78 protein-coding genes, 9 tRNA genes and 1 riboswitch (1 of these 88 cut by a window edge) are annotated in these 92,586 nt (G+C 41.2%); of the genes, 55 read left to right on the top strand and 32 right to left on the bottom strand.

Going from position 1 to position 92,586, the window contains the following annotated elements; all coding sequences use genetic code 11:
* Positions 1-67: 67 nt before the first annotated feature.
* Positions 68-421 carry a hypothetical protein gene (locus ACED20_RS15320; RefSeq protein ID WP_345765835.1) on the bottom strand — a complete coding sequence of 118 codons (354 nt, stop codon included), beginning with the start codon at positions 419-421 and terminating at the stop codon, positions 68-70.
* 892 nt (positions 422-1,313) lie between these two features.
* On the opposite strand from ACED20_RS15320, the gene ACED20_RS15315 reads away from it, so the two are divergent.
* The 8 genes from ACED20_RS15315 to ychF all read left to right on the top strand — a co-directional run bounded on the left by ACED20_RS15315 (position 1,314) and on the right by ychF (position 12,031).
* Positions 1,314-1,571: a DUF1294 domain-containing protein gene (locus ACED20_RS15315; protein WP_345765834.1), complete on the top strand. Its 258-nt coding sequence runs from the start codon at positions 1,314-1,316 to the stop codon at positions 1,569-1,571.
* Positions 1,572-1,881: 310 nt separating this feature from the next.
* Positions 1,882-2,430: a type 1 glutamine amidotransferase domain-containing protein gene (locus ACED20_RS15310; protein ID WP_146944340.1), complete on the top strand. Its 549-nt coding sequence runs from the start codon at positions 1,882-1,884 to the stop codon at positions 2,428-2,430.
* 834 nt (positions 2,431-3,264) lie between these two features.
* On the top strand, positions 3,265-3,432 hold the full coding sequence (locus ACED20_RS15305) for a hypothetical protein (RefSeq protein ID WP_345765833.1): 168 nt from the start codon (positions 3,265-3,267) through the stop codon (positions 3,430-3,432).
* Positions 3,433-3,638: 206 nt separating this feature from the next.
* Positions 3,639-5,447: a translational GTPase TypA gene (gene typA / locus ACED20_RS15300; protein WP_149248625.1), complete on the top strand. Its 1,809-nt coding sequence runs from the start codon at positions 3,639-3,641 to the stop codon at positions 5,445-5,447.
* Positions 5,448-6,204: 757 nt separating this feature from the next.
* Complete coding sequence (locus ACED20_RS15295) at positions 6,205-7,314, top strand: M23 family metallopeptidase (protein ID WP_345765832.1); 1,110 nt, start codon at positions 6,205-6,207, stop codon at positions 7,312-7,314.
* Between the two features lie 433 nt (positions 7,315-7,747).
* Positions 7,748-9,328, top strand: coding sequence for a family 10 glycosylhydrolase (locus ACED20_RS15290; RefSeq protein WP_345765831.1), 1,581 nt, complete (start codon positions 7,748-7,750; stop codon positions 9,326-9,328).
* Between the two features lie 893 nt (positions 9,329-10,221).
* Positions 10,222-10,773, top strand: coding sequence for a ferritin (locus ACED20_RS15285; protein WP_294198431.1), 552 nt, complete (start codon positions 10,222-10,224; stop codon positions 10,771-10,773).
* Positions 10,774-10,939: 166 nt separating this feature from the next.
* Positions 10,940-12,031: a redox-regulated ATPase YchF gene (gene ychF / locus ACED20_RS15280; RefSeq protein WP_294241404.1), complete on the top strand. Its 1,092-nt coding sequence runs from the start codon at positions 10,940-10,942 to the stop codon at positions 12,029-12,031.
* Positions 12,032-12,317: 286 nt separating this feature from the next.
* On the opposite strand, the gene ACED20_RS15275 is transcribed toward ychF, so the two are convergent.
* Positions 12,318-12,500, bottom strand: coding sequence for a hypothetical protein (locus ACED20_RS15275; RefSeq protein ID WP_378105544.1), 183 nt, complete (start codon positions 12,498-12,500; stop codon positions 12,318-12,320).
* Between the two features lie 615 nt (positions 12,501-13,115).
* Here ACED20_RS15275 and ACED20_RS15270 point away from each other — a divergent pair.
* Positions 13,116-14,063 (top strand): helix-turn-helix transcriptional regulator, encoded by a 948-nt coding sequence (locus tag ACED20_RS15270; RefSeq protein WP_345765829.1) that lies wholly within the window; start codon positions 13,116-13,118, stop codon positions 14,061-14,063.
* 89 nt (positions 14,064-14,152) lie between these two features.
* Entirely contained in the window at positions 14,153-14,917 is a 765-nt protein-coding gene (locus ACED20_RS15265) for an SDR family NAD(P)-dependent oxidoreductase (protein ID WP_378105541.1), read from the top strand.
* 251 nt (positions 14,918-15,168) lie between these two features.
* On the opposite strand, the gene ACED20_RS15260 is transcribed toward ACED20_RS15265, so the two are convergent.
* On the bottom strand, positions 15,169-16,317 hold the full coding sequence (locus tag ACED20_RS15260) for a methionine aminotransferase (protein WP_378105538.1): 1,149 nt from the start codon (positions 16,315-16,317) through the stop codon (positions 15,169-15,171).
* Positions 16,318-16,691: 374 nt separating this feature from the next.
* On the opposite strand from ACED20_RS15260, the gene ACED20_RS15255 reads away from it, so the two are divergent.
* From ACED20_RS15255 to ACED20_RS15245, 3 genes are all read left to right on the top strand, one after another.
* Positions 16,692-18,611: a histidine kinase gene (locus tag ACED20_RS15255; RefSeq protein ID WP_294241397.1), complete on the top strand. Its 1,920-nt coding sequence runs from the start codon at positions 16,692-16,694 to the stop codon at positions 18,609-18,611.
* Between the two features lie 2 nt (positions 18,612-18,613).
* Positions 18,614-19,375, top strand: a complete 762-nt coding sequence (locus ACED20_RS15250) for a LytTR family DNA-binding domain-containing protein (protein WP_294241394.1) — start codon at positions 18,614-18,616, stop codon at positions 19,373-19,375.
* An 84-nt stretch (positions 19,376-19,459) separates the two neighbouring features.
* Positions 19,460-22,054: a T9SS type A sorting domain-containing protein gene (locus ACED20_RS15245; protein ID WP_378105533.1), complete on the top strand. Its 2,595-nt coding sequence runs from the start codon at positions 19,460-19,462 to the stop codon at positions 22,052-22,054.
* A 447-nt stretch (positions 22,055-22,501) separates the two neighbouring features.
* On the opposite strand, the gene ACED20_RS15240 is transcribed toward ACED20_RS15245, so the two are convergent.
* The 3 genes from ACED20_RS15240 to ACED20_RS15230 form a co-directional block, all read right to left on the bottom strand.
* A complete protein-coding gene (locus tag ACED20_RS15240) occupies positions 22,502-23,791 on the bottom strand; it encodes a T9SS type A sorting domain-containing protein (RefSeq protein ID WP_378105530.1) in 1,290 nt (429 codons plus the stop codon).
* A 212-nt stretch (positions 23,792-24,003) separates the two neighbouring features.
* On the bottom strand, positions 24,004-25,170 hold the full coding sequence (locus ACED20_RS15235; protein ID WP_378105527.1) for a T9SS type A sorting domain-containing protein: 1,167 nt from the start codon (positions 25,168-25,170) through the stop codon (positions 24,004-24,006).
* Between the two features lie 123 nt (positions 25,171-25,293).
* Entirely contained in the window at positions 25,294-26,010 is a 717-nt protein-coding gene (locus tag ACED20_RS15230) for a LytTR family DNA-binding domain-containing protein (protein ID WP_294202299.1), read from the bottom strand.
* Positions 26,011-26,292: 282 nt separating this feature from the next.
* Between ACED20_RS15230 and ACED20_RS15225 the strand changes: the two genes are divergently transcribed.
* Genes ACED20_RS15225 through ACED20_RS15215 form a run of 3 tightly spaced genes read left to right on the top strand, consistent with a single transcriptional unit; the run spans position 26,293 to position 31,284 of the window.
* A complete protein-coding gene (locus tag ACED20_RS15225) occupies positions 26,293-28,182 on the top strand; it encodes a DNA topoisomerase IV subunit B (RefSeq protein WP_294224297.1) in 1,890 nt (629 codons plus the stop codon).
* 36 nt (positions 28,183-28,218) lie between these two features.
* Positions 28,219-28,695, top strand: coding sequence for a hypothetical protein (locus tag ACED20_RS15220; RefSeq protein WP_294201167.1), 477 nt, complete (start codon positions 28,219-28,221; stop codon positions 28,693-28,695).
* Positions 28,696-28,707: 12 nt separating this feature from the next.
* On the top strand, positions 28,708-31,284 hold the full coding sequence (locus ACED20_RS15215) for a DNA gyrase/topoisomerase IV subunit A (protein WP_294323953.1): 2,577 nt from the start codon (positions 28,708-28,710) through the stop codon (positions 31,282-31,284).
* 116 nt (positions 31,285-31,400) lie between these two features.
* Here the strand turns inward: ACED20_RS15215 and ACED20_RS15210 are convergent, their stop codons facing one another.
* Positions 31,401-31,790 (bottom strand): Fur family transcriptional regulator, encoded by a 390-nt coding sequence (locus ACED20_RS15210; protein WP_294331907.1) that lies wholly within the window; start codon positions 31,788-31,790, stop codon positions 31,401-31,403.
* 241 nt (positions 31,791-32,031) lie between these two features.
* On the opposite strand from ACED20_RS15210, the gene ACED20_RS15205 reads away from it, so the two are divergent.
* Together ACED20_RS15205 and ACED20_RS15200 are read left to right on the top strand one after the other, a co-directional pair.
* Positions 32,032-32,796, top strand: a complete 765-nt coding sequence (locus ACED20_RS15205) for a GEVED domain-containing protein (protein WP_378105520.1) — start codon at positions 32,032-32,034, stop codon at positions 32,794-32,796.
* 135 nt (positions 32,797-32,931) lie between these two features.
* Positions 32,932-33,585 (top strand): rhomboid family intramembrane serine protease, encoded by a 654-nt coding sequence (locus ACED20_RS15200; protein ID WP_294263660.1) that lies wholly within the window; start codon positions 32,932-32,934, stop codon positions 33,583-33,585.
* 250 nt (positions 33,586-33,835) lie between these two features.
* On the opposite strand, the gene prmC is transcribed toward ACED20_RS15200, so the two are convergent.
* The 4 genes from prmC to ACED20_RS15180 are packed head-to-tail and all read right to left on the bottom strand — an operon-like array spanning position 33,836 to position 36,776.
* On the bottom strand, positions 33,836-34,690 hold the full coding sequence (gene prmC / locus ACED20_RS15195; RefSeq protein ID WP_378105515.1) for a peptide chain release factor N(5)-glutamine methyltransferase: 855 nt from the start codon (positions 34,688-34,690) through the stop codon (positions 33,836-33,838).
* Positions 34,691-35,449 carry a peroxide stress protein YaaA gene (gene yaaA / locus ACED20_RS15190; protein ID WP_378105512.1) on the bottom strand — a complete coding sequence of 253 codons (759 nt, stop codon included), beginning with the start codon at positions 35,447-35,449 and terminating at the stop codon, positions 34,691-34,693. It abuts the gene before it with no gap.
* A 4-nt stretch (positions 35,450-35,453) separates the two neighbouring features.
* On the bottom strand, positions 35,454-36,155 hold the full coding sequence (locus ACED20_RS15185) for a CPBP family intramembrane glutamic endopeptidase (RefSeq protein ID WP_378105510.1): 702 nt from the start codon (positions 36,153-36,155) through the stop codon (positions 35,454-35,456).
* Positions 36,156-36,164: 9 nt separating this feature from the next.
* Entirely contained in the window at positions 36,165-36,776 is a 612-nt protein-coding gene (locus tag ACED20_RS15180) for an L-threonylcarbamoyladenylate synthase (protein ID WP_294222743.1), read from the bottom strand.
* 101 nt (positions 36,777-36,877) lie between these two features.
* Between ACED20_RS15180 and ACED20_RS15175 the strand changes: the two genes are divergently transcribed.
* The 10 genes from ACED20_RS15175 (at position 36,878) to ACED20_RS15130 (ending at position 38,365) form a co-directional block, all read left to right on the top strand.
* Positions 36,878-36,950, top strand: a tRNA-Met gene (locus tag ACED20_RS15175).
* Positions 36,951-36,992: 42 nt separating this feature from the next.
* Positions 36,993-37,065: transfer RNA gene (locus ACED20_RS15170), tRNA-Met, on the top strand.
* 38 nt (positions 37,066-37,103) lie between these two features.
* Positions 37,104-37,176, top strand: a tRNA-Met gene (locus tag ACED20_RS15165).
* 38 nt (positions 37,177-37,214) lie between these two features.
* Positions 37,215-37,287: transfer RNA gene (locus ACED20_RS15160), tRNA-Met, on the top strand.
* 38 nt (positions 37,288-37,325) lie between these two features.
* Positions 37,326-37,398 (top strand) — tRNA-Met (locus ACED20_RS15155).
* Between the two features lie 38 nt (positions 37,399-37,436).
* Positions 37,437-37,509 (top strand) — tRNA-Met (locus ACED20_RS15150).
* Positions 37,510-37,547: 38 nt separating this feature from the next.
* A tRNA-Met gene (locus ACED20_RS15145) sits at positions 37,548-37,620 on the top strand.
* A 38-nt stretch (positions 37,621-37,658) separates the two neighbouring features.
* Positions 37,659-37,731, top strand: a tRNA-Met gene (locus ACED20_RS15140).
* Between the two features lie 38 nt (positions 37,732-37,769).
* Positions 37,770-37,842 (top strand) — tRNA-Met (locus ACED20_RS15135).
* Positions 37,843-37,954: 112 nt separating this feature from the next.
* Complete coding sequence (locus ACED20_RS15130) at positions 37,955-38,365, top strand: hypothetical protein (protein ID WP_378105506.1); 411 nt, start codon at positions 37,955-37,957, stop codon at positions 38,363-38,365.
* 61 nt (positions 38,366-38,426) lie between these two features.
* Here ACED20_RS15130 and ACED20_RS15125 read toward each other — a convergent pair whose 3' ends face one another.
* Together ACED20_RS15125 and ACED20_RS15120 are read right to left on the bottom strand one after the other, a co-directional pair.
* Complete coding sequence (locus ACED20_RS15125; protein ID WP_294202343.1) at positions 38,427-38,633, bottom strand: DUF2945 domain-containing protein; 207 nt, start codon at positions 38,631-38,633, stop codon at positions 38,427-38,429.
* Positions 38,634-38,890: 257 nt separating this feature from the next.
* Positions 38,891-39,475 carry a hypothetical protein gene (locus ACED20_RS15120; RefSeq protein WP_294219761.1) on the bottom strand — a complete coding sequence of 195 codons (585 nt, stop codon included), beginning with the start codon at positions 39,473-39,475 and terminating at the stop codon, positions 38,891-38,893.
* A gap of 333 nt (positions 39,476-39,808) precedes the next feature.
* Between ACED20_RS15120 and ACED20_RS15115 the strand changes: the two genes are divergently transcribed.
* From ACED20_RS15115 to ACED20_RS15100, 4 genes are all read left to right on the top strand, one after another.
* Positions 39,809-40,174, top strand: coding sequence for a BlaI/MecI/CopY family transcriptional regulator (locus ACED20_RS15115; RefSeq protein ID WP_294219762.1), 366 nt, complete (start codon positions 39,809-39,811; stop codon positions 40,172-40,174).
* Positions 40,175-40,179: 5 nt separating this feature from the next.
* Positions 40,180-42,054, top strand: a complete 1,875-nt coding sequence (locus ACED20_RS15110; protein ID WP_294316078.1) for a M56 family metallopeptidase — start codon at positions 40,180-40,182, stop codon at positions 42,052-42,054.
* 129 nt (positions 42,055-42,183) lie between these two features.
* The gene (locus tag ACED20_RS15105) at positions 42,184-43,089 is read left to right on the top strand and encodes a GLPGLI family protein (RefSeq protein WP_378105500.1); all 906 of its coding nucleotides are present in this window, start codon (positions 42,184-42,186) and stop codon (positions 43,087-43,089) included.
* Between the two features lie 25 nt (positions 43,090-43,114).
* Complete coding sequence (locus ACED20_RS15100; protein ID WP_345765811.1) at positions 43,115-43,759, top strand: sugar O-acetyltransferase; 645 nt, start codon at positions 43,115-43,117, stop codon at positions 43,757-43,759.
* Between the two features lie 59 nt (positions 43,760-43,818).
* Here ACED20_RS15100 and fsa read toward each other — a convergent pair whose 3' ends face one another.
* A complete protein-coding gene (gene fsa, locus ACED20_RS15095) occupies positions 43,819-44,472 on the bottom strand; it encodes a fructose-6-phosphate aldolase (protein WP_294221386.1) in 654 nt (217 codons plus the stop codon).
* Positions 44,473-44,697: 225 nt separating this feature from the next.
* Positions 44,698-45,261 carry a hypothetical protein gene (locus tag ACED20_RS15090; protein ID WP_294241364.1) on the bottom strand — a complete coding sequence of 188 codons (564 nt, stop codon included), beginning with the start codon at positions 45,259-45,261 and terminating at the stop codon, positions 44,698-44,700.
* 177 nt (positions 45,262-45,438) lie between these two features.
* Here ACED20_RS15090 and pepE point away from each other — a divergent pair, with 177 nt between their 5' ends.
* From pepE to ACED20_RS15075, 3 genes are read left to right on the top strand one after another with little or no spacing between them, the layout of a single operon-like run.
* Positions 45,439-46,131: a dipeptidase PepE gene (pepE, locus tag ACED20_RS15085; RefSeq protein WP_378105495.1), complete on the top strand. Its 693-nt coding sequence runs from the start codon at positions 45,439-45,441 to the stop codon at positions 46,129-46,131.
* Between the two features lie 33 nt (positions 46,132-46,164).
* The gene (gene dacB, locus ACED20_RS15080) at positions 46,165-47,535 is read left to right on the top strand and encodes a D-alanyl-D-alanine carboxypeptidase/D-alanyl-D-alanine-endopeptidase (protein ID WP_294241360.1); all 1,371 of its coding nucleotides are present in this window, start codon (positions 46,165-46,167) and stop codon (positions 47,533-47,535) included.
* A gap of 60 nt (positions 47,536-47,595) precedes the next feature.
* Positions 47,596-48,699, top strand: coding sequence for a HAMP domain-containing sensor histidine kinase (locus tag ACED20_RS15075; RefSeq protein WP_294201628.1), 1,104 nt, complete (start codon positions 47,596-47,598; stop codon positions 48,697-48,699).
* Positions 48,700-48,886: 187 nt separating this feature from the next.
* On the opposite strand, the gene ACED20_RS15070 is transcribed toward ACED20_RS15075, so the two are convergent.
* The 4 genes from ACED20_RS15070 to ACED20_RS15055 all read right to left on the bottom strand — a co-directional run bounded on the left by ACED20_RS15070 (position 48,887) and on the right by ACED20_RS15055 (position 55,319).
* The gene (locus ACED20_RS15070; protein ID WP_294201626.1) at positions 48,887-50,743 is read right to left on the bottom strand and encodes a PDZ domain-containing protein; all 1,857 of its coding nucleotides are present in this window, start codon (positions 50,741-50,743) and stop codon (positions 48,887-48,889) included.
* 204 nt (positions 50,744-50,947) lie between these two features.
* Positions 50,948-52,576, bottom strand: coding sequence for a M1 family metallopeptidase (locus ACED20_RS15065; RefSeq protein WP_294292942.1), 1,629 nt, complete (start codon positions 52,574-52,576; stop codon positions 50,948-50,950).
* Positions 52,577-53,310: 734 nt separating this feature from the next.
* Positions 53,311-54,138, bottom strand: coding sequence for a twin-arginine translocase subunit TatC (gene tatC, locus ACED20_RS15060; protein WP_294201623.1), 828 nt, complete (start codon positions 54,136-54,138; stop codon positions 53,311-53,313).
* Between the two features lie 221 nt (positions 54,139-54,359).
* Positions 54,360-55,319: an SIS domain-containing protein gene (locus ACED20_RS15055; protein ID WP_294201621.1), complete on the bottom strand. Its 960-nt coding sequence runs from the start codon at positions 55,317-55,319 to the stop codon at positions 54,360-54,362.
* Between the two features lie 158 nt (positions 55,320-55,477).
* On the opposite strand from ACED20_RS15055, the gene recQ reads away from it, so the two are divergent.
* From recQ to ACED20_RS15010, 9 genes are all read left to right on the top strand, one after another.
* Entirely contained in the window at positions 55,478-57,682 is a 2,205-nt protein-coding gene (recQ, locus tag ACED20_RS15050; protein WP_294201620.1) for a DNA helicase RecQ, read from the top strand.
* 241 nt (positions 57,683-57,923) lie between these two features.
* Positions 57,924-58,238, top strand: a complete 315-nt coding sequence (locus ACED20_RS15045; RefSeq protein WP_294323974.1) for a hypothetical protein — start codon at positions 57,924-57,926, stop codon at positions 58,236-58,238.
* Between the two features lie 10 nt (positions 58,239-58,248).
* The gene (locus tag ACED20_RS15040; protein ID WP_378105486.1) at positions 58,249-59,328 is read left to right on the top strand and encodes a glycosyltransferase; all 1,080 of its coding nucleotides are present in this window, start codon (positions 58,249-58,251) and stop codon (positions 59,326-59,328) included.
* Between the two features lie 77 nt (positions 59,329-59,405).
* Entirely contained in the window at positions 59,406-59,753 is a 348-nt protein-coding gene (locus tag ACED20_RS15035) for a hypothetical protein (RefSeq protein ID WP_378105483.1), read from the top strand.
* Between the two features lie 119 nt (positions 59,754-59,872).
* Positions 59,873-60,112, top strand: a complete 240-nt coding sequence (locus ACED20_RS15030; RefSeq protein WP_294201611.1) for a hypothetical protein — start codon at positions 59,873-59,875, stop codon at positions 60,110-60,112.
* 235 nt (positions 60,113-60,347) lie between these two features.
* Positions 60,348-61,751: a dihydrolipoyl dehydrogenase gene (gene lpdA / locus ACED20_RS15025; RefSeq protein ID WP_378105479.1), complete on the top strand. Its 1,404-nt coding sequence runs from the start codon at positions 60,348-60,350 to the stop codon at positions 61,749-61,751.
* Between the two features lie 97 nt (positions 61,752-61,848).
* On the top strand, positions 61,849-62,733 hold the full coding sequence (locus ACED20_RS15020; RefSeq protein WP_378105476.1) for a DUF4476 domain-containing protein: 885 nt from the start codon (positions 61,849-61,851) through the stop codon (positions 62,731-62,733).
* Between the two features lie 26 nt (positions 62,734-62,759).
* The gene (locus ACED20_RS15015) at positions 62,760-63,242 is read left to right on the top strand and encodes a hypothetical protein (RefSeq protein ID WP_294292953.1); all 483 of its coding nucleotides are present in this window, start codon (positions 62,760-62,762) and stop codon (positions 63,240-63,242) included.
* Between the two features lie 46 nt (positions 63,243-63,288).
* On the top strand, positions 63,289-64,113 hold the full coding sequence (locus tag ACED20_RS15010) for a S1 RNA-binding domain-containing protein (RefSeq protein WP_378105472.1): 825 nt from the start codon (positions 63,289-63,291) through the stop codon (positions 64,111-64,113).
* A 41-nt stretch (positions 64,114-64,154) separates the two neighbouring features.
* On the opposite strand, the gene ACED20_RS15005 is transcribed toward ACED20_RS15010, so the two are convergent.
* Positions 64,155-68,072: a T9SS type B sorting domain-containing protein gene (locus tag ACED20_RS15005; protein WP_378105470.1), complete on the bottom strand. Its 3,918-nt coding sequence runs from the start codon at positions 68,070-68,072 to the stop codon at positions 64,155-64,157.
* Positions 68,073-68,256: 184 nt separating this feature from the next.
* Between ACED20_RS15005 and ACED20_RS15000 the strand changes: the two genes are divergently transcribed.
* The 4 genes from ACED20_RS15000 (at position 68,257) to ACED20_RS14985 (ending at position 74,562) form a co-directional block, all read left to right on the top strand.
* Positions 68,257-68,850, top strand: coding sequence for a TetR/AcrR family transcriptional regulator (locus tag ACED20_RS15000; RefSeq protein WP_378105468.1), 594 nt, complete (start codon positions 68,257-68,259; stop codon positions 68,848-68,850).
* A 96-nt stretch (positions 68,851-68,946) separates the two neighbouring features.
* Positions 68,947-70,299: a TolC family protein gene (locus ACED20_RS14995; RefSeq protein WP_294240760.1), complete on the top strand. Its 1,353-nt coding sequence runs from the start codon at positions 68,947-68,949 to the stop codon at positions 70,297-70,299.
* A 6-nt stretch (positions 70,300-70,305) separates the two neighbouring features.
* Positions 70,306-71,367 (top strand): efflux RND transporter periplasmic adaptor subunit, encoded by a 1,062-nt coding sequence (locus tag ACED20_RS14990; RefSeq protein WP_294231216.1) that lies wholly within the window; start codon positions 70,306-70,308, stop codon positions 71,365-71,367.
* Positions 71,368-71,376: 9 nt separating this feature from the next.
* The gene (locus tag ACED20_RS14985; protein ID WP_294231214.1) at positions 71,377-74,562 is read left to right on the top strand and encodes an efflux RND transporter permease subunit; all 3,186 of its coding nucleotides are present in this window, start codon (positions 71,377-71,379) and stop codon (positions 74,560-74,562) included.
* A 306-nt stretch (positions 74,563-74,868) separates the two neighbouring features.
* Here the strand turns inward: ACED20_RS14985 and ACED20_RS14980 are convergent, their stop codons facing one another.
* From ACED20_RS14980 to ACED20_RS14940, 9 genes are all read right to left on the bottom strand, one after another.
* A complete protein-coding gene (locus ACED20_RS14980) occupies positions 74,869-75,315 on the bottom strand; it encodes a KTSC domain-containing protein (RefSeq protein WP_345765794.1) in 447 nt (148 codons plus the stop codon).
* A 200-nt stretch (positions 75,316-75,515) separates the two neighbouring features.
* Positions 75,516-76,262, bottom strand: coding sequence for a hypothetical protein (locus tag ACED20_RS14975; RefSeq protein WP_378105463.1), 747 nt, complete (start codon positions 76,260-76,262; stop codon positions 75,516-75,518).
* Positions 76,263-76,446: 184 nt separating this feature from the next.
* Positions 76,447-78,753, bottom strand: coding sequence for a 5-methyltetrahydropteroyltriglutamate--homocysteine S-methyltransferase (gene metE / locus ACED20_RS14970; protein ID WP_378105460.1), 2,307 nt, complete (start codon positions 78,751-78,753; stop codon positions 76,447-76,449).
* A 344-nt stretch (positions 78,754-79,097) separates the two neighbouring features.
* Positions 79,098-79,283: riboswitch (cobalamin riboswitch) on the bottom strand.
* A 35-nt stretch (positions 79,284-79,318) separates the two neighbouring features.
* Positions 79,319-79,897, bottom strand: coding sequence for a hypothetical protein (locus ACED20_RS14965; protein WP_294238297.1), 579 nt, complete (start codon positions 79,895-79,897; stop codon positions 79,319-79,321).
* A gap of 17 nt (positions 79,898-79,914) precedes the next feature.
* A complete protein-coding gene (locus tag ACED20_RS14960) occupies positions 79,915-80,493 on the bottom strand; it encodes a hypothetical protein (RefSeq protein WP_294238295.1) in 579 nt (192 codons plus the stop codon).
* 18 nt (positions 80,494-80,511) lie between these two features.
* Complete coding sequence (gene nudK, locus ACED20_RS14955; protein WP_294230987.1) at positions 80,512-81,093, bottom strand: GDP-mannose pyrophosphatase NudK; 582 nt, start codon at positions 81,091-81,093, stop codon at positions 80,512-80,514.
* A 21-nt stretch (positions 81,094-81,114) separates the two neighbouring features.
* Positions 81,115-82,020 (bottom strand): TIGR01777 family oxidoreductase, encoded by a 906-nt coding sequence (locus ACED20_RS14950; RefSeq protein ID WP_294238293.1) that lies wholly within the window; start codon positions 82,018-82,020, stop codon positions 81,115-81,117.
* A gap of 17 nt (positions 82,021-82,037) precedes the next feature.
* Positions 82,038-82,382, bottom strand: a complete 345-nt coding sequence (locus ACED20_RS14945; RefSeq protein ID WP_294198392.1) for a hypothetical protein — start codon at positions 82,380-82,382, stop codon at positions 82,038-82,040.
* A 5-nt stretch (positions 82,383-82,387) separates the two neighbouring features.
* Positions 82,388-82,990: an HPP family protein gene (locus ACED20_RS14940; RefSeq protein ID WP_294230985.1), complete on the bottom strand. Its 603-nt coding sequence runs from the start codon at positions 82,988-82,990 to the stop codon at positions 82,388-82,390.
* 163 nt (positions 82,991-83,153) lie between these two features.
* Here ACED20_RS14940 and ACED20_RS14935 point away from each other — a divergent pair, with 163 nt between their 5' ends.
* From ACED20_RS14935 to ACED20_RS14910, 6 genes are all read left to right on the top strand, one after another.
* The gene (locus tag ACED20_RS14935) at positions 83,154-83,486 is read left to right on the top strand and encodes a single-stranded DNA-binding protein (protein ID WP_294198387.1); all 333 of its coding nucleotides are present in this window, start codon (positions 83,154-83,156) and stop codon (positions 83,484-83,486) included.
* 17 nt (positions 83,487-83,503) lie between these two features.
* Positions 83,504-83,956: an HRDC domain-containing protein gene (locus ACED20_RS14930; protein WP_294220061.1), complete on the top strand. Its 453-nt coding sequence runs from the start codon at positions 83,504-83,506 to the stop codon at positions 83,954-83,956.
* 145 nt (positions 83,957-84,101) lie between these two features.
* Positions 84,102-85,472: a histidine--tRNA ligase gene (gene hisS / locus ACED20_RS14925; RefSeq protein WP_378105454.1), complete on the top strand. Its 1,371-nt coding sequence runs from the start codon at positions 84,102-84,104 to the stop codon at positions 85,470-85,472.
* Positions 85,472-86,113 (top strand): GNAT family N-acetyltransferase, encoded by a 642-nt coding sequence (locus ACED20_RS14920; RefSeq protein ID WP_294263716.1) that lies wholly within the window; start codon positions 85,472-85,474, stop codon positions 86,111-86,113. The genes hisS and ACED20_RS14920 overlap by 1 nt, the downstream gene beginning before the upstream one ends.
* A gap of 292 nt (positions 86,114-86,405) precedes the next feature.
* On the top strand, positions 86,406-87,332 hold the full coding sequence (locus tag ACED20_RS14915; protein ID WP_295212384.1) for a PH domain-containing protein: 927 nt from the start codon (positions 86,406-86,408) through the stop codon (positions 87,330-87,332).
* A gap of 32 nt (positions 87,333-87,364) precedes the next feature.
* Positions 87,365-88,162 (top strand): class I SAM-dependent methyltransferase, encoded by a 798-nt coding sequence (locus ACED20_RS14910; RefSeq protein ID WP_378105450.1) that lies wholly within the window; start codon positions 87,365-87,367, stop codon positions 88,160-88,162.
* Between the two features lie 52 nt (positions 88,163-88,214).
* On the opposite strand, the gene ACED20_RS14905 is transcribed toward ACED20_RS14910, so the two are convergent.
* The 3 genes from ACED20_RS14905 to ACED20_RS14895 all read right to left on the bottom strand — a co-directional run bounded on the left by ACED20_RS14905 (position 88,215) and on the right by ACED20_RS14895 (position 90,413).
* A complete protein-coding gene (locus ACED20_RS14905; protein ID WP_294201788.1) occupies positions 88,215-88,484 on the bottom strand; it encodes a YtxH domain-containing protein in 270 nt (89 codons plus the stop codon).
* A gap of 98 nt (positions 88,485-88,582) precedes the next feature.
* Complete coding sequence (locus ACED20_RS14900) at positions 88,583-89,425, bottom strand: isoaspartyl peptidase/L-asparaginase (protein ID WP_294201789.1); 843 nt, start codon at positions 89,423-89,425, stop codon at positions 88,583-88,585.
* Positions 89,426-89,522: 97 nt separating this feature from the next.
* Positions 89,523-90,413 (bottom strand): cyanophycinase, encoded by an 891-nt coding sequence (locus ACED20_RS14895; protein ID WP_294201791.1) that lies wholly within the window; start codon positions 90,411-90,413, stop codon positions 89,523-89,525.
* Positions 90,414-90,610: 197 nt separating this feature from the next.
* On the opposite strand from ACED20_RS14895, the gene cphA reads away from it, so the two are divergent.
* Positions 90,611-92,586, top strand: the 5' portion of a protein-coding gene (gene cphA, locus ACED20_RS14890) for a cyanophycin synthetase (protein ID WP_294230973.1). It continues 652 nt past the right edge of the window; only the first 1,976 of its 2,628 coding nucleotides appear in the window; the start codon lies at positions 90,611-90,613; its stop codon lies beyond the right edge, outside the window.

Here is a 92,586-nt window from a genome sequence, read left to right as displayed (position 1 = left end):
GTTTGAACTTGCCTACTTTAAGTGAGCAAAGAATGGATCAGCCGGCTGATTGATAAAGCACAAATCTTTAATTCAAAATCCCCACATTCTTAATTCTTACACAAAATTCACTCCCCAGAAACCTTGGGTCCCCGTGCTTCTCCGACCAGAATCCGTCCAGCACATCGGGAGTGAGGCAACGGTACACAGCAACACCTTTGTAAGTCTGGTCTTTCCCTTCATACCGGAAGTTGATCACCAGGATTCCGTCTTTGTAGAACCCGGTGCCGTGCTGTTCGTGGTCGCCGATGAGCCATTGGGCAAGGATGCGGTGGTTCTCATCCAGCGAAAGGGTAAGAAAGCCGTGATAAGTAACAGCATCGGTCGCTTCCTGGTTGCTGCCCTGGACAGTATAGCTGCCCACCAGATCGTGTACGGTCATTGATTTTTAATTTTAGATAAAACAAAAATAAAAAATTACGGTGTCAATTCCCAAACAGTTTGAAAATGGTGAAACGGGTTTCAAAAGTAGGTTTCTCGCAGATAGGGTAGATAACACTGTGAGCTCTTACAAGTAGAACAGTTTATGCTGAGCCTATCGAAGTAGCTTTGTGAAACTTGAAAACAGCTTGTATTTTTAAAAACTCCGTGTCATCTGTGTTCAGCAAAAGCTTGGTGCAAATTCACCATTCACTCTAAAACCACCCCGTCAAAAATTCCTTGAATTTTCGCCATCCCTCCGGTCCGGAGGGGAATTGCGGTTAAGGTATATTTTAGCGATTAACAATATTATCAAAGATAAAATCCTTGCGTCCTTCCACGTAAAGATTTTAAATTCTCTTGCGCCGTTGCGTTTTTCCAACAATCAACGGTTATCAGAAACTCGGTGTGCTCCTGTAAGTGAAACGGCTTAGTGACAGTTGAAAATAGTTGGTATAAAAAGATCTGCGTGTACTCCGTGTTCAGCAAAAGCTTGCTTCAAATTCACCATTCACTCCAAACCACCCCGTCAAAAATCCTTTGGATTTTCGCCACCCCTCCAAAGGATGGGAATTGCGGTTAAGGTATTTTTAGCGTTCCACCATTTTATCAAAGATAAAATCCTTGCGCCTTTCCACGTAAAGATTTAAAATTCTCTTGCGCCGTTGCGTTTTCCAACAATCTACGGTTATCAGAAACTCGGTGTGCTCCTGTAAGTGAAACGGCTTAGTGACACTTGAAAACGGTATGTGTATAAAAAACTCCGTGACCTCTGTGTTCAGGCAAAACTTCTTTAAATTCACTATTCACCATTCACCACCAGACTTCCCGGAATATTCCTACCTTTGTCCCTCATGAAGTATTTTTTCCTTATCTCGACCCTGATTACCTTCCTCACCTTCGGCCTCGACAAACGCAGGGCCGAAAAGCATCAGCGGCGGATCCCGGAATCTTTGCTCCTTTTCCTAACCTTCATGGGCGGAACCGCCGGCGCCATCCTCGGAATGATCTCCTACCGGCATAAAACCTCCAAAACTTCCTTCCTGATCAAAACCGGGCTGATTATCCTCCTTCAAGGGCTGATCATCTACGCGCTGCTTTATCATTTCTGAAACTGAAACATCCATTTTAAGGAGGCTGGGCCTATCGACGTCTTTTTTCGAACGCAGACTTTGCAGATGCGGCAGATCTTTAGTTATCATATAATTGCAGCTATCATTAGCTGAACGAAGTTCCTTATCGACAGAAAAATATTTTCAACGCTTTTAAAAAAAAACCTTGCGACCGTGGCGTTTGGAAACTTATCTATTCAATAAACCCTGACAGGCAATTTATCTTTTAACAAACATTTAGCATTTGTATTTTTCCCACGGCACCATTTTTTCTTCTATCTGAACTGTAAACACCAAAAAATTTAATATTATGTCTAAAAAAATCGCCATTTTGGCAACCCACGGATTTGAAGAAAGCGAACTGAAATCACCGAAAGAGCATTTGGAACAACAGGGATGGACGGCACACATCGTAAGTCCGGAATCAGGTTCCATCAAAGCATGGGCGGAAAAAGACTGGGGGCAGGAATATCCGGTGGATAAAACATTAGACGAAGCATCGGCTTCCGATTATGACGCCTTGGTATTGCCGGGCGGAGTGATCAATCCGGACCAGCTGAGAACCAATGAATCGGCCCTGTCTTTCGTAAGGGATTTCTTCGAGCAGCACAAACCGGTAGCAGCCATTTGCCACGGACCGCAGATCTTGATCAACGCAGGGGTAGTGGAAGGCAGAAACATGACTTCCGTAAAATCAATCAGCCAGGACCTGAAAAACGCTGGCGTACAATGGGAAGACAGCGAAGTGGTAACCGACCACGGACTGGTAACCAGCAGAACCCCTGAAGATTTACCGGCCTTCAACAAAAAGATGGTGGAGGAGATCAACGAAGGGAAACATGAAGAGCAAACCGTATAAACCTTATACTGAAACAATAAAAAGGCCTTGGTCAAACGATCCGGGCCTTTTTTATGTCCTCTTATCAAGGCTTTCAAATAATCCCTTCAAACGAAGAAAATAGCCTTTTGATTATGGGCGATCCCTTTTTAAACAACCGGAGTTTTTTTCAGGAGCTTGATCCTGCTATCCGCTATTACTCCTCGCGCCAACGCTCTCCAAGGCACGCCGCCGCCAAACCCGGCACACTCCAACCCGCCAGCCCCGCTGTGGGGTAGCCGCTTCTATCAGGGCTAGGGCAGCAGGTCTTATTTTCACCGGGAGTTAGTAGTCAATGGTCATTCACTTCGCTGGTCAATGGTCAATTTAGCGTCAGCCTGAAATTCACCTGCTCAGCAACATTGACTTGCGGAGCAAAATTCGTTATTTGCATTTGTTAATCATTAATCTGCTTCGTTGGTCAATGGTCAATTTTTCCAATGTTATAAAACAAATTTGCTCCGGAGGAGCAATATCTGTGTAGCAAAAATATCAGCAGGGGAGCTGAACTCCAGCGGAGTTCTATCTTTCACCAACATGCTGCACAGGGTAGATCACACACCTACGGCGTGCTGTTCATGGCAATCTTTTTTTCTACACAGATGATATTCCTATGGAATATGGCTTCCTGAACAGATTGGATTACTGCCTGTACCTCATCAATGGTCAATTTTCTACTGTTATAAAACCAATTTGCTCTGTAGGAAAAATATCTGTGTAGTAAAATCCTTTGAATTTTCAGCATTTTGTGCGATACACTGTGATTGCCGTTAATTTGAATGATCCGATAAAAATCTCTGATTTTTAAAAACTTTTATGGACTTGTTTACCATAAAGTATTCAACTTTTCATGTAAACAAAGTTTCTTTTGTTATTTTTGTGGTTATAATTGGGCAGTTTATCGAAAAAGGTGGCTTGGGCTCCGCTCAGCCACCAGACGGTCATTCATTTACAGATGCCAATGAAAAAATATTTGATTTTTAATCTCATGTGCTCTGAAGTCTGCACAATCCATCAATCTAAAAATCTTATGTGGCTTATGTGTTAAAAGCCTTTTATTCCTATTATGGTTTAAACACAGCTTTTCACGGTACGAGACTAAAGTTCTCATTATGAATTTGTTAAATTATTAGTCTTCATACACGGTATTTGATTTAAAATCACTATTTTTGCACCCGTAAAAATCATTCATGCAAAACATTAGAAATATTGCGATCATCGCACACGTTGACCACGGGAAGACGACTCTGGTTGATAAAATCATTCATGCAACGAACATTTTCAGAGAAAATCAGGAAAGTGGAGAACTGATAATGGATAACAATGATCTTGAAAGAGAGAGAGGGATTACCATTTTATCAAAAAATATTTCTGTTACGTATAAAGATACAAAAATCAACGTAATCGATACCCCCGGTCACGCCGACTTCGGTGGGGAAGTGGAAAGGGTATTGAAAATGGCAGACGGGGTGATCCTGTTGGTGGATGCCTTCGAAGGGCCGATGCCGCAGACCCGTTTCGTACTTCAGAAAGCGTTGGAATTAGGATTAAGACCATTGGTGGTCATCAATAAAGTAGACAAGCCGAACTGCCGTCCGGACGAAGTTCACGATCAGGTATTCGATTTGTTCTTCAACCTGGAAGCGACTGAAGAGCAGTTGGATTTCCCTACGTTCTACGGATCTTCAAAACAAGGATGGTTCAACACTTCATTGGAGCAGACGGAAGATATCTTGCCGTTACTGGATGGAATCTTACAGTACGTTCCGGCTCCGCAGGTAACCGAGGGGAACCTTCAGATGCAGATCACTTCTCTTGACTTCTCTTCTTTCTTAGGAAGAATCGCGATCGGAAAAGTAACGAGAGGCGAACTGAAAGAATCACAATGGATCGGTCTTGCCCAGGCAGACGGTAAAATCGTAAAAGGAAAAGTAAAGGAACTTTACGTTTTCGAAGGATTAGGAAAGAAAAAAGTAACCGAAGTTCAGGCAGGGGATATCTGTGCCGTAGTAGGTTTCGATGCCTTCCAGATCGGGGATTCATTTGTAGACCTTGAAAACCCTGAACCATTGGAAAGAACGGCCATCGACGAGCCTACCCTGAACATGACGTTCTCCATCAACAACTCTCCGTTCTTCGGAAAAGACGGTAAATATGTTACTTCCAATCACCTGAAAGAAAGATTGACCAAGGAATTGGAGAAAAACTTAGCCTTAAGGGTTCAGCAGACGGATGATGCCAATACCTTCCTTGTATTCGGTAGAGGTATTCTTCACTTATCGGTTCTTATCGAAACGATGAGAAGAGAAGGGTACGAAATGACCATCGGTCAGCCGCAGGTAATCCTGAGAGAAGATGAAAACGGACAAAAACTGGAGCCTTACGAATCTTTAGTGGTTGACGTTCCTGAAGAATATGCTTCAAGAGTAATCGACTTGGCTACCCAGAGAAAAGGGGATCTTCACATCATGGAAACCAAAGGGGAAATGCAGCACATGGAATTCGAGATTCCTTCAAGAGGTCTTATCGGATTGCGTTCACAGATGCTTACGGCCACTGCCGGTGAAGCCATCATGGCCCACCGTTTCACAGAATACAAGCCTTTTAAAGGAGCGATTCCAGGAAGAAACAACGGGGTATTGATCAGCAAGACCCAGGGACCGGCTACCGAATATTCTATCGCTAAACTTCAGGACAGAGGGAAATTCTTCGTGGATCCGGGTGAGGAGATCTATGCAGGAATGATCATCGGGGAACAGAACAAACCGGGTGATCTTGTGGTAAACATCGTGGAAGCAAAACAGCTGAACAATATGAGAGCCTCCGGAAAAGACAAAGATACCGGTGTAGCACCGAAAATCTTATTCTCTCTGGAAGAGTGCATGGAATATATCCAGGGTGACGAAGCCATCGAGGTAACTCCGAACTTCATCCGTATGAGAAAAAAAATCCTTTCTGAAGAAGAAAGAAAAAGAGTGGAAAGAGGAGCAAAAGCATAATTTCAACATTGATCCGGGCAACCGGCATCTTCGCCATTGCTGCAGAACATCATACAGCCTTCCGTTTTTGCGGAAGGCTTTTTTATTGTCCAAAGATGGCACAGATTTTCACAGATTGTTATGGGGTTTCCGGTTCCGCTCAGTCATCTGGATCGCCGTTCCTTACGACTGAGCCCTGAAAGGGTGGCTTATCATCAGCACCGGGTGCAGCCAGGTGTCAAAACATTCGGAAACATCCAAGCCCTGCAAGGGAGAAATCCACATATAATATTAGGTAAATAAAAAATCTCTGATTTTTTAAAAAAATTTGTGCGCTTTCTCCGTCATAAATTATTAAACTTCTTTATATAGTACAAATTTCTTTTGTCCCTTTTGTGGTTAAAATTCAAACGGAAGACACAAGTTAATACCGTAATTAACGTGAATTCGACAGTAATTCTTTGTTTTTAAGCAATTTAATGGAATTGAAAGATAAATGAAAATCTTATAGGCTTTAGCGTAGTACAAAAAAATTAGCTGATATTCAAAATTATGGGTAATATCCTTAAAAGACAGTGCTTCCCGCATCCAGCACCCCTCTTTCAGCCTTTTAAGTATGGTTTGTAACTCGAATCCACGTTAATTATTAAAAATCTTCGATTTTCCTCTACTGTGTTCTGAAATATTTTCAAAGTTTAGTCTATATCTCATATGTCTAATGTGTTAAAAACTATATTCCGGGCTGGTTCACGGCCAAGTTTTTGTATTTCTGTGTGCTATGAACACCCTCAAACGAATATTCTTTTTATCCCTAATCATCTTTGCAGTAACCACCTGCAAAGAACTGAAAATACCCGGCAAAATCTTCGAGGCTTCCGAACGGGTCCGCTACGAGCGCAGCTATTCCGGAGCCGACAGCCTGATGGTGCAATGGAAAAACAGCTTCTCCTCAGCCATTGCCAATCGTCTTACCATAGGAGAAAGCAATGCCTTTACCTTTTTTGCTGATCAGCCTCAACAGGATGCCGTTGGGTATTCACTCGAACTGAAACAGGGTGATCTGCTGGTGATCGAAGCCACAGGAGTGGTGCCGCAGACAAAAATATTTGTTGATGTGTTTGAGCCGGATACAGATGCCGGAAAGGCCAAAAGTAAAATTCTGGAAAACGGAAGATTCACCCGGTTTACCGAAAGCAGCGGTTTGCATAAAGTCGTTATTCAGCCTGACATCGGATACCGGAATACGTTTGAACTGAAAATATATACCCAGCCGTCCATTGCATTTCCGGTAGCCGGAAAAGGTAACCGTGACGTCCAAAGCTTTTGGGGAGCCAGCCGCGACGGAGGCGGAAGGAGCCATGAAGGAGTGGATATCTTTGCATCGCGCGGAACACCGGTGGTTGCGGTAACGGATGGGGTCATCACCCGTACCGGGAACCAGGGCCTTGGTGGGAAGCAGGTCTGGCTCAGGGACGGTATCCTGGGAAATTCCTATTATTATGCGCACCTTGACAGCATCCTGACGGAAGGCGGAAGGCAGATAAGAACCGGTGATACGCTCGGAAGAATTGGAAATACCGGCAATGCTGCGGGCGGTCCGACCCATTTGCATTTCGGAATCTATACAACCGGTGGGGCGGTGGATCCGTATCCGTACATCAGAAAGCGTCCGGTGCAGGCTTCCGGCGCTACAGCAAAAATACCGGAAGAAAAAGTGATTAAAGCAGGGACTAATCTCCGTTCAGGTCCGGGAACGAAATATGAAAGCCTGACATTTATCAGTAACAAAATTCCCGTAAAAATTCTTACTGCGACCGGTTTGTGGTATCATGTAAAAATGGCAGATAACCAGGAAGGCTTTGTGCAAAGAGAAAGGTTGCAGAAATAGGATTGTTTTGATCATGTCAACTTAGAGGATGTTTAAATTCTTACTTAAAATGTTTTTCGTCATTCTCTTCATCTTAATTTTCTGAATTAAATAAACTTTGTTTATTCTTCACTTTAATACGATGATTTCAATTGATTTAAGCGAATATCGCCAGGCAGTCTGCACATTGATTTTTTCAGGCTAAAATACCTTAAATTCTTAATGTTAAAATATGAAAGGTAAATCTAAATAAGCTATTAATGTTAAAAATAAACCAGAAATTTAAATAGGTTTTCATTGAATCTACAGAGATGAATCATTTTTTCATAGACAGATCAATTCAATTCTTTATTCCTGGAAAAACAGCTGGTTCAAATGATAAGACCTCTTTAATATGTAAAACTTCATTAATCCGTATGATTTAAAAATAAAAGATTAACCTTATTTTTGTTATATGAACCTCCGGAATATTAAATATACCCTCATCTTATGTTCAGCCGTTACGCTGACCTCCTGTGCATCACAAAAAGCGGCAACTCCTGTAAAACCTCCAGTTTCAAAACCAAAACCGGATCTCCCGCCGAAACCTGTGGCTGCCATTCCGCCGGCGGATGAAACATTCAGGACCGTTCTTCCCGAAATAAGAAGGGAATTCCGCGGCGCCTGGATTGCGAGTGTAGCGAACATCAACTGGCCCTCAAGAAACAATTTATCAGTAGAACAGCAGAAGGCAGAAGCGATTGCCATGCTGGATATGCTGAAAGACAATAATTTCAACGCGGTTATCTTCCAGGCACGGCCCTCTGCCGATGCTTTGTACACCAGCAACCTGGAACCGTGGTCCTACTTTTTAACGGGGCAGACCGGCGTTGCACCTTATCCGAATTACGACCCGCTGCAATTCTGGACGGAAGAAGCACACAAAAGGGGACTTGAACTTCATGTCTGGCTGAATCCGTACCGGGCCCATCATTCCAACGGAGGTTCCCCGAACAGCCTGTCGATGGTCAACAAACTTTCCGATATTGTCATCCGGCTGAAAAACGGAATGTACTGGTTTGATCCTGCCGATCCGAAAACACAGGGACACGTTTCCAATGTCGTAAAAGATATTGTTAAAAGATACGACATCGATGCCGTTCATTTCGACGATTATTTTTATCCGTATGCCACTTACAACAAAGGGGCAGATTTTCCTGACAATAAAACCTGGAGTGCGTATGTAAGCAGCGGCGGAACTTTAAGCAGGGCAGACTGGAGAAGGGACAATGTTAATAAATTTGTGGAGCGGATTTATAAAGAAATCCATGCTGAGAAAAATTATGTGAAATTCGGGATCAGTCCGTTCGGGATCTGGAAACCGGGATATCCGGCAGGAATTACCGGTTCTTCGCAGTACGACGAGTTGTATGCTGACGCCAAATTATGGCTGAATAGAGGCTGGGTCGATTATTTTTCGCCTCAGCTCTACTGGCCGATCGAATCCAAAGGACAGCCTTTTGAAGCGTTATTGAGCTGGTGGAAGTCAGAAAATACAATGAACCGCCATCTCTGGCCGGGACTGAATACGGTGGAAATCCGTTCTCCGGACCGTCCGACAGAAATTAAAAATCAGATTGAAGTTTCCCGACAGGTTTTGGGCAATGACGCCGGAGAAATCCACTGGAGCATTGCCGGACTTACAAAAAATGCCAATATGCTTCCGGTATTGAAAAACGGACCCTACAAAGAAAAAGCGCTTGTGCCGAAATCCCCATGGATCAAAACCATCCCTTTGCAGACGCCGAGCCTCTTCATTAACGACAACGGAAGTTCCGTACAGGTAAGCTGGAGTACAAAAAATATAAAAGACGTTTTCCAGTGGGTTTTATTTACCCAGTACAATGGCGGATGGGAAACCGAAATCCTGACCCTCGATCAGCTTTCCAAAGAAATCCCGAAAATGAAAGACGGAAAAACATTGACTGCCGCCGCCATCAAGGCCGTTGACCGGTTGGGCAACGAAAGCGATTACACGGCAAAAATGCTGAAATAATGAATTGCTTCGTAAAACAACTTAATTCCTGTAGTTAGTCTGCGGGAATTTTTTTTGGCCTATGTTTATTGTGAATGGTGAATTTTGCTGTGCAAGTGAATAGTGAATTTAAACTAGGTTAATGTGGGAAAGCGCAAAGCCGCAAAGAATATTAAATACTGTGCGTTCTTAAGTCGCAAGGATTTTATCTTTGATAAAATTGTAGAACGCTGATGATTTTAGGAGAACAGATACAATAAAGCATCAATTCAACCGGTATTAAAATTTAACAGCGTCAAATTCCCTGTGCCTTTCAACGTTATTATTATAACGAAAAATTGTGCCTCTGCGCAATCCATTAACAATCAAAAGTCTAAAGTAAATATTTTAATCTCAATTGCCCTCCAAATTTTGGAGGGGTGGCGAAAATTCTGAAAGGAATTTTTGACGGGGTGGTCGTGAAAAGGTGAATTTTGCTTCGCCGGTGAATAGTGAATACTGAATTTTTCTTCGATAAAAAATAAATAATCAATACTGAATTCGCATTCGTTTTCTCATTAAACTTTAATAAATTCACTATTCACCGGCAAAGCGAATTCACCATTGACGCTGGACTAAGGGAGAAGCAAAAGACGACCGCCCTAGCCCCGATTGCAGTGGAAATCCTTTTTTGAAAAAAAAGATTGCAACGGAAAGCGGGAAAAGCTTCTGAAAAATAATGTCATGAAAAGAGGAAAGGATAAAAACTCATTGTATGAAATTACCGGCAGAAGTTTAGAATAACTATAAATTATGGTGTAAAATATAGTATTTCAGCGTTTTATGAAAAGATGCGCCTGGATTTGCTGAAATAACGGAATTTCGCGGAACCATTTTTGCATCGGTAGCTTATAATCACTTTAAAAATATAAATTATGAATACCAACAGACTTTCGGCTAAACTTGAACAGGCATTAAGCGATCAGATGAACACGGAAGATCTCCAATCGAGAACGTATTTTTCGTACGGCATCTGGGCGGCCGATAAAGGATATGCCGGAATCTCCAACTTTTTATTCCGTCACGCACAGGAAGAAAGAGACCATGCCGTGAAATTCATGCAGTATGTGCTGAACAGAGGCGGAAAGCCGAAAATTACCGAGCTACCTGCACCGGGAGCGGAACCGACTAGCCTTACAAACTGCTTCGACCTGGTTTTTCAACATGAGGTAGACAATACGACAGCCATTTATAAGCTGGTGGATATGGCTTTTGAAGAGAAAGACTGGGCTTCATGGAATTTCCTTCAGTGGTTTGTGAAAGAACAGATCGAAGAAGAAACCTTTGCGATGAACCTGATCGATAAACTGAAAATTGCAGGCGGCGACAGAGCGACTGATGAATCGTTATTCACGCTTGATAAAACCCTGGAAACATTACCGGATGACGCGGAACAGGCACAGGATGCCACCGGAGCGAATCCGTAAACATACAAAACACCCACTGAAAGAAAATTTATTAAGATCTGCCGAGTCCCGGCAGATTTTTTTATTATGAAACTCCCGCTAAAATCACTATCTTTGCCCGCTGAAAGTTCAGGGTTTTAATAACATCAAATCCCGGACGGTAAACATTAAATTTGAATCTTACGTTATGAAATGTGGAATCGTAGGCTTACCGAATGTAGGTAAATCAACTCTTTTTAACTGCCTGAGCAACGCCAAAGCCCAGTCGGCCAACTATCCTTTCTGTACCATCGAACCGAATCTCGGAACGGTTTCCGTGCCGGATCAGCGGTTGTTCGAGCTGGAAAAAATAGTAAAGCCTGAGAGAGTATTGCCGGCGGTAGTAGAGATCGTAGACATTGCCGGTCTTGTAAAAGGGGCCAGCAAAGGAGAAGGGTTAGGAAACCAGTTCCTGGCAAACATCCGTGAATGCGAAGCGATTATCCATGTTTTAAGATGTTTCGATAACGGAAATATCGTTCACGTAGAAGGTTCGGTGGATCCGTTGAGAGATAAGGAGATCATTGATATCGAACTTCAGCTAAAAGATTTGGAGACCGTAGGAAAAGCGGTTGAAAAGGCAAAAAAATTCATCAAGTCCGGAAAAAAAGATGACATCCTGGTTTATGAGACCCTTCAGAGTCTTGAAAAATTCCTGGAAGACGGTAAGAACGCAAGAGAATTTGCTACCGACGATACTACAAAATCAATTATCGGCGAAATTCAGCTGTTGACGAACAAGCCGGTGCTTTACGTTTGTAATGTAGACGAAAACTCCATCAAGAACGGAAACGAATGGATCGGCAAGATCGAAGAAATGGCTAAAAATGAAGGGGCAGAAGTTGTTGTATTGGCTGCGCAGATCGAAGCGGACATCAACGAACTGGAAACTTTCGAGGAAAGAGAGATTTTCCTTGATGAACTCGGACTTACTGAACCGGGCGTGAACCGTCTGATTAGAAAAGCATACGATCTGCTGAAGCTTCAGACGTACTTTACCGCAGGAGTAAAAGAGGTAAGAGCCTGGACGATCGGACAGGGATGGACAGCCCCGCAGGCTGCCGGAGTGATCCACACCGACTTTGAAAAAGGGTTCATCCGTGCGGAAGTGATTAAGTATGACGATTACGTTAATTATGGTTCTGAAGTAAAGGTGAAAGAAGCCGGAAAGCTATCCGTAGAAGGAAAAGAATACATCGTGAAGGATGGTGATATCATGCATTTCAGATTCAATGTATAACAGAAAATATTAAAGTTAGTTATAAAGAAAAACGCTTCGGAAAGTAATTTCCGGAGCGTTTTTACTTAAATCAAGTATTGATTTTTACGGTTCGATAACATAGCGGCATTCAAATTCGGCGCATTGTCTGCCATATACTTCGCATTGTCCTGTAAACGGATCAATACACTGCCGTAAGCCTCCTGTGACCAATTTTAGTTGTTTTTTGTTCAGTTTCTTTCCGTTGATTAGATTTTGATTTTTCATATTGATAGATTTTTTGATTAAGGTAAAAATCAGATAACTATTATGGTCTGCATTCCTTTTGTGCACAGACTTTTGAAATGGTAATACAGCCATATTCATTTAAAATCGGACATCCGCCCGGTGTTGAACAGTTGGTCTCAAAACAATTTAGAAGCCCGCCTGTAATAGAACACAATTGTTTTTTGTTTAATTTCTTTCCGTTGACTAGGTTTTGATTTTTCATTGTATAAATTATTTTAGGTAAAATATAAATTATTATGGACGGCATTCTGCCTGCGCACATGCTGGTGAAATTCTGGTACACATTGACATTGTTGGATCGCATGGAGGATCGGTACAGAGTATCGGCTCCATACAGTTTAGTAATCCGCCGGCGATGGAGCGCAATTGTTTTTTGTTCAGTTTCTTTCCGTTAATTAGGTTTTGATTTTTCATAATAATGGATTTTAAATAAATTATGTATAATAATTTTAGTTTATCGGTTCACAAGTTTTGCAGTCATCAGGTCTGCATTCCTTTTGCGCACAGTAAATTGAAACTATTGTGCAGCCGTATTCATTCGCTGGAGGAGGGCATAGTTCATCCAGACAGCCGCCTGCATAACAATCGGCTATCGCTCCTCCGGAAATAGAGCGCAATGCTTTTTTATTCAGTTTTTTTCCGTGAATAAGGTTTAGGTTTTTCATACTTGAATATTGTTTTAATTTGCTTGTCACTAATTTATGAAATATTCGGTTAGTATATCACTTTAGTATGAAAAAAAGAGGAATTTTTTTATTTTGTAGAATTTACGATAAGAATATTTATTTCTTACATTTGAATTTTGCAAATCCTGACTATGGAAAAAACAACTTATACGGCTTACACATCGCTTGACGATTTTTATCGTGAAATGGCCGCTAAACTCGGCACAGATCAGGATGCTGTTTTTCCTAAAGGCCCGCATAAAGATATTGGTCATTTCAATGTCTTTGATATAGCACAGGTTATTGAAAAAGTAAAAGTTGCCTCGGAGATGCCCTACAATCGGCGGAAATACTATAAGATCAGCCTGATCAGAGGAAGGAATCGTGCCGAATATGCCGATAAAGTAATTCAGATTAAAAAGAATGCTTTACTGTTTGCCACTCCGAGAGTTCCCTACCACTGGATGCCGGAAGATCCGGATCAGTCTGGGAGTTTCTGTGTTTTTACCGAAGATTTTTTCATAAAAGATAAATCTTATACGACTCTGGAAGATTTTCCTATTTTTCAGCCGGGGAATGTTCCGCTGTTTGAAATAGAAGACAATCTTGCAGATGAAATTGAACAATTGTATATTAAAATTAAAAAGGAAATAAGCTCAGACTACATTTTTAAATATGACCTGATCCGGAACTATGTGCTGGAACTCATCCATTACGGCCAGAAGCTGCAGCCGGCTTCTAAATTGTCGACCTCTTACGATAGTTCCATGACGGTAGTTTTTCTGTTTTTAGAACTTTTGGAAAGGCAGTTTCCGATTGAGTCTTCCGATCATCGGCTGCGACTGAAAACAGCGAAGGATTATGCTGACCGATTGGCTGTTCATGTAAATTATCTGAACAAAAAATTAAAAGAAAGTACCGGAAAAACAACAACTGAAATTATTGCAGAAAGAATGATACAGGAAGCCAAGATCCTTTTAAAGCAGACCAGATGGAACGTTTCTGAGATTGCCTATGCCCTGGGATTTGAAGAAATTGCGCATTTTTCTAACTTTTTCAAAAAGAAGACTTCTCTGACGCCTTTGGAATTCCGTTCCTGATTTGAATTTTGCAAATTTATATTTGAATAAGATAAACAAGGTAACCTCTAATTATATGAACTTTGTAGCATCAAAAAATAGTTTTAATAATGGAAAGAAGAACAAAAATAGCTTTGGTAACGGGAGGAAGCCGGGGCTTAGGGAAAAATTCGGCTATAAAGATCGCACAGAAAGGACTGGATGTAATTATCACCTACAAAAGCAATAAAGAAGAAGCGGAAAAAGTGGTCGCTGAAATCCGGACATTGGGAAGAAAGACCATTGCTTACCCGTTGGATACCAAAAATGTAAATAGCTTTGATGCTTTTATTAAAACGGTGGGCGATCATCTTGAAGAAAACACCGGAAGCAGAAATATTGATTTTTTGGTAAACAATGCGGGAACCGCTTTGTATTCGCCAATTTCTGAAGTGACGGAAGAACAGCTGGATGATGTGGTGGATATCCATTTCAAAGGTGTATTCTTTTTAACCCAGAAGTTTTTGCCGTTTATGAATGAAGGCGGCGGAATCATCAATATTTCTTCGGGGCTGGCCCGGTTTGCCCTGGCCGGATCATCGGTCTACGGATCGATTAAAGCCGCTGTAGATATGCTCACGAAATACCAGGCCAAAGAACTGGGCGCAAGAAAAATCAAATCCAATGTGGTGGCGCCGGGAGCCATCGAAACGGATTTTGGCGGCGGCAGAACCAGAGACGATGAGCAGGTAAATGCCATGGTAGCCGGAGTAACGGCTTTGGGAAGAGCCGGGCTTCCGGGTGACATCGGAGGTGTGGTAGCATTCCTTTGTACGGAAGATGCGGGCTGGATCAACGGGCAGCGCATTGAAGCGTCCGGCGGAATGTTTTTATAACTTGTGTAAAAACAATTTAAACGGATGAAATAAAGAATCCCGTTGGCTTAAGGTTGAGCCATCGGGATTTTTTTTAATGAAATTTTGATAGTAGTTAATTTGTTTTCAGTGATTTAATAAATTTAAAAACACAGGAAAATAATAAGGAATTTAAATGAATTTTGACTTTAAAGAATATAATATTAAATACCATTGGCAGTTATGCCGACCAAAAAGAACTTCCGGCATCCAGCTTCCTTATTCCAGCGTTTTTATACCTTCGATAAATTTTCAATTGCTTTTTCCAGGGTTTCCTGTTTTTTAGCAAAGCACAGTCGGATCACTTTATCATCGCGCTTGTTCTGGTAAAATGATGAAAACGGTACGCTTGCCACTTTATGCGTAACAGTCAGTTCAGAGGCGAAATCAAAATCATTCTTGTCAGAGATCTTATCATATTGCAGGGCCTGGAAATAGGTTCCTTCGCAATCCAGCAGCGTAAAAGGAGTAGTAGCAAGCCCCTGCCTTAAAAAGTCTCTTTTTTCTTGGAAGAACTGGTTGAGATACAGATAATGCTCCGGGTTTTTCATATATTCTGCCAGAGCGAGCTGCATCGGGGTATTAACTGAAAATACATTAAACTGATGGACCTTACGGAATTCATCCATCAGGTATTTCGGAGCTGCACAATATCCGGTTTTCCATCCGGTGACATGAAAAAGTTTTCCGAAAGAAGCCACCAGAAGGCTCCGGTTTTTAAGCTCAGGATACCGACAAATACTCAGATGCTGTTTCCCATCAAAAACAATATTTTCATACACTTCATCACTCAGGATCAGGATGGACGTATTTTCCACAATTTTGATCAGTTCCTGAATATCATTTTCCCGGAGAATCTTTCCTGCGGGATTGTTCGGGTTGTTGATGATGATCATCTTTGTTTTTTCGGAAACCAGATTTTTCACGGTAGTCCAGTCGATTTCATAATCAGGAGCTTTCATTTCAAACCGCTTGATGATTCCGCCGAAAAGTTCTATCGTAGGTTCATAGCAGTCATAAGCCGGCTCGAAGATAATCACTTCATCATCTTTTTTTACAAAAGCGGCAATGGCTGTAAAAATAGCCTGGGTTCCGCCGGCAGTCACCGTAACTTCAGCATCGGGATGATAAATAGCAGTGTGGCTGTTTTCGATCTTTTTTGCAATTTCTTCCTTTAAAACCATCATTCCGCCCATCGGTGCATACTGGTTGAAACCTTGCTTAATAAAGCGGCTTACATAATCCAGCAATTCAGGATCCGCCGTAAAGTCCGGGAAACCCTGCGACAGATTGATGGCCTCATGTTCAGTGGCAAGTTGGGTCATCGTACTGAAAATGGTAGTTCCTACATTGGAAAGTTTCGATAAAGGAAGTTGTATCATGAAAGGTTATTTTATAATTCCGAATGTAAGGAAAAATAAGCGATCGGAGGTATATTCTGGGAAATAATTACCCTGATCATGGCCGGTTGTTCTGCTGTTTTTTTTAGTCTATTCTAAATCCTGCTTTTTCAACACCGGGAAACTGAGGGATTTCAGCCTGTAAAATCAGTGTACCGAAGTGAAAACAAACCCTGCTTCATTTTAATTCAGAAAATTAAGAACGGTAAAAGAAAGTCTTCCGATTTAAAATGTAAACTGCACTTAAACGTCCTCTGGCCTTAAAAGTTTCAAATTCTCAGTGAAAAGCATAGATTTCTCATTTGCTGTTTTTTTCCTGTTTCGATTAATTTAAATTTGCGATTAAATTATAATTAATGAAAAAAAATTATTTTTTTATTTTTTTACTGTTTACTCTTTTTTTTAACGCACAGAATAAATTGACGGATTCTTTAGCGGCTGTTTTGGGGCAAACTACCAATCCTTCTGAAAGAACGCAGCTTCTGAACCGGATTTCGGACTCTTATAAAACGTCTGACCCTAATGCCATGCAGAAGTTTGCCCATGAGGCTCTGGGCCTTGCAAAAAAGACAAACAACGTAAAGGAAGAGGTTCTGGCCTATCAGAATCTGGGAACTTCCGGCATTATCCTTGGAAATTACCGTAAGGCGCTTCAGTATTTTGATCTGACCGAGAAAAAATTAACCAATCTTAACCGGGCCGACCGGGAAACCAGAGAAATTTTAGCCAAAACATTCGGAAGCAAAGGCATTATCTATTCTGAACAGAATGATTATTCGAAGGCTTTAGGCAATGATTTTAAAGCGATGAACATCTATGAGGATACGAATAATGAGGCACAGCTTTCCAAGATTTACAACAATATCGGTGTTATTTACCAGTCGATCGGCGACAAAGAGAAGGCGCTCCATTATTTTCTTAAATCCTACACCCTGCAAAAGAACATCGGAGCAGCTTCGCTGGGAGCCGTCTGCTCCAATATCGGCCTGATTTATCTTGACAAAAAGCTCCCTGAAAAAGCTAAAGCTTTCTTTGATGAAGGGTTGGATGAATTCAGGAAAAACCCCAGTACCCGCGATCTGGGCGAACTGTATAACAGCTTGTCTCAGTATTATATTTCAAAAAGGCAGCCTGAAAAGGCCAAAGAATATCTGCTGAAAGCGGAAGAGACGTTTAAAAGCATCGATGACAAATTCGGGCTATCCAATACGTACCTGTTCTTAAGTAGGATTTGTTTTAATGAAAACAGGCTGGATAAATCCCTGGAACTGGCCAATAAAAGCCTTGCGATCTCTAAAAAGCTGAATTTACCGGAAACGAATGTGAAAAGCGAGGAGCTTCTATCGATGATCTTCGACAGGAAAGACAACAAGGAACAGGCGCTCATCCATTTAAAGAATTATAATGGCGAGAAAGAAAAGCTTTTAAAAACGGAAAATGCGAAAGAGCGCATCAAAACCGAGCTGAATTTCGAGTTTGAGAGACAGAAGATCGAGCAAAAGGAAAAAACAGACCGCGAAAAAATGAAATGGTATTTCGGGTTCCTCATGCTTCTGATCCTATTAACGGGCATCTTTTTCTTTTTCAGGAATAAGGAAAGGGAAAAAACCATTCTGCTTCAAAAACAACTGGCCGAGTTTCAGCACAAGGCACTCCATCTTCAGATGAATCCGCATTTTGTATTCAACTGCCTTGCCGCAATTTCTTCGTTTATTATGCAGAACGACAAAGAAGAAGCAATAAAATACCTGGCCAAATTTTCCAAACTGATGCGTCTGACGCTTGATTTCTCCAAAGAATCCCTGATTACGATTGATAAAGAAATTGAATCTCTGAAAAATTACCTTGAGCTTGAGCAATTGAGGTTTAACCGGAAATTCGATTTTGAAATTTCCAAAGATCCTTTAATTGAGGACGATACGGCATTGCCGTCTCTGCTGCTTCAACCGTATATTGAAAATGCGGTGATCCACGGGGTAGTTCCGAAAGAAGGCAAGGGTTTTATCGGAATCAGATTTGAACAGACGGAAGAATCGCTGATCTGCGAAATAGAAGATAACGGAATCGGTATCGAAATTTCCAAGAAGCTGAAAGAAAATTCGGTGAACATCCATAAATCGATGGCCATGGATATTTCGCAGAAGAGACTGGAAACTCTGGAAAAGCTCGAAAAAAAGAAAGTGAATCTTACCATTCGGGAATTAAAGGGAGCCGACGGTGCTGTGCAGGGCACCAGAGTGCTCCTGGAACTGCCCCTGGAATACATAAAAAATTAACTATGATTAGTGCTGTAATTATTGATGATGATGCCAATCTCCGCGAAGGCATGAAAGAAATGCTGAAGCTGTATGCTCCTGAAATTACATTTACGGGAGAAGCGGAAAGCGTAAAAACGGGTATCGAAATAGTGGAAGAGCTGAATCCTGAAATTATTTTCCTGGACATTTTAATGAATGACGGGACCGGATTTGATATTCTTGAGCAGTTGAATCAAAAATGGGGGCAGGTTTCCGCGCAGGTAGTTTTCATTACCGCCCATGAAAAGTTTGCCATCAAAGCGTTCAGGTTCAGTGCTCTGGATTACCTGCTGAAACCGGTGGATCCCGATGATCTGAAAAATGTGGTTTTAAAAATCAAGGAGGCCCAAAGCAAGAACAATAATTATAAGCATATTGAACTGCTTCTTGATAATATTACCAAAAAGACCGAAAATTTTAAAAAGATCGCTCTTTCTACGTCGGACGGGATTCATCTGTTTGAAATAAAAGACATTATCCGTTGCGAAAGTGAAGACAATTACACCAAATTCTATCTTAAAAACCATAAACCTGTTATTATTTCAAAGACCCTGAAAGAATATGAAGAGCTTTTGGGAGATCATGGTTTTGAACGTATTCATCAGTCCCATCTTATTAATCTGAATGAACTGAAATCCTACATCAAAAAGGACGGTGGGTTTGTGATTATGTCGGATCAGTCACAGATACCGGTATCGCAGCGGAAAAAAGAAAAGTTACAGGAGCTGATCGGAAGACTTTAAATTCTAAACAAAACCCTGCAAATTCTCATTTATAGTTTTATAGAAGAAATTCTACAAATAAATTTATAAAAAAAACAATCTACTATGAAAGTAAAACGATTCTTTACCGTATTATTTTTACTTATCATTTCATTAGGAATCAAAGCACAAATTGTGAGTATTCCCGATGCAAATTTTAAGGCAAAATTACTTCAGGCCGATACGACCAATCAGATCGCCAAAAATTTATCCGGAAGCTACTTTAAGATCGACGCCAACAGTGACGGGGAAATACAGCTAGCGGAAGCTCAGCAGGTACTTTATCTGAATGTTTCCTTTTCCGGTATTTCCGCGCTGACCGGAATATCGGATTTTACTAACGCCCAGACCCTGAATTGTGACGGCAACCTGCTGGCTTCATTAGAGGTCCAGGGTCTTACAAGTCTTCAGGTTTTGAACTGCTACAGCAACAAGCTTACCTCATTGAACGTGCAGGGGCTTACCAATCTTCAAACCTTAAACTGCTACGCCAATTTACTTCCCTCTTTAAATGTTCAGGGATTAGCAGGTCTTCAGAACCTTAATTGCTCCGGCAATAAACTTCCTTCACTGAATATACAGGGACTCACGAATCTTCAGAACTTAAATTGTTCTTTCAATCTGCTGACTTCCTTAAATGTAGCAGGACTTAACAATCTTACGGTTCTCAACTGCAGCAGCAATAAGTTTGTTACCTTAGACATGCAGGCAATCCCTAATCTTCAAAACCTGGACTGCCATTATAATCCGACGTTAACCTCAATCAATGTACAGGGATTGTCAAACCTCATGACATTGGCATGTTATGGATGCGGTCTTCCGGCAATCAACGTACAGGGATTGCTGAATCTTAAAACCTTTACCTGTTTTGAAAACCAGCTGACTGCATTGAATGTACAGGGACTGCCCAATCTCCAGTATTTAAGCTGCTACAGCAACCAGCTTACCACATTGGATCTGCACGGCTTAACCAATCTTTACTATTTATCCTGCGCCAAGAACCAGCTAGCTTCATTCAACGTACAGGGCTGTACAGGCCTTCAACAAATATACTGTGATAATAATAAATTTACAACCATCAACGTAGAAGACTGTATCAGCCTCCAGACTTTTAGATGTGAGGTGAATCCGTTATTGGTCTCAATATTTATGAAAAACGGAGCTAACGAATTTCTGTCTATGAGCAATAATGGCAATGCCCTTCAATACATCTGCTGTGATGAAGGCCAGATCGCCGCTATCCAGTCCGCAGTCTCCTCCCTGAATTTTACCAACTGTAACGTTAACTCCTATTGCACCTTTAATCCGGGAGGTAATTACAACACCATCACGGGAATCGTCCGTTTTGACGAAAATAATAATGGCTGCGATCCTAATGATGAGCTTTTTGAGCATTTAAAAATTAAGATAAATGACGGCACCAATATAGGATCTACCTTTTCCAACAGCCAAGGGAAGTATTTCTTTTACACCATAGCCGGTAATTTTGCCATCACGACAGAAGCTGAAAATCCTTCTCTTTTCCAGGCTGTTCCGGGTAGTTTCAATACAAATTTTGCAAATTCCAATAATAATATTTTCACTCAGGATATCTGTATAAAAGCAATCGGAAATTCCAATGATCTTGAAGTTGTTATTGCTCCGGTAGGTTCTGCAAGACCCGGGTTTAACGCAAAATATAAACTTATGTGGAGGAATAAAGGGAATACGACACTCTCCGGAAATGTAACACTGAATTTCGATAATTTAAAGATAGCCTTTGTTTCTTCCTCTTTGCCTTATGCCTCCATTGCAGGAAATCAGATCACTTACAGTTTTACGAATCTGAAACCGTATCAGAACAAAGCAACCGAAATTATTTTTTCAGTCAATCCTCCGACACATCCTACCCATCCTGTAAACATAGGTAATCATCTTATTTTTACAGCGGGTATCAATCCTTCCCTGAATGATATTTTACCTTTGGATAATCATTTTGTTTTCAATCAGACCGTAACGGGTTCATATGATCCTAATGATATTGAGTGCATAGAAGGAAATTCAATTCCTGTATCTATGGTTGGACAGTACCTTCACTACATAGTAAATTTTGAAAATACAGGCACCGCTCCTACCGAAAACATCGTCGTGGAAATGAACATTGATCCTGCCGATTTTGATATCAACACCTTACAGCTGCAGCATTCTTCGTACCCTTCCTTTACCAAGATTACTGGAAATAAGGTTGAGTTTATGATGAAACAGGCGAACCTGGGAAGCGGCGGGCATGGTAATATCCTGATGAAAATAAAATCTAAAGGAAATCTCACCATTGGTGATAAAGTCATCAATAAGGCCAATATCTACTTTGATTATAATTTCCCGATCGTCACCAATGATGAAATCACCAATATCGAAAGCCAACTGAAGACCTCCGAAGTGCAGAAAGACCAGTCGGTAAATCTATATCCTAACCCGACCAAAGGCGACGTTAATATTGAGGCGGATTCCCGAATTCAATCGGTGGAGGTATTCGATGCCGCGGGAAGGATTATTCAGAAGCATACCGGAATAAATTCTCAGAATGCCAAAATCAGTATCCACAGCAGCAGTAATGGAATTTATTACTTTAAAGTACTGACGGGTAAAGGAACATTATTGAAAAAAGTATCCAAAAATTAAATTAGTACGGCCGATCCTCATGAATAAAAAGGTTGGGTTTAAAATTACTATGTCAGGATCTGGCATAGTAATTTGTTTTTTACAGGGTATAGTGCCAAAGTTTAGCCGGTTATCCTGATTTTATAACTTGAAACAAACTTCGTTCATTCTTTATTTGAGCTGTAAATTTTTCTGAACCTTTACACTAAAACAATGTGAGATCGAATGTACTGAATTTATATTCAGTCGATTATTTGATTTGAAAATAAAAATACGGAGGATTCAATTAAGATTTTTAAATAATAAACCTTCCAGCAGCAAAATGAATAAATGATTCGGCCTTCTGCAGGATTTTATCTCTTTCTGCCGGGTAACCGGGCTTTTAAAACATAAAAAATCCGCCTCTGTAATGAGACGGATTCCCTGACTGCCTGAAAAGGCGGTTTTCATTGTTTTGAATAGAAAATATTATTTTGAAATCAGAAGTTTCCGGGAAGAAATGTTGCCGTCCGACTGTATTTCCACCACGTATACGCCGGGCAGCAGCTGTTCCGTATTCATCCGTATGGTTTGTCGTCCTGGGCTCAGCCTTTCGGATTTCTCTGCGCTTACTTTCCCTGAAGGACTGATGATGCGTACTCTTACAAAGTCCTGTTTGGCAGGGTTTACAGAAATGTCTACATAATCTTTTGCCGGGTTAGGGTGGAGCTGAGGCATTTTACTGTCTTTACTATTGGTGGTAAGGAGATCGTTGGCATTTTTACTTACAACTGCCGAACTGATGTCGAATCCCCCATCTATAACGGTAACCAGGGTAAGCTTTTCATCGTCCTGCAGTTCTGCATTTACGGGAGCTACGATGGAGAAATCATTTATCGTTACGCCGTATTCCTGGTTCGCATTGAATTCTTTAATATTTCCGGATACCAGTCCCTGAGAGAAAACCCCTCCATGGGTGATTCCGTCTTTTGAAATGTTCAGTTCAGCGGTATATAAGACATCCGGGTAAGTACCGTTCTGCACCTGTTCTTCATGTTGCAGGGCTTCATCATCGGAAATATTCTGATTTTCTTTGATGACAACGATTTTGATGTTGGAAAAATAATCTGCTCCGGCTGTAATACCCAGCCTTCCGTTCATTTTGTTGATGACCAACTGGTTGTTGTCATTGATGTCCACATCGCCTCTGATTTCTCCGGCCGATTTGTCATTATCAGCCAGTTGATCAAAAAGATAAGGATGTAAGAGGAAATTCCCGGTATGGCCTGCACCGCCTCTTCCGTAAGCGTAGTAATTCAGATTGATGCCTCCCACAAGATGTTGGGCCTGCGCATAGGAATTGTAATACTGAGGATTGCTGAACAGAAGATAACAGCCGCTGTAGATCCTGTCATATACGGTTCCGCTTTTGCTGCAGGTTGCCGTTTGGGGACGAGAGCATCCTTTGCTTTCGTTATTGCAGGTTAAGGACCAGCTCCCGATATTTGCAGTTCCCACATATTGGCCGATGCAGTTGTATCCCGTCTGGTATCTGGTATAGCTTAATACGGAAGTCTGTGCAGATGCAACAAATTTCCTGTGGAAAAAGCCGCCGCACCACTTCCTGGTGATGGTGGACGCATGAGCGGAAACTTCTGTGTGAGCCAGCAATCCAATAATGAAGACCAAGACAAATTTCTGAGCCGTTACCAATTTAGATGCTTTCTGAAGTACTATCATTAACTGACGACGGCCTCTGGGATGTAAAAGATTTTTCATAGTTAAAATTTTAATTTAGTTAATATAAAAAATACTGTAATTTTTATAATGTTTCGGTTATTGTCTTTATAAAGATCCACAAAGCACAGGAAGCTGTCACAAAAGAATAAGCGTTACGTTTTTGTGGCTACAGGTAATATAAGCAACCAGTCTTTCACTGTCAACTAAAAGCCATCCGCAGGAATTTTTTGACTGGTATGCTTTCATTCAGATCAGTCCCGGATAATCATTTTCCTGGTATCCGCATTCTTACCATCCACTGAAAGGGTATACACATACGATCCGCCGCGGATTCCGTTCAAAGTAATGCTTCCGTTGCCCTTATCCTTAAGCGGAATATTCTTAATCAGCTGTCCCGAAACATTATAGATCCCAATGGATGCATTATTTGTCTCTTTTGGAAGATAATATTTAATTATGGTTTCGCCTTTTCCCGGATTCGGCGCATTCTGGTATAATTTCGGCTCATTGGAGGCTTCGCCCATATCAACGCTTATTCTGCTTTGTTTGAGCAGTTCTTTTAACTCCTGAACTTCTTTTCTAAGATCATCGATCTGGGTCTGGAATTCTGCCGTCTGATCCCCGGCAGACCTGTACAGATAACTGTTGGCCACCATCACATTTCCATCGGGATCTACAACCAGTGCTCTTCCGTTTCCGTCCGGCAGGTTTTCCATTCTTACCTTTCCGTTTGTATGAAGAAGAGCAGTAGGAGATGTGGTTCCGATACCCACAAGCTGATCCTGGATCAGCATGGTTGGCGTGGAAGAAACCCCGAACATCAGCGAAGAAGGAATTGTATTGGTGAGTTTAGATCCGCCCCCGGTTCCGGATCCGAACACGAAGGACCGGTTTCCTGTGGCGACTAGGTCTACCCCAAAACCACCCGAATATTCAGATGACAGATCAACGCCTACCCCGATGGCAAACTGGTTGGATGCTGTAATCCTGTTCACCCATCCTAGGGCTACGGACTTACTGGCTTGTTTAAATACGCGGTTTCCCTGTCCTGCTACAATATTGGCACCTCCGGCATCGGAAAGGTCGTTCTGCCACCCGCTGACCATGCAACTGTTGGCATTGTTTCCAAGAACATTACTTGAACCGGCAACGATGCTTCCTTTTGTTTTTGCCGTATTGGAATTGTTTACACTTTCTACCAGAAATGATCCTGTTTCGTTCAGAATTGCCTGGCCGGGATTGCTTGTCGATCCGTTTGTTCTCAGGTAAAATGGTACTGGATTCACAGTTCCTGCATAATTTGAAGAGGAAATACCGCTGTTTCCCAAAGTCTGCCATGCCTGCGCATTCGTTTGGGCCGTGGAAAAAATTGTAGCGGCTGCGATAAGAACCTTCAAAGATAATACGTGTGCTTTCATAATAATACGTTTTTTTGTTTGTTTCTCAAAACTATCAAAGCATTCAATATCAGCCTATAGGGAGTGATTAGGTGGTGGCGAAAAATGAGTAAATGTAAATGTTTGTCTAATAAGCGTGAATTATTAAAAAATTTTGTGCAGAAATTCGTTTTTACGACGTATGGAAACATCCAGTACGGAATTATCGGTCATCACTACCTGTCCGCCTTTTCCTTTTATGTATTCTTTTAAATGTTCCAGGTTGATCAGGTGCTTATGGTGGATCCTGAAAAAATTATAGCCGGAAAGGTTTTTTTCAAAATCATGAAGTGTCTTGGAAACCATGACTTTGGTTTTGTCCAGCAGGTAAATGGAAGTGTAGTTGGAGTCCGCTTCACACCGGATGATCTCATCAATATTTACTCTTTTAAAGCCTTGCAGGGTCGGAAGGTTGATCTTGCTCCGGGATTTCGGAAACGGAAAGGTTCTGTTCTTTTTAAAATTTTCCATCGCCTTATTGACGGTAAGTACAAAATTGAGGTTAGTAACAGGTTTTAAAAGGCAGTTTGTAATCCCTTTTTTGATGGCGGATATGGCTGTGTTTTCGGAATCGGTGATAAAAATAAGGGGTGAAGAAGATGTACGTAATTTCGATAAGGTTTCCAAAGCTTGCTCATTGTTGAGCTGAATATCTACAAACAGCAGATCGGGTGAATTTCTGCTCAGATAATCGGAAGCAAAATCAACGTTTTTCGTGTGAAGGTCGATTTCGAATTCCGGAAATTCTTTTTTTAGGAGGAAAGAAATGGATTCGCCATCATCCTTATCATCTATGATGCAGGCATGCAGTGTATTTTTCATGGTTTAGCGTGGTTTTTTAGGTTAGTTTTCAATTCTATCAGATTATATTCATGCTGTTTATTTTAATTGCTAAATGTGATAATTCATAATAATCAGATCATTTTGTTTAAATAATCTTAAAGATAAACAAAATTTGTTTTTCACTTCGTATTGAATAATGTAAATATAAAATTTTGCCTTCAATAATTCAACGATTTCGGATAAATATTCGTAAAAAATGATTCTAAATATTCGGATAATTTTTTGCAAATTCGTACTTTTGTATGTTTGCTGAAATTATATATGTCACAAGAAATAAATCCAATCTACTCCGAAGATAATATTAGGACTCTCGATTGGCAGGAGCATATCCGTTTGCGTCCCGGAATGTATATAGGGAAGTTGGGAGACGGTTCCTCTGCCGACGACGGTATCTATATTTTACTGAAAGAAATTCTGGACAACTCGATCGATGAGTTCAGGATGAAATCCGGTAAAAGAATCGAAATAAAATTAGACGATGGCAAAGTTACAATTCGTGATTTTGGCCGTGGAATTCCGCTTGGGAAAGTAGTGGATGCCGTTTCCAAGATGAATACCGGAGGGAAGTACGACAGTAAGGCCTTTAAAAAATCCGTGGGGCTGAATGGGGTCGGTACCAAAGCGGTAAATGCGCTTTCCGATTATTTCCGTGTACGTTCTTTCCGCGACGGGAGAATGAAAGTAGCTGAGTTTTCAAGAGGTTTAATTAAAGAGAATTTTGAGGAGAAGGATACTTCAGACCGGAACGGGACTGAAATTTCCTTTATTCCGGATGCTGATATTTTCCTTAATTTCAAATTCCGGAAAGAGTATATCGAAAGAATGCTCCGCAATTATGCTTACCTGAACCCGGGATTGAAGATTTTCTTTAACGGGGAAACATTTTATTCTGAAAATGGTCTTAAGGATCTGTTGGATGAAGAGCTGGAAAATGAAACGCTGTATCCGATCATCCATCTTAGAGATAATGATATTGAGGTAGCGATTACCCATACCGACAAATCGCAGACAGAAACATATTTTTCATTTGTCAACGGGCAGAATACCACGCAGGGGGGAACCCACCTTAATGCATTCCGTGAAGCATATGTAAAAACCATCCGTGAGTTTTTCAATAAAAATTTCGACGCATCGGATGTAAGGAAATCAATCGTTGCTGCCGTTTCGATCAATGTGGAAGAGCCCGTATTCGAATCCCAGACCAAGACAAAGCTGGGGTCCAACGACATCGGCCCGAACGGCCCGACGGTGCGTACCTTCATCATCGACTTCCTGAAAAGCAAACTGGACAATTTCCTGCACAGAAACCCCGAATTAGCTGAAGCGATTCAGCGTAAAATATTAATCTCAGAACGAGAAAGAAAAGAACTTTCCGGAATCCAGAAACTGGCCAGGGAAAGAGCGAAGAAAGTATCGCTGCATAATAAGAAACTCCGCGATTGCCGGCAGCACTATAACGATCAGAAAAACGAAAGGAAAGGAGAAACCCAGATTTTCATTACCGAGGGAGATTCTGCATCGGGATCGATCACAAAATCCCGTGACGTTGAAACCCAGGCGGTATTTTCCCTGAAAGGAAAACCTTTGAACTGCTATGGTCTTACGAAGAAAGTAGTCTACGAAAATGAAGAGTTCAATCTCCTTCAGGCGGCCCTGAATATCGAGGAAAGCCTTGAAGATCTTCGGTACAACCAAGTGATTATAGCTACTGATGCCGATGTCGACGGGATGCATATCCGGCTTCTGATGATTACATTTTTTCTGCAGTTCTTTCCTGATCTGATAAAAAATGGGCACCTTTACATCCTTCAGACTCCTTTGTTCAGAGTAAGGAATAAAAAGGAAACGAGGTACTGCTATTCCGAGCAGGAGCGTATTAAAGCACTGAACGAACTGGGCAAAAATCCTGAGATCACCCGATTCAAAGGATTAGGGGAGATTTCTCCGGATGAATTCAAGCATTTCATCGGAAAAGATATTCGCCTGGAGCCCGTTGTCGCAGGAAAGGATCAGACCATCAATCAGCTTCTCGAATTTTACATGGGTAAAAATACCCCAGACCGTCAGACTTTTATCCTGGAAAACCTTGTTGTAGAGGATCCTGATATCGATAAAAAAGAAATCCTGGCCGAAGCCGTTGATGAAAATTAGTATTTTAAAAGCCACAAACCACAAAGCATATCAATAATGAGACTGAGTAACCGTAACAAAACTTCGGTGTACAGCTTCATCAACAGCCTTCTGATTATGTTGTTACTTGGAGGCATTGGAGCTTATTTTTTAGAAGAATATAAATTCAATATTTTGGGATGGGAAAGTCTTTTACTGATCATCATGCCACTGTTTATTATCCTGCTGTTTTATATCAGCGGAAGGCAGATCTTTGAATACGACAGTGATGGAGAAGCCCTTCATTTCAGGAACAGGAATATCATCCCTTTTCTGCAGAGACCGTTAAGTGATGAATTTCCGAAATACAAGCTGCTGAAATTTGAGGTCATTGATCTTTTGATTATCAAGAGGCTATACATTACAATTTCCAGCAAAAACAGCGGTTCTACCATCCTGAAATATGAAATTTCATATCTCACGAAGAAAGAGGTGAACGATTTAAAATTCTCCCTGCATAAAGTGGTGAAAACCAATAATGAGAAAAAGAGTTAATACATTTAAACGATGACAGAAGAACATTCGCATGATGGCGAAAGCTTAAAAAAAGTTTCCGGTCTTTACAGGGACTGGTTTCTGGATTATGCTTCCTACGTAATTTTAGACAGGGCCATTCCGTCCGTGTATGACGGATTCAAGCCTGTTCAGCGGAGAATCATGCATTCCATGCGGGAGCTGGAAGACGGACGTTACAATAAAGTAGCCAATATCGTTGGGAATACCATGAAGTATCACCCTCATGGTGACGCTTCCATTACCGATGCAATGGTAGGAATCGGGCAGAAAGAATTGTTGATCGACACGCAGGGAAACTGGGGGAATATTTACACCGGAGACTCTGCTGCTGCGGCCAGGTATATCGAAGCCCGGCTGACACCGTTTGCCCTGGAAGTGGTCTTTAATCCAAAAACAACGGAATGGGCCAAATCCTACGACGGCAGAAACAACGAACCGATTGACCTTCCCGTAAAATTCCCGCTGCTTTTGGCACAGGGCGTTGAAGGAATCGGGGTCGGACTTTCCACAAAAATTCTTCCGCATAATTTCAATGAACTGATCAGTGCTTCCGTAGCTTACCTCAAAGGTAAAAAATTTGAGATATTCCCGGACTTTTTAACGGCAGGCTATCTTGATGTTTCCGAATATAACGACGGGCACAGGGGCGGAAAAGTAAGGGCAAGAGCAAAAATATCTCCGCTGGATAAACATACGCTGATCATTACCGAGCTTCCTTACTCCAAAACCACCAGTGACCTGATCGATTCGATTTTAAAGGCCAATGAAAAAGGCAAGATCAAGATCAAGAAAATTGAAGACAATACCTCCGATAAAGTAGAGATCCTGATCCATCTTCACAACGATGTGTCACCGGATAAGACGATTGATGCTCTTTATGCCTTTACCGACTGCCAGGTGACGATTTCCCCGAATGCCTGTGTGATTGTAGGTGATAAGCCGATGTTCATGAACGTTTCCGAAATTCTGAAAATGAATACGGACCATACGGTTTCCCTTCTTAAAAAAGAGCTGGAGATCGAGCTTCACGAACTTCAGGAAAGCTGGCACTTTTCTTCTTTGGAAAGGATTTTTATCGAAAACAGGATCTATCACGATATTGAAGAGGTTAAAACCTGGGAAGAGGTTCTTAAAACCATAGACAAAGGTCTGAAACCGCATACCGGACATCTTTTAAGAGCCGTAACGGAAGAAGATATCTTAAGGCTTACGGAAATCAGGATCAAAAGGATTTCAAGATTCGACCTTAATAAATTTAAAGAAAATATTGCGGCGCTTGAAGGAAAGATCGAGCAGGTAAAACACCATCTGGCCAACCTCATTCAGTATGCGATCGATTATTATTTAAACATCCAGAAGAAATACGGCAAAGACAGGCAGCGTAAGACCGAGCTCAGGATATTCGATACCATTGATGCTACGAAAGTAGCCGTAGCCAACGAAAAATTCTATGCCAATTTCGAGGAAGGCTTTATCGGAACTTCCCTGAAAAAAGACCAGTATCTCTTTGACTGTTCGGATATCGACGATATCATTACATTCCGCAAAGACGGACGGATGAAGGTGGTTAAAGTGGAAGCCAAAACCTTTATCGGAAAAGATATTGTACATGTCGCTATCTGGAAAAAGAACGATAAACGTACGGTTTACAATATGATTTACCGGGAAGGAAGGGAAGGACCTTATTACATGAAGCGTTTTTCCGTAACAGGTGTAACCCGGAATACGGATTATCCCCTGGCTTCCGATAAACGAGGTTCGGAAATGCTTTATTTTTCGGCAAATCCGAATGGGGAAGCGGAAACCGTTACCGTTTTATTAAAACCCAATCCAAGGATCAGAAAAAATAAAATGGATCTGGATTTCTCCGAACTTGCGATCAAAGGACGTGATTCCAAAGGAAACCTGGTAACCAAATATTCGGTAAAGAAGGTTGATCTTAAAGAAGAAGGCGTTTCAACGCTGGCACCGCGGAAGATATGGTTCGACGATACCGTACGCAGGCTGAATGCGGACGGAAGAGGAACCCTGTTGGGAAATTTTAAAGGAGATAATAAAATACTCACGATCAATACCAATGGTGAGGCAAAATTGGTTTCATTCGATCTAGGCAACCGTTTTGACGACCAGTATCTGGTGCTTGAAAAATGGCGGCCGAATCAGCCGGTGACCTGCATTTATTACGATGGCGAAAAGGATATCTATTTTATCAAAAGGTTCCTCTTCGAAAATACACCGAATGTGCAGACCTTCATGCCGTCGGAACACCCTAAATCTTTTATTGAAAACATCATTGTAGCAAATGGTGCCACGGCTGAAATTGTTTTTGCCAAAGATAAAGGGAAAGAGCGTGAGCCTGAAACGGTGGCTATCGACGAGTTTATAGCTGTTAAAGGAATTAAGGCGATCGGTAATCAGTTTACCAAATTTAAAGTAAAAGCCATTAATATTACCATTCCGGAACCGTCAGAAGAAGAGCCTGAAACTTATGAGGAACCGGAACCTGCGGGCGGATCCGATGAGGATGGAACCATTGGCGACCTGTTCCAGGGTGAAGATCGGCCATAAGTAATTTCCGCCAATATACATCATCTGTTTTTAAACAGCTATAAAGTTAATTGATAAAAGAAAGATCGGTTTGAGCAATCGGTCTTTCTTTCTATTTATTTGAATGCATGCCGGATTTAAAGATTTTGGCACTTAGGACATATTCCACTGATCACAAGGTTGTAGCTGCTGACCGTGAAATCTTCAGGAAGACTGATTGCCGGTGCAATATTTTCGATGCATATCATGGTTCTGCATTTTTCGCAGTTAAAATGGATATGGTCATGCGTATGATGGTCTGTTTGACATATGTGATCGCACTTGGCAAAATTTACAACCCCGTCCACATTCGTTATCTTATGAATATTTCCTTCTTTTTCAAGGCGTTCAAGAACCCTGTAAATGGTGACACGATTACACATATCCCCAATCCTTTTCTGAATGTCTGCGTGCGATAAAGCAACCTCTGAATTGTTGATAATATTCAGGATTTCAGTTTTTGCATGGGTATTTCTGATCTGTTTCATAGGTAACTGCAGGATTGATTAGCATTATACTGATACAAATTTACGTATAATTTAATGTTTTTACATAGATGAACATCTTTTGATGAACTGCAGTATGCCGTTGCAAAAGTCATTTGGAAACAATTTTAAAATATAAGGTCAATCGAATAATAGAACAAAATATTAAATTTTTAGCCTTTTAACGAAACTTTGTTGCATTAATAATTATTTTAGTTAGATTTGTAGCCTTAAAATTTTTTATATGAAATCAGCTTTAGTTCCATGTATTTTACTGGCATCTTTTTTTAATTCCCAATCCACACAAAGCCCCTGTACTTCAAATTTAGGCGGTGACGTAGATCCTACCTTTATTGAAATAAGGATTAATTCTACCCCTTTCAATCATCAGACCTTTTCTTCACAAAATGTTTTTTACCATGAATATCCTGCTTCCGGAAATACAACCGCGACGCTGGCAGCAGGGCAAACCTACCAGATATATACTTCCACATCATCTGAAGCCGTAATCGGTATGTGGCTCGATATCAATCAAAATAATGTCTTCGAACCACAGGAATACAAACAGCTTGTAAATTCAATGAGCACTCAGAACACAACCTCTTTTACCGTACCGGCTTCTGCTGCCACCGGAAATACGAGGATGAGAATACGTTCCAGGGCTTACGGAAGCACGATCGGGTCCGGGAATGCATGTACATCATTCGGATCCGGGGAAACAAGGGATTACATTGTCAACGTTACCGGTACTCAGCTCGGGACAAAGGAGATCAATCCGGTCAGCAACCTAGCTGTTTATCCTAATCCGACAGCAGACTTTTTGCATATTCATGGCAAAGAGCTTATATTATCTCTGGGAGTTTATAACGCGGAAGGCAGAAAAATTAAGAGCCAGGTCATTAATAATTCCAGAGCAGTTATTGATCTTTCCGATTATGTGCCGGGAGAATACCTGGTGAAGGTTTTAACCCGTACAGATAACAGGATATTTAAAGTTCTTAAAAAATAGGAATCTGCCCGCTTTTAACGTCCGAAATTTTGTATTTTTAACCTTTTTTAAAAAAGCCGGAAGATTAGCGCAGCAAAGGTTTTAAAAATTAGCATAAAACTTGCGTAGGAAATACAGAAATTAAATGTTGAAAAAATGAATATCCTTATTTTAATTATCTCCATTACAGCCATTATCAGTTTTGTTGCACCAAACGGCAGCAGCAATTTTGAAAAATACAAATTCAGCGTGGGTGCCATTCTGAACCGGAAAGAATATGTGAGATTGATTTCTTCGGGCTTCCTTCATGCCGATATTATGCATCTTGTTTTCAATATGCTTACCTTATATTTCTTTGGGCCTGTTGTGATTCAGGGATTTGGCAATTTAGGATTTCTTATTATTTACTTCGGTTCTATTCTCTTGGGAAATATGTTTTCGCTTTTTGTTTATCAAAGAGAACCGTGGTATTCGGCAATAGGGGCAAGCGGTGGTGTGTCGGGGATTTTATTTGCATCAATTGCTTTGATCCCTCATCTTGAAATCTATATGTTCTTTATTCCGATAGGGATCCCGGGATATATTTTCGGCCTCGTTTATTTCAGTTATTCTGTTTACATGATGCTGAATCCTAATCAGCATGATAACATCGGGCATGCTGCCCATTTGGGAGGTGCCTTTTTTGGATTGCTGTATGCGGTTGCCAATCAGCCGCAATCAGCGATGTCCAATGCTCTGTATATTGGAATAATGGCATTACCGCTGATTTATTTGGCCTATGAAATTTTTGTTAGGAAAAGAATAGGATAAATGAAAATGAATCAGTCTCACAACTCAATGATGTGGGTTGAGAATTGAATGTACAAAAATCATTCTCAGATAGGAAGTCGAGAAAAATCATAAAAAGAGTCCGTTTTCACTAGTTGTGAGACGGACTCTTTTTTATAGAGATTCTATTACAATCTGGTTAGCTAAATATATTGGAAGTTTTTATTGACTTTATTAATTTAGTATTGTTGAGTCTCTTTTCCATTGGTTACTTGTGATTCTCCTAATTTTCTTACTTTCTCCCAAAAACAAACCGGTCATTCTCCGAAAGATCTTTAATCAGTTCGGCCTCGGAAAAATGCGGGAGGTAAAGTTCCAGCGTTTCGGGACCGAGTTTCTGATTGATTTCCAGAAACAACAATCCGTTGTCCTGCAGATATTTTTTAGCATCTTCTGCAATCTTCCGGTAAAAAATCAGGGCATCGGAAGTAGGAGAGAAGAGGGCCATCATCGGTTCAAATCCTTTTACTGAATTTTCGATTTCATGCTCTTCATCAATGCCGATATAAGGCGGATTGGAAATGATGACGTCAAATACTTCCTCCGGTTGGAAATTCAGGTAATCTGCGTGGATGAAATTGACATCCAGCCGATGGAATTCAGCATTCCTTTTTGCGGTTTCCAGTGCTTTCTCAGAAAAATCGATGGACGATACACGTGCCTGCGGAAAATGCTTTTTCAGTACCAATGGGATAATCCCACTGCCGGTCCCGATATCGAGGATTTTTAAATCTTCCCTGCCGTACAGTTCATAATGCCGGATTTTTTTTATGGCAAATTCCAGCAGCTCCTCCGTTTCCGGACGTGGAATCAGTACATGCTCGTTAACGAAAAACGTCATTCCGTAAAATTCGGTTTCGCCTAGGATTTGTTGGTAGGGCCGTCCGGTTTTTAAGGCGGAAACAGCGGCTACAAGCTTCTGCTCATCATCCAGCAGCAATTCCTGTCCGGAAAACCTGCGCTGATAAAAAGGACTCAACCCAACGATTTTCTCTACAAAAATACTGCTTAAAAAACCGTTTTCAGAATCGGTATACAGTAGGGAAAGCTCTTTTTTGAAATGGGTTTTAAATTCTGAAATCGTCATTTATCTTGTAAAAACCAGTTTTGTATCTGTTGACTTCGCTTCATCGATCAGGTAGCCTTCGTAATTGAATGCCTTTACATCATCCAATGTCTGCGCATTCGTCCGTGCACAGAACCTTGCGACCAGTCCTCTTGCATGTTTTGTATATACCACGATGGTTTTCAGCTTGCCGTCCTTTAATTCATAAAAATCAAAATCAATTACCGGATGATCAAGCTTTTTACGGTCAACCGCTTTGAAATACTCGTTGCTGGCGAGGTTCAGCAGGATTTCATTCTTTTTCATCTCGGAATTCAGCTGAGCAGTGATTTTATCTCTCCAGAATTCATACAGGTTTTTGTAGTCGTCAAATTCGAATGGCCTGCCCATTTCCAGACGGTAGAGCATGACTTTATCCGAAGGTTTCAGAAGCCCGTACAGCCCGGAAAGGATCCTCTGGTTTTTCTGCAGGTAATCTACCGCATCTTTGTCCAGCGTTTTGGCATCCAGCCCGCGGTACACTTCACCGGTAAAGGCAAAAAGGGTGGAAGCAGATTCTTTTGCGCTTGGTTTTGATTTCCACTTTTGGTTCCTTTCCCAGTTTTCATCTGCCAGTTTAGCCGAAATTTCCATCAGCTCGGAAAGGTATTTGGGCGATTTTGTTTTTAAAAAAGAATGGATAAATGCAGCCTGTTCGATGAACCTGGGTGTAGTGGCTTTCAACAGGTCTGTCGAATTTTCCACGTTCATGAGCTTGGCAGGAGAAGTAACTATTTTCATAAGGTTAAAATACAGATAAATGTTTGAGATCCAAAATATTCATCATCATCAGCGATACGAAATCATACATGAAATGACAGAGAATCAGGATCTTAATGTTGGAATAAATTTTATAGAATAGGGCAAAAACAATTCCTATAAAGCAGGGTATAACTACCTGGCCAATGGTTCCGTACGCACTGTGGAGAATACCAAATAGTACCGCAGAAACAACGATACCGGCATATCGATTTTTATATATTTTTTCCACTCTCGGTTGGATATATCCCCGCATCAGAAGCTCTTCCACAACACCGGCCGTGAGACAGGTAAAAATAATCAGGCCGTAATTGTTTTTAAAAATTTCCGAAAGCTGAACAAGCCTGCTGCTCATGCTTTCATGGATGAAAAACCTGATCAGAAAATTTAAAAAAGCTCCACCCACTGCACAGATCAGATAAAGGCTGAAGACCTTTTTCAGATAAAAGAAAAAAGAATATGCTATATCCTGCCATAAAAGGAACGGCTGTTTTTCAATCAGGAAACTATAGAGAATAATACTAAGCAGAACAATCCACAGGATGATTCTTGAATATACAAACGTTGCAGTTGGAGTGGCTGTCCCTTCCGAAATAAAATGGATTGCCGGAAAAACATACAGCATCACAATACCCAGCAATATAAATGTCAGGAGAATACCCAACGCATATCTTCCGTTCAGACTCATCAGACTTTTTTAAATTTCCCCTTTTCCCTGACGGATAATCTCAGGCTCACCGGAAGTAAGGTCTACAATGGTGGAAGCGACATTGTCACCGTAACCGGAGTCGATAACGAGATCTACCAGATGGTCATATTTTTCTGCAATCAGTTCCGGATCGGTGGAATATTCTATGATTTCGTCATCATCCTTGATGGAAGTGGAGGCAATCGGGTGACCCAGTTTTTCCACGATCAGCTGCGGAATCGGGTGGTCCGGAACACGGATACCAATGGTTTTGTGGTTTTTATAAGCCAGAGGAAGGCTTTTATTGGCATCCAGGATGAAAGTAAACGGTCCCGGCAAATGGCTTTTCAGAAACCGGAACGTTGACGTATCGATCGGCCGCGTAAAATCCGATAGGTGGCTTAAATCGTTACAGATAATGGAAAACTGTGCCTTTTCCAGCTTTATTTTTTTGATCTGGGCGAGCTTTTCCATCGCTTTAATGTCGAAAATATTACAGCCCAGCGCATAAACGGTATCTGACGGATAGATAATAAGCCCACCATTATTCAATGTTTTAATTACTTCATTGATAAGGTTTTCCTGAGGGTTGTTCGGGTAAATTTTCACTATTTTTGCCATGCTTCAAAGATACGAATATTAAAATAATTTTCATAAATAGCCTTTATTTACAGGAAAAATTAGGAGTTTTGAAAAATTGTCGTATATTTGCAGTCCAATATCGCGGGGTGGAGCAGTAGGTAGCTCGTCGGGCTCATAACCCGAAGGTCGCACGTTCGAGTCGTGTCCCCGCTACTAAGTAAATAAACGTTATCGGTAACGTTTTAAAAAATATACCGCGGGATGGAGCAGTAGGTAGCTCGTCGGGCTCATACCCCGAAGGTCATCGGTTCGAGGCCGGTTCTCACGACTAGGGTAACACTTTAGGTAAGCGTTCTAAAAAGATACCGCGGGGTGGAGCAGTAGGTAGCTCGTCGGGCTCATACCCCGAAGGTCATCGGTTCGAGGCCGGTTCTCACGACTAGGGTAACACTTTAGGTAAGCGTTCTAAAAAGATACCGCGGGGTGGAGCAGTAGGTAGCTCGTCGGGCTCATACCCCGAAGGTCATCGGTTCGAGTCCGGTTCCCGCTACTAAGGTAACGCTTTCGGTAAGCGTTCTAAAAATATACCGCGGGGTGGAGCAGTAGGTAGCTCGTCGGGCTCATAACCCGAAGGTCGTCCGTTCGAGTCGTGTTCCCGCTACTAAGATAACGCGTACGGTGGCGTTCTGAAAAATACCCCGCGGGATGGAGCAGTAGGTAGCTCATCAGGCTCATAACCCGAAGGTCGTCCGTTCGAGTCGTGTTCCCGCTACTAAGATAACGCGTACGGTGGCGTTCTGAAAAATACCCCGCGGGATGGAGCAGTAGGTAGCTCATCAGGCTCATAACCCGAAGGTCGCACGTTCGAGTCGTGTCCCCGCTACTAAGATAACGCATACGGTGGCGTTCTGAAAAATACACCGCGGGATGGAGCAGTAGGTAGCTCGTCGGGCTCATAACCCGAAGGTCGCACGTTCGAGTCGTGTCCCCGCTACTAAGATAACGCATACGGTGGCGTTCTGAAAAATACACCGCGGGATGGAGCAGTAGGGAGCTCGTCGGACTCATAACCCGAAGGTCATCGGTTCGAGTCCGGTTCCCGCTACTAGAAAGAGTATCGCATTTTCGTGATGCTCTTTTTTATTTCGGGTACCTCATCAGTTCCGGATGGCTCAATTTATGCAATTCAAATAGGAACACCATTAAATCTAAAAAATATGTATAAGAAAATTATCGCAGGTTTAGGCGGCGCACTTGCCCTCAGCCTTCTGCACGAAACCATCCGTAAAAATTTTGATAATGTCCCGGAAATCAACAAAGTGGGTGAAGAGGCCTTGAATAAAGTACTGGACAAAGCGGATATGAAGATCACCAATCATGATCAGTTGTATGCCGCAACGCTGGCAGGTGATGTTATCGGGAACGGAATGTATTACGCTACAACTGCTACCAGCGGCTTTAATATTGCATCAGGACTGGCTATGGGACTAGGTGCCCTCGCACTTCCTGGAAAAGTAGGGCTTGATGAAAACCCTGTTGCTGAAACCACCCAGAAAAAAGTAATGACGGTTGCCTATTACCTGTTTGGAGCCATTGTTACAAAATTTATTTATGATAAAATAAAATAAGAAAACTCTTAGCAAAAGTTTGATTAAAAGAAAACTGCCACATCAATCTGTGGCAATTTTTTTACATTTTTTTCAGTGCTGAACCTTTATGGACGGCCGATTTTCCTGTCTTTTCACTCATGACCTCGTACTGAGGTTCGTCTTCCGAAGCGCGTCGCTGCTTTTCCATAAACATAAAGTCTTTGGTGTGTACTTTGGTGATTTTGCCGTGGGTCTCTCCGTTGCTGGAATCCCATCTTACCATGTCTCCTTTTTTCAATGTGCTCATTTTTGCTGATTTTGGTTGGAGTGGTAAAATCATTTATTGTGCCATATCCGCGACGCAAATCTGACGGGTTTCAAAAACCCGTCAGGCTCATTTTTCGCTGAGACGTTTTAAGCTGAAATGATTCTGTGAATTGTGGCTAACTCTCGCAGATTTTGCTGATGATACAGATTTTTTATTTTGAATTTAAAATGATTTGGTGCAAACAAAAAATCCCGCTCAAAGAAGCAGGATTCATATCATTTAATTAAAAAAAGACCTTACTGTGCAGCGAGCTGGTTGAAAGGCGTCAGCGCGTTGTCATCTTTCATGGTCTGACCGATGAATTCTTTCTTCTGCATTCCTTTCATCCTGTTTGCCGCATCGTTCCCGTTAAAGAAAGACTCGCTTAGCTTTGTGGTAATTTCAGCAGGGTTGAAGTTTAATTTTGTATCACCGTCTACGCCCAGATATCCGTTCTTTCTGGTAAGATTGGTGATGTAGTTATTATAATTGGTTAAAGTACCTCTGAACATATTGTTATGGTATTCCATGCATTTTTTTGCTTTTTTGGAAGAATTGTTCAGGATACAGTTGTTCATATTGCCTCTGTAAAGCCTCCATTCCAGTTCTACTTTTCCGTATTCTTTGGCCAGCGCAGCAGTACCGTTGGAAAGAATATTGGGATCATTTTCTTTTTCACTGACTTCTTTCAGATGTTTGATCACCAGTGGAACTGTACTTTCAATTTTAGATTTAGCTTCACCTACCGCGCTGAAATCTGCTGCCGGAGAACCTTTTTTCTGGGCGTTAGTCAGGTTGAAAATAAGTAATAACAGTACAATTAATAAATTATATCTTTTCATGAGAAATTTTTAAAGCACTAAAATAAATATAATTTCCCGTTTTAAACAAATAGATTTTAATTTTATTTAATAAATTTTAACAAGTTTTAAGAATTTGTGTTGGAAAGTCTTTAATTTATATTGAATATTCACTTGATAAATTATACTCGTTAAAAATTTAACAAATTTTAATAAAATTTATTTATTTGATTATCAATATGTTATTCAATGTGGATTTTTATCACTAAAAAAATAGTTGTTTGGATTAATTTTATTTCTACATTTGTATAACTAATTTCTTAGTGATATAGAAAATGGGAAACTTATATCACCCTTAATGATAAATGACAGGATATGAAAAATCAGATGTTAACGAAAGCAGAAGAGCAGGTAATGCAATATTTATGGAGACTTGAAAAAGGATTTCTGAAGGATATTCTCGATCTTTTTCCGGAACCGAAACCGCATACCAATACCGTTTCTACCATCCTGAAAGTACTGAAAGAAAAAGAATTTGTCGATTACAGCGTGTACGGAAGGCAGCATGAGTATTTTCCGCTGGTTTCTAAGGAACAGTATTCCGGCAAAACCATGAAAAGCCTGGTGAAAAATTATTTTAAGGGTTCTTATAAAAGTGCCGTTTCCTTTCTGGTAGAGAAAAATGAAATGACCGTGGAGGACCTTGAAATGCTCTTAAACGAACTTAAAAAGAAAGACTGACGCTTATGGAAACTGTACTTCTCTATTTCGGCAAAGTTATTTTATGTTCCGGTGTAACGTTTTTGTATTATCAGTTGTCTTTAAAAGACAGGACGTTTCATCATTACAACAGATTTTATCTTTTGTCTGCGATGCTCCTCTCCGTGCTGCTCCCTATGATAAAGGTGGAAGACTTTACCATTGAAGTAAGCAGTGATGTATATAAGTTGATAGATCAGGTACAGTTCAACACGATTAAAAACTCAAACTATGACGACCTTTATTTTAGAATTATTTTTTCAGCTCTGGGACTGGTTTCTCTCTGTTTTTTAGGGAGATTCACCTACGGGGTCTTCAGGATCCGCCAGCTGAAAAGCAACTTTCCGAAAGAAACTTTCGACGGGATCAATTTTTACCGGACCAATCTTTCGGAGGCACCGTTCTCCTACTTTAAGAATCTTTTCTGGAAGAATTCCATCATGCTGAATTCCGATGTCGGAAAACAGATTCTGAAGCACGAAATGGTTCATATTGAGCAGAAACACTCTTTCGATAAAATTTTTATTGAGATCATTACTTCTGTGTTCTGGTTCAATCCGTTCTTCCATATCATCAAAAAAGAAATCAGTTTAATCCACGAATATCTGGCCGATAAAAAGGCCGTGAAACAATCGGACACCCAAGCATTTGCGCAGATGCTTTTGGCAAGCCACTTTTCCGGAAATCCGTTGCCTGCCACCAGTCCGTTTCTTAGTTCAAATCTAAAAAAACGATTAAAAATGTTACAGAAACCTAAAACCAAATTCGGTTATGCGCGTAGAATTCTAGCATTGCCGGTAGTATTTACAGTAGCGTTTGCCTATCTGGTGAATGCCAAAAACCAAGAGATCAAAGCCACCAATATCGAAATTAAAAAAGCGGTTGCCCAGATCGGAAATACAGATCAGATCACTATTCAAAAAGCTCCGGTCGTTATTAAAAATGATACGATTGTTCCGGATCCGAAGAGAAGTATGGCTACTCCGAAAATTTACAGAAAAGCCGACGATGATAAAAAGATTGCCGATCTAAGTCAGAAAATTCAGCAGAAAACAGAAATTCTGCAGAAACTTGAACCCAAAAGCGACGAATACTACAAAAATCTTGAAGAAATTGGAAAACTTTCCGGTGAGATCGGGAAAATAGCAAGTACGAAAGATTATCTCAATTCTGCAATGGTTATTAAAATGAATGGAAAAGATATTAATATCAATGATTATTTCAAATCAAAAGAATGGAAAGATGAAGTGAAAAATCTTAAAGATCTCAATATTGAAATGCCGGAGATGCCGGAAATAAACTTTGATTATCCTGAATCTCCACAGCCGCCTAATGCGCCTGAAGTGCCCAAAGTAAAATTCTACTCATTTAGAGATACAAAAGACCTGAAATGGTCACCGGGTACCGAAAACGAGATTAGAATATCGGCATCCGGAAGAAAAGAATCTGCGTCTACCGCCAGAAAAAGAGCCAAGCTAGAAAAAGAAAGGGCCCGGCTGGACGAAAAAAGAGCCAAGCTGGAAGGGGAGAGGGCAAAACTGGAAGCGGAAAGGAGAGCACTTAACGGTGAGAGGGTGTATGTGTTTAGCAATGTTTCCAAAAAATTGCCGATTGACAGGAATTTTAGAGTGAATGCTGATAACATAAGAATTAATCTGAAAGATCAGTCTCTTGTAGGTTCTGGCATCAAAAATCTGAGCGGAAATACGGAAAATACCAAAATCTACATTAACGGAAAAGAGTCTACCAATGCCCAGATGCAGGCTTTAGATCCGAAAAATATCAGGTCGGTCAACATCAATAAAACTTCCACCGACGGATCGAAAACCACCACCGGCGAGATCAGGATTGAAACAAAATAATAAACAAAATGCCGTGTAAGATTGAAAACCAGGCATGGCTTTTTTGTTACATTTCAGAAGTGTATGAGTGATTCGTTTAACAACATTCTTACGCAGAAAAATGGAAAATTATAACTAATTAAATTAATCATGAAGAAATTTATAGCTTTCGGATGTCTTGTCTTAGGCATTCTTACCCAGGCACAGATCAACCGTTTTTTCTACGAATACAAATTCATTCCGGATTCCAACAACCGGGAAGATGTGAAAAGCGAAATGATGTACCTGGACATTGATAAAAACGGATCCAGCTATTACAGCCGCGATAAATTCGTGTCGGATTCTACTTCCAGGGCGGAAATTGAGAAGCAGGTAAAATCTTTTTCCGGGAACATCAGCGTCAACCGCAAAGAAAAGCCCGGCCAGGTTTCTTTTAAGGTTACCAAAAGTTATCCTGATTTTACCACTTATCTTTTCAGAAATATCGCTTCGGACCGATATAAGATCAAAGAAGAGCAGAAACCCGAATGGAAAATCCTTCCCGATAAGCAAAAAATTGGAGAATACAATGCTCAGAAAGCCACCACCAACTTTGGCGGAAGAGAATGGATCGCCTGGTTTTCCACAGATCTCCCTTTTCAGGACGGACCTTATAAATTCTACGGACTGCCGGGCCTTATCGTAAAAATCGAAGATACGACAGGATCACATATCATGACCCTGGCCGGCAATAAAAAAATCGCAGAAGCACCTGCTTCCGAAAAAGAACCGGAGCTGCCGCAGAATATAAGGATTGTCGGAATGGAAGGTAAAGAGATCGAAGCATCGAAAGACCAGTTCAGGAAAGCATGGAAAGCTTACGTAAACGATCCTACAAAAAATATGAGGGAAATGGTGATGCAGAACAATGAAAATTCCAAAGTGATGTTCAAAGTAAAAACGTCAGACGGAAAAGAAATCTCAGACCCAAATCAGGTATTCAGGGAAATGGAGAAAAGAACCAAAGAATCACTGGCAAAAAATAACAATCCTATCGAACCGGATCTGGTAAAGTAATAACGTAATATTCATATTCAACGGGGTGAAAATCATTTTTCATCCTGTTTTGTTTTTATTATCTTTAGGTGGTAAACCAACCATCACCAATCAACAGAATATGACAGAAAAAGAAAAATGCGCACAGGGGCTTTTATATAATGCCAATTATGACCAGGAACTGATTAAGGAAAGGGCTGCCGCCAAAGACCTCTGCCAGCAATACAACAATCTCAAAAATTCGGATTCTGAGGGCAGGATTTCCTTATTGAAAAAGATCTTAGGGAAAACACAGGAAAATATCTGCATCGAACCATCCTTCTGGTGCGATTACGGGTATAATATTGAAGTTGGTGAAAACTTTTACGCCAACCATAACCTGGTGATTTTAGACTGTGCGAAAGTGGTTTTCGGTGACAATGTATTCATCGGTCCGAACTGTAGCTTTTATACGGCCAATCACCCGATCGATGTGAAGCAGCGAAACGAAGGGCTTGAATCTGCACATCCCATCAAAGTCGGGAATAATGTTTGGTTCGGGGGAAATGTGGTGGTTCTTCCGGGAATTACCATCGGGAACAATTCCGTGATCGGGGCAGGAAGCGTCGTAACGAGAAGCATTCAGGATAATGTCATTGCTGTCGGGAATCCTTGCCGGGTTATTAAGACGATTACGGAAAACGACCCATAATAAAAAAGCGCGGAAATAAAGTTTCCGCGCTTTTTGTTGTTTTATCTGATCATCAGCAGTTATGCTAATTTCTGAGAATCTGCAATAAACTGAGCCAGTCCGTTATCTGTCAAAGGATGTTTCAATAAGCTCAAGATCGGAGGCAGCGGAGAAGTGATCACGTCAGCCCCGATTTTCGCACAGTCGATGATGTGCATTGCGTGGCGTATGGAAGCTGCTAAAATTTCAGTTTCGTACATATAATTGTCGAAAATCAGCCTGATTTCCTGGATTAAGTTAAGTCCGTCCGTTGAAATATCATCCAGCCTTCCTAAGAAAGGAGAAACGTAAGTCGCTCCTGCTTTAGCAGCCAGAAGTGCCTGTCCCGGAGAGAAAATTAGCGTACAGTTGGTTTTGATGCCTTTATCTGAAAAATATTTTAACGCTTTGATACCGTCTTTGATCATCGGGATCTTTACCACGATGTTCGGGTGGATCGCAGCCAGTTCGTCACCTTCTTTGATCATTTCCTCGTATGTTGTGGAAAGTACTTCTGCAGAAATATCCCCGTCTACGATCTCACAGATGGTTTTATAGTGATTTTTAATCGCTTCCGTTCCCTGGATTCCCTCTTTCGCCATCAGCGACGGATTCGTCGTTACCCCATCAAGGATTCCCAGATCTTTTGCTTCTCTGATCTGCTCTAAATTAGCCGTGTCAATAAAAAATTTCATTTGTTTTGAGATTTATTTATACAAAGATAGTCATTCCGTTTTTGAGGGAGAAATTAATTTTGCTTCGCAAGTGAATGGTCAATGGTCAATGGTCAATGCACTTCGCTTATCAATTTTAAATTCACCATTCACTTGCAAAGCAAAAATTGACTATTGACATAAGTGAATAGCAAATCTCCCTACCTTATCAACAAAAAAGACCCGAAAAAATCGGATCTTTCAACATTATGAATTTAAAGCCTGGCTTAATTTCAGAGCTTCCTGGTTGCTCGGGTCATACTGCAATGATTTGGCAATATGCTCCTTTGCTTTATCCGGATTGCTCTGCTGTTCGGAGAACGCTACGTAGAAATAGGCGTAGGCCAGGTTCTTTTTATTCTGTTCCACCTCTTCAGGCTTTACGGTAGCAATATATTTCTCGTAAGCTAATTTGGCGTTGGCATCATCCTTTGCCGATTGATAAGCGTAGGCCTGGCTGTAATACGATGGAGCCCAGTCCGGCAGCAATGCCGATATTTTTTTCCAGGTAGCTATCGCATTTGTCCAGTCGGAAGCATCCTGATAGGCACCGGCTAATTTGGCCAGCGATTCCGTATCTTGGGGATTTGCGGCTATTTTCTTTTTAAGAGCATCAATTGTTGGATTTCCCGTTGCCTGAACGGTCGTTGTCGTTGCTGCGGTTGCCGCAGTGCTGTCGGTTTGCGTCGTCTGCGCATTGGCAAAACTTACGGCTCCTGTCAATACCAAACCTAATAAAAGGTTTCTGCTGTTCATTTTTGTCATTTTCATAATTCCTACATTTTAAACGTGTTATAAAGGTAGTCAATTGCTACTTTATGAAAAAATTAAATTCAGAAGCTTTAAGGTTTTTTAGAAAACATTAACGGGATGCACTATTTTTTTACCATAATTTTAGATTCGCAACAGTTTGGATTATCTTTGTAAGAGACAACAAAGTTTAAATTTATGAACATTATACTCGCATCTACTTCTACGCTCTTCGGCGGACAATATCTGGAATATTTAAAAGCGGAAATCATTAAATTATATGAAGGAATTGATGAAATTGTCTTCATTCCTTTTGCAAGACCGGGCGGAATTTCCCACGAAGAATATACTGCAAAAGCAAAGTCTTTCTTTGAGACCCTGAACATCCAAGTGAAAGGACTTCATGAATTTGAAGATAAAATAGGGGCTGTTAATGATGCAAAAGGTTTTTTTACAGGCGGCGGAAATACGTTTCTGTTGGTTAAAACGTTACATGAAGAAGGGCTGATGAATGTGCTGAAGCAAAATGTAGAAAGCGGGAAACCGTATCTGGGTTGCAGTGCCGGAAGCAATATCGGCGGACAGAATATGAAAACCACGAACGATATGCCGATCGTTTATCCTCCGAGCTTTGATTGCATGGGGCTGGTTCCCTTTAACATCAACCCGCATTACCTTGATCCTAATCTTGAGCTGAAGCATAATGGCGAAACTAGGGAAACCCGGATTAAAGAATTTTTAACACAGAATGATGTTAAAGTCGTAGGACTTCGCGAAGGAAACTGGATCCGCAGAACCGGCGACCGGATCACCGTAGAAGGAAGCGAGCTGACCAGGGTTTTCGAGAAAAATAAAGAGCCTTACGAAATCGAAGCGGGTTCGGTGCTGTAATTTTAAATTATATTTGAATAAAAACAATCCTTCATGAAAAACGTTTTTCCTATATTTCTCATTTCAACCCAAATGGTTCTGGCACAGAACATTGCCCAGAAACTGGATGCTGCAACCAAAAACCTGATGGAATCTTCCGGTGCGGTTTCCTCCAATTTATCTTTTTATGTTTCGGATGAAAGCGGGAATCAGGTTTATGATTATCAGGGAAATAAAGGACTTTCCACCGCTTCGACGCAGAAGATCTTTACTGCAGCGGCGGCTTTGGAAATATTGGGTAAAAATTATACCTATAAAACAGCGTCAGCCTATTCCGGAACCATTTCCAACGGGAATCTGAACGGGAATCTGTTCATCAGTTCAAACGGCGATCCTACACTGGGAAGCTGGAGATATGAAGGATACAAACCGGAAAATTTCAGGCAGAAATTAATGGAGTCTATTAAAAAATCGGGCATCAAAAAAATATCAGGAGACCTGATTGTCGATGATTCTTATTTCGACCACCAGACCGTTCCCGGAGGCTGGCCGTGGGACGACTTGGGAAACTATTACGGAGCCGGCGTCTGGGGAATCAACTGGCGCGAAAACCAGTTCGATATCAACATGAGCGGAACCGAGTTCAAAAGCTTTTCCTATCCGCTGGAAGGCGTAAAATGGCTGAATGACCTTAAAGCAGGCGGAAACTCGGACCAGAGCCTGATTTTCACCGCACCGCATTCGGATGTTGCGTTGATTAACGGAACTTTACCTTCAAAATTGGTTACGGTTTCCGGAGCTACTCCCAATCCGCCTTTGCAGTTGGGAATGGAAGTGAAACAATGGCTGAAGGAATCCGGGATCGATTTTTCAGGGAAAGTCGTTACAAATGCCCAACTTGAAATCGAGGGAAAAAAATCCTTGGAATTTCCTAAACAGAACCTCATTCTTACCTATGAATCGCCGACTTTAGATAAAATTGTCTATTGGTTTCTGCGGAAAAGCATCAATATGTACGGCGAAACACTGGTTAAAACGTTAGGAAAAGAAAAGAAAGGAAATTCAAGCTTCAAAACAGGGGTTGCCTTTCTGAAAGAATTTTGGAAAGGTAAAGGAATCAATCCGGCGATGATCAATTTTGCAGACGGAAGCGGGCTTTCCCCACAGAATTACGTTTCGGCAAAAGCAGAAGTACAGGCTTTATTATATGCTAAAAAACAGCCTTGGTTTGAAGTTTATTATGACGGTTTTCCTACCCAGGACAACGGTCTCAAAATGAAAAGCGGAACGATGCGGGATACCAAATCCTATGCCGGTTACCACACCTCGAAAGACGGAAAGAAATACGTATTTTCAATCATCATCAATAACTATCAGGGCAGCGGCGGCGCAGAACTGCAGAAGATCCTGAACGTTTTAAAATAAACTATTGCTTTGAGGAAATCATTATTTGCTAGACTGAATAACTGGATAATTTTTACTCTGATGACAATTGTCGTCCTGACAACTGTTGTCGCTTCAACGATCCTGATCAATTTCCTTCGCCGTGAAGAGGTGAGGAGGGTTGATATTCTGGTCAGTGCCTTAAAATTCCAGCAGGAAGTAGAAAATCCCAATCTGGAAATCCAGGCGCTGCTTTTGCAGATTTACAGTTCCAATACCACTATTCCGCTCATTATTTTGGATAAAAACGGGCAGATTATAGAACATAAAAATATTCCGCAGGATGTAGAAAACGATTCGGAAAAAATAATAGCGCTGGCAAAAAAAATGGCCAAAAGCTATCCTCCCATTGAAATCAATCTTGTAAAAGGAAACCGGCAATTTGTTTATTATGATAACTCCCGCCTTTTGAATAACCTTCAGTATTCCCCGTATATTCTGGGGATGTTCATCCTTTCATATTTTGGTTTTTCCTTCTGGTTTTTCAGGACGATCAAAAAAACGGACGAAGGTTATCTCTGGGCCGGGCTTGCCAAAGAAACGGCACACCAGATCGGAACGCCTCTGTCTTCCATGATCGGCTGGATGGAAATTATGAAGCTCGACACTCCCGATTCTGAAGGGGTGCATGAAATTGAAAAAGACATCGAACGGTTAAGAACCATCTCGGAAAGATTCTCGAAAATAGGTTCTATCCCTGAACTGAATGACCGCGATTTTAATGCGACTATTCAGGAGAATTATGATTATTTGAAAACCAGGATTTCCAGGAAAATCAATTTTGGATTGCATCTTCCAAATTATACGGTTTCCGTACCCCACAACAAAATTTTGATCAGCTGGGTGATTGAAAACCTCGTGAAGAATGCCGTGGACGCAATGAAGGGTGAGGGTTCGATCGCCATGTCCGTTACAGAACGGAACAAAAATATTGTCATAGAAGTGCAGGATACCGGAAGCGGAATGACCAAACAACAGGCGGCAAACGCTTTCAAACCGGGATATTCTACCAAAAAGCGCGGTTGGGGATTGGGGTTATCTCTTGCCAAAAGAGTTATTCAGGAATATCATAACGGAGATATTAAAATTTCACAGACGGAAATCGGAAAAGGAACTACATTCAGGATTACCATCCGGAAAGCATAATTTTGTATGTCTTAACCCGCAGATTCAAGAATTCCACAGCTAATTGCACTGATCTCTTTAATATTGGATTCTTACAAAACGGCAGACAGAGCAGATACGTGTTAAAAATCCCTGCCTTAAAACGCTCTGTAAAATAAAAAAGCGGAGAAAAATTTCCCCGCTTTGTATAATCCGTTTTTATTTAAAACTATTTTTTTCCGGTCAGCCACTGATCCTGCAGTTTTTGCTCGGCCGGTGTCGGATTCGGTTTAAACTGAAGAGTTTCCACCGTCATCTTATCAAGAATTGCCTTTCCCTTAAGATCGATCTTATCGGTTTTATCGCCGTTCTTTCTTAAAACCGTAACGGTAACATTCTGTCCTTCTTTAATGGTTTTGGCATATTCAATAAACGACTGGATATTCTGGATATTGATGGTTTTGCCGTCCAGTGCTACGATCTTATCCGTAATTTTCATGCCGATGCTTTTTGCGAAAGGGGACTGTGCCGAACTTTCATCAAATACAAAAGCATTATCCTTCTCGTCATAACCCGTCTGTTGCGGATCTTTAACGAACCAGAAAATCGGTGGGGTTTCCTGTTTTTTCGTTTCTACACCCACCATATTCAGGTATTGGGCGTAAGGTGTCGGCTGGTCTCCGGCGATATACTTATTGTAAAAATCCTTTACCTGAGGATATCCGGTAACCGCTACCAGCTCATCAATTAATTTATCATCTTTAAACGGCTTGTTTTCCCCAAACCGCTGCGACAGTTTACGGATCATATCACGGTAGCCCATCTCACCGTTGGATAACTTTCTCAGCTCGATGTCCAGGCACATGGCCAGAAGCGTACCTTTTTCGTAGACGTTTCTGTACTGGTCCTTATATTCATCTTTAAGAACATTCTTACTCATTACCGTGAAAGGCATCGTATCGTTGTAGTTCTTGGAATTGGCGATTTTTTCGCTCATTCTTTGAAGAAATTCGTCTTTGGTGATAAGCCCTTCCTGGATCTGGAATAAATTAGCGAAATATTCCGTTCCTCCTTCATACATCCAGAGATGCTGCGACATTTTAGGATCGGCGTAGTCGAAATAGTGGATTTCCTCAGAATGCGTTTTCAGCGGATTTACCGTGTGGAAAAACTCGTGGGAAACTACATCTGTAATGGTTTTGTCGATGGCTTCTTTGGGCATCATTTCCGGCAGGACCACACTTGTGGACTCATGGTGTTCCAATGCTCCGAAACCTTTGATATGCGGTTCATCGTTTCCTGCAAGGTACAGCATGATCGCATATTTTTTATTGGTATTCATATCACCCAGGAATTTTTTCTGGGCAATCACCGTTTTCTCCAGATTTTCTTTGAAATCTGAGGCCTTATATTTTCCGGTGGGCGAATACACACCCAGGACAAGATCCATTCCGCCTGCATTGAAAGTGATATAATCCGGTTTGGTGTACATCAGCGGAGAATCCGTTACTTTCGCATAATTGGCAAGCGTAAACGTATCGGTGGAATCAGAGCTGTCCTGATCTACCAATGCCGTTGTCCCGTAAAAACCATTTGGCTTCTTAACGACCAGCTGGTAAGGTACATCCTGCATATTGTCGATGTAGCCGATAAATCCGTGGGTATTGATAAGATAAACTTTTCCTGCCTCGATATCGGTTCCGGATGGGGAGAATACCGCTTTATGCTTCGATTCATCCATTTCGTCATCAAAGCTGTCATTTACCAGATAGGTAACTTTACTTAAATTCTGCGCATTTTTCAGGGCATAGGTATTGTCATTGACTTTAGTAAAAGGAATTTCTTTTCCTTTGTTGTCCATAAATTTCACGCCTTCCACAAATCTTCCGTAATCATCCACAGAATAGGTACCCGGAACTGTTTTTGGAAAATGGAATTTTACATCACCGGATTTCATTTTGGGAAATTCCATCGTTACCGGCACCTTATCGTCTTTTACATTTACGAGGTCGATGGTCGTTTTTATGGATTGGGCATTCACCATAAAAGCGGCTACAATACCCAAGCTTAAAGCTGTTTTTTTCATTGAGTTCAATTTATAGTTAAATAGTTGCTGTTCGGCTGATTTTGTTACGGAAACCTGCATTAAACTTTGTTAAATGAAACTTTTTTTGATTAAATGTCTAATTAACAGTATTTTGTATTTTGAATTTATTTGGTTTTATTCTCAGTTAAATTCAAAAGAAATCTAAAAAAGCAAAACCGCATGCCGCGATTTTGCCTGTATCATTTACTGAACCTTTTTATAGTTGATGTAATAATTTTTGTTGAATTCCACCGGGCTTCCTTTCTTTAATTTTACGGTCTGCCACTGCTCAGAAGGATTAATGGTTGTGCCTTCGACAATAATCGGCAGTTTGAAATTTTTAATCGTATTGGTATACCGGAAAGTGAGTTCTTCTCCCTTCTGCGAGTATTCCAGGACCGGTACTTTAACCGTTCTTAAGTATTGATTGAATACACCGGAAAAATCGATTCCCGATTTTTTTGAAATATAATTTTCAACCTGTGCCGTGGTTACTGTCTGATGATAAAAATCTTTGTTCAGGCCTCTCAGGATCTGCCTGAATTTTTCATCATCGTTGATGACCTGCCGGATTGTATGAATCATGCTGGCTCCTTTCGGGTACATGTCGCCGCTGCCTTCGTTCCTTACCCCATATTTTCCGATAATCGGAGTGTCATTCTGAATAAGATGCTGTATTCCCTGAGCATATACATCGGCTGATTTTTTATCCATGTATTTTTCCGTAAACAACACTTCGGAATAATTGGTAAAACTTTCATGAATCCACATATCCGCCTGGTCTTTGGCGGTAATATTATTGGCAAACCATTCATGGCCGCTCTCATGAATAATGATAAAATCCCAGTTCAGACCGACACCGGTTCCTGAAAGGTCCCTCCCCAGATAGCCATTCTGATAGCCGTTTCCATAGGCTACACTGCTCTGGTGTTCCATTCCCAGATATGGCGATTCTACAAGCTTGTAGGAATCTTCATAAAAAGGGTATGGCCCGAACCAGTATTCAAAGGCTGAAAGCATAGGCTTCACCTGCCGGAACTGCTTTTTGGCTTTGTCGATGTTATAATCCATCACCCAGTAATCCAGGTCAAGGTTTCCTTTTTCCCCTTTAAAATCATCTTTAAAGTTTACATATTTCCCGATATTCGGAATGATAGAATAGGCATTGATCGGGTTTTTCACTTCCCAGGTGTAAGCCATTTTATCGCCTTCCGTTTTTTTGCTGACTAGCCTTCCGTTTCCAACTCCTACAAGATCCTTCGGAGTTATGATTTTCATTACGATGCCATTGTCCGGCTCATCACTCCAGATGTCTTTCGTAGGAAGCCAGACGGATGCACCGATACCTTCATCTGCAACGCTCATCCAAGGATTTCCGTTTTTATCTTTGGTAAATACCCAGCCTCCGTCCCAAGGCGCATTTCTGGCAATGGTGGGATTTCCGGAATACGTAATGTTAATGGTATATTTTTCGCCCTTTTTAAAGTTCTTATTGGCTTTGATCCAGATGAAATCACCGTCCTGTTTATAATTGTCCACCGGAAAACCCGCTTCCACTTTATCGGCTTTCATCGGTTGCTGCAGGTCGATCTGGAAAGTCGGGTTTGCAATATCTTTTGTGATTTCGAAGCTGATGATGTTATTTCCTTTAATGCTTTTCATCGCAAAATCCGGCTCTACGGAAAGATCGTATTTTTTTACGTCCCAAAAATTCCGGAACTGGGTATCGGATCCTTTTAAAGTATCCTGTTTGGTAAATACTTTATCCTTTTCAAACAACTGCCCGAAAACCAATCCTGAAGCAAATAAAAGCGTATATGAAAGTTTTTTCATCTGATATAAAATTAATGGACTAAAATAAAGAATTAATCGATGCTGAACTAAATTTAAAATATAAAATCTCTCTGATAAGACGGGAAATCTGGAGTTTTGTTACATCCTTAAAAATGAATGGTGAATGGTCAATCCGCTTCGCTTGTCATTTCTGTGAGGATTTGATTGATGTATATATATCAACTTTATTAATTTCTTTTCATCAACACATACAGCTTCATCAAAAAACAGCAAAGAATATTCTTACTTAATTCCCCTCCAAAAGTTGAAGGAGTGGCGAAAATTCAAAGAATTTTTGACCGGGTGGTCTGTTAAAGGTGAATTTTGCTTTGCAGGTAAAGGATCAATCTTTATAGTACATTTGTTGTTGGAAAACGCAATGGCTCAAAAGGTTCTTAAAATGAGTTGCATAGAAAAGTCGATCGGATTTTATCTTTGCTAAAATTGCAGACCGCTTATTTTCAGAACATAAAATTTTAGAGGTTAGTATTAGCAATATACAAATTTGACAGCGTCAAATTCCTTGCATCTTTAAAGCAGTATTATTTAACCAGTCTCTTAGCCCCTTAGCGTATTCCAACAAAGCAAAAGGCAACACTCAAATAAACTTAACCAATAAACCTCACAGATTTCTGAAACTGTAGGTTTTGCAAAACGTTAAAGCAGATCAAGAATCCCCATAAAAAAATCCCGCAGAAAAAATCGGCGGGACTATATTTATTGTTTTTATGTACTTATTTCTGGACGGCCGGTAAATTGGCTGCTGCTTTCTGTACTTTTTTGTAAGTATACGAACACATAATGATACTGAATTCATACAATAGAAGCAACGGGAAGGCTGCCATCATCATACTGAGAACATCCGCCGGTGTAATAATCGCTGCCACTACCATAATCAGAACAATAGCGTGGCGACGGTAAGTCTTCATAAACATTGGGGTTAAAATTCCGATAGTGGTTAGGAAATAGATGAGTACCGGAAAAAGGAATATGACTCCCATCCCCAGTACAACCTGTAAAAACAGCGTTGTATAGTCGCTGAGGTCATACAAGGGAATGATAATATTGGATATTTTAAAAATCACCCCGAAATTAACCGCAAACGGAAGGATCAGGTAATAGCCACATAAAACGCCGGTCATAAACAGGATCCACACCGAGTTAATGATAAACAGGGAGTTTTTTCTTTCATTACGATGCAGGGCAGGACTGATGAAACGCCATAATTCCCACACGATATACGGAAAGGCAAGCACAATTCCCCCGAAAATGGAAACCGCCATCATCACATTGAACTGCTGGTAAAGCTTACTGGCACGAACCGGAAAATCTTTCGGAAGATGGATACTGTCTTCACCCAGGATCATTTTGGAAAAATGGTTGACGATTTCAAACGTAGCAAAGTCATTCCGGGTCGGACCGAAGAAAACATGATCCATAATCCAGTTGATATTGAAACCGATAACGATCGCAGCAACTACTATGGCGAGAATCGAACGGATGAGGTGGCCTCTCAGTTCGCCAATATGTCCCCAGAAGGACATGTCTTTAGCATCACTCACAGAATAATATTTTTTAAGATTTCAAATTTAGGAAAAAAGTTTTACTAAATTGGGATGTATTGAGAAGGAAGATGGAAGTTTATTATAGAAAATCAGAAAAATGTAAATAATAGGACAGGATAATTCGATACTTAAAGATTGGTGGCAATACCAGTGACATGAGAATTTTCCCACCTCCAGCAATACTATTCCGGCCTTTTTAACCTGTTTTCTAATTCGGATTAATTAATGCCTTCATCCAATAGTTTATGCAGGTCGATAATCCCGAGATACTTCCCGTTTTCCGTTACCACGAGTTGCCCGATATTGTTATCCTTTAAAATCTGCATTGCTTCTTTTGCCAAAGCTGTTTTTTCAACGGTTTTCGGGTTGGCGGACATAATATCTTTGGCCAGGACTTGTGAAATATCGTCGCCTTTCAACAACATCCTTCTCAGGTCGCCGTCGGTAATAACCCCGATGATTTCATCCTGATCGGTAACTACGGTAATCCCATGTCTGGAACTGCTGATGGAGATAATGACGTCTTTTACAGTAGCATTTTCCGTAACCTGAGGCTTTTGCGAGGAAAGAAAGTCATCCACTTTGGAGATTAGATTTTTCCCGAGACTGCCTCCCGGATGGAATTTGGCAAAATCGTTGGCTTTAAAATCATTCATTTCCATTAAGGCAATAGCCAGGGCATCGCCCAGGGCCATCTGAAGTGTTGTCGAACTGGTAGGGGCGAGTTTGTTGGGGCAGGCTTCCATATCAACATGCGTATCCAGGATGATGTCCGAAAATTCGGCAAGCCTGCTGGATCTGTTTCCTGTCATGCCGATCAGAGCCGAAGAATAATCTTTCAGGTACGGAACAAGGTTTACAATCTCAGGCGAATTCCCGGAATTGGAAATGCAGAGCACCACATCCTGCTTCTGGATTACCCCCAGATCTCCGTGGATGGCTTCTGAAGCATGTAAAAACTGGGAAGGTGTTCCGGTGGAATTTAGGGTAGCAACAATTTTATTTCCTACGTGCGCAGATTTTCCGATACCTACTACGATCAGTTTTCCGTTTGCCGAGTGAATCGCTTTAACGGCTTTTACAAAATCATCATCAAGTCGGGCGGCTAGTTTTTCAAGTTCGGCAATTTCTATTTCCAGGGTAGTTTTTGCTATTGAAATAATATCGGCTTTTTCCATTATACTCTTATCGGATATACATAAACACTCTTAAAAAACGTTATATTTTTAAAAGGATATTTAATATAAATTTTAATTTTTATAAATTCGTTCGCTTTTATTTTAAGCGAAAAATTCATAACTTTGGATTAGATGCAAATTTAGCAATAGAAAATTAGATGAGCGCAAAAAAAGCCAATTTATCAGGCGAACTGAAAAAATATTTCGGGTTTTCCACTTTCAAGGGCCAGCAGGAGCAGATTATAGAAAACCTTATGAATGGAAAGGACATATTTGTTCTCATGCCAACCGGTGGTGGCAAGTCCTTATGTTACCAGCTTCCGGCACTTATTTCGGAAGGTACGGCCATTGTGGTATCGCCCCTTATCGCATTGATGAAGAACCAGGTAGATGCGGTGAATGGTCTTTCATCTGATGACGGGGTTGCCCATGTTTTAAATTCATCACTAAACAAAACCCAGACCAAACAGGTTTTCGACGACATAAAAAAAGGCAAGACCAAACTGCTGTATGTGGCTCCGGAATCGCTGATCAAGGAAGAATACCTTGATTTTCTGAAAGATGTGAAAATATCGTTTGTTGCCATCGATGAGGCACACTGTATTTCAGAATGGGGACACGATTTCAGACCGGAATACAGGAATCTGAAATCCATTATCGATAAAATTGCCGATGTTCCCGTGATTGCATTAACGGCTACCGCGACGCCTAAGGTACAGGATGACATCCAGAAAACATTGGGAATGACAAACGCTCTTGTCTTTAAGGAAAGCTTTAACAGGCCGAATCTCTATTATGAAGTACAGCCTAAAGTTAATGTAGATAGGGAAATCGTAAAATTTATCAGTCAGAATAAAGGAAAGTCGGGGATTGTATATTGCCTGAGCCGCCGGAAAGTAGAAGAATTTGCGCAGCTCCTGCAGGTTAACGGCATTAATGCACTGCCTTATCACGCCGGTCTCGACCAGAAAATCAGAGTGGCGAACCAGGATAAATTTTTGATGGAAGACGTGGACGTTATTGTTGCCACCATCGCTTTCGGGATGGGAATCGATAAGCCGGACGTGCGTTTCGTCATCCATTACGACTTCCCAAAATCGCTGGAAAGCTATTATCAGGAAACCGGACGTGCAGGACGTGACGGCGGAGAAGGCCATTGCATAGCCTATTACGATCCGAAAGACATTGAAAAACTGGAGAAATTCCTTGCCCAGAAGCCTGTTTCCGAACGTGAAATCGGACTGCAGTTATTAAATGAAGTAGTGGGTTATGCCGAAACTTCCATGAGCCGAAGACAGTATATCCTTTATTATTTCGGGGAAAATTTCGATCCGGTAAATGGCGACGGCGCTAAAATGTGCGACAATTCCTCTAATCCACCGAAGCTGAAAGAGGCGACGGATGATCTTAAGAAAGTCCTTGAACTCATCAGGGACACCGGCGAAAAATTCAAGTCGAAGGATCTGATTACCGTGATTGCCGGAAAAGAAACGGCTGTTACAAAATCATATAAGCTGGATCAGAGTCTATACTTCGGCTTTGGGAAAGAAGAAAAAGACAACCACTGGAAAACGGTGTTGCGGCAGGCAACGGTTCAGAATTTTTTACTGAAAGACATAGAAACCTACGGTGTTTTAAAGATTTCGGAAAAAGGAAGACTGGTACTGGACGGCAAGCTGGAACATTCCTTCATGATCGCGGAAGACCGGGAATTCGACTTAACGCAGACGAAAGCGGAAAGTGATCAGGTGCAGATGCAGTCCGGCGGCGGGCTCGACCAGAATCTTTTCAGTCAGCTGAAAGAATTACGGAAAAAAGTAGCCAAGAAGCATGGCATTCCGCCTTACACCGTATTCATGGATCCGAGTCTCGAAGACATGACGGTCCAGTATCCGGTGAAAGTGGAAGAGATTGCCAAAATCTATGGCGTAGGTGAAGGCAAGGCTAAAAAATACGGGAAAGAATTCGCCGATTTTATCAGCAAATATGTTGAAGAAAACAACATCGAACGTACCCAGGATATGGTGCTGAAGCAGGTGGCCAACAAATCCAGCCACAAGGTGTTTATTATCCAGAGTACCGATAAAAAGATTGACCTGGAAGATATTGCAAGAGCCAAAAACCTCTCGATGGATGAGCTGCTGAAAGAAATGGAACGTATCGTTTACCAGGGAACCAAGCTAAATATCGACTATTACATCGAGGATAATTTTGACGAAGATATAGTAGACGGTTTTATGGAATTTATGAACGAATCCGAAAGCGACAGCATGAAGGTTCTTCTGGACGAATTCGGGGATGAACTTTCCGATGAAGAGGTAAGGATGCTGAGGATAAAATTCATCAGTGATGTTGCTAACTAAAATGATACTCGACACTAACGAAATAATTAAAAAAGAAATTCTTCCCCGGAAGAGTTTCTTTTTTAATACAACGGAGAAGCTCAGAATTGTATTTTCCCTTTTTTATCTGGCAGTTTCTTTTTTCCTTTTATTGAATAGCAAAAAACTGGATTTTTTTATGTTTCAGATTATAGCGGTCATCATGTTCTGCTCAGCTTTATACATTACTTTTTTTAGATGGATCTTAAAATACTTTAAAGTAATGAATAATTGTTACCTGATTACAAACCAAAGAATTATTATTGCTAATAAGACAAAAGATAAGATTATTAAATATAAGGAACTGAATGAAATAGATGAAATCAACGCAGAAATGAGCGGCAGTTTTTTCGGCAATATCATATTTGGGGAACCTGAGGGTGTTTTCGGTAGAAGTGATGAGCCGTTCTCCTTTTTTAACCGATCAGGAATGAGTTTTAAAGAAGACGAGTATGCTTTCCTGAGTGTGGAAAATATTAATGAAATTATTCCGGTTTTTGAGGAACTCGGTTTGAAGGTTACCAAAACTTTTTACTAATTTTACAGGGATGAAAAAGATCTCTGTCATATTTATCCTGCCGGATCTGGAGACCGGCGGCGCGGAAAGGATTATCACTACGATTGCAAACCACCTTTCACGGGACCGGTTTGAGCCTAAGATTTTGCTTTTGCGCAAACAGGGCGGTTACCTGAATTTCCTGAAAGAAGATGTAGAGATTATTGATGTCAATACCGAAAGGATCAGGCACTCCCTGAAGCCCATCCTGGCAGAAATTTACCGGAGGAAACCGGATATCGTATTCTCTGGGTTCGGTGAAGTCAACGCCTATTTATCTTTATTTATCAGGCTTTTCCCGAAGACAAAATTCATTGCCCGGGAAACCAATGTAGTCACGCAGCACGTGACGCGGAAGGAGATAAAATTTTTCTATAATTTTTATAATAATTACCACAGGATCATTGCCCAGAGTGATGATATGCTGAATGATCTTACCAAAAATTTCAGGATTAAACGGAAGAAAGTCATCAAGATCAACAATCCGGTTGACTTTGATTTCATCGGAGAAAGGCTTAAACATTCCCAAAAGCCGGAAAGTTTTAAATACAATTATAAAAACGTCGTCGCGATCGGAAATTTATCTGCACGCAAAGGCTTCGATAACCTTTTGAAAGTATTTTCCAGGCTAAAAAACGAAAATGTGATGCTTCATATTCTGGGTGACGGGCAGGACCGTGATCTGCTGCAGCAGATGAAGGCTTTCTTAGGACTCGAAAATGTTATTTTTCACGGGCGGCAGGAAAATCCCTACCGGTTTCTGAAACATGCAGACCTGTTCGTTCTTTCGTCAAGATATGAAGGTTTTCCGAATGTGCTGCTTGAGGCAGGAGCCTGTGGAACCTATTCTTTGGCCAACAACTGTCCCGGAGGAATCAACGAAATCATTCAGGAAGATATCAACGGGGAAATTTCCGATATTGAAAACCATGAGGATTTTGCCCAAAAGATCATGAGTATTTTACACGAAACCCATGATCCGGAAGCTATTGAAAGTTCGGTTAAATCCAGGTTTTCAAAAAATATTATTCTCGATCAGTATGAGAAAATTCTGCTGGACCTTGTAAAATAAGATAACGGTTGTTTGCCGGATGGAAGTCTAAATCCTTATTTTTGGCCGTTCAATTTATTTAAATTTAATTTTCATTCATGATTAAAATGCAGAAATTGGGATGTGCCTGTGAAAAGCCAACCGCATCCTATACTGAATTCAGAACTTCAGCATTGGGCATTGACGAAACCCACGGAAAGAATGCGGAAGTAAGCATTCAGCAATGCAAGCTTTGCCAAAGGATATGGATACGTTATGCTTTTAATACAGACGTTACTCCAGAATCCGGTAAATGGTACAAAGGAATGGTTTCCAAGAAAGACCGCCCGCAGATTACCCCCGAAAATACATTGGAATATCTTGAAAGCCTTGAATGGTATGTGTACGGTGGCGAATTTTTTGGAAATACGACAGTATTTGGCGTTGGGGAAATTGATTTGGATTGATTTATTGGAGTACGCTAGAAGAGGGAAGCTGGATGCCGGAAGTTTTGTAGCAGCATTATTCGTTAAGAGTTTTACATATGAGCTAATATTGGATTCATCCCTTTATAATATGAAATGCAGTGAATAAATTTGACGAATTGAAACGTAACCGGTTTATAAAGAAATTAAGGTCAAATGCTATTGCTATTGTTACAGGTCAGATCGAAATACATTCAGCATACTTTAAAATGAATTATCTTCTGGGCAGAATCAACGAAATTAAAGTATTTGAAGAGATTGATTTAAGTATTTTTGAAACCTGCTACAACGAGATCCAGTCTCATCCGATCGGGGATGAAAGAAAACTCTGCAATAAATAGTTTTTGGATAAACTTGATTCAAAGTTGAAGCGCATTGATGAAAAATATTTAAATATCCTTACTGAATAATGCAGCGAGATCATTGAGACTTTTAAAGATATCAAATATTTTTGTTGATTTTTTATAGAGGCGCCCCCGTTTTTAAAACTTGATAAAACTCACTTGGGGGTATGGCAATTAATCGTTAAATTTGTAAGAACTAAAGAGATAATAAATAAACAAATTCATAAATAACATGAGTCAATTCGATGTTACCGTAATCGGTTCCGGTCCTGGTGGTTATGTTGCTGCAATCCGTGCCGCGCAATTAGGTTTCACAACAGCAATTATTGAAAAATACCCGACTTTGGGAGGAACATGTCTTAACGTGGGATGTATTCCGTCGAAAGCGCTTTTGGACAGCTCCGAGCATTTTGAAAATGCCAAGCACAATTTCGCGGGTCACGGAATCATCATCAACGAGCCTCAGGCCGACATTGCCAGAATGATCGAGCGTAAAAACGAGGTAATCAAACAGAATACGGATGGGATCAGCTACCTGATGAACAAAAACAAAATCACTGTTTTTGAAGGCGTGGGAAGCTTCGAATCTGCCAACCAGATCAAAGTAACGAAAAACGACGGTTCTACGGAAACGATCGAATCCAAATATACCATCATCGCTACCGGCTCCAAGCCGTCGTCTTTGCCTTTCATCTCAATCGATAAGGAAAGGGTGATTACTTCTACGGAAGCTTTAAACCTGAAGGAAATTCCTAAACACCTGGTCGTGATCGGTGGAGGCGTAATCGGTCTTGAATTAGGTTCCGTTTACTTAAGATTAGGTGCTCAGGTGACCGTAGTGGAGTTTATGGATAAAATTATTCCTGGAATGGATGGTGCTTTGAGCAAAGAACTAACGAAAGTTCTTAAGAAACAAGGTATGAAGTTCATGCTTTCTACAGCAGTTTCTGCGGTAGAGAGAAACGGGGATACCGTAAAAATTACAGCCAAAGATAAAAAAGGAGAAGAAGTAGTAGTAGAAGGCGACTATTGTCTTGTTTCCGTGGGTAGAAGACCCTTCACAGACGGACTTGCCCTTGAAAAAGCAGGGGTGGAACTTGACGAAAGAGGAAGAGTAAAGGTAAACGATCATCTTCAGACCAATGTGGCTAATATTTACGCCATCGGAGACGTAATCAAAGGGGCAATGCTGGCTCACAAAGCGGAAGAAGAAGGGGTATTCGTTGCTGAAACTCTGGCCGGACAGAAACCTCACATCAATTATAACCTGATTCCTGGGGTAGTGTATACATGGCCGGAAGTTGCGGGAGTAGGTAAAACCGAAGAGCAGCTCAAGGAAGAAGGCGTTGCTTACAAAGTAGGTTCTTTCCCGATGAGAGCTTTGGGAAGAAGCCGTGCAAGTGGTGATGTAGACGGATTGGTGAAAATCATCGCTGATGAAAAAACCGATGAGGTTTTAGGAATGCACATTGTAGGAGCAAGAGCGGCCGACCTTATCGCAGAAGGGGTAATTGCTATGGAATTCCGGGCAAGTGCGGAAGACATCTCCAGAAGCTCACACGCACACCCGACGTATGCGGAAGCCATTAAGGAAGCAGCGTTGGATGCTACGGCAAAAAGACCGATTCATATGTAATATCTGGTCTACAGGTAATCATTTAAAAATATTGTAAATTAGGAGAGGCTTTGGCCTCTCTTTTTCATAAAGGAGAATTGATAAAGCAAAACAGAATATGAAAAATATTATCATCGGAATCATTCTTCTGGCGGGATTCTATGTATCGGCACAGGAAGCAGGAAAAGCAGGAGAACTTTTGAAAAATGAAGCATCTGTTTCTGAACTGGGATCCTCAGATTCAAAAGCCAGGCTTCAGAACAATAACAATGATAAAAACAGGAGCAATAACAATAACACAGGGCTCAGAAACCAGAATACCGACGGTTTAAGAATTAAGAACCCAAACTACCAGTGGAATCCCGATTACGGATATTCGGAGGTTTTTCTCAGAATTCCGGAACAGGGATTTTTCAGCGTAGAGGTAGGTGACCAATATATGTCTAACAATTCCGGGAAGTACCGGTTTTTTGATCTACCGGCAGGAAGCATTCCGGTTTCCATTTACGAGAGCGGCTATCTCGTCTACAGAACCACTTTGAATGTACAGAACAACAGCAGGCTGGTCCTGGATTTCTTCACTTCAGAAGGTTTGTATCTGCTCGATAATTATCCTGTACCAAACCAGTCGTACGGTTTCAACAGCTGGAATGACGTCTGGAATAATCCCTACGGAAGTCAGGGCGATATGGACACCGCTGCGAATTACCCGAATGTCATGGACAATCAGGATTTTCAACGGTTTTTTTCAACCATGAAAGAAGAAGCTTGGTTTGATGATAAAAAGATAGCCTTTATAAAAGCGCAGGGCCGCCACGCTATGTTTACCTCAAAACAAATCAGCATGTTTGTAAAAGATTTAAGTTTTGACAAAAATAAAATTGCATTGGCCAAATTGCTTTTTCCGAAGTGCGTAGATAAGCATCGATATTTTATAGTAGGCGATGCCCTGGATTTTGAAAGCAGCAGGAAGGAACTGATGGATTATATCTCTCACCTGTAATTCTTTTTCATCTCAAACTTAAAAAGATGCGGAATTTATTTTTCTTTCTATCGGTTTTTATTTTCGGCTTGGCTTATGGCCAGGATGTTACAGCCATCCGGAAAACCGTGGAACAGATCAACAGAACCGGAAATTATACGGTAAAAACAGTTCCCAATGAATATTTTGTTGAGAAAGGCCAGATCACGGACAATGGCAGCGAACTTAAAGGGTTTTATCATAACGGAGAACTTAAAAAATTGGAATATTCGGTAAGTGTATCAGCCTGGAAATATCTGACGGAATATTTTTTCGACCGCGGCCAGCCGGTTTTTGTCCATTTTAAAAAATATAGAATTTCAGGTGAGCAGGGATTTCTCAAGCAACCGGTGCTGATGTCGGAAGAAAGGTATTATTACCTGAGCGGAAAGCTTGTTAAAGCTACCGGTGTATCAGAAAAAGAGAAAGAAAAAAAGAATCATCTGAAAGAGGCTGCTGCGCTGAAAAAAGATTTGGAAGATTATCAATAGGTGGAAATCGGCAATTTCCGTACCTTTGTCGACTAATTTATCATCCATGCAAATCGGAAAAACCCAGACTTTAAAAATTTCAGATAAAAACAACTCAGGATGGATCCTTTCGGACGAATCCGGTGAAAAAGCTTTCCTTCCCAAAATTTTCATTCAGGATGAAAAAGAAGAAGGAGATGACATGGAAGTTTTCGTATACCAGGACGATGGAAAATTAAAGGCGACAACCGAAATTCCGCTGGCTGAAGTGGATGAGTTTGCGGTAATGAGCTGTGTTCAGAGCCTGCCGAGCGGTGCCTTTATGGATTGGGGGATTATCAAAGACCTTTTTATTCCGTATAAGCAGCAGAAAACAAAAATCATTGAAGGCAAAAGGTATCTGGTGCATATCTACATTGATGAAGATCTCGGACTGATCACCGGAACCACGAAATTTAAAAGGAATCCGCAATACCAGGATCTGCCGTTTCAGAAAGGCGATAAAGTAGAGCTGATCATGATGAATGAAAGCGAACTGGGCTGGAATGTGGTCATCAATAAAAAATACATCGGGTTGATCTATGCTTCCGATGTTTTCAAAAAATTGTATCCTCTATCCGAAGAAACTGGCTACATCAAAGCCATCCGGGAAGACGGTAAAATCGATGTATCCCTGCAGCCGGAAGGATTTGAAAACATCGATGAATTCAAAAAGAAAATCTTAGACAGGCTGGAAGAAAATTACGGATTGCTTCATTTATCCGATAAATCTTCACCGGAAGAGATTAAGGATGAGGTACAGATGAGCAAAAAGAATTTCAAGAAAGCCATCGGAGGACTTTATAAAGATAAGATCATCGATATCCTTGACGATAAAATTCGTTTACTCTAAATAAAAAACGAGCGGAAATTTCCGCTCGTTTTTCTTTTGTATTATTCTCTGTTCTTAATCAGCAGCCAGCCGGTGTATATTCTGCCATCCGATACTTTTATCGTATACCAGTAATTTCCTGTCGGGACCTGGCTTCCATTCAGTTTACCGCCCCATACCAATGGTTTTTTGGAAATGGTTTCTTTGAAAACCGGAAGTCCTCGACGGTCATAAACATTGACTTCGGTCCCCTGATAATTTTCCAGTCCGGCAATTTTCCACTGATCATTGAAGCCGTCTCCGTTCGGAGTAAACGTATTCGGGATATTGAAAATGGAAAACGGTTTCTGGCCGATGATACAGCCGCCTTTTGTCCTTACATAAACCATATATTCACCGATCTTTAAATTCGTGAAAACATTGGAATCCTGCCAACTGAAATTATCCAGGGAATATTCAAAATTTCCTGTTGCGGAAAGAATTACCGTTGCGGAATTGTTGCTTACGTTCACCGATACGATTTCCGGCAAAACGGTGTAACTTACCTGAATGTTATCCGTATTCTGGCAGCCGAAACTGTTTGTTACCGTTACGGAATAATTTCCGGGTGTGGAAACAGCAATCGTCTGTGTCGTTGCCCCGTTGCTCCATACATAAGATGTAAAACCGATTCCGGCGTCAAGCGTTACGGTTTTTCCTTTACAGAAATCGATCTTTTCAGGAAGGTTAAATTCCGGTTTCGGGTTCAAAGCTAAGTTTAACCTCACGATTTTAAAACATCCGTCAGGTGTGGAAACTTTTACGTGGATGACCGTAGATCCTACATTCAGCAGATAGTTCGCCGGATTGTTAATCGGGTTCCCCAAATTATCCGTATACGTGAAGATATAACTTCCCGGATTAACGATAATACTGGACTGATAAGAGGTTAAATTAATGCTCATTGAATTTCCTGTGGTGCTGTTACACAAAGTAACGGAATAGTCATTGGCCGGGACATTATTTGTGGAAAGGGTTGCCATAACGGCCAGTTTTTCGGATTCGCAGCTGTTCAGGGTCTGGGTTACAAAATAAGTTGTTCCGTCAACAAGCGGAGTCGTTAACGGCAAAAGGTTTCCGGCTGCATCGTAAAACTTCAGGGAAGTTCCTGTAACCACAAGGCTCGATAAAGTCGGAACGGCAGAAATACAGAAATCCTGAACTGAATTTCCTGTCGGTTTCGGCGTATTATTTACGGTTACCTGAATTGCAATTTTATTGCTCTCGCAGCCGTTGATGGTTTGGGAAGCAAAGTAAGTCTGTCCGTTAACCAAAGGTGTAGTTCCGGCTAAAAGAATTCCCGCTGCATCATACCATTTGATGCCCTGTCCGGTAATCTGGATATCGGAAAGGATAGGATGAAGGCTTGCACAGAAGGTTTGCTGGGTATTGGCTGTAGCAGGAAGCGCAGGTGCCGTCACGGTTACACTCTGGTTCTGCGCCGAAGTATTACCGTTTCCGTCATTGTATGTCCAATGGATCACGTAGGTTCCCGGCAAAGAATAGGAGAGCGGATCCGTTGTAGTCGCCGTTACCGTTCCGGCACAGTTATCCGTTGCTGTCGGAATATTTGAAACTACGGTGTGGCAGTCTCCGGTGATGTTGGGAAGGATGGCTAAAGTTGGAACAGGTGCTATCGTATCACCTACCGTTACATTTACCGTAAAACTTCCGTCACAGTTTCCGGTTCCCGATACCTGGCAGGTATAAATTCCGGAATTAACGGCCGTTGCATTAGGGATTACAGGATTTTGAAGAGTGGAAGTAAATCCGTTGGGTCCGGTCCAGTTGTACACTGCACCACCTGAAGCATTCAGTTGCAAAGTAGAATTAATGCAGACCGGGGAGTTAGAGGATACCATTGCCGAAGAGGTACAATCTCTAAATTTAGCAATAAACGCATCATGATTTCCGGCTCCGCCGCCCTGTTGCTGGAATGTTCCCGGAGTTGCAATACCGGTCGTATTCAAACCGGAAAATCCTGTCAGATAAATACCGCCTTCATAATCTGTTGTCGCTTCCCCCTGTTGTGTTGCGGCATTCCCGGTATAATAGGTACCCCATTCCTTAACATCATTTTGATTATATTTAATTAAAAAAGTAGAAGTATACATCGGAGGTATTCCCATATAGGCTCCCGGTGTAGAAATGTCCGGTTGCCCGTTGGAGTGCAGCCCTGTAAAAAATACATTTCCGGAACCATCGGGATATGCCAGTAACTGAGGTTCTCCGTTAAAATTGAAATAATTTTTTGTCATGACATGGGTGGATAAATTTACCCTCCATATTCCGGGCTGGCCTGTCGGAAAAGCTATGGTTGAATATCTTCCCGGAAGGATAAGCGTATTATTTACAATTCTGCCCTTAAGGACGAATTCATGTCCTGAATTTCCGAAGTAGCTGGATTTCAGGATCGTATTTCCGGATTTCGATAATCTTATGTAAATTCCGTCGGAACCGCCTCCTTTTATTGGCTGAAAAGCATTAACCATTGGAATGTTTTCCGATTGTGTTGCTCCGATAATTTCCAGGTGATCGGAAGAAGACATGATCTGAAAGACGGAAGTAGAGCCATCACTTCGCCCAAAATAGGTGGCCCAGTTTACATTACCTGTGAGGGCATTGAGCGACGCAAGAATACCGTCGGTATATCCCATAGGGGTACTTTTCAAAGGCTGCATTGCATTTACAGTGGGGAAATCCGAACTAAAGGCATCTCCTCCCATAAATACCTCATTTTGGTTGTAGGAAATTGTATAAAGTTTATCGTTTCTGCTGGAAACAAATTCCTTCTCAAACATCAGGGCTCCACTACTGTTAAATTTTACAACCATTATATCCGTATTATTAAATCCTCTTTCAACAGTTCCTCCTGCATAAATGTTAAAATTTTCATCAAAATCAATATCATTAAACATATCCGTCATATTGGAGCCGTAGTAAGAACCCCATATTTTCTGACCGTTTTTCGTTATTTTCATCAGATAAGCATCAAGCCCGCCAGCTACATTTTGCTGGTAGGTTCCGGAAGTTGCAAAATTGGTGGAGCTGCTGGTACATCCGAAGATATATAAAGTGTTTTGCAAATCTGCTTTTGCTCTTCCGTAATCATCTCCGTACCCTGCGATATAACTGCCCCAAACCCGTGTCGGCACAGGATCAATAACTATTTTTCGGTTGGAAGTTTCAACAGGAGCATTAAATCCGAAAACCTGATCTCCCAGATCTTTAAATAAAACCTCAATGTATTCTTTTCTGTTTCCTTCCATCCAGCTGTTCGGGATATTTTCATATAAATCTCCGAAACGCACTTTCATAAGCAGCCTTTTATCCTTTACCGAGGTTTTCGCACCATTGAACTTCATTTTTATATCAGAAATTTTTCCTCCGGGATTGATAATGAAATTATATTCAATAGGTTTAAGCGTATCTTTTGGTTTAAAAAATACGAGGTCAATATTAGGATAAATATTTTTGTAAGTAATTTTCTGGTATCGATGAACGGATGTTACACCTTTCGGTTTATTAGGAATGTTGTAATAGTTGCTGTAATCCTGAGATTTACCTTCAGAGACGATGGAAGCATTTTTATTTGAATTCAACAACTCAATATCGATCCTGTGAAAGTGATTTTCGTATAAAAATTCATCCTCCGAAAACATCCGTTTGTCAATAAACCGGTCTTTTTTTAAGCTTTGCGAATTCGGATTCGGTGTTTTTTTCGTTTCGTAAATATCATAAGAAAATCCCGAATTCCGGAGTTGAACATTAAGGCCGGCTGAGTGAAAAAGATATTTTACATCCGGATTTGGTTTTCCCTCCTGATCAACTATCTGACCTTTATTCTCATAAAAGAAATAATCATTGCTTCCGGGATATTTTTTCTGTGAAAAAATAGAAATATAAAAGAAAATTGTCAATAGAAATAAAAGTTTTCGCATCGGTTACTAAATTTCCGGCAAAGATATAAAAATGCATTACACCTAAAGAATTAACAAATCTTAATCTGTACCGTATCTTAAAAATATGATGCATATCATAATAAATCTATTAATAATTTTGTTTAACAATTTTGTCAAAAATAAAATTTGATTTAGTTTTGCCTCACAAATTTGTTTAACAATAATGTCAAATCAAGCAAAAAAAGACCAAACACAGGAATTAATCAAAGACACCGCAAAGAATTTATTCTTTGTGAAGGGTAAGTTTGATGCCACAACACAGGAAATTGCCGATGAAGCTGGAGTTAACAGAACACTGATCAATTACTATTTCCGTTCCCGGGATAACCTGATTCAGATCATTTTCAATGAAGCACAGAAAGTAGAACATGAAAAATCAGAGATCATCATGAATTCAGATTTGCCCTTCAAGGAAAAGATTGCCCAGTTCATTGAAGGCAGTTTGTCGACAAGCCTGCAGTATCCGTACCTGGAAACCTATATTGTTTCGCAGATTAACAAAGGGAACTGTCAGAAAAAAGATATTGAGAAAGAGGAGCTGAGGAAACTGTATAAAGATATCGAAGCGGAAATGGAACTGGGAAATATCGAGACGATGAAACCCATCCAGTTTCTCCTGAACATGATCTCATTATTGGTTTTCCCAAGTGCGGTAAGGCCGTTGCTGATGGAGAATCTGATGATTGATGAAGTGGAATTCGATAAAATCATTTCCGAAAGAAAAGAAATTATCCTGAATATGCTTTTTAAAAATTAATAAAAAAGTTAAAGTATTTTAACACATGATTCGTCCTTTAGAAATAAAATCACTGAAAAGAATAACATATTAAAATAATAAACGAAGTATAATATTATGAAAAGTAAACGTATAACTGCAAACAAGCTGAAAGTAGGAATAGCGGCTGCATTTATGATGTTCGGTTTTTCATTGGCGTCTGCCCAGCAGCAGGTTTCCCTTCAGGAAGCCATTAAGCAGGCACTCCAGAATAAAGCGGAAGCCAAAAAAGCCGCTTTACAGATCACAAAAGCCGAATATAAAATTGATGAAGCCAGAGCGGGCGCGTTGCCGCAGATCCATGCTACAGCCGGGCTTACCTACAATCCCGTGATTCAGGAATCGCTTCTTGAATTTGGTGGGCAGAGAATCCGGGCCCAGCTGGGACAGCCCTGGAGTTCCACCGCTTCCGTACAGCTTCAGCAGGCCATCTTTGATCAAAGGGTGTTTACCGGGCTTAAGGCAGCGAAATCCACCCGAGAATTCTATGTTCTGAATGCCCAGCTTACCAATGAGCAGATCATCGAAAATGTAGCAACGGCCTACTACCAGGTATTTGTTCAGGAAGAAAACCTGAAAACCGTCGAAGCCAGCTACGAAAATACCGAAAGGGTAAGAAATGTCATCAAAAGCCTTGTGGATAATGGCTTGGCTAAATCCATCGATCTGGACCGAACCAACGTTCAGCTGACGAATATCGGATCGAACAGGCAAACGCTGAGGAATTCGGTGGAACTGTCTAAGAATGCCCTGAAATTCTACATGGGTGTTCCTATCAGTACCGATATCGAACTGGAAGAAAAGACCATCGAGCCAAGACCGGAGCTTATTGCCAGTAATGTAAACCTGGACGATCGTACCGAAGTAAAAGTGCTGAACAAAAACAGAGAACTTCTGGTATACAATAAAAAGGCAACCGAAGCTTATAAATATCCAACGGTAAACCTCGTGGCCAATTACGGCTGGGGAGCAACGGGGTCGAAATTCCCTTTGACCAATGGTATTAACAACGGCGTACTGTGGAGTGATTTCTCTGCCATCGGATTAAATATTAACATTCCGATCTTTACGGGAGGAGCAACCAAAGCAAAAATCAATCAGGCTGAAATCGACATTCAGGATCTGGACCAGGATATTCAGAATACCCAGTTAAGTTTAAGCCTGGATTACAGAAATGCCATTACGAACATGGAAAATGCCCTGATTAACATCGAAAGTACCAAAGACAACATGGGATTGGCGGAAAGGGTTCAGAAAAATACCCAATCCAACTACCAGTACGGTCTGGCAACTTTAACCGAAGTATTGGATGCTGATAATGCCCTTACCCAGGCCAAGCAGAATTATGCCAACGCCCTGCTGGACTACAAACAGGCGGAAATCAAATTAATTAAGGCAAAAGGAGAGTTGAATACATTACAAAACCCATAATAAACTATGAAAAAAACTTTAATATATATCATCGTGGCAGCGGTACTGGTAGGTTTAGCAGCCTATAAGATCGCTAGCAATAAAGAAAAGCAGACTCAGGAGGTAAAAGAAGTAGCCAAGCAGGTAGATAAGATCAATGTAAATGTGGTATCAGTTTCCAGAGAAAACATCAATACCGATTATTCGGCCAACGGAACCTTTATCCCGAAACAGCAGTCCAACCAATCTTCTGAAATTTCCGGAAGAATAGTAAACGTTTTGGTAAAGGAAGGATCGAGAGTAGGGGCAGGACAGGTTTTAGCGACCATTAAAAAAGATGCCATCGAAGTAGATGTTACCCAGGCGCAGAACAATTTGCAGAATGCCATTATCGATAACCAGCGTTATGAAAACGCCTTCAAAACAGGAGGGGTAACGAAGCAGCAGCTGGATAACTCAAGACTTCAGCTGAAAAATGCACAGGCGGCTGTCCGTGCACAGGGAGTAAGGGTAAATGATACCAGCGTGCGTGCCGGAATTAGCGGGACCATCAACAAGAAAATGGTGGAACCGGGAATGGTTGTGGCTCCGGGAACAGCTTTATTTGAAATCGTAAATATCAATTCTCTGAAGCTTTCTGTTCTGGTGGATGAAAGCCAGATCGGTAAGATACAGCTTGGCCAGGAAGTCCCGATTAAAGTCAATGTATTGCCGGACGAATCTTTCGTCGGAAGAATTACCTTCATTGCACCAAAAAGTGATGCATCTTTAAATTTCCCGGTGGAGATCGAAGTGCAGAACAGAGGAAACCTGAAAGCAGGGATGTATGCTACCGCTACTTTCAAAACCAACAATGGTGCGGAAACCCAGAATATGCTGACAGTACCTGCGGAAGCTTTCGTGAACGGGGTAAGCTCAGGACAGCTGTTTGTGGTTCAGAACGGTGTCGCCAGACTGATCAAAGTAACCGTAGGAAAAGTATACGGCGACAAAGTTCAGGTACTGAGCGGACTGAACGGAGGCGAGCAGGTAGTAACCAGCGGACAGATCAACTTAGACAACGGATCTAAAGTGAATATCATAAAGTAGGAATAAGCGATGAAGTTAGCAGAAATATCCATTAAAAGACCATCCCTCGTGATCGTACTCTTTACGATCCTTACGCTGGGAGGGATCTTAAGTTACTCCATGATGGGGTATGAATTGATTCCGAAGTTTGAAACCAATATGGTAACCATTTCCACAGTGTATCCGGGAGCTTCGCCCGCTGAGGTGGAAACATCCGTCACCCGTAAGATTGAGGATGCCGTAGGATCTTTGGAAAACGTAAAGAAAGTAGAATCTTCTTCTTATGAAAGTTTATCCGTTATCATGGTGCAGCTGAACGACGGAGCCGATGTAGATTATGCATTGAATGACGCCCAGCGAAAGGTGAACGCCATTCTGGCAGACCTTCCGGATGATGTAGACGCACCGTCCCTGAATAAATTCTCCCTGGATGATTTACCGATCATCACCATGAGTATTTCTTCGGATAAATTGAACAATAAAGACCTGTATGACCTTTTAGATAAAAAGATTGAGCCGATCTTCTCCCGTGTGAACGGTGTTGCAAAGGTGGATCTTGTGGGCGGGCAGGAAAGAGAGATCCAGGTGAATCTGGACGATAAAAAGCTGCAGGGATACGGCCTTTCAATTGCCGATGTACAGAATGCCATTCTTTCTTCAAACCTTGATTTCCCAACAGGAAGCATTAAGACAAGAACATCCAAATCGACCATCCGTTTATCCGGAAAATACAGATCGATCGATGAAATGAACAACCTGGTGGTTTCCAACAAAAACGGTGCACAGGTACGTTTGTCGGATATCGCAACCGTATTCGATTCTCAGAAAGATGTGGAGAAAGTAGCGCGGTTCAACCAGTTTCCGACGATCCTGATGCAGGTAAAGAAACAATCCGATGCCAATGCGGTAGCGGTTTCCGAAAGTGTTCAGAAAACCATTAAAACCGTAGAAGAAGCTTATAAAGTTCAGGGCGTGAAAGTGAAAGTCGTTAACGATACCACCGATTTTACCCTAGAATCTGCCAACCACGTAATCTTTGATTTATTCTTAGCGATTATCCTGGTGGCGATTGTCATGCTATTGTTCCTTCACAGCATCAGAAACGCATTCATCGTAATGATTTCCATTCCGGCTTCATTGGTGGCTACCTTTATCGGGATGAACCTGATGGGGTATACCTTAAACCTGATGAGCTTACTGGGGCTGTCGCTTGTGGTGGGGATCCTGGTGGATGATGCCATCGTGGTGCTTGAAAACATTTACCGTCACATGGAAATGGGGAAAAGCAAGATCCGGGCGGCTTACGACGGAGCTTCGGAGATCGGGTTTACCGTAGCAGCGATTACCTTGGTAATTGTAGTGGTATTCCTTCCGATTGCAATGAGTTCAGGTCTTGTGGCGAATATCCTGGCGCAGTTCTGTGTCACGGTAGTTATCGCAACGATGTTGTCCTTATTGGCTTCATTTACCATTATCCCATGGCTATCTTCGAGATTTGGGAAGCTGGAACATTTAACAGGTAAAAACTGGTTCCAGAAATTCATCCTGTGGTTTGAAAGCATGATCGATAAATTCACACACTGGATTACCGGAATTCTGGAATGGTGTTTAAAAACAACTTTGAGAAGGGTAATGACGGTGGTAATTACATTCATTGTGCTTATCGCTTCCTTTATGCTGGTGGCCTTCGGATTTATCGGAGGGGAGTTCTTCCCTAAAACTGACCGTGGTCAGTTCCTCGTACAGATGGAATTATCGAAAGATGCAACGATTGAGAAAACCAACCAGCTGACCCTGGATGTAGAGAAATATTTAAGAAACGACAAAGATGTAGTGGATCTGATCACCACGGTAGGGCAGCAGTCTACCGGTTTCGGTGGGGCGCAGGCTACCACGTACCAGTCGGAAGTTCAGGTAAATTTAACGGATAAATCCGAACGTTCGGAAAGTACCGACATCAAAGCGGCGAAAGTAAAAAGAGCTTTGGAAGAGAAATTTACCGGAGTGGAATTCAAAACAGCACCGATCGGGATTATGGGAGCGGAAAATGCGCCGATAGAATTGGTGGTAACCGCACCGGATAACGCAACGGCCGTAAAAGAAGCTACCCGTATTTTGGAATTGCTTAAAAAAGTTCCGGGAGCCGTAGATGCGGAACTCTCCACAGATACCGGAAATCCGGAAGTCCAGGTGAATATCGACCGTGATAAAATGGCTTCTTTAGGTTTAAACCTTTCGAGTGTAGGACAGACGATGCAGACTGCATTCAACGGGAATACCGACGGGAAGTTCAGAGCCGGAGAATATGAATACGACATCAACATCCGTTTCGGAGATGCGAACAGACAGTCGATCGATGATGTGAAGAACCTGATGTTCACCAATCCTCAGGGACAGCAGATCAGATTAAGTCAGTTTGCCGATGTAAAAATGGGTTCAGGACCGAGTTTGCTGGAACGTAGGGATAAATCGCCTTCCGTAAAAGTAAGAGCGAAAGCCGTAGGAAGACCTGTGGGTGACGTAGCCAACGAATGGGCCGCGCAGTTTATGGATAAACCTACAAAACCTGTGGGTGTGGATTACATCTGGAGCGGAGATATGGAAAACCAGCAGGAAGGTTTCGGTACGTTGGGAATTGCCTTACTGGCAGCAATCGTACTTGTATACCTGGTAATGGTTTCCCTCTATGACAGTTTCGTGTATCCGTTCGTGGTATTGTTCTCCATTCCGCTGGCGATGATCGGGGTAATGCTGATCCTGGCCCTAACCGGAAATTCCCTGAACATCTTTACTATGCTCGGGATGATCATGCTGATCGGTCTCGTAGCGAAGAACGCGATCCTGATCGTCGATTTTACTAATGCGAGAAAAGCGGCAGGTTCCAATACCCACGACGCATTGATTCAGGCCAACCATGCCCGTCTGCGTCCGATCCTGATGACCACGATCGCAATGATCTTCGGGATGCTTCCGATCGCATTGGCTACAGGAGCCGGAGCCGAAATGAACAAAGGTCTCGCATGGGTAGTTATCGGAGGTCTTACCTCATCGCTATTCCTTACGCTGATCATCGTGCCGGTGGTGTACTCTTTATTCGATTCCATTTTGAGAAGAATGGGCAAGCATGAAAAAGTAGACTACGAAGCCGAAATGAAAGCCGACTACGAGCACAGAGAGCTGAGCGATGACGGATTTACCCCGAAACATCTGGACTAATCATCAATCAATATAACATTAACCTAAAGCGTGTCAGCAATGATACGCTTTTTTATTTTATTACATTGATGAAATATAAGGCCAGGAAGTCTTTTTTAACCGAACCAGTACCATCCTTGAAAATCCGGATATTCTGTGGGAGATTTGTAACGGGAAAAATTGACATATTATACCTATTGATTTCTTTGGCAACTGTCGAACAAAATCCGTGTTATTTGTAGTTATCAACGCCGATTTCCTGAATCAATCCAATAAAAAAGACTTCCAGAAAAATCTGAAAGCCTGCATTTAAATATCTTTAGAAAATTAATCGGCCATTACTTCACCGGCTTTGCGGTAAACAAAACTTCCGTAAATATGTCTTCTTGCAAAACGGCTCGGCGAATCGGCATTCACCATTTTGATGTAGGTATTTCTCGGAACACTCAGGTATTCATAAATATTTCCGTTCAGATGCTGAATGGTAAGGATAGATTTTTCAAGATAAAAATCCTGAATATTAGATGTGCTAATCGTTTCCGTATATTCTTCCTTGTATTTTTCCTGCGTTTCCGGATTGATGCTCACCAAAAAATGATAGGCTTCAATTACCGATTTGCTTTTTTCTTCCGCTTCCTGCTTACCTGCTTCATCATTGATAAATTTATCAGGATGCGTATCTTTCATCGTATTCCTGTAAATGGTTTTCAGTTCCTTTAACGTTACGTTTTTATCTACTTCCAGAAGCTTTCTGTATTCACCTAATTTTTTCATATGGTTGGATCCCTTTTTCGGAGTGCAAAATTAAGGTTTTAAATTTTAAAAATCATAACGTATTCATTATTAATTTATTTCTATTTGAAAATTTAAGATAAAATTAATAGAAGTTCAATGCAGGGAACCTAGGCAGCTGTTTTTACGTCCTGATTTCCGCTAATTACATTATTTAAATTTAGAAAACTTTGAGTGCAGATTTAAAAGCTCAGGCTTTTATAACATTCTAAAGATCTATTGCCTTCTTCCTGCTTTTCATAATCGGAAAGTTTAAAAACAACTTTCTCGTTTTCTTTATCTAAAAAGCAATTTATTCTGCCATCAGAAGAGAGGTTATGTTCCATAGTTGCCGTACTGACGATCAGTTTGTTTTTAAGATTAAACAAGATCACGTTGTGTGTTTCATCACCTGTAACCACAATAATAGTGTTCCTCATGGGAGAGAGGCCCCAGGAAATAACATTGTCGATACTTTTGTTCAGGGTTTTGTTGAGGAAAAATTTTTCCTTGGTTTCAAAATTTTCGCAAATCAGATCCTTACCCGTAGCTGCATAAAATATTCCGTCAAAAGAATCAAAATGACCTGCATAGTGATAACGGGCTTCTTTAGTCAGGACTTTCTCTATGCCGGTTGCCAGATCTATTTCAACAACTACCTCATTATTTGAATCTAAGGAGTACCATTTTACCAAAATGAGCTTATGGTATTTTGCCGAAATAATATTTTTATTAAATATTTCGCCGCCATAAGTTCGGCCGCTCCATATTTTATTACCGTTTCTTAAAACTTCAACGAAATAGTAGGGTGGTCCCATTCTTATTTCACCTTCATAGCTGCATTGAATACCGTATTCTTTATCGGAAATTTCACCGCTGTCGATGATGAAAGGATATTTTTTTATAACGGAATTTGCATATTTCGGATCTTCTATTGGGATGATGGTCATGTTCTGCTAAGTATTTGAATTAAAGTAGAAAGAATAAAAGCCTCCTATTATTTATTTTCATGAAAATATTCATGCGCTAATCGTTCCAGACCTTCAGCGGTCATTTAATTGTACTTTAATGTAAAGTTAAATAAAAACAGGAGTCCCGAAAGACTCCTGAAATAAATATCAATAATTAAAGCATTTATAACGCAAACACTTCACTCATTTCTTTTGACGCAGCAACCATTGCGATGAGGGCCTTTTCGGTTTCTTCCCAGTGGCGGGTTTTCAAACCGCAGTCGGGATTTACCCACAGCTGTTCCGCCGGAATTACGGCCTGTGCTTTTTTCAGCAGCTCCACCATTTCTTCTTTTGACGGGACTCTGGGTGAGTGGATGTCGTACACCCCCGGACCAATCTCATTCGGATATTTGAAATCGGCGAAAGCATTCAGGAGCTCCATCTGGCTGCGGGAGCATTCGATCGTAATCACGTCCGCATCCATGTCGGCAATGTTCTGGATTATGTCGTTAAACTCAGAATAGCACATATGCGTATGGATCTGCGTGGCATCCTCCACGCCGCTTGCGGAGATACGGAAAGCTTCTACGGCCCATCTAAGGTAATTTTGCCATTCAGCAGCTCTTAATGGCAGCCCTTCACGGATCGCCGGTTCATCGATCTGGATAATCCTGATGCCTGCTCTTTCCAGGTCGGTCACTTCATCGCGGATCGCCAGGGCGATCTGTTTACAGGTCAGAGAACGAGGCTGGTCATCACGGACAAAAGACCATTGAAGGATCGTCACCGGCCCGGTAAGCATTCCTTTTACCCATTTTTTTGTCAGGGACTGGGCATATTCCGACCAATAAACGGTCATCGGAGCCGGGCGGTGAACATCTCCGTAAATTACGGGCGGTTTTACGCAGCGGCTTCCGTAGCTCTGTACCCATCCGTTTTGGGTAAAGGCAAATCCGGCCAGCTGTTCCCCAAAATATTCCACCATATCGTTTCTTTCAAATTCACCGTGAACCAAGACATCAATTCCGATTTCTTCCTGCCAGCGGATGGTCCTTTCTGTCTCCTGCTTCAGTAACGCATCATATTGTTCAGCATTGAGCTTACCTTTTTTGAATTTTGCCCTCCAGTTCCTTACTTCCTTTGTCTGTGGAAACGAGCCGATCGTAGTCGTAGGAAACAATGGAAGCTGAAGGATATCCTGCTGGGATTTTTTTCTCGCTTTAAATGGAGAAGATCTTTTGGCATCTTCATCCGTGGTTACATCAACACGGTCTTTTACATCCTGATTATGAATTAAGGTTGATATCCTGCGGTTCTCAAGGGCTTTTTTATTTTCAGCGAATTGCTGCAAAGTATTATAATCCGGATTTTCTGAAGCTAATTTCTTTAAGATTACAATTTCATGAACTTTCTGCTTCGCAAAAGCCATCCACTGCTTTATTTCAGCGGAAAGGATATCTTCGTTTTTTTCCAGATCAAGATCGGAAGGAGCGTGGAGCAGCGAACATGATGGTGCTATGAATACCCGTTCAGAACCTATTTTCCGTACCGCTTTTTCAATGAAAGATAAAGATTTCTCAAAATCATTTTTCCAGATATTCCTACCGTCAACAATTCCAAGTGAAAGGCTGAGGGTTTCGGGAATCGTATTTAAAGCTTTGTCCAGCTGTTCCGGGCATCTTACGAGATCGATGTGCAGCATGTTTACGGGAAGTGCGGCTGCCAGGGAAAGATTGTCTTTCAATCCTTCAAAATAAGTAGCAACGATGAATTTGAGATTTGGAAATTGTTTCCTGATTTCAGCATAGACAAATCCGTAAGCTTCTTTTGCTTTTCCACTTAAATCCAGTGCCAGAAACGGCTCATCAAACTGAATGTATTCCGCGCCATGGTTTTCCAGTTCCTTTAAAATCTGAAGATAAACAGGAAGAAGGTTCCGTATTAAATCCAGTTTATCAAAACCTCCTTCTTTTTCTTTTCCCAGCAAAAGATAGGTTACCGGACCGATTATTACCGGTTTTGCACGAATTCCCGTTTCTTTTGCGTTGATGAATTCCTGGATGATTTTGTCTGAAAACAGACTGAATTCCTGGTCTTTCTGAAATTCAGGAACGATGTAATGATAATTGGTATCAAACCATTTCGTCATTTCCATTGCGGTAATATCCAGGCCTTCCTGCTGGAATCCTCTGGCCATGGCAAAATAAAGATCGGTCTCCTGCTTTTGGACGGCCAGTTGCCTGTACCGCTCCGGAATCGCGCCCACGGTAAGGGTCATGTCCAGTACCTGGTCGTAATACGAAAAGTCATTGCAGGGGATAAGGTCGATGCCTGCCTCCTGCTGAAGTTTCCAATGATTGTTTTTGATGATTTTTCCGGTCTCCAAAAGATGGTTAAGATCGGTTTTGCCTGTCCAATACTGCTCGCAGGCTTTTTTGAGTTCTCTGTTGCTACCAATACGCGGATAGCCAAGAATGTGCGTTTGCATGTTCTTAAAAACTTTTAAATGAAACAATAATTTTAAAAGCTCTCCAGATGCTTCGCAATGCTTTCGGAAAGGAGTGGTTAGAAATGCAATAAGATACCGTAAAGACGTAATTTTTCCATTAAAAAAGGAAGTTGATTTAAATTTTACTATTACTGATACGTTTCATTGAAACCTCCAAATAAAAATCGGTGACTTTTGGAAACATATTTAAAAGTATGACTTTCAAAGACTGTCTAACCGTTTTCACGTATATATAAAGAGATTAATGTAAACGCTAATAGGATTTTAACTCCATACGTTCAACAGTATCATCTGTGTGACTAAAAAACTCCGAACCGCGAGAGCATTGTCAATTCGGAACAGGCAGGTCTCCTGACTTGTAACAGTTTCTGTCATCCTTCCCGTTTGCACAGTGGATATACTCGGACAAAAACCTTTGGGGTATTACTTACAGTTGCGCGACAGCTCGTGATTCTCACACGATTCCCTATTAATCTACTTTACGTAAAACCTTTTCCGTTTGATGAAGGATGTTAAAGAACTATTTTCGGAACAAATGTAGGAATTATTTTTTAACCTCTGTCAATGCTTTAGTACTAATAGATAGCGTTAACAGGGATAATGCCAATCCCAGCGACTCCGCGATATGCCGTTCCAGCATTTCGCTGTTTTCCAGCGGATAATAAAATTCTTTGGGATTGACAAATACATTGTTGTATTTCGTGCGTTCGCTCGCACCATCGACATCGATCGGTAAAAGTCCGGGTTTCTTTTTCCGTTGTACGGTAACCAGTCCTTTAGAGGTAACTTTGGACTCCACACAGCCCACCAGCGCACCTCTACCCAATAGATCAAAACAGATTACGGTATAAATTCCGTTCGGAACCAACTGGCCGGGCGGGAGAATGCAGGCATAGAGAACATGGGGTAAATTGGTAATACCACGTGAAATTTCTGCTGATAATGCCATGCCTTTAAATTTTTCGTACTTGTTTTCAAGAATTTCTTTCAGTCCGTTCAACGCCTCCCTGACGGTCATTATGCCGGGATCGTTGGTACGCAGCGGCTGGCATTTTACAACAGGATGAGCCTGCCGGAATTCGCAGATGGTGTTGAAATAATCGGAAATCGTAGAATTTTTCATTAAAATGAAAATGCAGTTTACTCTGTCCGCTGAAAAATATGCGTCAGCTTCGCATTTCTTATAAAGTCTTCTGTAGGAGTGTTTTTATCTGCCTTCTTATCGGTCAGTTCAAAATAATAGATCATCAGGTTCGGAAACTTCGGATCCTTGCAGACTACCTTGAATCTGCGTATGGTCGGGTCATTGCTTAAAAAAGCAAGCTCCGTTCCGCCGCTGAGCCTGATGTTATTCACCTCAAAAGCGTCTTTCCAGTTTTTCTGAAGCTTTGCGAATCTTTTTTGGGTTCTGTCGCTGTCTTCATTTTCAAATTTATCAACCTGATATTCGGTAAGTATCTGAGGATAAACCAGTCCTTCTTTTAAAAGAAGAGTTGTAATTTTATCGGAAGGATCATAGAAAACAATCTTATTGTCGAACAAGATCTGCTTATCGTTCAGCGTTATTTTTCCGTCGAATTTCCTGTAATTCTTCTTTTTGTAACCGTTTTTAAAATGTTCAATGACGGCTTTGTCTTTCGGACCCGGCTTATCGGTTTTCTGTGCGTAAACAGGGGCTGATAGCAGTAAACATAAACCTGCGGTATATAGTGGTTTCATCTTTTTACCTTTAATTTTTTATAAAATCGATTTTATTCTGATATGCTGCAACAGCATTATTGTTTTGGCATCTTTGATCTCCCCTGAATCAATCATTTCGAGGGCTATTTCAAAATCAAGTTCCAGAACTTCAATATTTTCCCCTTCATCATCCAGGCCACCGCCTTCACCGGTCTTCATCTCTGTGGTATATTCTGCGATGAAGAAATGAAGTATTTCCGTAACGGAACCCGGAGACATATAGGCTTCGAAAATCTTTTCAATATGGGAGATTTTATATCCGGTTTCCTCTTCGGTTTCCCTTCTGATGCACTCTTCAGGATTGTCGTTATCCAGAAGTCCGGCACAGGCTTCGATCATCATGCCTGATTCATTTCCATTGATAAACGTAGGAAGCCGGAACTGTCGCGTCAAAATCACCGTCTGGGAATCTTTGTTGTACAATAGGATAACGGCACCATTGCCCCGATCGTATGCTTCACGGCTTTGTTGTTCAAAAGTTCCGTCTTTTTTTTGAATATTGAACGTTACCTTGTTCAAAGTGTACCAGTTATCAGAGAGGATCTCTGTTTTTTCAATACTTACTTTTGTATCCTGCATAAAGTGTTAGATCTTCGTTATTTAATTTTTCAATAAATCTTTTAAAGCTTCTTTAAGATCGGGAAATCTGAATCGGAATCCTGCCTTTTCTATTTTCTCTGCCGATGCTCTTGAACCTTCCAGCACCGCCACCGACAGTTCTCCAAAGATCAGTTTCAGGACAAATCCCGGGACATTCGGCATAAATAAAGGCTTTTTTAATACTTGTGCCGTCATTTCAGTCAGGTCTTTATTGGTGGCATATTGCGGAGCAACTGCATTAAAAGCACCGTCCAGTTCAGGATTTTTTAAGGAAAATTCATACATCGAGCAGATGTCTGCAATATGAATCCACGGCATGTATTGTTTTCCGGATCCAAGGGGAGAGCCGATGCCTGCTTTTATGGGGAGAAGCATCTTTTTTAAGGCACCTTCTTTCTCTGAAAGGACGACGCCGGTCCTCAGTTTTACGACCCGTTCCGCAACCTGTTTGTTTTTAAATTCATCGGCAGCTTGCTCCCAGACAGTAGTTACTTTACTCAGAAAGTCATTTCCCGGCCCGTTCTTTTCCGTAAATATCTTTTCCGTGGTTTCGGTTCCGTAGTAGTTGATTCCTGAAGCGGAAACGAACGATTTAAGCTTTTGATTTTTCTTTTGTAAAGCTTTTAAAAGAAGACCGGCGGAACCTACCCGGCTTGATATAATTTCTTTTTTTCTTTCTTCTGTCCATCTTTTTTCAGCAATACCTGCTCCTGCCAGGTGAATGATGTGCGAAACATTTTCGAGGGCATTTTCATCGATTGTACCGGCGTTGGTATTCCATTCGAATTCATTTTCATGTTGCTTTTTCCGGGTTAAAAACCTTACGGTATATTCCTTTTCAAGTCTTTTTGATAATTCTCTGGCAATTAAACCGTTGGCTCCGGTAATCAGGACAACTTCTTTCATGTGGGGGTGTTGGGGTTTTATGATTTATTTTTTACGATCAGCATAAAGTCATCATCCAGCAGTTTATAGCCGTAATCGTAGATGAATTTATATTCCGAGCCATTTTTATAGACTCTCAGATTCGTGAAAAATTCAAAATCAAAACCCAAGCCAACAAGCTTCGCCCGGGCTACTTTTGTCTTACCCTCGATATTTACTTCCGTCAGAATCCTGTAATTTTTACGCAGTTTGTTGTTGATATTCCGCATAAGATTGTTGGAATCCTTATTCTGTTTGTTGTTATAGGCGTTACGGCAGGCATCATTGCAGAATTTTTTGTCTGACCTTCCGATGATTTTTTCGCCGCATTCGAGACATTCCATAATTTTTATTTTTTCATTGTATTTTGGTGATGGTGTTTTTTTCTGAGTAGTTTTTTAAACCTGCTGTGGGCAGGATAGCTGCGGTTAGAAGTAATATTGTTAAAAAAAAGTGCTGTAAGCAATAAAATAAGACATCCGGAGAGAACAGGAGATAGCACATACCAGAATCCCAATTCGGGAATCTTTCCCGTGGAGCTTACGGCGATCAGTGCGGTAGCACCGCCGGGCGGGTGTAAGGTTTTGGTATACTGCATCAGCACGATAGAGAAAGCTACTGCCAGGGGTGCGGAAAGCCAGATGATATCGGGAACAAGCTTATAAACCGTTACGCCTACCAAAGCTGAAATGACGTGGCCTCCGATTAGATTACGCGGCTGCGCCAAAGGGCTCTGGACGGCACCGTAAATTAAGACACTTGATGCTCCGAAAGAACCGATCAGGAAAATATTTTCTGTTGCTGCCAGACTGTGCGACTGGATAAAAGCAATGATCCCGATTCCGAAAAATGCTCCCAGAAACGACCAGAAATGTTCTTTATAATCTACCAGTGTTTCCTTATAGATCACATATTTTGATACCCGGAATGTTCTTTTTATCGTCTTCTTCATAATATTTCAAAGATACGAAATTTATCCGTTTACAAACGACTACAAATGAATTTAAATAATTTTTTACCGATTCGGGTTATGGAAACCGGCAATCTTTGCAACAGAGATTTGAGAAAACAGTGAACGTCTCTGATCTGAATATTAACTTTTAAAATTACACATTATGTCACTAAGAAACAAAATTACATTGATCGGTCACACAGGAAAAGAAGTAGAAGTGATGAACTTTGAAAACGGAACCTTAAAAGCCAGCGTATCGCTTGCCACCAGCGATTATTACACCAATGCAAAAGGAGAAAAAGTAGAAGAAACCCAATGGCACAATCTGGTTGCTTACGGGAAAACGGCAGAAATTCTTCAGAAGTATGCTCCGAAGGGTAAAGAGCTTGCCGTGGAAGGAAAGCTAACGTATCGGTCTTATGATGATAAAGACGGCGTAAAAAGATTTATTACCGAAATCAGGATAGACGAAATCCTCTTATTGGGAGGCAAATAATATTGAAATACATTGCCATGAAAGTAAAAGTTTTTAAAATAAGAATAAGCGAAGAATACCTTCATAAAGATCAGAGAATGCTGGATGCCTTTCTCGAATCACATGAAATCATTAAAGTGGAAACCGCTTTTGTGAATGATGAAAATTATTGGTCGGTAGTCATGTATTTTGACGAAATCAAAATGGCGAAAGATTCCGTCAAAGAACCGAAGCAGGTAAAGTATTCTGCCGAAGACGATGTCCTGAGTTCCGATGAAGCAGCGATCCTGGAAGCCCTGAAATACTGGCGGTCCGAAAAAGCCAAAGAGCAGAATCTGCCGTCTTATTTTATTGCTACCAACAAAGAGCTTTTGTCGGTTGCTAAATACAAGCCGGCAAAGAAAGAAGAACTTTTGGACATCAAAGGTTTCGGAAAACATAAAATCGAAAATTATGGCGAAGAGATTCTGGAACTTTTGGAAAGCATATAATTTCACGGAGAAACACAAGTGATGGAGTATTATTTTTACCCGGAGCCGGAGATTATTGTTCTCCGGCTTTTGTGTTTGCCTTAAAAGTCCGTTCAATTCCTTATTTTTGCTGCTTATATATTAATCATCATTTACCTATTATAAAATGAAACCAGGCTTAGCAAAAGGAACGAGAGATTTTACCGCATTGGAAGTTTCCCGAAGAAGATACATCATCAATACATTACAGAAGAACTTTGAATTGTTCGGATTCCAGCCGCTGGAAACACCAAGCTTTGAAAATCTTTCCACTTTAACGGGAAAATACGGAGAAGAAGGAGACCGACTGATTTTTAAGATCTTAAATTCGAGTATTAATGAAGCAAAAGAAGACAAAAAACTTATTATGCTTTCTGACTTCCAAAAGGCATTAGATAAACCTTTTAATTCAGAAAACCTTACGGACAGAGCCCTCCGTTACGATCTTACCGTACCTTTTGCAAGATTCGTGGCGATGAATCATAATCAGCTTACTTTTCCCTTTAAACGTTACCAGATCCAGCCGGTGTGGAGGGCCGACCGTCCGCAGAAAGGGAGATTCAGAGAGTTTTACCAGTGCGATGCCGATGTTGTAGGAAGCGAAAGTCTTTTACAGGAGGTAGATTTGGTTCAGCTGTATCTGAAATCATTTGCCGAACTTGGCGTTTCGGTAACCATTCATATCAACAACCGGAAAATACTTTCCGGACTGGCGGAATATGCAGGTATTACCAATAAATTAATCGATTTTACCGTGGCGCTGGATAAGCTGGATAAAATCGGAAAAGAGGGGGTAGTAAAAGAACTATTGGAACGCGGAATTGCCCAGGAATCGATTGATAAGCTGGATTTCCTATTTACGCAATCCGATGATGCTTTGGAAAACCTTCTTCAGCTGAAAGAGAAATTTACCGGAAACGAAACCGGACTGAAAGGGGTGGAAGAACTGGAAACCGTTATTACCCAATCTTTGAGTCTTGGAGTGGATATTCAGAACCTCAGGTTTGACATTACTTTAGCCAGAGGTCTGGATTATTATACCGGGGCAATTTTCGAGGTAAAAGCGGATGAAGTGCAGATGGGTTCCATCGGCGGAGGCGGAAGATACGATAACCTTACTGAGGTTTTCGGGGTGAAAAATATTCCGGGAATCGGGATCTCTTTCGGTCTGGACAGGATTTACCTTGTGATGGAAGAACTTGGACTTTTCCCGGACGAAGCAACCTCCAAAGTGGAATTTCTGTTTGCGAATTTCGGAGGAGATGAAATTTTGGAAGCTCTAAAGCTTATCCGACAGTTAAGGGAACAAGGAATTTCTGCCGAGATCTATCCTGAAGCAGCCAAAATCGGAAAACAGTTCACCTATGCCGAAAAGAAAGGCATCAAAAACCTGGTATTCCTCGGTGAGGAAGAAATCAAAAACGTAACGGTAACGTATAAAAATCTTGAAGCAGGAGAACAGAAGACGGTTTCGCTGGAAGAATTTTTAAGCAAATAATGCATCAGGTTTCCGAAGAATTACTTGAAAAATGGCTTAAAGGCTGGTCCATATCCAGGGAAAAGCCTTTGCCGGAAGCCTGGAAATCCGGATTTAAAGTTGAGGTAAGCGACGAACTGCAAAAGGCCAGATATGTATTTCCGACAGTAAACGAGGATTTTATTCAGCTTTCGGAATCGATTCATGAGTCTTGGGTTTATCTGAAGGTCTGCGAACCTTTTGAGAAATTCAGGACTCTGATTCCTGAACGATGGGAGATACAGCCGCAAGGTTATATGATGTATGGTCAGGAAAAAATGACCATTCGTGAAGACCCGCTTCCTGATGGCTATTTGATAGAAGTATTTCAGCCACGACCGGATGCTTTTATAGTGACGATTTACACGGCGAATAACGAAGAAGCTGCTGTTGGCCGGCTGATCCTGGTCGGCGGACTTGCCGTCTACGACAGGATTGTAACCCATCAGGATCATCGGCGCAAAGGCCTCGCCACGCACATAATAAAAGAGCTGGAATCCATTGCTTTATCAAAAGGTATTTCAGAAAATTTCTTAGTGGCTACGGAACTGGGAAAACTTTTATATGAATCTTTAGGCTGGAAAATATACTGTCTGTACAGTTCTTTAGTGATCCCGGAATAAGATCTAAGATTCTGTTTAAATTCTAAATATTTTTACCATTTAGGAAATAGGATTAATTTTTTAATTTTCCCGCTTTGTAAATCTGATTTTACTACGTCGAATCTAAAGATTTCTAATAAACTTGAAACTACATTTAAGTAGAAGTAAAGTCTATAAAAAAAATTATCATATCAAATTTAAACAATCTCTAATTATCATTTAAAATACAATCTGACCGGAATCTTATTTAGTAAAATAGAAATTTTGTAATTTACATGCAAAAGTTAACCAAATCTAAAAAAACAAATAATCTATGAATACGATTTGCGGATTATGTGGTAACCCATTAACCTTAATGGATACTGCAGCAGGTGAAAATAAACTGGCGGATGGCCATTTGCTATGCAACAGCTGTCTGAATCAGGCTGCCGCCCTCAATAAAGATGTTATTAATAATCTCAACGAGTTTTTTCTTCCTGAGATCAGAGGAATTATTCTTCAGGGAAAAATTGGGGTCTCTGAAAATCCCGTATCTTCAAATTTTCAGAATACCGGGGCACCGACCTTCGGATTTGGCGGTATCCCTACAAGGTTTGATGAAATTCAGGATCAGATTGTCGCCCTGAATGCGAGATTAAGTATTTTGGCGAATGGTGAAGTAAAAGAACTGGTGAATATTTTAGAAACGGATGAAAAACTCACTGCCATTGCAGAAGCATTAACCATTCCCGGAAAAATAGAAGGACTTATTTTTTCCACCTATAAAAGAGTGGTTTTCATCGATAAAAAACTTTTGGGAAATGTGCAGGTAGATGAATATCCGTATCATCATATCCGTTCGATTGAGCATGTGGAAAGCCTATTGTATTCAACCCTGAGAATTATTTCTAAAAACGGTGCTTCAGCAGAATTTAAGCTTCATAATAAAAGTGACGGCAGAAACTTCAGCAATGCTTTCAACCATTACCTGAACGGTAGTACGGGTCAGTCTGTTTCACAACAACAACAACAGCAAATTCAGGCTTCTCCTTTTAATCTTTATAATCTTCCGGATCAGGCATCACCGTATCATCAGAAAGGCAGTTATGAAACGATCCCTCAAAATTCATCCGGTGAAAATAAGGAGCCGGCAGAAGTTATCATTCAGCAATTGGAAAAACTGGGTAAATTGAAAGAACTAGGTATTCTTACGGAACAGGAATTTGCAGAACAGAAAAAGAAACTGCTGGAAAGGCTGTAGCATTATCCGATTAATTTTTTAAACCTGAACCTATGGAAAATTATCTCGATATCAACAGAAACTCATGGAATGCCAAGGTAGAACCTCATCTGAAATCCGATTTTTATTTTGTGGATGAATTTCTGAAGGGACGAACATCTTTAAATTCAATCGAACTTGAACTTTTGGGAAATGTGCAAAATAAAAGTATTCTGCATTTACAGTGTCATTTCGGACAAGACTCCATTTCTTTAGCAAGATTGGGAGCAAAGGTTACTGGAATTGATTTGTCTGATAAAGCGATCGAAGCTGCCAGAGATCTTGCCCGGAAAGCACAAACCGACACAGAATTTATCTGTACGGATTTATATAAGCTTCCTAATATCTTAGACCGGAAATTCGATATCGTATTTACCAGCTACGGAACCATCGGATGGCTTCCCGATCTGAAAAAATGGGCTGAAATTATCAGCTTGTTTTTAAGGCCCGGGGGAAAATTTATTATGGCGGAATTCCATCCGGTTGTATGGATGTTCGACGACGATTTCCAAGGCATCCGGTATAATTATTTTAACGAAAAGCCCATCGTTGAAATTTATGAAGGAACTTACGCCGATCAGTCAGCAGACCTCGTTCAGGAATACGTGATGTGGAACCATTCGCTTGCTGATGTTCTGCAGAATCTCATTCAGAATCAGATGCAAATCATACATTTCAAAGAATTCGATTGGTCTCCTTATCCTTGTTTCCGTCATGTGAATGAATTTGAAAAAGGAAAATGGAGAATTCCGCAGTTGGGAAATAAAATACCGCTGGTCTATGCTGTTGAAGCTATAAAAAAGTCATCGTAATTAAAAACTACGATGACTTTTTGTATATGAATGTTAAAATAATCTATTCTTTTCAGCTAACTACCTCCTGAGCTTTATTTCTAACCTCATCAGCTTTGTCCTGCGCTTGGGAAGCGACTTCATTTGCTCTGTCCTTTACCTGAGAAGCTACATTGTTCGCCTTATCTTTGATATCATTACCCCATTTGTTGATGTTGTCCTTTGCGGTATTGATCTTGTCTTTTACCATTTGCTTTTCTTCGTCAGAAGAATTTTTGTATTTCCAATATGCCAATGCACCTAAACCGACTAAAGCTAATAAGCCTTTTGTTTTATTTCCCATGATTTCTATTTTTTAAATGTTAATATTAAAGTTTGTTGTTAGTAATCATGTAAAATACGTGCCAAAAAAATAAGCCGACTTATAAAATAATGTTAAAATTATTGGAAGATTTTAAATTGTTCGCCGTCGAAACTCGCAAAAACCATGGTAGGATGAGAGTCCTGATGGAAGATGTTTCCTTTTTTATCAATGGCAATGGCGCCGGCAAAGCCGTCAATGGCTTTTAATTCTTCAAAAGTTCTGGTGAATGCATTTTCTAAGGTCATTCCATCGGTAACACGGGTTACAATTTTAGCTGCTGTGGCATTGCTTACAATATCCTCACCTACCCCGGTGCAGCTTACGGCACAGAAAGAATTGGCGTAATTTCCGGCTACCGTTGCAGAGTCGGAAATTCGTCCCGGGATTTCAAAACCTTTCCCTCCCGTGGAAGTTGCGGCGGCCAGCTTGCCGTCTTTATCGATGGCAACGCAGCCTACTGTTCCTTTTCCTCCGTTGTTCAGTTTCTCCTCGTATTCTTTTCTCCGTTGCGGAATTTCGGTAGAGTAGTTTTCAAATCCGTGCTCGGTAGCGTAATTTTTTGCTCCGCTTCCGCCTAAAACGCGGTCATCTTCTCCGATGAGTGATTTGGCGACCAGGATCGGGTTTTTTACATTTTCAATGTTGATGACCCCACTCATCTTTTCGGTTTCACCGTTGATGATCGCCGCACTCATACGGATAATACCGTCGCCCTGAATCTGGGAACCGGTTCCTGCATTGTACAATTCGTCATCTTCCAAAAGCGATACCGCATAAGCAGCCGTATCGAATGCCGAATGCGTCTGTAGATAGTCAAAAGCCTTTTGTGCGATATTTTTCAGGGAATTCTGTTTGGCGGTTTTCACTTCATGGCTCTGTCCGCTTTCCGAGAAAAATCCCCCGTGGATAATTATTTTCATATAATTTATGATTGGTTATTGACTGATGATCATTGATTTTCGGACGATGTTATTGATATTCCCTAGATCAATCGATCATTAATTATCATTCATACTATTATCGATCCTGCGGAATCGGGTTGAATTGCGAATTTTCGATTGTCAGGGTCTTTGTCGTTAAATCGTAATGATCATTCATTGACATGACATGAACCGTCAAGTTATCAATCGAAATAGGTTCGCCAAGATTGATATTGGTAAGATTGGTATCTTTGATGAATCTTCCGTCCACTAAGATCACAAGTCCTGAACCTACGGCGGTCATCACTTCATTATGAATGAAAAGTCCGGTGTCTTCACCCAGACCGATACCCAGCGTTCGGGGATTATTCACCACTGCCTGGAAAAGCCTTCCGATCCTTCCTCTTTGTACAAAATGCGTGTCAATAATTACGTTGTCGATCAAACCGAGGCCTTGCGTTGTTTTAATTTCCCCTTTCAGCAGAGATTCCGAGCTGCTTCCCTGATAGATCATATTTTCCGATGCTGCCGCCGCTCCTGCAGACGTACCCGAATAGATAAAATCCTGCTCCTGGTATTTTAATAAAATGGTATCGTGAAATCTTGTTCCTCCAAGGATAGACGTCAGTCTCAGCTGATCACCACCTGTAAACATCACCACATCAGCGGCATTGGCTCTGGCTACGATCGCGTCCGAGTTGGCCTCGTCACGGTTGTGGATATCCAGAATATTTACGTTCCGGGCACCCAGGAATTCAAACGCTTTTTTATATTCAGAACCTACGATCTGCGGGATCTGGGAAGCGGTTGTAATGATTTCAATCACCGAATCTTCCTTGCGTTTAGACTCATTGATGATTTTTCTGAGAATTCCCCTTTCAAAAAAATTAAGGTTTTTTTCTATGTTCTGATCAAAATCGGTTTCTGCAAAACTGCCTTTATTAACAGCGCCCCCGATCACAATTAATTTTCCAACTGGTTTAATCATAGGCTGCAAAGTTAAAAAATTATTAATAGGTAGAGAAATTCGTTCGTATTGAAATTAATAATGAGGATTTAATATTTATTGATAATTTTCATTTATTTTTTGCAAATGTTTAATTGTGGTATAGTTTCGTTTGGGGTTTTGCATTATCTTTGGTACTAAATGCAGTTATTGTTAACTATTAAAAATGCAAATAGACTATGAAAATTGAGAAGATACAGGCATTGCGCGGCCCGAATATTTGGAGTATCAGAAGGAAGAAGCTGATACAGATGAGGTTGGATCTTGAAGAAATGGAAAATTTTCCCACCAATAAAATAGAAGGTTTCCGGGAAAGGATCGAAAAGCTGATCCCTTCCTTATTCTCTCACCGTTGTTCCGAAGGTACGGAAGGCGGTTTTTTTCACCGTGTGGAAACGGGAACATGGATGGGCCATGTCATCGAACATATCGCCCTGGAAATTCAGACGCTTGCAGGAATGGATGTCGGTTTCGGGAGAACCCGTGAAACAAAAACGCCGGGTGTTTATAATGTCGTATTCAATTATATCGAAGAAAATGCCGGGATTTATGCGGCAGAGCAGTCTGTGTCCATCGCCGAAGCATTGATTAAAGGAGAGGAGTATGATATGAATGCCTGTATCAAGACATTAAAGGAAATCAGGGAAAGGGTACGTCTGGGACCTTCTACCGGAAGTATTGTGGAAGAAGCGGTTTCCCGCAGAATTCCGTGGATCCGTCTCGGAACAAATTCTCTCGTTCAGCTGGGATATGGCGTAAACCAGCAACGTTTCCAGGCAACCATTACCGGAAATACCAGTTCCATTGCCGTCGATATTGCATGTAATAAAGAGTTAACAAAAAGAATGCTGCATGATGCGGCGATTCCTGTACCGATCGGGGACCTTATCACCGATGAAGAAGGGTTGGATACCGTAGTAAGAAAAATAGGATATCCGGTAGTGATCAAGCCGCTGGACGGAAACCACGGGAAAGGTTCTTCCATTAATGTAACCGATTGGGAATCGGCTAAAACAGGTCTGCAGCACGCCCAGAAATATTCCAATAAAGTCATTGTTGAAAAATACATCACCGGATATGATTTCAGGGTATTGGTGATTAATAATAAAATGGTAGCGGCCGCAAGAAGGGTTCCGGCACATGTGGTGGGCGACGGCGAACTGAATCTTCAGCAGCTAATAGACAAAGAAAATAAAGACCCGAGAAGAGGATACGGACACGAAAATGTTTTAACTGAAATTCTGATTGATAAAGATACGACCGAGCTTCTTGAAAAACTGCATTACACTTTAGAAACCGTTCCTCAGAGGGGAGAGATCGTCTATTTAAAATCAACGGCCAATCTTTCAACCGGAGGGACTTCGATTGATGTAACCGATATGGTTCACCCCGAAAATATCACAATGGCGGAAAGGATTTCCAAAATCATTGGCCTTGATGTCTGCGGAATCGATATTATGGCGGAAAATTTAACCCAGCCTCTAAAGGAAAGCGGTGGCGCAATCATCGAAGTGAATGCGGCTCCGGGATTCAGGATGCACCTCGCACCAAGCGAAGGGCTTCCGAGAAACGTGGCGGCTCCGGTGGTAGATATGCTGTATCCGCAGGGAAAACCGTTTACCATTCCGATCATTGCAGTAACAGGAACTAATGGTAAAACAACCACTACGAGACTCATTTCCCATATTGTTAAAAGCAATGGATACCGTGTCGGTTTCACGACTTCAGACGGAATCTACATTCAGAATACCATGCTGACGAAAGGCGATACGACAGGCCCTCTTTCCGCAGAATTCATCCTGAAAGATCCCACGGTAGAATTTGCGGTTCTTGAAACGGCCAGAGGCGGCATTTTACGTTCAGGCTTAGGCTTTTCCCAATGCGACATCGGGGTATTAACCAACATCAAGGAAGACCATCTGGGAATGAACGACATTCATAACCTGAAAGATCTGACCCGGGTAAAAAGGGTAGTCCTAGACAGTGTAAAGAAAAACGGATGGAGCGTGATGAATGCCGATGATGAATATTCCATGCGGATCATCAACGACCTTCATTCCAACATCGCGATTTTCAGCATGGATGAGAACAATCCGCACATCAGAAAATTTGCAAAGGAAGGAAAAATTACCTGTGTTTATGAGGAAGGTTTTGT

The sequence above is a fragment of the Chryseobacterium sp. sg2396 genome (assembly GCF_042610505.1).
In the GTDB taxonomy this organism is placed as follows: Bacteria; Bacteroidota; Bacteroidia; order Flavobacteriales; family Weeksellaceae; genus Chryseobacterium.
Note: the sequence above shows the minus strand (reverse complement) of the source record. Positions and strands in the feature narration are given on the sequence as shown.

Excerpts from the sequence above, each read along its gene's own strand:
- ACED20_RS15320 (WP_345765835.1), bottom strand. The coding sequence starts at position 421 with ATGACCGTACACGATCTGGTGGGCAGCTATACTGTCCAGGGCAGCAAC.
- ACED20_RS15315 (WP_345765834.1), top strand. The coding sequence starts at position 1,314 with ATGAAGTATTTTTTCCTTATCTCGACCCTGATTACCTTCCTCACCTTC.
- ACED20_RS15310 (WP_146944340.1), top strand. The coding sequence starts at position 1,882 with ATGTCTAAAAAAATCGCCATTTTGGCAACCCACGGATTTGAAGAAAGC.
- ACED20_RS15305 (WP_345765833.1), top strand. The coding sequence starts at position 3,265 with ATGGACTTGTTTACCATAAAGTATTCAACTTTTCATGTAAACAAAGTT.
- typA (WP_149248625.1), top strand. The coding sequence starts at position 3,639 with ATGCAAAACATTAGAAATATTGCGATCATCGCACACGTTGACCACGGG.
- ACED20_RS15295 (WP_345765832.1), top strand. The coding sequence starts at position 6,205 with ATGAACACCCTCAAACGAATATTCTTTTTATCCCTAATCATCTTTGCA.
- ACED20_RS15290 (WP_345765831.1), top strand. The coding sequence starts at position 7,748 with ATGAACCTCCGGAATATTAAATATACCCTCATCTTATGTTCAGCCGTT.
- ACED20_RS15285 (WP_294198431.1), top strand. The coding sequence starts at position 10,222 with ATGAATACCAACAGACTTTCGGCTAAACTTGAACAGGCATTAAGCGAT.
- ychF (WP_294241404.1), top strand. The coding sequence starts at position 10,940 with ATGAAATGTGGAATCGTAGGCTTACCGAATGTAGGTAAATCAACTCTT.
- ACED20_RS15275 (WP_378105544.1), bottom strand. The coding sequence starts at position 12,500 with ATGAAAAATCAAAACCTAGTCAACGGAAAGAAATTAAACAAAAAACAA.
- ACED20_RS15270 (WP_345765829.1), top strand. The coding sequence starts at position 13,116 with ATGGAAAAAACAACTTATACGGCTTACACATCGCTTGACGATTTTTAT.
- ACED20_RS15265 (WP_378105541.1), top strand. The coding sequence starts at position 14,153 with ATGGAAAGAAGAACAAAAATAGCTTTGGTAACGGGAGGAAGCCGGGGC.
- ACED20_RS15260 (WP_378105538.1), bottom strand. The coding sequence starts at position 16,317 with ATGATACAACTTCCTTTATCGAAACTTTCCAATGTAGGAACTACCATT.
- ACED20_RS15255 (WP_294241397.1), top strand. The coding sequence starts at position 16,692 with ATGAAAAAAAATTATTTTTTTATTTTTTTACTGTTTACTCTTTTTTTT.
- ACED20_RS15250 (WP_294241394.1), top strand. The coding sequence starts at position 18,614 with ATGATTAGTGCTGTAATTATTGATGATGATGCCAATCTCCGCGAAGGC.
- ACED20_RS15245 (WP_378105533.1), top strand. The coding sequence starts at position 19,460 with ATGAAAGTAAAACGATTCTTTACCGTATTATTTTTACTTATCATTTCA.
- ACED20_RS15240 (WP_378105530.1), bottom strand. The coding sequence starts at position 23,791 with ATGAAAAATCTTTTACATCCCAGAGGCCGTCGTCAGTTAATGATAGTA.
- ACED20_RS15235 (WP_378105527.1), bottom strand. The coding sequence starts at position 25,170 with ATGAAAGCACACGTATTATCTTTGAAGGTTCTTATCGCAGCCGCTACA.
- ACED20_RS15230 (WP_294202299.1), bottom strand. The coding sequence starts at position 26,010 with ATGAAAAATACACTGCATGCCTGCATCATAGATGATAAGGATGATGGC.
- ACED20_RS15225 (WP_294224297.1), top strand. The coding sequence starts at position 26,293 with ATGTCACAAGAAATAAATCCAATCTACTCCGAAGATAATATTAGGACT.
- ACED20_RS15220 (WP_294201167.1), top strand. The coding sequence starts at position 28,219 with ATGAGACTGAGTAACCGTAACAAAACTTCGGTGTACAGCTTCATCAAC.
- ACED20_RS15215 (WP_294323953.1), top strand. The coding sequence starts at position 28,708 with ATGACAGAAGAACATTCGCATGATGGCGAAAGCTTAAAAAAAGTTTCC.
- ACED20_RS15210 (WP_294331907.1), bottom strand. The coding sequence starts at position 31,790 with ATGAAACAGATCAGAAATACCCATGCAAAAACTGAAATCCTGAATATT.
- ACED20_RS15205 (WP_378105520.1), top strand. The coding sequence starts at position 32,032 with ATGAAATCAGCTTTAGTTCCATGTATTTTACTGGCATCTTTTTTTAAT.
- ACED20_RS15200 (WP_294263660.1), top strand. The coding sequence starts at position 32,932 with ATGAATATCCTTATTTTAATTATCTCCATTACAGCCATTATCAGTTTT.
- prmC (WP_378105515.1), bottom strand. The coding sequence starts at position 34,690 with ATGACGATTTCAGAATTTAAAACCCATTTCAAAAAAGAGCTTTCCCTA.
- yaaA (WP_378105512.1), bottom strand. The coding sequence starts at position 35,449 with ATGAAAATAGTTACTTCTCCTGCCAAGCTCATGAACGTGGAAAATTCG.
- ACED20_RS15185 (WP_378105510.1), bottom strand. The coding sequence starts at position 36,155 with ATGAGTCTGAACGGAAGATATGCGTTGGGTATTCTCCTGACATTTATA.
- ACED20_RS15180 (WP_294222743.1), bottom strand. The coding sequence starts at position 36,776 with ATGGCAAAAATAGTGAAAATTTACCCGAACAACCCTCAGGAAAACCTT.
- ACED20_RS15130 (WP_378105506.1), top strand. The coding sequence starts at position 37,955 with ATGTATAAGAAAATTATCGCAGGTTTAGGCGGCGCACTTGCCCTCAGC.
- ACED20_RS15125 (WP_294202343.1), bottom strand. The coding sequence starts at position 38,633 with ATGAGCACATTGAAAAAAGGAGACATGGTAAGATGGGATTCCAGCAAC.
- ACED20_RS15120 (WP_294219761.1), bottom strand. The coding sequence starts at position 39,475 with ATGAAAAGATATAATTTATTAATTGTACTGTTATTACTTATTTTCAAC.
- ACED20_RS15115 (WP_294219762.1), top strand. The coding sequence starts at position 39,809 with ATGAAAAATCAGATGTTAACGAAAGCAGAAGAGCAGGTAATGCAATAT.
- ACED20_RS15110 (WP_294316078.1), top strand. The coding sequence starts at position 40,180 with ATGGAAACTGTACTTCTCTATTTCGGCAAAGTTATTTTATGTTCCGGT.
- ACED20_RS15105 (WP_378105500.1), top strand. The coding sequence starts at position 42,184 with ATGAAGAAATTTATAGCTTTCGGATGTCTTGTCTTAGGCATTCTTACC.
- fsa (WP_294221386.1), bottom strand. The coding sequence starts at position 44,472 with ATGAAATTTTTTATTGACACGGCTAATTTAGAGCAGATCAGAGAAGCA.
- ACED20_RS15090 (WP_294241364.1), bottom strand. The coding sequence starts at position 45,261 with ATGAAAATGACAAAAATGAACAGCAGAAACCTTTTATTAGGTTTGGTA.
- pepE (WP_378105495.1), top strand. The coding sequence starts at position 45,439 with ATGAACATTATACTCGCATCTACTTCTACGCTCTTCGGCGGACAATAT.
- dacB (WP_294241360.1), top strand. The coding sequence starts at position 46,165 with ATGAAAAACGTTTTTCCTATATTTCTCATTTCAACCCAAATGGTTCTG.
- ACED20_RS15075 (WP_294201628.1), top strand. The coding sequence starts at position 47,596 with ATGACAATTGTCGTCCTGACAACTGTTGTCGCTTCAACGATCCTGATC.
- ACED20_RS15070 (WP_294201626.1), bottom strand. The coding sequence starts at position 50,743 with ATGAAAAAAACAGCTTTAAGCTTGGGTATTGTAGCCGCTTTTATGGTG.
- ACED20_RS15065 (WP_294292942.1), bottom strand. The coding sequence starts at position 52,576 with ATGAAAAAACTTTCATATACGCTTTTATTTGCTTCAGGATTGGTTTTC.
- ACED20_RS15055 (WP_294201621.1), bottom strand. The coding sequence starts at position 55,319 with ATGGAAAAAGCCGATATTATTTCAATAGCAAAAACTACCCTGGAAATA.
- recQ (WP_294201620.1), top strand. The coding sequence starts at position 55,478 with ATGAGCGCAAAAAAAGCCAATTTATCAGGCGAACTGAAAAAATATTTC.
- ACED20_RS15045 (WP_294323974.1), top strand. The coding sequence starts at position 57,924 with ATGAATAATTGTTACCTGATTACAAACCAAAGAATTATTATTGCTAAT.
- ACED20_RS15040 (WP_378105486.1), top strand. The coding sequence starts at position 58,249 with ATGAAAAAGATCTCTGTCATATTTATCCTGCCGGATCTGGAGACCGGC.
- ACED20_RS15035 (WP_378105483.1), top strand. The coding sequence starts at position 59,406 with ATGATTAAAATGCAGAAATTGGGATGTGCCTGTGAAAAGCCAACCGCA.
- lpdA (WP_378105479.1), top strand. The coding sequence starts at position 60,348 with ATGAGTCAATTCGATGTTACCGTAATCGGTTCCGGTCCTGGTGGTTAT.
- ACED20_RS15020 (WP_378105476.1), top strand. The coding sequence starts at position 61,849 with ATGAAAAATATTATCATCGGAATCATTCTTCTGGCGGGATTCTATGTA.
- ACED20_RS15015 (WP_294292953.1), top strand. The coding sequence starts at position 62,760 with ATGCGGAATTTATTTTTCTTTCTATCGGTTTTTATTTTCGGCTTGGCT.
- ACED20_RS15010 (WP_378105472.1), top strand. The coding sequence starts at position 63,289 with ATGCAAATCGGAAAAACCCAGACTTTAAAAATTTCAGATAAAAACAAC.
- ACED20_RS15005 (WP_378105470.1), bottom strand. The coding sequence starts at position 68,072 with ATGCGAAAACTTTTATTTCTATTGACAATTTTCTTTTATATTTCTATT.
- ACED20_RS15000 (WP_378105468.1), top strand. The coding sequence starts at position 68,257 with ATGTCAAATCAAGCAAAAAAAGACCAAACACAGGAATTAATCAAAGAC.
- ACED20_RS14995 (WP_294240760.1), top strand. The coding sequence starts at position 68,947 with ATGAAAAGTAAACGTATAACTGCAAACAAGCTGAAAGTAGGAATAGCG.
- ACED20_RS14990 (WP_294231216.1), top strand. The coding sequence starts at position 70,306 with ATGAAAAAAACTTTAATATATATCATCGTGGCAGCGGTACTGGTAGGT.
- ACED20_RS14985 (WP_294231214.1), top strand. The coding sequence starts at position 71,377 with ATGAAGTTAGCAGAAATATCCATTAAAAGACCATCCCTCGTGATCGTA.
- ACED20_RS14980 (WP_345765794.1), bottom strand. The coding sequence starts at position 75,315 with ATGAAAAAATTAGGTGAATACAGAAAGCTTCTGGAAGTAGATAAAAAC.
- ACED20_RS14975 (WP_378105463.1), bottom strand. The coding sequence starts at position 76,262 with ATGACCATCATCCCAATAGAAGATCCGAAATATGCAAATTCCGTTATA.
- metE (WP_378105460.1), bottom strand. The coding sequence starts at position 78,753 with ATGCAAACGCACATTCTTGGCTATCCGCGTATTGGTAGCAACAGAGAA.
- ACED20_RS14965 (WP_294238297.1), bottom strand. The coding sequence starts at position 79,897 with ATGAAAAATTCTACGATTTCCGATTATTTCAACACCATCTGCGAATTC.
- ACED20_RS14960 (WP_294238295.1), bottom strand. The coding sequence starts at position 80,493 with ATGAAACCACTATATACCGCAGGTTTATGTTTACTGCTATCAGCCCCT.
- nudK (WP_294230987.1), bottom strand. The coding sequence starts at position 81,093 with ATGCAGGATACAAAAGTAAGTATTGAAAAAACAGAGATCCTCTCTGAT.
- ACED20_RS14950 (WP_294238293.1), bottom strand. The coding sequence starts at position 82,020 with ATGAAAGAAGTTGTCCTGATTACCGGAGCCAACGGTTTAATTGCCAGA.
- ACED20_RS14945 (WP_294198392.1), bottom strand. The coding sequence starts at position 82,382 with ATGGAATGTCTCGAATGCGGCGAAAAAATCATCGGAAGGTCAGACAAA.
- ACED20_RS14940 (WP_294230985.1), bottom strand. The coding sequence starts at position 82,990 with ATGAAGAAGACGATAAAAAGAACATTCCGGGTATCAAAATATGTGATC.
- ACED20_RS14935 (WP_294198387.1), top strand. The coding sequence starts at position 83,154 with ATGTCACTAAGAAACAAAATTACATTGATCGGTCACACAGGAAAAGAA.
- ACED20_RS14930 (WP_294220061.1), top strand. The coding sequence starts at position 83,504 with ATGAAAGTAAAAGTTTTTAAAATAAGAATAAGCGAAGAATACCTTCAT.
- hisS (WP_378105454.1), top strand. The coding sequence starts at position 84,102 with ATGAAACCAGGCTTAGCAAAAGGAACGAGAGATTTTACCGCATTGGAA.
- ACED20_RS14920 (WP_294263716.1), top strand. The coding sequence starts at position 85,472 with ATGCATCAGGTTTCCGAAGAATTACTTGAAAAATGGCTTAAAGGCTGG.
- ACED20_RS14915 (WP_295212384.1), top strand. The coding sequence starts at position 86,406 with ATGAATACGATTTGCGGATTATGTGGTAACCCATTAACCTTAATGGAT.
- ACED20_RS14910 (WP_378105450.1), top strand. The coding sequence starts at position 87,365 with ATGGAAAATTATCTCGATATCAACAGAAACTCATGGAATGCCAAGGTA.
- ACED20_RS14905 (WP_294201788.1), bottom strand. The coding sequence starts at position 88,484 with ATGGGAAATAAAACAAAAGGCTTATTAGCTTTAGTCGGTTTAGGTGCA.
- ACED20_RS14900 (WP_294201789.1), bottom strand. The coding sequence starts at position 89,425 with ATGAAAATAATTATCCACGGGGGATTTTTCTCGGAAAGCGGACAGAGC.
- ACED20_RS14895 (WP_294201791.1), bottom strand. The coding sequence starts at position 90,413 with ATGATTAAACCAGTTGGAAAATTAATTGTGATCGGGGGCGCTGTTAAT.